The sequence below is a fragment of the Ewingella sp. AOP8-B2-18 genome (genome assembly GCF_052376015.1).
GTDB lineage: Bacteria > Pseudomonadota > Gammaproteobacteria > Enterobacterales > Enterobacteriaceae > Ewingella > Ewingella allii.
The window spans coordinates 288358-401864 of sequence record NZ_JBQSVB010000002.1; the positions used below are offsets into that span (position 1 = coordinate 288358).

Consider the following 113507-nt stretch of genomic DNA (forward strand, 5'->3'; position numbering starts at 1 on the left):
CGGTCAGACCTTCGTTATCCGTGCCGACAATCCCCACCAGATTGGCGGCGGCGTCGCTCATCGGGTAGTAGCGGCTGTCATCGTGCTGGCTGGTAATGCCGCCCAGATGCAACTGAGCAATATCATTGGCAATGCCTTGCTCGATTTTACGCCCAAGGTAGACAAAGCGCCGGTTAGGATCGCTGGTAATAATTTGCTGTAACTGGGGCAGCGGCATGTTCAGCGCCTGCGCCAGATACTGCCATTTCGGGCTATTAAGATCGCTATGCAGCTGAAGGACGCGGAAGGGATCGGCAATAATGTCTTTGGAAGCCACGCTCAGTGCTAGCGGATGCCCGCTGCGGTCAGCAATGGTGCCGCGATCGGCTGGGATCACCGTGGAGCGCAAAGAGCGCTGGTCGGCCTGACGCTCAAGCATCGGGCGGTTCAGCAGCTGTAAATAGCCTACGCGGGCCAGTAAAAATGCCATACAACCCAAAATGCCAACACAAATAAGGGCAAAACGCTTCGAGTAAAAGTGGGGTTGTGCAGCCGGCTTAGTCGGTTTTTTTGGAGGCATGTTTACTTCGCAAAGTCATGGGCGTGATAGTGCCAAAAATGACAAGCCTGCCGTCGCGAAGGGGGTTATGGACCCAGAAGTGGTTAAAAACCCAGCGGAAATAACAGGACTCATCATTCTGATTGATATGATTTTTAGTATCATAGACATATTATAATAAGCCGTTGCTGGGTTATGTTTAATTCAATTGCCCTTTGTAAGTAAATACGACTTGCTGAGCAGCTTTTACCCGTTATTTGCCTTAATGGCGAACCTTTCTCTGTCTCATTCAACGGATAGCCATTCATCCGCTTCTTCAAACATCTCTTCGAGCATTTGGTTCAACTGCGAACGGTCCTGCTTGCTGGCGCCCGAGGTGTTCAAGCCGTTGGCCTGCATCGGTTTGACCTTCACCGCCGCATCCGGGAACAGGCGATGAACGCGTTTGGTTAATTCGGCATGGATTTTGTCGTTGGCATCAGGAATGCCGGAAACATTGCGTTTGTCATACACCAGCTCTACTAACATTTAGTCTCAATCCTTAATAGGTAATTAACTGGCTAAATATACAGTATCGCTTGGCCGATTCCAATGTTTTAGGCGACGGATTGGGTGTCATTTCAGCACCTTGAACGTAAAGTCCTGTAATGGCGGATACATAATCCTTGTGAATGTTTGGTCGGGGGCTAGAATACTGGCGTACTTTCATGAGGGATTAATGGATAAAAAACGGCGTTCAGCACTGCTCTTTTTCTGCCTGGCTTGTCTGGTCATACTTACCTGTATGACGCAGCGCATCGCCGGGTTGAACGCGTTGTCTGCCTCTCTGCGTCAGGACGCGGTGTCCCAAACGGTCTCATCCCAGCCGACGTCCGATCTGACTGAAACTCCCACTCCTTGCGAGTTGAGCAGCAAATCACTGCTTTCCGTTCCTCCTGTCATTCTTGATTTCGCGCTGTTGGTCTTTAGCTTGCTGCTGGCGTTTCTCTCGCCGGGCAACATGGCCATCCTGCGTACTCGCCTGCCTGAAGTCGTTCCGGTGCCGATACTACGGGTGCATCTGCGGCTCTGCGTCTTCCGGGAATAAAAACACGTCCGCCTTTTGATTCGGATGTTGTCTTTTATTTTTGGAGAAAATTTATGCGTTATGCCTTCAGGGCGGCGATTGCCAGCCTGTTGCTGCTGTGGCTACCTGCCATTCATGCGGCGGATTCCGGCTGGTTAGCAAGCCCGCAAAACAGCCATGCCAAAGTGCGTTTTCAGGCTGAGCCTGCCGACGGCGCGGCGGATGAAACCCATCTTTTACTGTCTGTCAGCCTCGAAAAAGGCTGGAAAACCTACTGGCGATCGCCGGGTGAGGGCGGCGTAGCGCCGGTTATCACCTGGCAAGACCCATCAACCAATGCCGACTGGTCTTGGCCGACTCCCGCGCGTTTCGACGTCGCCGGAATAACCACGCAGGGCTATCACGACAATGTGACGTTGCCGATTGTTATCAAAGGCAAAGTGCCTGAGAAACTGGCGGGAACCCTGACCCTGCCGACCTGTAGCAATGTCTGTATCCTCACCGATTACGACTTCAATCTGGACCTGCGCGCAGGCGGCGACCAAGGCGATTTCGTCAACCGTTTTGCCAGCGCCATGGGGCAAATCCCGATTGCGCAGGGGCTGGCCGATAAGGTGTCGGGGGGTTATCGGCAGGGCACTTTGGTGATTTCAGCCGAGCGCGCTCAAGGCTGGCAGCAGCCGGAGCTGTTTATCGATTCCCTCGAAGGCAGCTCATTCGGTAAGCCGACGGTCAAGGTGGACGGCATGCTTGCGCAGATCAACGTGCCGGTCACCGACGAGTGGGGAGATAAAGCCGGAGACTTGACGGGCAAGCCGGTCAGCGCGGTGCTGGCGGATCGCGGTATCGCCCAGCAGCTCGACCTCAAGATGGAGCCTCTGGCACCCGCTACGCAGAGCAGCATTGCCCTGTGGCAAGTGGCGCTGATGGCGCTGGCCGGTGGTTTTATTCTTAACCTGATGCCGTGCGTGCTGCCGGTACTGGGTATGAAACTCGGCTCGATTTTGCAGGTGGAGCAGCGCGACCGTAAAAGCGTTCGGGTGCAGTTCCTGGCCTCTTCGGCGGGCATTATCAGCTCTTTCCTCGCGCTGGCGCTGCTGATGACCGTGCTGCGCTACAGCAACCAGACCCTAGGCTGGGGAATTCAGTTCCAGAACCCGTGGTTTATCGGCTTTATGGTGATTGTGACCGCGCTGTTCACCGCCAACCTGCTGGGTCTGTTCGAAATCAACCTGCCTTCTGCCATGACCACCCGTCTGGCGACGCAAAAACGTGGCGGTTTGAAAGGCAATTTCGCCGAGGGCGCTTTCGCGACGCTGCTCGCCACGCCGTGCTCGGCGCCTTTCTTGGGCACCGCCGTGGCCTTCGCGCTGGCCGCGCCTCTGCCCGTGCTGTGGGGATTATTCCTGATGCTGGGCATCGGCATGAGCTTGCCGTGGCTGATGATCGCAACCTGGCCGGGACTGGCGCTGCGCCTGCCGCGTCCGGGGCGCTGGATGCTGCGCCTGCGGGTGGCGCTCGGCCTGCTGATGCTCGCCGCGTCGCTGTGGCTGCTCAGCCTGATGCTTAACCACTTCAGTCTGCAAAGCGTGCTGATTGTCGCGGCGGTGTTCCTGCTGGCGCTGGTGGTGGGTTCGCTGCGCCGCTATGGGGCGCGTAATACCGCCATTGCCCTATGTGTCAGCCTGCTGGTGGCAGGGCTGGTGATGCTAGCGGCGGCGCTCCCCTATACCAACGGCGCCAAGCCATTACAGGATGCCGTGAAGTGGCAGCCGCTAACCGAGCAGGCGATTGCTCAGGCGGTGGCGGACAACAAAGTGGTGTTCGTGGATGTCACGGCAGACTGGTGTGTCACCTGCAAAGCCAACAAATTTAACGTCTTACTGCGCGAAGACGTGCAGAAAGCGCTGACCGCCGACAACCTGGTGGCCCTGCGCGGTGACTGGAGCCGTCCTTCCAAACCGATTAATGAATTCCTGCAAAAGCGCGGCAGCGTTGCCGTTCCTTTCAACCAAATTTATGGTCCGGGCCTGCCAACGGGTGAGATTTTATCGCCACTGCTGACTCGCGACGCCGTTTTAAAAGGGCTGCAAGACGCCCGTGGAGATAAATAATGAAAACCTTAATGCTGATTTTAATGATGGCCCTTTCACCGATGGCTTTAGCGCAGGCTGCGCCACAAAACCCGACGCCGGAGGATATGCTGTTCCGCGACCCGGCCACGCCGCGCTTTGGTGCTAAAGACGCCAAGCTGGTGCTGGTCTCCTTCACCGACTACAACTGCCCTTACTGCAAGCAGTTTGATCCTCTGCTGGAGAGAGTGGTGAAGGAGCATCCGGACGTCGCGGTGGTGCTCAAACTGCTGCCATTCCGTGGCGCCAGTTCCATCAGCTCTGCTCGCGCTGCCATGACCGTGTGGGAGCAGCAGCCGGACAAATTTATGGCGCTGCACCAGCGCCTGATGTCGAAAAAAGGCCCGCATGACGAGGAGAGCATCGACGCGGCAATCGCTAAAGTTGGCCTGCCGCCGGTAAAAGTTACGCCGGAAAGTTATACCACCTTGAAAACTAACGTGGAAATCGCCGAAGTGCTGGGTATTCAGGGCACCCCTGCCACTATTATTGGTGACCAGATTATCCCCGGCGCTATCTCTTATCAGGACTTAGAAGAGCTGGTGAATGCCCAGCTGAAGAAGGTGAAAGATGGGAAGAGCTAAGCGTTGGGCTAAAGAGATACTGGTTGGCGCGGTACTGCTGATGGCGGTGCTGTTCGGCATGGACTTGCTGCGCGCGCCGCAGGCTCCGGTCGATTTCGGCAATCAGGCCTTGCAGACCCTCGACAGCCAAACCCTGACGCTCAATGAGAAAAGCCAGCAGCAGCCGCTGCTGGTTTACTTCTGGGCCAGCTGGTGCAGCGTCTGTAAGTTCACCACGCCGGACGTCGGCAAGCTGTCGGCCAACGGCGGCAATGTGTTGAGCGTGGCGCTGCGTTCTGGGGATAAAGATAAAATCGAGCGCTATTTGCAGGGCAAGAATATCAGCATGCCGGTGGTGAATGACCCGCGCGGCGATATTTCCGCCTCGTGGGACATTGGCGTCACGCCAACGTTTGTGATTATCGATAAGGGCAGGGTAGTGAGTACTACGACGGGCTGGACGTCATATTGGGGGATGAAGGCGCGGCTTTGGTGGGCCGCGTTTTAAAAAGGCTATCTTATTTGCCATTATGAACCCGAGCAGTACTCGAAAGCCTCACGTACTTGAGTACGCTGCGGTTTCTCCGCGCTGGCCGTGTCCAAACTGACTGCAACGAAAACGCCTTTTTAGTGTGGAGTCGTCTGAAAACTAATCCGCAATAAAGCGCTTCTCATTGGTCAGAACCTGTAACAGCAGGCCGAGTTCAGGTTTCTGATCTTTGATGCGTTTGCCTTGTTCGTCATAAGCCGTGAAATCACCGTTGCGCTCCAGCAGTAGCGTCTGGGTTGGCGTGGTGATCACCAGCGTGCCGTTATCACTGGTGGAGATCCAGTCATGGCGGCGTTTGGCGGCAAATAGATCTTCACCTTGCGAATAATCCGCTGGCGACGTGGTGACGTGCAGCAGGCGCTGCATCAGGGTGGTCATCACATCTTCATGATCAGTCAGCTTATTAATGGACTGGGCAGGCGTACCCGGCCAGTGAACCACTAATGGCACACGCATCTGGTCGCGGTTCATGGTATTGCCCGAACCCCAGGTGCCATTTTCATTAAATTCAATGCCGTGCGACGCGGTGATCATGACCACGGTTTTATCCAGCTCGCCGCGCTTTTGCAGTTCTTGCAGAATCTCGCCAATGCGCTGATCCACCTCTTTCGCACCTTGCTGATAGCGCTGCATAAACACATTGCCGGTCGGCACGGCGGCATTGCTGCCTTGACGCAGCGCCGTCGAGACGCCGTTCAGATTCACGTAAGAGAACCACGGGCGGCTACCGCGCGCGGCTAACCACTGCTGCCACTGCTGAGCCGTCAGGGTATCGCCCTGCGCCGCTGGGGTCGGCAAGGTGAAGTCGGTCAGCAAAGCCTGACGGTAGAGTGGGCTGTTGAAGCCGTCGGAGGAGAACAGGCCAAACTCGTAGCCCTGTTTCGCCAGCGAGGACATCAGCGCAGAAGGCTTACGCGCGGCAATAATGCCTTCCATATAGGTTGGCGAAATCCCGTAGAACAGGCCAAACAGGCCGCTATCCACGCGATTACCCGAGCTGTAATGCTGGTTGAAACTGACGTTCTGCCGCGCGAAATCGGTCAGCGCGGGCATGTCTTTGACCGTGGTCGAGGCGTGAATACCATCCACCACAATCATCAATAAATTATATTTCGGCCCAGTATCGCGGAAGCTGATGTCATTGAGCGGATACTCAACCGACAGCGCCTCTGGGTTACCTTGTTCAATCAGACGCTGCTGATAAGCCTGTGCGTCCAGCAAGCCGTGCTTCTCGAGGAACTTACGCGCGGTCATTGGGTAGGAGAGCGGCAGGTTTGAACGCTGCATGGTGATTGGGCGATAGAAGTTGGCATCGGCCCAGATATACATCAGGTGCGAGGCAAAGAAGCTGACGATAAACAGCGCCACAATCGGCTTAGCGAAATTGCGACGGTTCAGGCTGCGCAGCTTCTGCCATGCCCACGTGCCAAACAGCATTTCGATCAGGAACAGCACCGGCACGGCAATAAACATTAGCTGCCAGTCGCGGGCCAGCTCGCCTTGACCGGGGTTGACCACCAGTTCCCACACCACAGGATTGATGTGCAGGTGGAAGCGGGTAAAGACTTCGGTGTCGACCAGTAACAGCGTCAGACCGGCGGTGGCTAAAATGGCGGATAAGAAACGCATCAGCCGCTGCGACATCACCACAAAGGTCAGGGGGAAGATGATCAGCAGGTAGGCGGAGAAGCCAATAAAACTGAAATGCCCAAGCCAACTTACCAACGCGTAAATGCGTCCTTCGAGAGAAGAGGGCCAGTCGGAGACAAAGAGGTAGCGGCTGCCGAGTCCAAGACCGAGCAGAATGTTAAATAGGGCGAACCAGTGCCCCCAGCTGATCATCTGGGATACTTTTTCGCGATAGCGCTGACGATTTGTCACCATAAGAGGTTTTGGGCAAATAGTTGATTAATGGGCTTTATCTTCTCTTATTGACGCCTGAAGCGCGCCAGCAAAAGAGCCTGCGATAGCTTTGCGCTGGGTTGGCGCAACGCTGGTATTAATTAAGTTGGTCACCATATTGCCCAACACCATCAACGAGAGGTCGGTGGGCGCGCGGTGTTTTTCCAGTACGGTGGCCAGTTCCGAAAGGATCTGTTCAACGTGTTCGTCACTGTAACGAGATGATTGTGGCATGGATTAATGTGCTCAAAGCCTGACAAAGTGCAATATCTTAACGTATCGTGGCATCAGTTTCCGCATTTTTATAATGTGTTGAACGTTGGGGTATTGATGAGATGTATTTATTTGTGTTTCCAACTTCAAGGCTTTGCGGTTGCAAGCCCTCTATATTAAGTGTTTGAATACCCGCCTCGGCGAAAAAATCATTCCACCAAGCCGCCCCCTTTTCAGATATTTCTACAGCATTTATATAAAGACACTCATTTTAGGAGAAGCCATGAGTCTGGATATCGAGCAGATTGCTCTACACCAGTTGAACAAGCGTGACGAGCAAACGCTGGACGTTGTGCTGCGCGATACGCTGTTAACCCCGAATGCCGCGGTTGAAGAGATGATGGCCGAACTGCATCGCGTGTACAGCGCGAAAAGCAAAGCTTATGGGCTGTTTAATCAGGATAGCGAACTGGCCGAGTCTTTGCGCGCCTGCCGCAAAGGCGATGAGGATTTCCTTGGCTTTAGCCGCGCGGCCACCGGCCGTTTGCGCGATGAACTGGCGAAATATCCTTTTGCCGAAGGTGGCGTGGTGCTGTTCTGCCATTATCGCTTCCTGGCGGTTGAGTATTTACTGATTGCCGTGCTCAACAGCCGCAGCAGTATGCGTGTTAACGAGCAGCTGGACGTCAGCAGCATTCACTATCTCGACATCAACCATGCCGACATTGTCGCGCGAATTGATTTAACCGAGTGGGAAACCAATCCAGAATCCACCCGCTATTTGACCTTCCTGAAAGGCCGCGTGGGTCGTAAAGTTTCCGACTTCTTTATGGATTTCCTCGCTGCGGCAGAAGGCTTGGACACTAAAGCGCAAAACCGTGGCTTATTGCAGGCGGTGGATGACTTCTGTGCAGAAGCCCAGTTGGATAAGAACGAACGCCAAAATGTGCGCCAGCAGGTTTATAGCTACTGCAACGAACAGCTTCAGGCAGGGGAGGAGATCTCCCTCGACGCGCTGTCCGACGAGCTGCCACCCTGGGACGACAAGAAATTTAAAGAGTTTTCCCAAGAGCAGGGTTATCAGCTGGAAGAGACTTTCCCGGCCGATCGCGGCACGCTGCGCCAGTTAACCAAGTTTGCCGGTAGCGGCGGCGGGGTGAGCATCAATTTCGACGCCATGTTGATGGGCGAGCGCATTTTCTGGGACCCAGCCACGGATACTTTGACTATTAAAGGCACACCGCCGAATCTGCGCGACCAGTTGCAACGTCGATCGTCGAGTAAGTAAAAAGTAATACGAACACAGGTATAGCCGAAATAATTGGAGTTGCAGCAAGGCTGCAAGGGAGTCAATCCCGATGAGCTGACGTTGGTCAGTGATTCGGGTTGGCGAGAGCGGCCAACGCAGCGGCAGCTTCAAGTATGAAGGATATAAAAAACGCCGCATTGAGCGGCGTTTTTTATTTGTTCTCGCACGGCGTCCCGATGCGTTACAACTTAGTTAGCGATTAAACGCGAACGAAGTCGATGTGAGCCAGTTTTGGCTTGAACGGGTGACGCTGTACAGCCTGAACTTTAACTTTGGTTTCTTTACCGTCGATAACCAGAGTAATAGCTTCAGAGTAGAACTCCGCTTTAACTTCCATGTTCTTAACAGAATCATGGTCCAGTTTGATGGAAACTGGAGCAGCTGAGCCACCGTAAACGATAGCTGGGAATTTGTTTTCTGTACGCAGGCGGCGGCTCGCACCTTTGCCCTGCTCTGCTTCTGGACGTACTTCTACATTGATAGTGAACATGTATGTTTCTCTATATAAGAATGTTTGCCCCGCCACCTGCGACCGAGTGACGAGTTGAGTATTACAGCTTCCACGCGAGGCGAAAGCGGGCGGCATTATACCGGATTGTCATTAGGACTAAAAGGCCTATCTGGATGTTATCCGCGCAGCTCATTGGCCCGCCGATAGCGCCCCTGATAATCGAAGACTTTTTCGCGAATTTGCCAGAACTGGCCTTTCATCCGCGCTACCACAAAGTCGGGATGACGCAGTAATACCTGCTGGGCCACCACGTCTGCGGCGGTTTGCCACTCAAGCGGCACTCCCGGCGCACGCTGATGTGGTCGCAGAAAATTGTGCAAAAACGCCATGCGCTGGGCGGGTGTGCTTAAACGAAAACGCTCGGAGACGTCGGCACCGTCTTCATCGTAATAGGTGATTTTCAGCCATTCGCCTTTCTCATCGCGACCGTTTTCCAGATTCATGCCGCCGCAGCGCAGCACCAACGCATCTTTCAGGCGCAGTGCGGCTTTCAGCATGTCGTCCGGGTCGACCAGAATCTCCTGACACTGGTGACAGCGGCGCGCCGCGATGTCATTTTCTGCGCCGCAGTGCGGGCAACTTTTGAAGCGGAAGCGGAAATCGCACTGTTCTCGCTCCCCCTCGTCATCTTCTAACACGCCCTGACAGCGGCGGCCAAAGTGCTCGATAACCGTGCCGTCCTCGGTAGTTTTCCCCCAGAAAATGTTGGCGAAACCGCAGGCAGGGCAGAAGACCTGCACCGGCTTGTTGTCGCTGCCCGGCTTATGGCTGCCCACTTCAGGGGTGAAAATGTCGTGCGGGTTTCCGGCGTAATCCAAAATCAGGCAGTCGGTTTTGCCCGGAGAGAGTCGCAGGCCGCGGCCGACAATCTGCTGATACAAACTGACAGACTCTGTGGGGCGCAGAATGGCAATAAGGTCCACGTGCGGCGCGTCGAAGCCGGTGGTCAGCACCGAAACATTGACCAAAAAACGCAGCTGCTGCTGTTTGAATTGGTTGATCAGCCGGTCGCGCTCCACGGCGGGCGTCTGGGCGCTGATCAGCGCGGCTTGCCCGGCGGGCAGCAGGCCGTAGATTTCGCCCGCGTGTTCGACCGTCGAGGCAAAAATCATCACGCCTTTACGTTCGGCGGCGAACTCGACAATTTGGCTGATGATATGCGGCGTAATGCGTTTCTGCTGGCGCAGCTCGTCATTGAGATCCGCCTCGCTAAACAGGCCGTTACTGTTGGCTTGCAGGCGGCTGAAATCGTAGCTGACCACCGGCATGTCCAGCCGCTCCGGCGGCACCAGAAAGCCGTTCTTAATCATGTAGCGCAGCGGCAATTCATAAATGCAGTCGCGGAACAGGCTGTCGGCGTCGCCGCGCACCATGCCCTGATGGTGATACTGGTAAATCCAGCCTTTACCCAGCCGATAAGGCGTGGCGGTCAGGCCCAGCAGGCGCAGGCGCGGGTTATTGCTGCGCAAATGATGAATAATTTGCTGATACTGGCTGTTTTCATCGTCAGAAATTCGGTGGCATTCGTCGATGATCAACAGGGAAAATTCGCCGCCGAAGGCCGCCAGATTGGGCGCTACCGACTGCACGCTGCCAAACACCACTTTGCCGCTGCTCTGTTTGATATTCAGCCCGGCGGCGAAAATGTCCGCTTCCATCCCGTAGGAGAGATATTTTGCGTGGTTTTGCGCCACCAGCTCTTTGACGTGCGCCAGCACCAACACGCGACCGCGCGCAACCCGCGCCAACTCGGCGATCACCAGACTTTTTCCCGCGCCGGTGGGTAAGACAATCACCGCCGGTTCGTCATGTTGGCGAAAATGACGCAGCGTGGCGTCAACGGCATCTTGTTGGTAGGGGCGAAGTGTAAAAGCAGTCACGTTAATCCACACAGGTTAGTACTGTAAATAAAGCCAGTTATGGAGTATGCCAACTTTTGGCATTGATGGCGATTATCTCTGCGTGCCGTCTTTTTGTTTCTCATTCATAAGGTTCTATGATGATGCGGCAAGCACGGCTATACTGAATGTTCACATCGGCAGCCCGGCTGCCCCCGCGTAATTCTGGTCACGCTCTGCGGTGACTAACGCTTTGCAAAGATACGTACCGAATAACTCTCAACCCCGTCAGCGGCCTTTTGGTAGCGGCGGGGTGTTGTATTTTATCAGTAGAGCGGCCCGCGAGGTCGCCAAGAAAGGTTAGGCAGATTCAATGCGTCTCGATAAATTTTTAGCCCAGCAGCTGGGTGTAAGCCGCGCAATCGCGCTGCGCGAACTTCGTAACAAACGCGTGACCGTGGACGGCGAGATCGTCAAAACCGGCTCGCTAAAGCTGGACCCCCAGCAGCGCGTCGAATTCGACGGCAACGTGCTTGAGCAGATCACCGGTCCTCGCTACTTCATGCTCAACAAGCCGCAGGGCTATGTGTGCTCAACCGATGACCCCGATCACCCGACGGTGCTCTACTTCCTCGAAGAGCCGGTGGCCTACAAGCTGCATGCCGCAGGGCGTCTGGATATTGATACCACAGGTCTGGTCTTAATGACCGACGACGGCCAGTGGTCGCACCGCATTACCTCTCCGAAACATCATTGCGAGAAAACCTATCTGGTGACCCTCGAACAGCCGCTGGCCGAGGATACCGCCGCGCAGTTCACCGTCGGTGTGCAATTGCACAACGAAGAGTCGCTGACCAAGCCAGCCGTGCTGGAGCAGTTGGAAGAGTGCGTCGTGCGCCTGACCATCAGCGAAGGCCGCTATCATCAGGTAAAACGCATGTTTGCCGCCGTGGGTAACCGCGTGGTGGAACTGCACCGCGAACGCATTGGCGACATCGTGTTGGATGAAGATCTGGAGCCGGGCGAATACCGTCCATTAACAGAAGCAGAGATAGCCAGCGTAGACGTTCCTGGCCGATAAACCCGTCATCCTTCGCGCTGCAACGGCGTTGGCTGCCCTTGCTCACCCCGGTCACTTACTGATGTAAGCTCCCGGGGATTCACTCGGTTGCCGCCTTGTTGCAACACGAATGATTTAGGGTTTGGCTCTGATAATTAATGATTTTTATGTCGTGAAAAGGAGCAGGTGAACGTGGAAGAGAAACGGGTATCCCATGTGGGTTTGATCTTCATTTTGGGATTGCTGTCGATGTTGATGCCGCTGGCTATCGACATGTATTTGCCAAGTATGCCTGTCATTGCCAAAGAGTTTGGCGTGCCCGCGGGCAGTGTGCAAATGACCCTCAGCGCCTACACGCTGGGCTTTGCCGTTGGGCAGCTTTTCTACGGTCCGATGGCAGACAGCCTTGGCCGCAAGCCGGTTATCTTCTGGGGCGTGCTGGTCTTCGCATTAGCGGCAGCGGCCTGCGCAATGGCGCAGTCGATTGAGCAACTGGTCCACATGCGTTTCCTGCACGGCCTGTCGGCTGCGGCGGCGAGCGTGGTGATCAACGCTCTGATGCGCGACATGTTCACCAAAGACGAGTTCTCCCGAATGATGTCTTTCGTGGTGCTGGTGATGACTGTCGCTCCGCTGCTGGCGCCTATGCTGGGTGGCTTGCTGATGGTGGTGTTTAGCTGGCACGCGATTTTCTGGGCGATGGCGATTGCCGCGCTGATCGCCGCGACGCTGGTGGGGGTCTATATCAAAGAGACGCTGCCGGTTGAGCGTCGGCAGAAATTCCGCCTGCGCACCAGCCTCGGCAACTTCGCCTCGCTGTTCCGTCACAAGCGCGTGCTGAGCTATATGCTGGCGAGCGGCTTCTCCTTCGCCGGGATGTTCTCCTTCCTTAGCGCCGGGCCTTTTGTCTATATCGAGCTGAACGGCGTTTCTCCACAGAACTTTGGTTTCTACTTCGCCTTAAACGTGGTGGCGCTGGTGATCCTGACGGTGATCAACGGCCGCTATGTTCGCCGCAAAGGGGCGGAGTGGATGTTCCGCTTTGGGCTGATGGTGCAGTTCGTGATGGGGCTGTGGCTGGTGATTGTGTGCATCTTCAATCTGCCATTCTGGACGCTGGTTATCGGCGTGGCGGGGTATGTCGGGGTTATCGCCATGGTCACGTCGAATGCGATGGCGGTGATTATGGATGATTTCCCTCACATGGCGGGCACGGCGGCCTCTCTGGCGGGAACCCTGCGTTTCGGCACCGGGGCGTTAATCACCGCGCTGCTGGCGATGGTGCCTGCGCACAGCGCCTGGCCGATGACCATCAGTATGGCGTTCTGCGTGGCTATCGCCATGATGCTGTACTTATATGCAAGTCGGCCGCTAAAAGCGGCCGTGGCGAAAGAGTCTTAAGTCACTTCCTCTGGCTCCCTACCAATCTAGGGCAGGGAGCCAACTCCTCGTTTTATCCTGCAATCTGCGCATTCACGCTCTGGCTTTTACGCGAGGCTTTGGCCCGCGCGTAGTCATCCGCCATCGCCTTGGCGCGAGCGCCGGGAACCAGCGCCATATCGCACTCTTTCGGCAGCGTCATGGTCACCAGCGCCGCAATCAGCAGTGAGGCAACCAGCGCGTAAATCGCCGTGCTTTGACCATACAGGCCCACCAGCACGCCCACCAGATAAGGGCCGCAGAAGCCGCCGAGATTACCCAGACCGTTGATCACGCCGCGCGCGCTGCCCGCCACTTCTGGCGTGGTGACCTTGCTCGGGATGGTCCAGAAGGCGCTGGTGGCGGCCTGCAGGAAGAACCCGCTGCCGACCAAGAACCCGTAGGAAACCCAGATATTGCCGCTAGCCATCACCGACGCGGCCAGACAGGCGGCGAAGCCACACAGAGGCAGCACAATAAACAGGCGGCGTTTGCCGGTTTTGTCGGAGAATACCGACATGGTCAAAATACCCAGCATGGTGCAGACGTAAGGGATGATTGCCAGCATGCCCACCGAGCTCATGTCGCCGCCGGTCAGGTTTTTCAAGATGGTTGGCAACCACAGGGTGTAGCCGTAAATCCCGCTCTGGTAGAAGAAGTTAATGATGATCAGTTTGCGAATCGAGCCGTTGAGGAACACCTCTTTCAGCGGCGCGCGCTGCACCGGGGCCAAGGCGCGCAGGGCTTCGCGCTCGCGATTCAGCTCTGTCACCAGATAATCGCGTTCGCGCTCGGACAGCCATTTGGCTTCTTCCGGGCGGTCACTGATGGTGAACCACCAGAACAGCATTACCGCCAGCGACAGACCACCTTCGATGATAAACAACCAGCGCCAGTCGAGGGCGTCAATAATCAGGCCGGAGAGCGGGGCGGTGATCATGCCGCCGAGCGGGGCGAACATCAGCACATAGGCGTTTGCGCGCCCGCGCTCTTTGTCCGGGAACCAGTTGCTGACCATGGTCAGGACCACCGGCAGCATCCCACCTTCGGAGACACCCAGCGCGAAGCGCAGGAACAGCAGTTGATATTGGTTGGTGACCATGCCGGTCAGCACAGAAATTACCGCCCAGGCCACCAGTGACCAGGCAATAAATTTACGGCCGCTGCCGTGAACCGCAATGCTGCCGCCGGGCACCTGTAAGAACAGATAACCAATGAAGAAAATACCTGCCGCAAGACCGGCCATCGAGGCGGTAATACCTAATTCAGCATCCATGCCGCCGGGCATCGCAAAACTAATATTCACCCGGTCCATAAAGGAGATAATACAGGCGATTAATATTGGTGTGATGACGCGTAACCAACGGGCTTTAGGGATTTTATTATCCATCGTTAACACCTCGGTTATACAGGGAATCTCTACCGGTGATTTACATCACCGGCAAAGGGTCCATCAGTTCTTATATAAAGCGCTTTTAATAACGCCTTTTTTAAGGTCTTGGGGAGTGACGGAAGTACTTGGTTTAGTTTTAATCCAAACGTTTATGTAAGTTGCTCAGGACTTTTTCACTCATTGCCTGACGCGTTTCGTGGGTTGCGCTGCCCAAATGCGGCTGTAATACCACATTGTTCATGGCAATTAATTCCTGTGGAACTTGAGGTTCTTCGGCAAATACGTCCAAACCCGCCCCAGCGATTTGTTTATCTTTTAATGCCTGAATTAAATCGCCTTGGTTAATCACGCTGCCGCGAGAAATATTGATCACCAGCGCACTGTTTGGCAGGGCGTTAAATACCGATTTATCGATAATTCCGGCTGATTTTGGCCCACCAGAAACGGCGATAATTAACACATCGCTTTCGGCTGCCAGCTGCTTAACGTCCGGGTAGAAGGTGTAAGGTAACTCGGGCTTTTTGTGGTTGCTGGCGTAAGCCACGGTCATGTCGAAGCCCAGCGCGCGGCGGGCAATGGCTTGACCAATCTGACCCATACCGAAAATCCCCACCCGTTTGCCGCTGACTTTGCTGGATAATGGGAAACCGCCGTTTTGCCATTTACCCTCGCGGACAAATTGGTCGGCCTGACAAATATTGCGCGAAGTGGCGAGTAATAATGCCAAAGCCATATCGGCGACGTCGTCGGTTAATACCCCTTCGGTAATGTCGACGTGGATATTTTTATCGGCGGTATAGTCTAAATCAATGGCATCGGTGCCGACGCCAAATACCGAAATAACCTTTAAGTCCGGCAGTAATTCCAGCACGCTATTTTTTGCGCCGAAATCCCCGCGCGTGACTAAGCCGACAATGCCTTTCCCTTTATTCGCCAGAAATGAGTGCGGATCATCCTGTTCAAAATATTTCTCAACTGAAAACTGTTGTTCCAGTTTTTCAGTCAGGCTGTCCATTACCGGAGCCAGAATTAATACCCGCGCTTTATTCAGTGAAGTCATGTCAGTTACCTGCTGCTATTCGGATTATCTTTAAAGTGACACTGCACTTCTCAGTTGATGCCCTAATAAAAGCATTTTCAGGAAACTATTTTGTGACTGAGGTCACGTTGGATCATGTTAAAAAAGGATGTTACTGGTAACGTGATCTGGGTTCCTCCCCGGCGAGGGGAGGATAAAGGGGAGTTAAATGGTGCCGCCGAGGGAGATGCGGTAATGCAGGTCGACGCGTTCAATAGTCGGCAGGTTTTTGATTTTTTTCAGTAATATCTCCGCTGCCACTTTGCCCATTTCAAAACGCGGGGTGATCACACTCGCCAGCAGCGGGGTGGTGGCGAGGCCAATATCCAGACCGTGGAAGCCGGAAATTGCCATCTGCTCGGGGATTTTGATCCCCTGTTTCAGGCACTCTTGTAACACGCCCACCGCGATATCATCGTTGGTACATAACACCGCGTTAACCTCAGGGTAGAGCTGCTGCGCCAGCGCTAACATGCCCGCGCCAATTGACACCGATGACACCCGGTTCGGCGTGATGTGCATTGGCTCCAGCCCGTGTTCTTGCATCGCCAAGCTGTAACCCTGATAGCGCTTTTTATCACGCGCGTCGGACATCGAGCCGAAATAGACCACCTGCTGCTTGCCGCTGGCCAGCAGGGTGTTCGCCATATCATACCCGGCCTTAAAGTTGTCGAAACCCACCGCGATACGGCCATGAGTGTCATCAAGGTCCATCACCTGCGCGATAGGAATGGCGGCGGCATTCAGGTATTTATCAGCTTTCAGGGTGTGAACGGAGTCAGTCAGAATCAGCCCCGCCAGCTGGTAGGTCAGCAGATTGATAATATGCTCTTCTTCCCGTTCTTTGCTGTACTCATAGTTCACTACCAGCGTCTGATAGCCCTGCTGCGAAGTGACAGATTCGATGCCTACCAGCAAATCGGAGAAAATCTGATTATTAAAAGAGGGCACCAGAATGCCAATGCGTGGCGTTTTTTGCGGTCGTTCGACATCTTCCAGCGGGTAGCCCACCTCTTCCATGACTTTAGCAATGCGATCGCGCGTCTCGGGCGACACCTTCTCAGGGGTACGCAAAAAACGGCTGACGGTCATTTTGGTTACATCGGCGAGTAACGCGATATCTTGCAAGGTGACGCGCTGGTTTCTCATCCGTGCAGGGTCCTGTAAGAAGAAAGAAGCATGATTATGCAGGAAACATGTTAGCAAAATGATAGCGATCACGCTTGTGGTAACAGAGTTTGTTAACACGGAGCACAGTGATCTGCGTCACAGTTTGCCCGCCGATAAACCGTTTAAGTGTGACATATCGAATTCCTCACTTTTACAGCTTATTTTTAGACGGACGCCATCATGACAAACCTGTTCTCCCTCGATAATAAAAGAATTCTGGTCACCGGCTCAACGCGCGGTATTGGCTTCCTGCTGGCGAAAGGGCTGGCGCAGCACGGCGCAGAAATTATCGTCAACGGCACCTCGCAAGACACCACCGAAAAGGCGGCCGAGGCGCTGCGCGGCGAAGGTTTTATTGCTCACGCCATCTCGTTTGACGTCACCAACAGCAAAGCGGTGAACGCCGCTATTGACCAGATTGAAAGTGAAATCGGCCCGATTGACGTTTTGGTTAACAACGCCGGTATCCAGCGCCGCCACAAATTTACCGAATTCCCTGAGAAAGATTGGGACGACATCGTGGCGGTTAACCAAAAATCCGTGTTTCTGGTGTCACAGGCCGTGGCGCGTTACATGGTGAAACGCGAACGCGGCAAAATCATCAACATTGGCTCAATGCAGAGTGAACTTGGCCGCGACACCATCACTCCTTACGCCGCGTCGAAAGGGGCGGTGAAGATGTTGACCCGCGGCATGTGCGTCGAGCTGGCCCGCTACAATATTCAGGTCAACGGCATCGCGCCGGGCTACTTCAAAACCGATATGACCCAGGCGCTGGTGGATAACAAAGAGTTTTCCGACTGGCTGTGCAAACGCACGCCGGCCGCCCGCTGGGGCAACCCGGAAGAGCTGATCGGCGGCGCGGTATATCTGTCCTCCAAGGCCTCCGATTTCGTCAATGGGCATCTACTCTTTATTGATGGCGGCATGCTCGCAGCCGTATAGGAGATTGAGGATGACCAAAATAGCCTTAGTGACCGGTGGTGGCAGTGGTATCGGGTTGAACGCGGCAAAAGCGCTGACCAATGTGGGCTTCACGGTGATCATCACCGGGCGCAACCCACAGAAGCTGGAACAGGCGCTGGTGGAGCTGCCGTCGGGGAAGGCGATTGCGCGCCAGCTGGACGTCACCAGCCCGGAGTCTGTCGACGCGCTGTTTGCCGATATTCACGCCACTTTTGGCCGACTGGACCTGCTGTTTAACAACGCGGGTACCAATGCCAAAGACCTGCCCATCGAGCAGTTGCCGGTGCAGGAGTGGTTGTCGGTGATCAACACCAACCTGACCGGCGCGTTCTTATGCACCCGCGCCGCGGTGGGATTGATGAAACAGCAAAGCCCGATGGGGGGCAGAATCATTAATAATGGTTCGATTTCGGCCCAGTCGCCGCGACCGAACTCAGCCCCTTATACCGCCAGCAAGCACGCCATCACCGGCTTGACCAAATCGACGGCGCTGGACGGCCGCGCTTTCAACATTACCTGTGGGCAAATCGACATTGGCAATGCTTCGACGGATATGGGCAATTTGGCGCTGGCGGGCAGAATGCAGGCCAACGGCGAGATTGCCGAAGAGCCGGTAATTCCGGTAGAGAGAGTGGGGGAAGCCGTGGCCTTTATGGCCGGACTGCCGCTGGACACCAACGTGCTCACCATGACCATTATGGCGTCGGCCATGCCGCTGGTCGGGCGCGGCTAGTCTGCACCAAGCTTAAAATGAAAACACCCGGCAGAGCGCCGGGTGTTGATTTCATCTCAATCAGGCGTTAGTACGCCGTCTTCCCAGCCAGAAAATCAGCACTAATAAGATAACCACGCCCACCACCATCGCCGGAGCCATATAAGGCTGCAACTTAGCGAGAAGGGTGATTGGCCCACCAGCGCGTAACACCGCGACGTCATGGGCATTCACCTGAATCGCCGCGTTGCCGTAGTGGGTCAGCACATAGTTGGAGATATCCGCGATTTGCTGGTCGTTAAGCTGGCCGACATAAGAGCCTTCGCCAAATTTTGGCATCAGCACGTGGTGGCCGCCAACATTGCGATCGACGCCGTACAGAATCGCCGAAATCAGGTTAGACGCATTGCCCAGCCCGGTCGCGGTATTGTTATACAGCGATGGATAAGCCTGATTTTTGCTGCCCGAGCCGTCCGGCTGGTGGCAACTGGCGCAATAGCCGCTGAACAGCGCCGCGCCGCTATCAATGGTGCCGTTGGCGTTGGCCGGATGCGCGCCGCGCAAACCTTCCTCGACGTTAAAGGCTTTACCAAAGGTATCGGCAGACTGCTTATCCTCAGGGTCACGCACCGGCGTGCTGTTCTTAAGGTAGAAGGCAATGGCGTTCAGGTCAGAGTCCGGCAGGTATTGCAGGCTGTTCTCGACGGCTTCTGCCATCGGGCCAGCGGCCTGATTCTTACCATTCGCGCGGCCGGTTTTCATGTATTCCACCAACTCGGCCTGCGTCCAGTTGCCAATTCCGCTGACGGGGTCTGAGCTGATATTCGGCGCATACCAAGGCCCGACCATGCCGCCAGCCAATGGCTTATCCGTCACCGAACCCATCATCAGGTTACGCGGGGTGTGGCAGGTGTCGCAGTGCCCGGCACCGTTGACCAGATAAGCGCCGCGATTCCACTCGGCGCTTTTGCTGGCATCCGGTTTAAACGGCGTACTGTCGAGGTACATCAAGTTCCAGCCTGCCATGGCAATCCGCATATTGAATGGGAAGGGTAGCGCCGTCTCCTGCGTCGGGCTTTCGACCGGTTTGACCTGCGTCTGGAAGTAGACATACATGGCTTTGATGTCTTCATCGCTCATGTGGCTGTAAGAGGTGTAAGGCATGGCCGGGTACAGGTTTTTGCCATCCGGGCGTACCCCTTGGCGCACCGCGCGAGCAAACTGCTCCTCAGTGTAATTGCCGATACCAAACTGCTTGGACGGCGTGATGTTGGTGGTGAAAATGGTGCCCATCGGCGAGTGGATCGGATATCCCCCGGCGAAAGGCTGGCCGCCCGGATTGGTGTGGCAAGCCTGACAGTCAGCCGCGCTGGCGACCATTTTACCCTGCTGCGCCCATTCAGCCTGTGACAGCTCGGCCTGTGCCGCGCCATTCAAAGCAAGGCCGAACAGCGCGAGGCTGATGCCCTTCAGAAGCGTTATTTTCATGCCGCACCTGCCAGTTTCTTCGCCATATCATCTGCCGCTTTTAGGCCCAGTGCCGCCATGGTCAGGGTACTGTTGACCACGCTGGAAGAGGGGATCGCGCCGCCGCCCGGCAACCACAGGTTGGCGTGGTCGTGAGTGCGGCAGTTGCCGTCGACCACGGAATCTTTCGGATCGCTGCCCATAATGGTGCCGCCCATGATGTGGTTGTTGGCATTAAGACTGGTGGTGATGTTGAACTCATCGGCCATAAACAGCTGACCAATGTGCTCCAGCTGCTTGTGCGCGGCCTCAGCGCCTTTACGCACATAATCGCCGACGTCGTAATGAATATCCGGGCACGGCAGGCCGTGGGGATCTTTACGGGTTTTGCTCAGTGTTAGGCGGTTATTCGGGTCTGGCAGTGGCTCGAGGCTGATGGACAGGTCCACGCCATAGATGGCGCGGCGGCGGATCTCTTCATCCAACTCTTTACCCACCAGACCCATTTGCAGGGCTTTGGAGGTCGCCGGGATCACGCGGTTGATGTTGTTGAGGATCATCTTGTTGGCGGAATATTCTTTGCGGAACTCGCCGTCGCGCGGGCCAACCAAGCAGCTGCTCTGCGCCGGGCCGCGACCAATCCACAGCGGCTCTTGGGCAATGAAAGTACAGTGGAAGCCCGAGTGGTCCATCATGTTGCGACCCACGTGATCGGACGAGTTGGCGATGCCGTTCGGGTTCTTCTCGTTCGCCGCCATCAGCAGCAGGCGCGGGGTTTCAATGCCGTTACAGGCCAGCGCGAACACTTTGCCGGTGGCTTTATGCGACTGCTTTTTGTTGTCCAGCCAGTGAACGGCGGTGACATTGTTGTTTTCGTCGGTGTCGATTTTGTAAACCACCGCCTCGGCTAGTACCACGGCACCTTTGTTTTCGGCGCGTTCGACGTGGGCGATGCCGTTATACATGGCGCCGATTGGGCAGATTGGCTGACAGTTATTGTTGCCACAGCAGGTTGGGCGGCCATTCCACGGACGGGTGCTGCGGCCCTGGGGGATGGGCACTGAGCGATAACCGTGCGGGTTCACCACTTCGGCAAAACGGGTGTCGCCATAGCCGTAAGGCACCTGCTCCATCGGGTAGGGCTTGCTGCGCTCGGAAGGGGATTGCAGCTCGGGGTCGTTTGGCCCGGCAACGCCAATCTCTTCTTCCGCGCGGCAGTAATAAGGCTCAAGCTCGTCATAGGAGATCGGCCAGTCGCGGCCAACGCCGTACAGCGTTTTCATTTTGAAATCGTTGGGAACGTGACGCCAGCAGGAGGCCGCCCAGTGCCAGGTGGTGCCGCCGACGGTGCGCAGATAGCCCTGTTTAAAGCTGCTGGCGCTCGGGCCGGTCAGATGCACATAGTTGTTTTCTGGGAAGTAGAGCGGGGCCGGGGCGTTTTCCGACTGCGGGTAAAGCCCCTGATAGTCAGAGCCAGCGCGGTTTTCAAACGGCATGTTGCGCCAGTTTTCTACCGCCTGAGCGCGCTCAATGCGCAAACCGGCTTCCAGCACCAGCACCGAGTAACCCTGACTGACCAGCTGATCGGCAATCATGCCGCCAACTACGCCAGAACCGACCACAATCACATCAGCGGACGCATCGCCGTTCGCCATAAATTCAGGTTTTTTCATCAGGATTTACTCACTTGGTTGGTATCTGTAGCCGGGCCGAAACGGTCGGCACTCATCGCCTCGGGCATGGCGGCGGCTGGCGGCGCGGCGGTGAACCACAGCGGACCGTTGCCGCAGTAAGTTGGCACAATCAGGCCATCACTCACCGGGCGGTACATCAGCGCGTCTTTATAAGAGATTAAGATGGAATCGGTACCATGTCCGACCGAACCTGTGTACCACGCGGTGACGATGTTAGTCACCAGATCGCCCAGACCTTGCTGTTTGGCTAACGCTTGCAGCTCTTTTGCTGTCTGATTGCTGTTAACCAGAGCATGTAGCTTACTGACCTGCAAAGGGAAGTCGGGCTGTCCGCGGAACAGCGCGTTGAAAATTTGGGCTGAGGCCCCTTCGCTGAGATTCTTATGCTCAGTGACGGCTTGAGAGACAAGGTAGAACTGACCAAATATTACCGGGGAGGCTTCTGCCGTGGCTTTTTCCGCCTGAGTCAGGAACGGAAAACCGAGTAAGGTGGTGGCCACCATCGCAGAGGTGAGCCCTTTAATCAGGTCACGGCGACTGAAACCGGTACCATTTTCGGGCGCATTGTTATCAATCATTGACGGATCATTATCCATTTCAATTCTCGCTGGTATTGGAATATGAGCCAAGCGGGCTCAGGAAAGGGAAAGCAGTTAAAACATAAAGCAGTAAAAACGGTGCGGATAATAATCCTAAAATTAAAAAGGGTGAAAACAAATCGTGCGATATTCTTTAACAAAAGATGTTTTTAAATTGTAAAAAAATAGAGTCAAGAAAGTAACGCCGATGAATTAAATTGGTTGAGATATGGGGTGAAAAAGGTTACAAAGAGGTCAAAACGAGATCTGGCTCGCAGAACGACCACGAGCTGGACATAAAATCATCAATTAGCCAACATTTTGTGTTCGTGACGTTACAATAATGTTAATTATTTTGTTGAATCGGCGAGCGCACGTTGAGTTCAAAGGCTATAACTTGCTATACACGCAGCATTTGCGTGAATGAAGTAATGAGTGAATCATCTGGGGATCCTCGTGAATAATATCCAACTTTCGGTAGTACATCGTTTGCCGCAAAGTTACCGTTGGTTAACGGGTTTTGACGGCATCAAGGTTGAACCGATTCCGCTACCGGGTAGCGAAGAGGGCAGCAACCTGATTGGACTGAAGCTACTGAGCCACGAAGGTGAGGTGGCGTGGCAGGTTATGCACCATCTGACCGAGTGCTTGCAGGAGATTCAGGTGGAAAGCTCTGTCGTCGAGTGCGACGGCCAGCCCTGCCTGTTTGTAAAACGCGACGATGAAAGCGCCACCCTCTGCCGACTGAAAAATACCGGCGCGGCTATCGCTGAAACTGTCTCCGCGCTTTACCCTTTCTAACTTTCCGCGCTTCAATCTTCTAAGGTCGACAGTGACAGCAACTCCTGCGTATAGGGGTGTGCTGGCGCACGGAAAATCGCCTCGCAATCTCCTTGTTCCACGACTTCCCCGTCCCGCAGCACGATCAGTTGGTGGCACAGCGAGCGCACCACCCGCAGGTCGTGGCTGATAAACAGATAAGACAGGCCGAGGCGCAGTTGCAGCTCGCTGAGAATGGCCAGAATTTGCGCCTGTACCGATTTATCCAGCGACGACGTTGGCTCATCAAGGATTAAGATTTCCGGCTCGAGCACCAGCGCGCGGGCGATAGCAATGCGCTGGCGCTGCCCGCCGGAGAACTCTGCCGGATAGCGATGACGCGTTTCGGCGTCCAGCCCCACCTCTTGCATCACCTTAATCACCCGCTGTTGGCGCTGATTGGCGTCAAGCTTGCCGTGAACTAATAATCCTTCGGCGATAATCTGCTCCACGGTAAAGCGCGGGTTCAGCGCCGAGAAAGGGTCCTGAAACACCACCTGCATCCGGCTTCTATAAGGCAGCATCTGGCGGCGAGTGAACTGATGCAGCGGCTTGCCGCCGAGCAGGATCTCCCCTTGCGAGCTAATGAGGCGCAGCAGGGCCAGCCCGGTGGTGCTTTTCCCTGAGCCAGATTCCCCCACCACGCCAATACTTTCCCCGCGACGCAGGCTGAAACTCAGTTTATTCACTGCCTGCTTGCTGCTAAGGGTGCGGCGCAGTAAGCCGCGTTTACGGGAAAAGGTCACGCTAAGGTCTTTGACTTCCAACAGAACCGGCTGGGTGCTATCCAGCGGCCGTGGGCGACCCTGCGGCTCCGCTTGCAGCAGGCGCTGGGTGTAAGGGTGCTGCGGCTGGCTGAAGAGCAGGGCGCGCGGCTGGGTTTCCACCACCTTGCCGTGCTGCATCACCGCCACGTTATCTGCCAGCTGGCGCACAATGTTCAGGTTATGGGTGATAAACAGCATCCCCATATTCAGCTCTTGCTTCAGTTCGTTGAGCAGTTTGAGGATCTGCGCCTGCACCGAGACGTCCAGCGCGGTGGTCGGCTCATCGGCGATCAGCAGCTTGGGCTGGGTGAGCACCGCCATGGCAATCATCACCCTCTGGCGTTCGCCGCCGGAAAGCTGGTGGGGGAAATCCCCTAAGCGAGATTTCGCCTGGCGGATCCCCACGCGGTCGAGACAGCTGATTATTTCGCCGCGCGCGGCTTCGCGGCCCATTCCCCGATGCAAAGAGAGCACTTCCGCCAGCTGCTTTTCAATATTGTGCAGAGGGTTCAGTGAAACCATCGGCTCCTGAAAAATCATCGCAATCTGGTTGCCGCGCACCTTGCGCAGAGTGCTTTCAGGAGCATTGAGCAGCGACTTGCCGGCAAACAGAATGTCTCCCTCGGGATAGGTCACGTTAGGCAGCAGGCGCAGCACCGACAGCGCGGTGACGCTTTTGCCCGAGCCGGACTCGCCAACCAGCGCCAGCGTTTCCCCTTGATCAACCTTCAGCGAAACTTGGCTTATCACCTGACGCGAGGTGTCGCCCAGCTCGAAGGCCGCGCTGAGGTTTTGAATATCTAATAAAGGAGAATGGCTCATATCAGCGGCCCTTGGTGGAGACTGGCTGCGGCTTTGACGATGGGTCAAAGGCATCGCGCACGGCTTCGCCGATAAAAATCAGCAGTGAAAGCAGCAGGGCCAGCGCAACAAAGGAGCTGATGCCAAGCCACGGGGCCTGCAAATTGTTCTTCCCGGCCAGCAGCAGATTACCCAGCGACGGCGACCCCGGCGGCAGGCCAAAGCCGAGGAAATCCAGTGAGGTGAGGGTGGTTATCGAGCCGCAGAGGATAAAGGGCATATAAGTCAGCGTCGCCACCATGGCGTTCGGCAGCATGTGGCGCAGCATAATCATCCGGTCACTGACCCCCATCGCCTGCGCGGCGCGGATATAGTCGAAGTTGCGGGTGCGCAAAAACTCGGCGCGCACCACGCCAACCAGAATCATCCAGCCGGAAAGCACGCTAATTAGCAGCAGCCACCAGAAGTTCGGCTGCACCACGCTCGACAGCATGATGATTAAAAACAGGGTTGGCATCCCCGACCAGACTTCAATCAGCCGCTGGCCCAGCAGGTCAATGCGCCCGCCGTAGTAGCCCTGAGTCGCGCCCACTAACACGCCAATCAGCGAGGAGAGTACCGTCAGCGTGATACCGAAAAACAGCGAAATACGCAGGCCGTACAGTAGTTGCGCCAACACGTCATGGCCGTCGCCGTCGGTACCCAGCCAGTTGTCGGCAGAAGGCGGCGAAGGGAAAGTTTGATCGGTGGCGAAATTAATCGAGTTAAAGCTGTGGCGAATAGGTGCCCAGATTGCCCAGCCGTGTTTCTCGATTTGCCCAACCACAAAGGGGTCTTGGTAGTCGGTCGGGGTTTGCAGCTCGCCGCCAAAAGTGGTTTCGCTGTAATCAAACAAAAACGGCACCGTCAGCTGGCCCTGATAGCTCGCCAGCAGGGGTTTATCATTGGCAAGAATGTTAGAAAGTAGCGAAAGGATAAACAGCGTGAGGAAAATCCACAGCGACCAGTAGCCGCGTTTATTGGCGCGAAAACGCGCCCATCTCGCCTGATTCAGAGGGCTTAGCGTCATTATTGGCGGGCCTCAAAGTCGATGCGTGGGTCAACCAGCGTGTAAGTGATATCGCTAATAATGTTCAGCAACAGGCCGATGAGGGTGAAGATGTACAGGGTGCCGAACATCACCGGGAAGTCGCGGGAGACAATAGCGTCATAACCCAGCAGCCCCAGCCCTTGCAGGGAGAACATCACTTCAATCAGCAGTGAGCCGGTAAAAAACATGCTGATAAAGGTGGCCGGGAACCCGGCAATCACCAGCAGCATGGCGTTGCGGAACACGTGGCGATACAGAATTTTCTTCTCACTCAGCCCCTTGGCTCGCGCCGTCACCACATACTGTTTGCGGATCTCATCCATAAAGGAGTTTTTAGTCAGCATGGTGAGGGTGGCGAAACCGCCAATCACCGTCGCCAGCACCGGCAGCGTGATGTGCCAGAGGTAGTCGGTCACTTTGCCATACCACGGAAGCAGGTCGAAATTGGGCGAGGTCAGGCCGCGCAGCGGGAACCAGTCGAGGTAGCTGCCGCCGGTAAACAGCACGATCAGCAGAATGGCGAACAGGAAAGAGGGCACGGCGTAGCCAATGATGATCAGCGAGCTGCTCCAATTATCAAAAGCCGTGCCGTTTTTCACCGCTTTGCGAATGCCCAGCGGAATCGACACCAGATAGATGATCAGCGTACTCCACAGGCCAAGGCTGACCGACACCGGCAGGCTGTCCCTGACCAACTGCATGACGCTGGAACCGCGAAACAGACTGTCGCCGAAATCAAAGCGCACATAGCTCCACAGCATGTCGAAATAGCGCTCATGCAGCGGCTTGTCGAAGCCAAAACGGTGAGTAATTTCGGCGATGACTTCCGGGTCCAGCCCGCGCGCGCCGCGATACTGGCTGTCGCCTACTTGGCCCACGCCAGGCGAGGCTTTGCCGAGATCGCTGCCACCGCCGCTGCCGGGGATGCCACTGCTTTTACCCATTTGAATGGCGGCAATAGCCTGATCGACCGGGCCGCCGGGGGCGATTTGCACAATGAAGAAGTTGATGGTGATGATCGCCCACAGGGTGGGAATGATCAGCAGCAGGCGGCGCAGGATGTAGGATGTCACAGGCCCACCTTAGCGCCGCTCTGCCGGTAAACGGTTAGCGCGGTTAAAGTCATACCACCAAGTGTCCAGCTCCAGCCCATTCATCGGCTGAATGGATGGCATGGAGAATTTGTCCCAGTAGGCGTAGCGCTGGTGGTTGTTGTACCACATGGGGATCATATACATGTTCCACGTCAGTACGCGGTCCAGCGCGTGTCCCAGAGCCAGCAGGGCGTCCTGCTTGCCTTGGTTGGCGGCTATCTCGTCTGTCAGCTTATCGACCGCCGGGTCTTTCACGCCGGGGCGGTTATAACTTGAATCAATGTATTTGCTGTTCCAGATAATTTGCAGGTCAGGGCTGGGGTAGGGCATCGCGCTGTAAACGCTCGGCACCATGTCGAAATCCCGTTGGCGAATACGGCGAATAAACTGTGAATTATCGACTTCGCGCAGGGTCATTTTGATACCTAAACGCGCCAGATTATGCTGGAAGGGCAGGGCATACTGGGTATTCGCGCCGCCCGGCAGCAGCAATTCAAAGGTGAATGGCTTGCCGGTCTTGGCGTTAACCAACTGCTGGTTTCTGACTTCCCAGCCCGCCTGTTTTAACAGCTCAGTGGCTTTCAGCAGGTTGGCACGGTCATTACCACTGCCGTCGGAGCTAGGTGGGTGATAAAGCTTGCTAAAGACCTCGTTGGGAATCTGCCCCTTCAGCGGAGCCAGCCACGCCAGTTCGGCGGAGTTAGGGTAGTTGCTGGCGCTGTACTCGGTGTTCTGAAAATAGCTGTTAGCGCGCTGCCATGAGCCGAAGTAGAGCGCCTTATTCATCCATTCGAAATCAAAGGCCAGGGTTAGCGCCTCGCGCACCCGACGATCGCTAAACTGCGGGCGCTGAATATTGAAGGCCAGCCAGCGGGTGTCCTGCGCGGCCTGATTCTGGTCATCCTGTTTCACAATGTAGTTTTTGCTGAAGTTGGCGCCTTTATATTGCGTCGCCCAGTTCTTTGGCGAAGCCTCCATACGGAAGTCGAAAGCACCGGATTTAAAAGCTTCCAGCGCAATGCTGTCGTCGAGGTAGTAGTCGTAGCGAATGGTGTCGAAATTATAGCGCCCGCGGTTGACCGGCAAATTGGCCGCCCAGTAGTCCGGCACGCGGGAGTAGGTGACGAACTGACCCAGTTTGTAATCACTGATGCGATAAGGGCCGCTGCTCAACGGCGGAGTAGAAAGCGGCTCGTTAAACTTATGCTTTTCCCAAAACTTCTGCGGCAGGATAGGCAAGCCGAGCAGGCCGAGCATCATATCTTTGTCCGGGCGCGGCAGGACGATACGCACCGTCAGGCGTGAAATGGCTTTCACCTCGGCGCCTTTGTACACCACGCGGAACTGCGGCACGCCCTCGGTCATAAATTTGCTGAAGGTGAACGCCACGTCGCTGGCGGTGATGGCGCTGCCGTCGTGGAAACGGGCGCGTGGGTTAATATCGACTTCGACCCAGCGGAAGTTACTGTCATAGCGCGCGGAGTCGGCAACCAGCGGATAATAGCTGCCGATTTCGTCGCTAGAGGTGGTAAACAGGCTGTCGTAAAGGGTGTCGCTGCGCACCGCCGGGTTGCCGCGCGAGGCGTAGCGGTTGAAATTGTCATAGGTGCCAATGGCCGCCAGGCGAATGGTGCCGCCTTTCGGCGCAGCCGGATTGACGTAATCGAAGTTGCTGAAGTTGGAAAAATATTTAGGTTCACCCAGAACGGAGAAGGCGTAGCTGTCCTGAATAACTTCGGCCTGAGCGCAAAGGCTCAGCGCGGAAAATAAAGCTGCTGTGATGAGTCGCGAAAACATCCTGCACGTCGCTCCTACTAAAAGGGGGGCGCTCCCGGCACCTCAGGTGCTCGGGATGTCTGCCGCTAAATTTGCTGATGGCAAACTGGTTGAAAATGCTACCAATAGCGTCTTTTTATCTTATTCCTGCTGTTTTACCACAGTATCAAACAGAGTCTAAGACAAAATGTACCATGGAGAGAAATCCTCAACCTTAAGAACCTTTTACTTTTCAGGGGAGAGCAATCCGCCGTTCACTTGGCGAGTGTAATCGATGATTTCATCCACCGGCAGTGGCTTGCTGTAGAGGTAGCCTTGAAGCAGGCTGACGCCGTGTTTACGCAGGTATTTGGCCTGTTGAACCGTTTCTACCCCTTCAGCGATAGTTTTCAGGTTTAACTCTTCGGTCAGTTTCAGCACGGTGTCCAGCACCGGGGCGATCAGGGTGTTTTGGTCGATAGACATCACAAAGCCGCGATCGATTTTCAGGTAATCCAGCGTGAATTTCTCCAGATAGATCAACGCGCTGTGGCCGGTTCCGAAGTCATCAATGGCGATTTCAATGCCTTGCTGACGCAGCCAGTTGAATTCCCGCATGGCGCTTTCGTTATCCACCATGCCGCGTTCAGTAATTTCAAACACCACCTGAAAATAGTCTTTTGGCATGGCGAACAGGAAGTCCATCACGTCATCGCGGAAGCTGCTTTTCTTCATATGATGCGGCGAAATATTGATGCCAAACTTGGCTTTTGGCGGCATGACCTGCATCAGTCGATGGGCATCGGCGGCTGCCAGCTGCATCACGCGACGGGTCAACGCCTCGATCAATCCCTGCGACTCGGCAAAATTGATAAAGATGTCCGGTGGAATGCGCCCCTCCACCGGGTGCTGCCAGCGCATCAGGGCTTCAATACCCGCCACTTTCAGGGTTTGGGTCTCCATCACCGGCTGATATTCCACAAAGAATTGGTTGTGCTTCAGGCCAAGCAGCACTTCGCGCTCCGGGCTGTGGCGGCTTATCAGGGTGAAATAGATCAGTGCGCCGACCATCAAACTCAGCAGCAGGCTGGCAAGCAGGGTAAAGCGGATGTTTTCACCCGTCAGCTGCGGCGCGTAGAGGCGCAGAGTGAAAGGATAGTCATCGATTTTGATTTCAGAATAGTGGCTATGGGGCAGATCTTTTACCGCCATCAGCGAGCTGCCGATGGAGGTCAGCGCCCGGTCGCCGACTATCAGTGCAAAGCCGTGGTAGCCTTCGTCGGTTTGGGCAAACAGCATATAAGGAGAAAGCGTCAGCTCAATGGTGGCCAAAATGCCGCTGTCGCTGACGTCAGGGTTGCGATACCAGACGGCAATCACCGGCCGGTTTGGAATAAAGCTGGTGCCTTGCTCAAGCTGAATATCCAGCGGCTTGCGCCAGTCGAGTCCGGAGAAAAAGTCTTGCACAGACAGAGACATTTCGCCGGTCGCCGACGAGCAGTAGACCCTGCCTTCACGGACCAGCAGGAAATCGCGAACCCCAAGGGTAAGGGCCGCGTCGCGGCTTAGCTGATCGGTTGCCATGTCACAGTTTTTCTCTGGCAACTGACTAAGGCGTTTCATGGTTGCGGTGAGATTTTGCAAATACGCTTTGCTGTACTCTACGGTGCGATCGCTGACTTGCTGTTGTTGCTGTTTATTTTTTATCGCAATGGTGTAGAGCGTTGCGGCAGAGAAAATGAAAAAGAGCAGGGTGGCGGCAAATAGGCTTCGAATAAGATAAGTACGTCTGGGTAAAACACTATGGGTGAGAGCCGAATTCAACCCCATTTTTTCAACCTTCACTCAGTATGTTGCGGAATTTAAAGTATAACGTAGAGAAATGATTAACTGTCATTAAATAAACTTCAAATATTTTTATAACGAAGCCTAATAAAATTAACAAAAAAAAACGCCATCCGGAGATGACGTTTTTTATAGTTCGCTTGGCTTGGGACAACAAGAGTTTATTTATACGTTAGCTATGTTCACCACTAACTAAAACTCGTCTTGCTTCACGGAAACGTTTATTCCAGTAAGTTTCGTTTAAGTTTGAAATCATCACACCGTTGCTGGTGGAAGCGTGAACAAACTGATCGTTACCTAAATAAATGCCTACATGGCGACCCGTAGAGCCTGCACGGAACAGAACCAGATCACCGGCACGTAATTTCGTGCGCTGGATTTTCTTGCCCTTTTCCTCTTGTTCATACGTTGAACGAGGTAAGTCCATGCCGAATTGTTCGCGGAAGGTTACCTGAACGAAGGCTGAGCAATCGATACCACGCTTGCTGTCACCACCTAACCGATAACGAACGCCTTTCCAGTCAGCGTACTGATCCATGATTTTGGATTTTACGTTGACGCTGCGAACCATTGCTTCGAATTCATCCTGAGAGGCTTGCAGTAGAAGACCATCTTTGTCATTTACTGCACGCATATCAGTTTGCGCGTTTTCTGTATTCGAAGAATGTGTGCCACTACACGCGGAGAGAAGAATTGCCGCGCCAATTGCGGGTATCAGCCGCAGAACATATCTCATAAACGGTTGAGACTTGACCATTGTTGTTGTTATCCCTTGAAGTCCTTAACGATTTAATCGTTATAAATTGCCAAACGAAGCGAGACTACCTGCCGCAAACAGGAGCAGCAAACGCCTGACGAGGGAAATGTGCGTTACGACACACTTTTTCTTGGATCAAGCCATTTATGCCACATTTCTGTGCAAGCGTTTTGGAGAGTACCGTAATGAATAAGGGATTGCGAGAGGTTTTGCGGGATTTTTTATATGAAATTGTGATGTAAAGTGATGTTAGCGTTAATGTAAAAAGAGATGAGCGTTATTTGTACGGCTTTGGCTCAAAAGCACAGCACAAGCGGGCTATGTAATAAAAATTCAATAAAGCTATGCCAGATAATGTCTAAACGAAAAGTTCGGCAGTGTGAGATTAACCTGCCGAACCATAATATTTATGAATAGATGTTAAAAAATATGCTTGGTCTAAAAATGGCTTATTTTGAACGCAACTTGGGTAATGTTCTGTCTAACCAACCTACCAATTTGTCGCTTGCCGGGGTCATCAACCACCAACTTGCTCCCACCAACACCACGGACAATGACCCTACTGCAATGTCGGTAAACCAGTGTGCGCCGATCATCAGGCGCGGCAGGGAGAAGATGACGGTGATCAGCAGCGCAACGCCAAAGGCCGTTTTACCCAAGTAGCGCAGCATAAAGCAGGTGAACACCAGTAGCATCATCCCGTGGTCGCCGGGGAAACTGTCGCCCGAAGAGTCTTTGGTCGGAATGCCGGTCAATTCGCTCACGCGGTTCACATCTGGGAAGCTCAGCGATGGGCTTTTATGACTGACGGGCAGTAAATGCCCCAGCTGGTTAAGCACCACGGCGGTCAGCAGCATGACGAAACCAATCAAAATCATCTGGCGGCGTCCGGCGGTATCCCTCTTTATATAGTAAGAAAAGTACAACAGGCCCATTGCCAGCAGTGAAATACCATCAAAAGCCCGGTTGTTGGTGATGGCTACCACGTGCAGGAAGGTCTGGTTAGTCGCCAAATGTTGGTTGAAATAGAAGAAAATCGACGAGTCGATAGGGAACCAGAAGCCGTGGTTCGCGGGCAGGTAATAAGATAAAAACAAAGCAATACCCAATACATTCAGTATCAGGATAGAGGGGATATTGCGACGCCACATAAGTAGGGACCTGTTAATTAGCGAATGTTAAGTAATATTGTGGGCGATACGGTAAGCCGCTTAACTTAAACGAATCTTCAACAAAGAAGATTGTAGTTCATTCCACTGGGTTTCATTGCGAGTAATTAGCTCAACTCTGCTGTCTAAGGGCGCCATCGGGCGAGTTTCAATATGCAAATCTTCTCCCTGACGGTTGACCACCAAGGTGCCTTCCTTAATACGCATGACGCCTTTCACTCGGTCTACCGGCGCCAGGCGCACCCAGTCGAGCAAACCTGTAGTGTCGAAAACCGTCTCTTGGTCGAAAATCCAGCCGCAGCTTGCATAGCCGTCAGCCTGATTTAACGCCCGCCGCCAGCGCTGATGGCCTGGCAGGCTGAGCGCCGCCAACCCTTTTTGCGCAGGGTGAGAGTGATGATGCGCACCGTCGGGTAGCTGAACTTGGTTTAAACGCGGCTTGTCCAGCAGGCTAATATCAATCTGCCCCTGAGCAGCAATCACCACTTCACGGCCTGCGGCCCACTGGCCCTGCCACGCGCTAAGCGCTTGTTGGTCGTGCTCGCTATAAACGTCGGACTTGTTTGCCACGATGATGTCCGCTGCCGCCAGCTGATCGCGGAAATTCTCGTTTTCCACCGTGCGTTGGTCGCTGAGATTGCGCGCATCAAGCAGGCAGAGTGAAGCGTTGAGGGTCAGCCAGCTTTTGTACACCTCGGAACCTAGCAGCGACAAAATCTGCTTCGGATGGCCCAAGCCCGTGGGTTCGATCAGCAACCGGTCCGGTTTTGCCTGCTGCAATAGCATGTTCAGGCCTACCTGCATCGGCAGTCCGTTGACACAACACATGCAGCCGCCGGGGATCTCTTTCAGCACCGCGCCGCTGTCTGCCAACAGGCCGCCGTCGATGCCAATTTCACCAAATTCGTTAACCAATACTGCCCACTTTTCCCCCTCAGGTTTCTGAGCCAGCAAATGGCGAATGGTAGTGGTCTTTCCGCTACCCAAAAAGCCGGTGATCAGATTGGTTTTGGTCATCAAAAATCCCTTATTAAAGGCGTTGCATTAACCATATGAAAATAAACGACTTTATTGGCGTTACATGTCATGGGTCATTATTTGGAGTAATAAGATGCCGCCAGCTATCAAGAAAATCCAGTATTCCGCCGATGAAATAGCGGTGTAGAGCACATTGTGCATAAGAAAAACTTGTAGGCAAAACCCTACTTATTTGTCAGATAAGTCTGTATTTTATATTGGTTAAATTAATGTTTCACGTAAGTAAACTAACTGTAATTGAGGCACCCATGAACAAAATCATTGCGATCTTGTTTTTTGGATTTTGTACCTCAGGGATGACACAGGCAGCAGTAAGTTCTTCAGGGGGCACCATCCGTTTTTATGGCGCCATCGTTGAAGATGGATGTATGTTGAATACGTCCGCCAATAAAGTGGTCAGTGAATGCTACAGGGGCGGTAAAACCATCCAGCAGACCAACACTATCGATACTAAAAATCTTCCTAATTTTTCATTGCCGCACTCTATCGGGCAGGTTTCTACCCGTAACGTTAATAACAATCCTCATCTGGCTATCATGACCGTTAGTTACAACTAGCGGGCTAATACTCATGTCGACCAAGGAGGAAAGCGACCTGCTTACCTCCTTTTCGGCCTGACCTATCCAGCTTTTGGTCAGCCCAATTTTGACCTCGTCAGCACTTCCCGCCCTTGATACTCGTTGCACTAATAACCCGGTGATATACTTTTCCCTATTCTATGGCGCTAAACGAATAATCCTCGTTTAATCTGCCAGACCAATTCTCCCTTGGAGTCATTCAATGCGGCTTTATCAGGACATCGGCGGCAAACTGCGTAGCGCCATTGCGGCAGGGGATTTTATGGCGGGCGACAGGCTGCCCCCAGAAAGAGAAATTGCCGAAAGCTTTGCCGTTAGCAGGAGCGTGGTGCGCGAAGCCCTGATCATGCTTGAGCTAGAAGGGGTGGTTGAAGTGCGTAAAGGCTCCGGCGTCTATGTGCTGACCCAGCAGCCGGAGCCGTCGGGGAAGTGGAGTACTTTTCAGGGGGATAGCGGATTTGGACCTTTTGAGCTGCTTCAGGCGCGACAGCTGGTGGAAAGCGAAGTCGCCGCCTTTGCCGCCACCCAGGCCACCAAGGCTGACATCTTAAAAATGCGCGATGCTATTGAGATGGAGCGGCAATTTATCGAGCAGGGCGTGGTGGATGAAACTGCCGATGAGCTGTTTCACAACCTGCTGGCACAGGCGTCTCAAAACAGCGTATTAGCCAATATGGTGGCGGAGCTGTGGCAGGTGCGCCATCGCAGCCCTATGTGGCACGGCATCCAGCAGCATGTGGGGAAAAACGATCATCATCAATGGCTGCAAGATCACCAAACAATCCTACAAGCAGTGCTGCGGCGCGATGCCAAAGCGGCAAAACAGGCGATGTGGCAGCATCTGGAAAATGTCAAAACGCTGCTGCTGGCGGTGTCGGACGCTGAAGATCCGGCTTTCGATGGTTATCTGTTTGAATCCACGCCCTCTCTGCTAAATGATTAATGGCTGCCCGAAAGCAGCCGTGTCAGCATCAATTCTGCATCTTAACCCACGTAATTGGCGACACTCTGCTTCGCGCCATGCCGCTGCAAGCTGGCGTAAGCCTGCTGAATGGCCTCCACGGCCTGTGCGTTTTTCGCCAGCGCGTCGCCAAACACGGAGTGGAGGGCCAGCAGGGCGCTGACTCGCGCTTCGCCGTCTTCACTCTCGCTGACAATTTTTGCCAGTTTGTCTGCCATCGGATCTTTGATTTCAATCGCCGCACCGGCGTCATCCACGCCGCCAACGTAACGCATCCAACCCGCAACCCCTATGGCTAACAGGCTGAAGTCGCCGCCGTTTTGCAGATGCCAACGCACGGAGTCGAGCATGCGCTGCGGCAGCTTCATGGTGCCGTCCATCGCAATCTGCCATGTCCGGTGTTTCAGCGACGGGTTGCTGTAACGGGCAATCAGGCTGTCGGCATAAGCTTCCAGATCAATGCCTTTGACGCTTAGCGTCGGTGCCTGTTCTTTCAGCATCAAATTGTGCGCAGCGCGCTTATAGTTAGGATCTTCCATACATTCATTGATGTACTGATAACCCGCCAAATAGCCAAGATAGGCAAGGAAGGAGTGGCTGCCGTTCAGCATGCGCAGTTTCATCTGCTCGAAGGGCAGCACGTCGCTGACCAGCTGCGCGCCGACCTCTTCCCACGCCGGGCGGCCCGCCACAAAGTTATCTTCTACCACCCACTGGATGAATGGCTCACAGGCGATACCGCAAGGGTCAGCCACGCCGCCCAGCGCCTCGGTGATTTCGTCGAGGGCGTTTTCCGTGGCGGCAGGAACAATGCGGTCCACCATGGTGCTTGGGAAGGTGACATGGCTTTCAATCCACGCGGCTAGCTCGGCGGAGCGCGCCTGAGCCAGCCCCAGCACGGCATTTTTCACCACGTGACCATTTTCCGGGATGTTGTCGCAAGACAGCACGCTAAAGCCCGGCAAACCGTGCTGGTGGCGCAGCCGCAGGGCTTCGACCAGAATGCCCGGCGCTGTTGACGGTGTCTGTTCGCCAGTCAGGTCTTGCTGAATCTGCGGGTTGTCGAGGTCCAGCTTGCCGCTGCCCGGCTCAATGCAGTAGCCCTTTTCCGTGATCGTCAGTGAGACAATGGCAACCTGAGGTTCAGCCAGTTTCTCCACCACGGCGTTAATGCCTTCGATCCGGCCATGCAGGGTTTCACACACCGCGCCGATCACGATGGCCTGATTACCTTCGGCCCCTTTTTCCAGCACGGTGAATAAGTTGTCCTGCTGGCGCAGCGCTTTAATCAGATTGTCGCGACCAAACAGGCTGACTTCACAAATCCCCCAATCACCACCTTGCTTATTCAGCACACGGTCAGTCATCAAAGCCTGATGGGCGCGATGGAAAGCCCCAAAGCCAATATGCACGATGCGGCTTTTCAGCTGGTCGCGATCGTATTGGGGAAGCTGGACTTGCGAAGGGAGGTGTTCCGTGGCGATTGTTTTCATGCATCACTCCAATGATAAGAATTAGATTAATTGGTCAGGCCAAAATAGGTCTTTTTCTTTAATGGCCTGCCAGGAGCGGTGATGCAGATGACAATAGGGCCATAAATCAGGACTTCGAGTGTAAAGTCATACGACAGAAATGAAAATTGGTTAGTCCAGATTCAGATGGAATCTGTGAAGTAGATCGAAAGTGGAATGAGTGCGGAATGTAACTCGAGTTTTTCAGGCATAAAAAAGAGCGCCGGAGCGCTCTTGATGTGCAGTCATTATTCGCCGCTGATTAATCAGCACGGCCCATATAACGACGCTCTGCAATATGAATGCGGATTTTGTCGCCCTGGCTCAGATACTCGGGGACCTGAATGCTTAAACCTGTGCTCATGACCGCCGGTTTGTTGCGTGCGCTGGCTGACGCGCCTTTAATGCCTGGCGCGGTTTCGATGATTTCCAGATCCACGGTTTGTGGCAATTCCAGCGCCAGCAGTTGGCTGTCCAGCGTCAAGACCTGCATGCCCTGCAAACCTTCTTCCGGGATAAACAGCAGTTCGTCTTCGATCTGCGCCTTGTTGAAGGTGTAAGGCGTGAAATCTTCATCATCCATAAAGATGTATTCGTCGCCATCGACGTAAGAGAAGTTCACTTTACGGCGGGTCAGGGTGACGGTATCGAGAATGTCGTCGCCTTTAAAACGCTCTTCAACCTTGCCGCCGGTGCGCACGTCGGAGAAGCGCATTTTGTACAGGGTGCTGGCACCGCGCGCGCTTGGGCTTTGAACATCGATGTCTTTTACCAGCAGCAATTTACCGTCGTAGTTAACAACGAAGCCGCGTTTAATTTCGTTAGCACGTGCCATATAAATAACCTGTCATAAGGGGAGTTAAAAATATTTGGCGACACGTTACTCGCGCCGCCGATTTCAGGCAAGCAGATTACTCGTTATCCCGCACTTTGCCGCCGATTTAGCGCCATTTGTCGCATCATAAAGTCTAGTCAGAAAGTGGTCGCGGAAGAAAGATTTCGCTGGAGAGTGTTAAGGGCGACTGTTATTGTCGCGCCTCACTTAACCCGCCAAACGGAGGCGCTAATGGATTGCCGTACCAATTGTGGCGCTTGCTGTATTGCGCCCTCGATTTCCAGCCCGATACCGGGGATGCCAAACGGCAAACCGGCCAACACGCGCTGCATCCATCTGGCGGATAATTTTCTCTGCGGCATTTTCACTTCGCCGCTGCGCCCCAAGGTCTGTGCCAGTCTGCAAGCCAGCCGCGAAATGTGTCATACCCATCGCGACGACGCCTTGATCTACCTCACTCGTCTGGAAGCGGATACCGCGCCTTGATTGACGGTAATAAATGCACCGTCATTCATTGATCGTGATTGTCGCTTCTACCGGTGTTTCATCGACATTTTTCACCCGCCAGATACAAAACACCGAGCCGACCACCATCGCGAAAGCGGCATAAAACACGGCGTGATAGCTCCAGAACTGGGCAATGACGCCCGCCAGCGACCCGGCCAAAATCCAGCCTGCGCGGGTTGAATTGGTGAACAGCGTGGTGGCCGCGCCCGCCTGACCCGGCATTAAATCCTGAAAGTAGAGCATGCCAATTCCCGCCAAAATGCCGATGAAAATGGCGTTCAGCAGCTGTGAAACAATCAGCGCCATTGGGCTGGTGCTGAACAGCACGCTGGCGTAGAACACCACCCCCGCAATCACCGCGCAGCGCATCAGGAACTGTTTACCCAACTGGCGCGCCAGATAGCCGGCGATCAGCATAGTGGGAATTTCCAAACAAGCGGCGGTTCCCATCAAAATTCCCGCCAGTTTTTCCGGCAGGTGCAGCTCGTTCACCACGTAAAGCGGCATGTTGATCAGGTAAATACTGTTAGCGGCCCACATTAATGTGCAGGCGATAAAAAGCAGCAGGGTGTCGCGACGGTTGCGGCGAGGTGCTTCAATGGTGGCGGTGGTTTTGACCCGCGCTTTCGGCATGGACGGCAGGAACATCCAGACCATCAGGCCGCAGACCAGAAAGGCCAGCATCGCCGCGCTGTACATAAAGGTAAAGCCGAAGCCCATGGCTAACGCGAAGGCCAGCGGCGGGCCGACTACCCACGCCAGTGAAACCTGTGCGCGCAAAATCGAGCTAAACATCATCGCTTCGCGGCCGGTTTTTTCGGCGTGTTCGCGCGCTAGCGCAAATAACTGTGGGTTAGCGGTTGAGCCAAAGCTGGACAACAGCACCCCCACCAACAGCAGCACAAAGTAGCTGCGGTTAAAGGCAAAAAGCACGCAACCCAGTGCGCCCAAAATGCAGCAATAGAGGATCAGCGTTTTGCGGTCCCCGCGTTTGTCTGACCAACTGGCCAAAAGCTGGCTGACGAAAATGCCAATCACCGCGCTGCCGGTAAAGAAGATCCCCACCATAAAGGGGCTGACATGCACTTCGCTGGTCAGAAAGAGACTGAGCGTCGGAGTTTGCAGTGCGCCCGCGATCCCGGTTAAGAAGGCAACGATCAAAAAGGCCGTTGACGTGATGACGGGGAGGCGGCGAGCTGTGGCGGTAGATGTCGACATTTTTAGGGGAAAACCCGTCTAGGAGAGTAATAAATTCGCGCGAATGTTACGCCTGTTTAAAAAAAACAAAAACCGGTTTTAATCAGTAAAAAGGTAAACAGCAGTGTATTTGCCATACTGAATAATAAAACCGCACTTTGTGGTAAAAAACGCCGCGCCGTGGAATCGGTTTTCGCCTCTCTCTTGGCCGTTAAGGTCAGCTTACAGCCACTTCAGGAGCACTTCAGCACAGCTTCAGCTTTTAGCTTTTCGTGGGTAGAAAATGGGCCTCTGACGGGCAAAATGTGCGTGGCATCAAAAAAATGTTACGCCAATTCAGGGAATGCTTGCTTTAAAAATCGCCCAGAATGAGACTGCTTGAAACGTTTCAGCGTTGTCCGATTACCTGTTTCATCTGGCAGCGCTCCTTTTTTCTCAATGAAGCTGAAACGATTCAAATTCAGCAGGAGAGGAGAATTATGTTCCAGTTGTCACAGCAAGATATTCATCTCGGGGCGTCAGCCAGCGATAAGCAAGAGGCGATCCGCCAGGTTGCCGCTGCGCTGACCCAGGCCGGGCGCGTCAGCGAAGGCTACGTCGATGGCATGTTGCAGCGCGAGTTGCAGACCTCTACCTATCTGGGTAACGGCATTGCTATACCGCACGGCACCACCGATACCCGCGACTTGGTGCTCAACACCGGCGTTCAGGTTTACCAGTTCCCGCAGGGTATTGCGTGGGGAGAGGGGCAGACCGCCTTTGTGGTGATTGGCATCGCGGCCCGCTCTGACGAGCACCTCAGCCTGTTGCGCCAGCTGACTCACGTATTAAGTGATGACAGCGTGGCCGAACGCATGGCGAAAACCGACTCTGCTGAAGAGCTGCGCAGCCTGCTGATGGGCGAGAAAAACGCCGCTGAATTCCACTTCGACACCCAGCTTATCGCCCTCGACGTCGCCGCCGACAACCTGATGACCCTTCAGGCACTGAATGCCGGTCGTTTGCAGCAGATTGGCGCGGCGGACACCGCGTTCGTCAGCGACGTTATCAGCCGCAAGCCGCTCAATCTCGGCCAAGGCATCTGGCTGAGTGACAGCACCGAAGGCAATCTGCAAAGCGCCGCGACCTTCAGCCGGGCCGCCAAAGCCTTTGAGCATGAAGGCGAAACCGTGGCCGCGCTGTTGACCATCGCCGTGGCCGACGACCAGCCGTTAACCGTCCTTAACTACCTCAGTGACCTGTTGATCAGCCAAAAAGCTGAACGCTTGCTGACGGCGGACGCCGTGGGCGTGCTGGCCTTGCTGACCAGCGAGGTGGAAGAGCAAACCAACCTGCTGACGGCAGAGTTCGTGGTGCGAAATGAACACGGTTTACACGCCCGGCCGGGCACCGCGCTGGTTAACGTAATCAAGCAGTTCACCAGTGAAATCACCGTGACCAATCTCGATGGCAGCGGTAAACCTGCCAACGGCCGCAGCCTGATGAAAGTCGTGGCGCTGGGCGTGAAAAAAGGACATCACCTGCGCTTCACCGCTAAGGGCGAAGATGCAGAACTGGCACTGAAAACCATCGGCGAGGCTATTGCCGCGGGTCTTGGGGAGGGAGCATGAGTCGCAGAGTTGCCACAATTACCTTAAATCCGGCTTACGATTTAGTCGGCTACTGCCCTGAAATTGAACGGGGTGAAGTGAATCTGGTGCAAACCGCCGGGCTGCACGCTGCCGGTAAAGGCATTAACGTTGCCAAGGTTCTGAAAGACTTAGGCATTGATGTCACCGTGGGCGGTTTCCTCGGCAAAGACAATCAGGACGGCTTTCAGCACCTGTTCAGCGACCTTGGCATTGCCAACCGTTTTCAGGTGGTCTCCGGCCGTACCCGCATCAACGTCAAACTGACCGAGAAAGATGGCGAAGTCAGCGACTTTAACTTCTCCGGTTTTAACGTCACGCCGCAGGACTGGGAGCGTTTCGTCACCGATTCCCTCTCATGGCTCGGCCAGTTCGACATGGTGGCCGTCTGTGGCAGCCTGCCGACCGGCGTAGATCCAGAAGCCTTTACTGACTGGATGACGCGCCTGCGCAGCCAGTGCCCGTGCATCATCTTCGATAGCAGCCGCGAAGCGCTGGTTGCCGGTTTGAAAGCCGCACCTTGGCTGGTGAAGCCTAATCGCCGCGAATTAGAAATTTGGGCCGGACGCAAGTTGCCTGAATTGAGCGACGTGGTTGAAGCCGCGCACGCCTTGCGCGACCAGGGGATCGCCCACGTGGTGATTTCGCTGGGTGCCGAAGGGGCGCTGTGGGTTAACGCGTCTGGCGCATGGATTGCCAAACCGCCGGCTTGTGAAGTGGTCAGCACCGTGGGTGCCGGCGACTCCATGGTGGGCGGCCTGATTTACGGCCTGCTGATGCGTGAATCAAGTGAACATACCTTACGACTCGCCACCGCCGTGGCTGCTTTGGCAGTAAGCCAGAGTAACGTCGGCGTCACCGATCGCCCGCAGTTGGCAGCGATGATGGCCCGTGTTGATCTGAAACCTTTTAATTGACCGCAGGAGGCAGAATGAAAACGCTGCTGATGTTAGACAGTTCGCTGGGACAAGCTCGCAGCCAACTGGCGAAAAAAATGCTCGCTGCTGCTGCGGCGAAAACAGGCCACACTCTGGTTGAAAGCGTCGCTGACGCCGAGCTGGTGGTGGTGGCGGGTGACAACGCACCGGCTGATGCCCAGCTGGTCGGCAAAAATGTGTTTGTTGGCGATGTCGCGCTGGCTATTCGCGAGCCGGAAATCTTCCTGCAACGCGCCTCGGTGGAAGCCAAAGCTTATGTCGCACCAGCAGTGGCTCCGGCTAAAGTGGCGGCAGGCAATGGCCCGAAACGCATTGTGGCGATCACCGCATGCCCGACCGGCGTGGCTCACACCTTTATGGCGGCTGAAGCCATTGAAACCGAAGCTAAAAAACGCGGTTGGTGGGTGAAAGTCGAAACGCGCGGTTCCGTTGGTGCGGGTAACGCCATCACGCCAGAAGAAGTGGCTGAAGCCGATTTGGTTATCGTGGCGGCTGATATTGAAGTGGATCTGGAGAAGTTTGCCGGTAAGCCGATGTATCGCACTTCCACCGGTTTGGCCTTGAAAAAGACCAAGCAGGAGTTGGACAAAGCCTTGGTTGAAGCCGAAGTCTTCGAGCCGAAACAGCAGGGTTCTCAGGCGGCTGCCGGTAAGAAGAAAGAGACGGGCGCAGGTCCGTATCGCCACCTGTTGACCGGCGTGTCCTACATGCTGCCAATGGTGGTGGCGGGGGGCCTGTGTATTGCGCTCTCCTTCGCCTTCGGGATTAAAGCTTTTGAAGTGAAAGGCACGCTGGCTGCGGCCTTGATGCAAATCGGCGGCGCGTCTGCCTTTGCGCTAATGGTGCCGGTACTGGCTGGCTTTATTGCTTTCTCCATCGCTGACCGTCCGGGCCTGACGCCGGGCCTGATTGGCGGCATGCTGGCGGTGAGCACCGGCGCTGGCTTCCTCGGCGGGATTATTGCCGGTTTCCTTGCGGGCTATGTCGCCAGATTTATTGGTAGCAAGCTGCGTCTGCCGCAAAGTATGGAAGCACTGAAACCTATCCTAATCATTCCCTTGTTGGCGAGCTTGGTTACTGGCTTGGTGATGATTTACGTGGTGGGTACGCCAGTTTCTAAAATTCTGGTTGGCCTGACTAACTGGCTGCAATCCATGGGGACGGCGAACGCGGTTCTGCTCGGCGCAATCCTTGGTGCGATGATGTGTACCGACATGGGCGGCCCGGTGAACAAAGCGTCTTATGCCTTCGGCGTGACGCTGCTCAGCTCCTCGGTGTATGCCCCAATGGCGGCGATTATGGCGGCAGGTATGGTGCCACCGCTGGCGATGGGCCTGGCGACCATTCTGGCGCGTAAGAAGTTTGAACAGGGTGAGCGCGAAGGCGGCAAAGCGGCGATGGTGCTGGGGCTGTGCTTCATCACTGAAGGCGCGATCCCGTTTGCGGCGCGTGACCCAATGCGTGTCCTGCCTTGCTGTATCGCGGGCGGTGCCTTGACCGGCGCGCTTTCCATGGCATTCGGCGCTAAACTGATGGCACCGCACGGTGGCCTGTTCGTGCTGCTTATTCCAGGCGCAATCACGCCAATCCTCGGCTATCTGGTGGCGATTATCGCCGGTACGCTGCTGGCGGGTGTCTCTTACGCCTTGCTGCGCCGCTCCGATGCTGCGCTGGCGGCAAAAGTGGTTGCTCAGTAATAGCGAGTTAGCAGGAGAAGAAAAGGGCGCCCAGGCGCCCTTTTTTATTGGAGTTTATTGCAGATTTAGCTGATTAGCTCTGAGCTTTCTGCTCGGACTTCAACCAGGCAATTTCGTCTTTCCAGATATCAGGATTGACGGTTTCGAGAATCATCGGAATGTCGTCGAAGCGCGGGTCGCGCATCATCCAGCTAAAGACGGTTTTGCCGATGTTGCCTTCACCAAGGCTGTGGTGGCGGTCAACGCGGCTGTTAAAGGCACTCTTGGCATCATTTAGGTGCATACCGCGCAGATACTTGAAGCCCACCACGTCTTCGAAGTGTTTGAAGGTTTGGATGCACTCTTCTTCAGTACGTAAATCGTAGCCTGCGGCGAAGGCGTGGCAGGTATCGATACAGACGCCGACCCGACTTTTGTCTTCTACGCCGTCGATGATTTTCGCCAAATGCTCAAAGCGAAAACCCAAGTTGCTGCCCTGACCGGCGGTGTTTTCGATGACGGCCGTCACGCCTTGGGTTTGGCTGAGCACAATGTTCAGCGACTCAGAGATCTTTTCCAGACACTTATCTTCGTCGATTTGCATCAGGTGGCTACCCGGATGGAAATTCAGCAGCGACAGGCCGAGCTGCTCGCAGCGCTGCATCTCATCAAGGAAGGCTTCGCGGGATTTTTCTAACGCTTCGTCCACCGGGTGGCCGAGGTTAATCAGGTAGCTGTCGTGGGGCAGAATTTGATTGCTGCTGTAGCCATATTTTTCGCAAGCGACCTTAAACTTCTCAATCACATCCTCTGGCAGAGGTGCGGCTTTCCACTGGCGCTGATTCTTGGTAAACAGCGCGAACGCCGTGGCTTCCAGCTCGTGCGCGCGGATGACCGCCTGATCGACGCCACCCGCGGCACTGACATGTGCACCAATAAACTTCATGTTCACTCCTCTGCGATTCATGCTTGTTATGCTCGGATCATAGCGCCTTGGCGGTTGGCATGCAGCAGAGAAGTGTTAAAAACTCTTCAGGAGTTTGTTATCAGCCGAAGAAATGCTGCACCAAACCGTTGATTCCCGCGCCGCCGACAATCAGCCAGATGAACAGCACGGCGGCCAGCAGAATCGGCTTCAAACCCGCCTGACGCAGCGCGCTGACGTGAGTGGTCAGGCCCAGCGCCGCCATCGCCATGGCCAGCAGCACGGTGTCGAGGGTGATCAGCGGCGCAATCCAGCTGTGCGGCAAGATATCCAGCGAGTTAAAGGCGGCGACCGCGATAAACAGCAGGGCGAACCATGGAATGGTGATGTTGCTCATGCGGCCGCTGTTTGGCGAAGCCTGCACCTTGCCCCGGCTTTTCCAGCCTGAAAGCAGCAGCAGGAAGGGGGCCAGCATCATCACGCGGATCATCTTGGCGATCACCGCGGCGTTTTCAGCATCCGGACTAACGCCCTGACCCGCTGCCACCACTTGCGCCACTTCATGCACGCTCGAACCGGTGTAAATACCGAACTGCGCCGCGCTGAAATCAATCCAGTGATGTTGCAGGTTTAGCTGCCACAGCCACGGATAGATGAAGATGGCGGCGGTACCGAAAATCACCACCGTGGCGACGGCCACCGTGACTTTCTCACTCTTGGCGTTCAGCACCGGCTCGGTCGCCATCACCGCGGCGGCCCCGCAGATACTGCTGCCGGCGCCTATCAGCATGTAGGTTTCGCTATCCAGCCCGAAGACCTTTTTGCCCAGCCAGCAGGCGAGGGCGAAGGTGGAGCAGAGCATGAGGGCGTCAATCAGAATGCCGGTCGCGCCGACGTCGGCGATTTGCGCGAAGGTCAGGCGCAGCCCGTAAAGGATGATCCCAAGGCGCAGCAGGCGCTGCTTGGCGAGATTCACACCGTCGTGGCAAACAGGTCGAATCGACGGATAGAGCGTGTTGCCGATAACCATACCTATCAAAATCGCCAGCGTCAGGGCGCTCAGCCCCAGATGGTTCAGCTGCGGGAAGTTGCTCAACCACAAGGAGACGAGAGTGACAGCGCCGGTGAGAACTAAACCGGGCAAAACGCGTCCAAACCACATTGGCTGTGGGAAGAAGCGATGCGCCTGTTTTTCGTTGAGTGGGTGGGTTGCATGATTCATGGTGTTGGCCTTCTCAGTGATTCCTGAGATAAGACTAACCGCGGCTTATATAAAAAATAAATTGATTATAACTTTATAACCTATCGTAAAAAGCGGTATAGAATATGACAACTGTTGCTCAGCATGATTGACAGGTGCATTGCGGCTATACTTAAACGAAACCAAAGGAATGAGGCCGGATTTGGATGGTTCATTCTGCGATTCGCACTTTTGAAACTAAAAAAACCTCTGATGAGCAACACAAAACGCGGGCGAAGTGGCTCGCGTGACGGATAACCATTTATGCACATTACATTGCGACAACTTGAAGTTTTTGCCGAGGTGTTGAAAAGCGGATCGACGACGCAGGCATCAGTTGTTCTGTCGCTATCGCAATCTGCGGTTAGTGCAGCACTGGCTGATATCGAAGGTCAGCTCGGCGTCCAGTTGTTTGACCGTGTGGGGAAACGGCTGGTCATTAACGAGCATGGTCGTCTGCTCTATCCTAAAGCTCTGGCTTTATTGGAGCAGGCGGCAGAAATCGAGCGATTGTTCAGTAAAGACAATGGTTCATTGCGCATCGGCGCCAGTAGTACCATCGGTAACTATATGCTGCCGGGAATGATTGCCAATTACCGGCTGGATTTTCCCGCGACGCCGCTGGAATTGAATGTCGGCAATACCGATGATGTGATTAACGCGGTGGCGGAATTTCGCGTTGACCTCGGCCTGATTGAAGGGCCATGCACCATGCCCGAGCTGCTCACCCAGCCTTGGCTGGATGATCAATTGGTGGTGTTTTGCGCCCCGGCCAACCCGCTGGCGGGGAAAAACGTCACCATGGAGAGGCTGGCTCAGGAGCCTTGGATCCTGCGCGAGCGCGGCTCAGGTACGCGAGAAGTGCTGGATCACCTGCTTCTCCCGCAAATGCCAGATTTCAATCTGGTGATGGAGCTTGGCAACTCTGAGGCAATCAAACACGCGGTTCGCCATGGTATCGGTATCAGTTGTTTATCTCGCCGGGTGGTCGCCGAACAATTAACCAGCGGCACGCTGGTGGAAATTCACCTGCCGATCCCGCCGCTGGTGCGCAAGCTGTACCTGATTCATCATCGTCAGAAACATATCTCCAACGCCTTATCGCGTTTCCTAGATTACTGTAAAGACCCTTTATAAAGAGTGAGATACTGCGAGTTGCAGGGCGAATAACCCTGCAACTTGACGTATTACCCCCAAGGTTTTGCTAATGATCCCTAGGCTATTATGAAGGTGTCTTATAACAGGTCGTTCCTGCTATTCAGACAGTCACGTTTTGCTACAATCCGCGCGTAAAATTTCAAATAACAGCTTAAACAGGGCAAAAATGGCTCAACCATCGACTAAAAATTCGCAGCCGGCACCGTCTGGCCTGCGTCGCGAGCTTAAAGCCCGCCACTTAACTATGATCGCCATTGGCGGTTCAATCGGTACTGGTTTATTTGTTGCCTCTGGGGCGACGGTTTCTCAGGCAGGGCCGGGCGGCGCGCTGCTCTCCTACGCGTTAATCGGCATCATGGTGTACTTCCTGATGACCAGCCTTGGCGAGCTGGCGGCCTTTATGCCGGTTTCCGGCTCCTTCTCAACCTATGGTTCGAAATATGTCGAAGAGGGCTTTGGTTTCGCCCTCGGCTGGAACTACTGGTATAACTGGGCAGTGACCATCGCCGTTGACCTCGTGGCTTCTCAGCTGGTGATGAACTACTGGTTCCCCGACACGCCAGGCTGGATTTGGAGCGCCTTATTCCTTGGCCTGATCTTCCTGCTGAACTACATCTCCGTGCGCGGTTTTGGTGAAGCGGAATATTGGTTCTCGCTGATCAAAGTGGTCACGGTGATCATTTTCATCATCGTCGGCGTGCTGATGATCACCGGCATTATGCGCGGTGGCGAAAGCGCGGGCTGGCATAACTGGGCGATTGGCGATGCGCCGTTTGCGGGGGGTTTTGCCTCGATGATTGGCGTGGCGATGATAGTCGGCTTCTCCTTCCAGGGAACCGAGCTGATTGGCGTTGCCGCCGGAGAGTCTGAAAATCCAGGCAAAAACATCCCACGCGCCGTTCGTCAGGTGTTCTGGCGTATCCTGCTGTTCTATATTCTGGCGATTTTGGTGATCAGCCTGATCATCCCTTACACCGACCCGAATCTGCTGCGCAACGAAGTGGGTGATATCAGCGTCAGCCCGTTCACGCTGGTATTCCGCAATGCGGGCCTGCTGTCAGCGGCTGCGATAATGAACGCCGTGATCCTGACTGCCGTGCTGTCAGCCGGTAACTCAGGCATGTACGCCTCAACGCGCATGCTGTTTACTTTGGCTTCCGAAGGTAAAGCGCCGCGTATTTTTGCCAAGCTGTCTAAAGGCGGCGTGCCGCGCAACGCGCTCTATGCCACTACCGTGGTGGCGGCTCTGTGCTTCCTCAGCTCCATGTTCGGCAACCAAACGGTTTACCTGTGGCTGCTGAACACCTCGGGCATGACCGGCTTCATCGCCTGGTTGGGGATTGCGATCAGCCACTATCGTTTCCGTCGCGGCTATGTGTCGCAGGGGCGTGACCTGAAGGACCTGCCTTATCTGTCCGGTTTCTTCCCGTTCGGCCCGATTTTCGCCTTTGTGCTGTGCCTGATTATCACCTTAGGGCAGAACTATCAGGCGTTCCTGAAAGACACTATCGATTGGTATGGCGTGGCAGCGACTTATATTGGCCTGCCGCTGTTCCTGATCATCTGGTTCGGTTACAAGTGGACTCGCGGAACCAAAGTCGTGAAGTACAGCGAAATGGAATTTCCTGAGCATCAAGATAAATAACCGATAAAACAGCAAGATATGGAAAAGGCAGGGCTAAAGCTCTGCCTTTTTTTATTGAGAAGTTTTTAGTAGTACAGGTTAACGCTTTGTTACCTGCCATTGATTTGTTCCGGCCAAAACATCCTGTAGTCTTAATAGCTTCTGCATATCGCATTGATAATTATTATCGTTTCCATTATTGTTATGCCCTCTTCAGGGAAACGTAAAGGAATTGCAAGAAGATGATAATGCAGGATAAATACCGTTTTACAGGAGTGAAGGGCGCGGCAATCAGCCTGATTCTGGGGCTTTGCAGCACGCAGGCATTAGCGGTTACCGTAACGGATATCGCCGGGCGAACCGTGACCGTACCGGATAATGTACAGCGCATTGTTTTGGGCGAAGGCCGACTGTTTTACGCGGTTTCTTTGTTGGAAGGGCAGAAGCCCTTTGACCGCATTGTCGGCTGGCAGGGGGATTTCCGTAAACTGGACCCTCAAACCTATGCGGTGTATCGCGAGAAGTTTCCGCAAATTGATAAAATACCGCTGATTGGCACCACGACGGCTGACAGCATCAGCCCGGAGAAGGTGCTGACGCTGCGACCTGATATCGCCATCTTTGGCCTTGCAGGGCACGGCCCCGGCCGCAGCAGCGAGTTAGTCGGCCAGCTTGAGAAAGCGGGCGTGCCGGTGGTGTTTATCGATTTCCGCACCTCGCCGCTGAAAAATACTCTGCCAAGTATCGAATTACTGGGTAAAGTGCTCAACCGTGAAAAGCAGGCGCAGGATTACATCCAGTTTTATCGCAACAATATCAAGCGCGTAACGGATGTCACCAGCAAGGTGAGCGAAGAAAATAAACCGAAAGTGTTTATTGAACTGCGTGCATCAACCACGGATGAATGCTGCCGCTCAGCGGGAAATGGCAATATGGGCGACTTCATCGATTTGGCCGGTGGCGTTAACATTTCCAAGCCGCTGCTGCCGGGTCCGTTGGGACTGGTCAATCTGGAAAAAGTGATCGCTTCCCAGCCGGACATTTACATCGCCAGCGGTGGCGGTGCGCCGAAGAAAGCCGGAGATAGCTCACTGCCGACCAGTCTGATTCTGGGCGCGCAGGTGACGCCACAGCAGGCTCAGGCGAGCTTCACGCCGCTGCTTCAGCGCAAGGGGATTTCTACCCTGAAGGCGGTGGAAGAGGGGCACAGTTTCGGTATTTGGCACAATTATTACAACTCACCGTATAACGTGTTGGCGGTGCAGGCGTTTGCTAAGTGGTTCTATCCGCAGAAGTTTGCTGATTTAGATCCTGAGCAGACCATGAAACAGATGTACCAACAGTTTTTGGCGGTAGAGCCTTCCGGCACCTACTGGACTGAAGCCAAAAAACAGGAAAGCGGGCAGTAAGCTGCTGCACGTTTGAGATTTATAAATCACTGAGATGTCTAGAAACATGAGCGCAACTACCGATCCCTTGCTGAATACCAGCCCGCAGGCTGATGGCAGCGTGATGGGACGCTATCAAAATATTGTCCGTCGCCGTCTATTAATCATGTTGGTGCTGGTGCTGGCGATTGTCGCCTCGCTGCTTATCGACTTCGTTATGGGGCCATCGGGGTTGTCGCTCGGTACACTGTGGCAGACGCTGTTTGATTCGGCGTCTGCTGATGCCGGTACTCGCGTTATTGTTTGGGATATCCGCCTGCCTTATGCCTTGATGGCTATCGCGGTGGGCATGTCGCTCGGCCTCGCCGGGGCAGAGATGCAGACTATCCTCAATAACCCGCTGGCGTCGCCATTCACCCTCGGCGTCTCCTCGGCGGCGGCCTTCGGTGCCGCGCTGGCGATTGTGCTGGGAATTGGTATTCCGGGCGTGCCGGATCAGTGGTTTATCTCGGCTAACGCCTTCATCTTCGCCTTACTCGCCGCATTAATGCTCGACGGCATCACGCGCTGGACGCGAGTTGCCAGCTCCGGCGTGGTGCTGTTCGGTATCGCGCTGGTCTTTACTTTCAATGCTTTAGTCTCGCTGATGCAGTTCATTGCCACTGAAGATACGCTGCAAGGTCTGGTGTTCTGGACCATGGGCAGTCTGGCGCGTGCCTCTTGGGTCAAACTGGGCGTGATGCTGCTGGCCTTCTTTGTGCTGCTGCCTTGGTCGATGATGAGCGCGTGGAAGCTGACCGCGCTGCGCCTCGGCGAAGATCGCGCCATCAGCTTTGGTATCGACGTGCGCCGTCTGCGCCTCGGCACGCTGCTGCGAATCAGTATTCTTTCCGCGCTGGCGGTGGCGTTTGTCGGCCCAATCGGCTTTATCGGTCTGGTTGCGCCACACATCGCCCGCCTGATGTTCGGTGAGGATCACCGCTTCTACCTGCCAGCCAGTGCGCTGATTGGTGCTCTGGTGCTGTCGATGGCTTCCGTTGCCTCGAAAAATCTGGTGCCGGGCGTCATTATTCCGGTGGGTATTGTGACTTCTCTGGTTGGCGTGCCGTTCTTCCTGAGTATTATTCTGCGTCATCGGGGGAACGTCTGATGTCTGATACCACTTTAGAATTTACTGCAAAAACTGACTTGAACTCGGCCACCCAAGGGCTGCAAATCCGCGGTTTTAAAGCGGGCTACCCGAAACGTTTGGTGATCAGTGACCTCAACGTGCCGATGCTGCCACGGGGTAAAATTACCGTGCTGCTGGGGCCGAACGGCAGTGGGAAATCCACGCTTCTACGCTCGCTGGCCGGGCTGAATCGCGCCGAAGGGCAGCTGATCCTCGACGGCCACGACCTGATGCCCATGCCTTTCGCCCGCCGCGCCGAGCAGGTGGTCTATCTGCCTCAGTCGCTGCCTGCGGGTGTGCATCTGCACGTGCTGGAGTCGATCATTGTGGCTCAACGCGCCTCTGGCAGTAATGGCAAACAGGCGGAAACCACCGAGCAGGTGATGACGCTGTTGCAGCAGCTGGGGATTGAACATCTGGCCCTGAGCTATCTCGACCAGCTTTCTGGTGGTCAGAAGCAGCTGGTGGGCTTGGCGCAGTCGCTGATTCGCCAACCGTCGCTGCTGCTGCTTGACGAGCCACTGTCAGCACTGGACTTGAACTATCAATTCCACGTGATGGACTTAGTGCGCAAAGAGACGCAAAAACGCAATATCGTCACCGTGGTGGTGGTGCATGACATCAATATCGCGCTGCGCCACGGCGATCGCGTATTGATGCTGAAAGACGGCAATCTGATTGCCGATGGAGAGCCGGAAGAGGTGATCACGCCGGACAGTCTGGCACGCGTCTATGGCGTGCGCGGACGTATCGAGCGCTGCTCGCAGGGAACGCCGCAAATCTTGATTGATGGGTTAGTTAGCGCCCCCTCCATCTAAAATGCTCGTCTTGTTTCGGGCATATGCGCAGTATTTTTTATAAATAATCAGGCCGCCAAAGTAGTGGCCTGATGCTTCAACCTTCAATTAGTGAGCCTAAACCAAATAACAATCCTTTATCCCGGGCGGCACACCCACGCCTGTCATCCGGTGATATTGGCTATTTAACAAGTTTGCTTGTTATTTTATCTCATGGAGAGAATGCAACATGGTCAAGGTTACATGGACACCGGCAATGAAGGCCGGATTATGCGCACAGCTGTTCACCGCAGCGTTTCCGGTGTTTGCCGACGACGCTAAAGAGGCAAAGGATAACGAGGATCAGATAGTCGTTACCGCCTCTTCGGTGCAGCAAAACCTCAAAGATGCTCCCGCCAGTATTAGCGTCATCACCCACGATGATTTAAATAAAAAGCCGGTACAAAACCTGAAAGATGTCCTGAAAGACGTGCCGGGCGTGCAGCTCACCAGCGAAGGCGACAACCGTCAAGGCGTCAGTATTCGCGGGCTGAGCAGTAGCTATACGCTGATTTTGGTCGACGGCAAACGCGTTAACTCGCGCAACGCCGTATTCCGCCATAACGATTTTGATCTCAGCTGGATCCCCACAGAGTCTATCGAACGCATCGAAGTGGTGCGCGGGCCGATGTCCTCGCTCTACGGCTCCGACGCGCTGGGTGGCGTGGTCAACATCATCACCCGCAAAGTCGGCAAAGCCTGGCACGGCACCTTAAGTGCGGATACCACCGTGCAGGAGCACCGCGATCGCGGCGATAGCTATAACAGTAATTTCTTCACCAGCGGCCCGTTAATTGACGACATGCTCGGGGTGAAAGTCTACGGCGCATTGGGAAAACGTGAGAAAGATCAGACGGATTCCTCCAGTGGTTCAGCCGGTTTGCCGCGCATTGAAGGTTACACCATGCGCAACGCCAATGCTGAATTCACGCTGACCCCGGAAGATAATCAGGATCTGACCTTCGGTTACGGTTTCAACCGTCAGGATCGCGATTCTGACACGCTGGATAAAAACCGTCTCGAGCGCGAAAACTACTCGCTAGGCCACAATGGTCGCTGGGGCTGGGCGAATACCGAATTGCGCTTCTACGGCGAAAATCTTGAGAATAAAAACAGCGACACTATTACCTCGAAAAACAACTCGCTGGACGGCAAAATTGTCGTGCCTCTGGGTGAAATCAATCAGTTATTCACCCTCGGCGGCGAGTATCGCAACGACAAGCTGGAAGATAATATCAATCTGACCGGCAGCGGCAGTACTCAGGCCAACCAGTATGCGATCTTTGTCGAAGATGAATGGCGGATGTTTGAAAATCTGGCCTTCACCGGCGGCGTGCGCATGGACGACCACGAAAACTACGGCGTGAACTGGTCGCCGCGTGCTTATTTGGTCTATAACGCTACCGACACCGTGACGGTAAAAGGCGGCTGGGCCACGGCGTTCAAAGCTCCGTCACTGCTGCAACTCAGCTCCGACTGGACCAGCGCTTCCTGTCGCGGCGCCTGTCAAATCGTCGGTAACCCGGACCTCAAGCCAGAAACCAGCGAAAGCGTCGAGCTTGGCCTGTACTATGCGGGCGAAGAGGGCCTGCTGGAAGATGTCACCGCCAGCGCCACGGTGTTCCAGAACGACGTTGACGACATGATTGGCATCAACCGCACCCGCGACCGCGCGGAGGCACCGAGCTACAGTAACTTTGTGGGTTTTGATAAATCGGGCAATCCGATTTTCAAATATTACAACGTCAACAAAGCGCGTATTCGCGGGCTGGAAACGGAGTTGAAGCTGCCGTTAAGCGAAGCCTTCGGCCTGAAGCTTAACTACACCTACAACGACGGGCGCGACTTGAGCAATGGCGGCAATAAGCCACTCAACACGCTGCCGTTCCACACCGCCAACGCCACCCTTGACTGGAACCCGCAGGACGACTGGAATCTTTATCTGACTGCCAACATGAAAGGCCAGACCCGCACCGTGACCGACAACGGCGCGACGCCGGGCGGTTACACCATGTGGGACACCGGCGGTTCATACAAAGTAAACAAAGCCGTGAAGATCCGCGCCGGCGTGCTGAACCTGCTGGATAAAGATTTGAATCGTGATGCTTACAGCTATAACGAGGATGGTCGTCGATACTTTGTGGCGGTTGATTATAAGTTTTGATGGGCGGCTGCCCAGACCTGCCGTGAAGTTTTAACTTCAACGTCAAAACCGTGGGCTTCGGCCCACACCGACCAGGGGGCGGCTTATCGCCACCGCCCCCTGGACCCCCGGGCTCTTTCACTGCGCGCTTCGCTGGTTGGGCGGACATGTTTCAGAAACCTCGGTGTTCACCGCAAAATGCCGCCGCTTAGGCGGTGCCCTCAGTTCGGGTTCGGACCAACTCGTATACCCCCCGCTCGTTGTTTCTCACCTCTCCCTCGGCGTCATTTTTGACTGCGGTCTAGGGGCTTTTCAGTCGTGCCGTTTCAGACAGCCACTGTTTAGGTTGGTGTTATCTCTTCTCTATTTCAAAGTAGAAAGCTGGCAATGGGTTGCTTATAATGCCGCCCCTTTTTGCTTAGCAGTTGCTCTTTGAGGTACTCATGAAACTGTCTGATCTTGGTCATCGAATCTGTATTTTGGGTCCTTCTAATAGTGGTAAATCAACGCTTGCTGATGCCATCGGCAAGAAGTTGGATTTGAAGATTGTTCATCTCGACCGGCTGTATCATCTACCTAACACTCAGTGGCAGCCTCGGCCAACGGAGGAATTCATCGCGCTTCACGATGAAGAGATAAAAGGCGAAAGATGGGTTATTGACGGCAATTATTCGAAGTTGCAGCCACAGCGCCTCGCCAGAGCGACGGGGATTATTGTGCTGGATGTGTCTACGGCATTAAGCGTCGCGCGCTACGTCAATCGGACATTGTTCGAAAAACATCGCTACGGCGCTCTGGAAGGGGGCAAAGACAGTCTGAACTGGGACATGTTCCACCACATCATTTTCGTCACACCGAAAAATCGACAACGTTATACCAAGCAGTTTGCACAATGGACAGTGCCAAAAATCCGGCTGGCCTCGGCAAGAGAAATCAAAAAACAGATGCGCGAGTGGGAGTTAGTTTAGACTTTTCATCAATTTGAAGGTCAGAACGACGTTCTGCTCCGCCCCCTGAAAAAGGGGAAGGGAGCAAGTCAAAATCCACTGAAACGGTATGGTGTAAATGCCAGTAGGCCGCGTTCAGAAGTGACGCCGAATGAATGGTTCGAGACCCAAGGCTCGAAGCCTGAAATTCGGGAACCGCCTAAGCGGCGGCACTTCGCGGCGAACACAGTGGCTGCTGAAACACGTCCATTCCAACCCTGCGCAGCCACGATCTTCCAGCAATAAAAAGCGCGGGAGTCCAGAGGGCGCGCGCTTACGCGCCTTCTGGGCCAGTTTGCGTGGCAACGCAAGGTGTTGACCTTAAGACCGGTGTGGCAGCAGCGCACGATTTTGACGTTGAATTTAAAAGCGCCCTCGACTCGCCTAGTCAGTAAAACGTAATGCCACCCCAAGTGCATCTTCAGCTCTGACCACAACGCCTTCCGGCGTATCCGAAAACGCAATTTCGCCGACTTTCAAACTTTGTCTCACCAAGTCCAGCGACGCGGTGGCAAACTCCAGCGCGACCATGCGCGCCGTGCCGTTTTCCCCTTCGGGGATCTTGCCGAACAGGGCGGTGGCGCGCTCTGGGGGGATGAAACGCACCGTGGCGCGCCCGGCTTTGATCTCCACTTCACCTTGCGAGCCGTGGCTCAGCGCCGACTCGCCGAACAACTCGCCATAAACGCTGGCGGTCTCCTGCGGCGCGGAGGTCGCGATAACGAAACCGGTGATATTACTCACTCCGTTCGGGTGGCGCTGCCATTCGGTGCGCCACACCAGCTCCGGCGTGATGTGCTGGCAGAAGAAGCTACGGCCATTGGCCACGCGCTCGGCGGAGAGCGGCACGGTGCGAAAACGCGCATTCGGCTCGGAGCCGTCGTTAAGCTGCACCGGACGGAAAAAATCGGCGGGCGCTGAGCCCGCAATGTCTTGCTGCTGCAAATGCTGGAATACCGCCGAGGCGTCCTGCGTTTTCCAAACCAGCCCGGTCAGGCCGAGCGGCGCGAGCCACAGGTCTTTGCGGGCGTGCTCGTTGGCGGCTTCATAACCTAAAAGTTCAAGATAGTTCTCGCCGAAAATCGCCAGATGATTGCTCGAACCCAGCGAATGATGCCCGCGCGGCGTGAGCTGGAAGCCCAAGCGGCGGAATTGCTGCTGGGCGTGATCCAGCAATCCGGCCACGTTAATCACCGCGTGGTCGAGATGCGGCGTTATCTCAGTTTTCGTTTCTACTGCCTGTTCCGGCGTTGAAATCTCAGTCATCAAAAGGTTCCCCCAGCGTTAACATCAGGCGATTGGCCCAGGCGAAGAAGGCGGTGGATTGCGCTAAGTCGACGATTTCCAGCGTGCTCAGCCCCTCTTCGCGCAGCCGGGCGATATGGGCGCTGCTGGCGGTTGGCGGCGTGGCGGAGAGCGCAGCGGCGAAGTCGATCTGCGCCTGCCAGCGCGGGGACTGCCCCTCGCTGAGAATGCCGCCCGGCGCGGTATCGATCAGACGCTGCACGTCTTCGGTCTGCTTGGACAACTGACTGGCTTTGCGCGAATGCACCGAGGCGCAGTAGATACAGCCGTTGATTTTGCTGGCAACGGTGGCGGCGATTTCGCGCTCTTTGCGCGGCAGGCCGCCGCTGGTGTAGAAAATGCCTTTGTCGGTCAGGGTGCGTTGCTCAAGGACCGGCAGGTTGCGGCCTAACAGGCGGAAATAGTCGGAGTCGGTATGGCCGAAGCGCGCCAGAATCGCCTGCTGTTCGGCATCAAACTCTTCCAGCTTCTTCGACGGGATCCACGGCTCCCAGCCCAGTTCGGCCTGCGTAAACACCTTCGGCGCAGAGCGCCCGCTGTGGGTTTTGCCATCGTGACGCCAGTGGCCCGCCGCGACTTTCCGGTCACTGGCGTTTTCCACAGAATGGCCGCCAATCAGGCGATAGCTGCGCAGTTGGCGCGTCTGGAAACTGACAAAAGCAATCAGCTGCGACAGGGTGACGATGGCGTCTAATGACCAGCCCGCCTGCTGCAAAGCCTGTAAGTGGGCGGCAGTGGCGCTGGCCGGTTTAAAGCTCAGGCGTTCGCCGTGGTCGAGTGCAGACTCCAAACGCGCCGTGTTGCCTTCATCGGGCAGGGCGTTTAGGCGCTCGGCATAGTGGGAAGCCAGCTGGCTGTCGCTATGCCAGCGGGCGACGTTTTCAGCCAGCAACAGACGTTCGGCCAAGGTGAAATCCACGCCGTCGTCGGCGCTAAAAATGGTTTCGTAGCTCCCTTGGGCGTGACGAGTGGCGGCATCGCGAGTTTCACGCGCCTGCGCCAGTTCTGAACCAGCGTCAATCACAGCCAGTTGGTCGAGCAAATCTTGAGCGGTAGTCATGGCGTTTCCTTAAACAAGTTCGTGCAGAGGTGAAGTCACGGATTTTGGCGTGCGGCGCGTCCAGCCCAGCTCTGGCGCGACGTGGCGGGCCAGCAGTTCGATGGAGCGCAGAATGTATGGGTGTGGCGGGTCAATCGAGTGAACCTGGAATGACAGGTCGGTCACCCGCGCCAGCGCGCTGTCCAGTTTCAGGGAAGCAATCACCTGATCCGGCGAGCCAATGTGCGCGTCAAAGGCGCTAATATGGTCATCCAAGGTGTCGCCGTGAACCGTCTGACCATTGGCGCGATGGTTCTCCGCCTGACGGCGCAGGCCTTTCTCAGCCAGTCGGCGCGCTTCGGCCCCGTCTTCGGTCACAAAGGCGGTGCGCGAGCCCATGATGCGCGGCTCGACGCCCGCAGGCAGGGCGGCAAGGTAGGCATCAATAATGGGGTTTTGAATCTCGGCCAGCGTCAGGTTAGGCGCATCCGCCGGGCGCGGCTGGGTGCGTGACAGCATCAGGCCATCACCGGCCAAGCCTGCGCGCGTGCCGCCTTCAACGGAAAACGTGGCTTGCCAGACGCGGTTCACCAGCTGAGGCGCAGCCGGGTATAAACGGTTATCGGTTCCAGCCAGCGGCTCGCCGCGCCACGCCTGTAACAATGTGTTGAGGTTGTGGCTAAATACCGCGCCGCGCTGGCTGCTTTCCAAGCCAAATGGCGGGAATGAGGTCGGCGTGCCGCCCGATCCTAAGCCAATTTCCAGACGCCCGCCGGAGAGCAAATCCAGCACCGAGGTGTCTTCGGCCACGCGCAGCGCATTTTCCATCGCCAGCGTGATTACCCCGGTGCCCAGACGGATGAAACGGGTGTGCGCCGCAACCTGTGCCAGAAACACCAGCGGCGCGGGAAGGCCGCCCTCGGCTTCGTGGAAGTGGTGCTGCGCCACCCATGCCGCGTCAAACCCCTGCTGTTCAGCAAAAACGATCTGCTCAGTGGCTAAGCGATAGCGCTCTTGCGGACTGGCGTCATCCAATAAACGGGTAAAAAAGCCAAGACGTTTTGTACTCATTTCAATTCCTTAACGCTGTTCAGTTATGCAGCGCGATGACGGCCATTGCCCGGGATCGCATTAATCAGTTCTTTGGTGTAATCACTGCCCGGATGAGCAAACACCGATTCGACGTCGCCGGAGTCCACTTGCTGGCCGCGATTGAGCACCGACACGCTGTGCGAAATCTGCCTGACGGTGGCGAGGTCGTGAGAGATAAACAGGTAGGTCAGGCCGAGGGAGTCCTGCAACTCCTGCAATAGGCTGAGGATCTGCGCCTGCACCGTGACGTCCAGCGCCGAGGTGGCTTCATCCAGCACCAGAATCTTCGGTTCGAGGATCAGCGCACGGGCGAGAGCCACGCGCTGACGCTGGCCGCCGGAGAGTTCGCGCGGCTTACGGCTGAGCAGTTCCAGCGGCAGCGCCACCCGCTGGGCAATACTGTGCACCCGGCGGCGGCGCTCGTCGGCGGCAATAGGTTCATAGTTCAGCAGCGGCTCTTCAATAACGCTAAACAGCGTTTGCGAAGGGTCGAGAGAGGCAAACGGGTTCTGATAAACCAGCTGAATCTGCTTACGCAGCTGGCGCAGCGGTTCGCCTTTCAGCTGGGTAATATCCTGCCCGTCGATTAACACCGCCCCTGAATCCGGGCGCTGGAAGCCGAGCAGGATACGCGCCAGCGTGGTCTTGCCAGAGCCTGACTCCCCAACCAGCGAGTGGGTGGTGCCGCGTGCGATAGTGAAGGAGACATTATCCACGGCGCGGAAAGCCGGTTTGCCTTTGCCGCCCAGTGAGAAGTCCTTCACCAGATTTTCAACCCGCAAAATCGCTTCGCCGCCAGTAGCGCGCAGTGATGCGCGATGCCTGCCGGAGAGGGCAGGGACATCTGCGAACAGCTGGCGGGTGTATTCGCTTTTCGGCGCGCTAAGCACCTCGGCGGTAATGCCCTGTTCCTGCACCTTGCCGTGACGAAATACCAGCAGGCGGTCGGCGCGCTCGGCGGCCACCGCGAGGTCGTGGGTGACGAACAGCACGGCGGTGCCGAACTCCTGACGCAGCTCGTCAATCAGGTCCAGAATGCGTTTTTGCACCGTGACGTCTAACGCGCTGGTCGGCTCGTCGGCAATGATTAAGGCCGGTTGCAGCGCAATGGCGATGGCAATCAGCACGCGCTGCTTCATGCCGCCGGACAGCTCGTGCGGATACTGCTTGGCGCGCAGCTCAGGGTGGGAAAGGCCAACGCGAGCCAGCAGTTCCACCACGCGCTCGTCGCGCTGCTTGCGCGGCAGGCGGCGGTGAATGTTTAAAATTTCCGCCACCTGCGCGCCGATGGTCTTCACCGGATTGAGCGAGCTGGTCGGGTCCTGAGGAATGAGGCTAATGCGCGCGCCGCGCAGGGCGTCCAGACGGCGCTGCGACCACTGGCTGATGTCGGTGCCATTGAGGCGGATCGCCCCTTCCTGCAAATGACCGTTTTCCGCCAACAGGCCGATAATCGCCTGCGCGGTGGTGGTTTTGCCCGAGCCGGACTCGCCGACCAGCGCCACCACTTCACCCGGATAAATCGAGAAGGAGACGTTGTGCACTACGCGCTGGCTCTGCGTGCCGCTGCTGTAAGCAATGGAGACGTCTTCCAGCGCCAGCACCGGCGTGCGCTGCTCGGCGGCGGTGCGGTTAAAGCTGACATTCAGGCTCATCGACGGCTCCTGCGGAAAGATTGGCTAATACGGTTGGCGGAAAGCACCACCAACACCACCACGACGCCGGGGAAGGTGGTTAACCACCATGCCGTGGAAATGTAGTTACGCCCTTCGGCAATCAGCAGGCCCCACTCCGGGGTTGGCGGCGGGGTGCCGTAACCCAAGAAGCTCAGGGTGGAAATTGCCAAAATCGCACTGCCAAATTGCAGGGCGGAAAAGGCCAGCACGGCGGTCAACGAGTTGGGCAAAATATGCCGCCACAGCACCGCGAAGAAGGTACCGCCGCTGCCATAGGCCGCTTCGACATAATCGCTGTGGCGCACCAGCACCACTTCTGAACGCGCAAGGCGGGCGAAGTTGGCAATCGAGGTGACGCCGACGGCGATTGCCGCGTGAACCGTGCCGAAGCCGAGCAGAATAATCACCGAAAGCGACAGCAGCAGGCCGGGGATCGACAGCAGTACGTCAACAATGCGCATCACCAGAGTATCGGCAAAGCCGCCAACTGCGCCGGCGAATAGCCCGAACGCGGTGCCGAGTACCAGCCCCAGCGCCACGGCAACCAGCGCACCGGACAGCGAGTGCGACGCGCCGTAAACAATGCGCGCGTAGACATCGCGGCCCAGCTGGTCGGTGCCCAGCCAGTGTCCGGCCTGAGGTGCCAGACGCTGCGCCCCGGCAATGCCTTCCGTGCCGCTATAAGAGGTGAACAGCCCCGGCGCGATGGCCCATAAAATCACCACGATCATCACCGCCCAGGCCAGAATCAGCCCCGGCTTAACGCGGGTGAACAGGGCGCTGCGGGTTTTCGGGCGAGGCGCGAGGCGTGTCTTCTCCTGACCTAACTGCTCAATGGGTAAGCTACTCATGCGTGCGCTCCGGCAGTGGATTTAAGACGCGGATCCAGTAACGGATAAACCAAGTCGACCAGCAAGTTGATGCCAACAAAGGCGGCGGCGGAGATAACCACAATCGCCTGTAATACCGCCACATCCTGATTGTTGACCGCCTGCTGGGTCAGTTGCCCCAGCCCGTTAAGGCCGAAGACGGTTTCGGTGATCAGTGCCCCGGCAATCAGCTCGCCAAACAGCAATCCGGCAATGGTCAGGGCAGGGAGCAGGGCATTACGCGCAACGTGACGCCACAACACGCCGCTGCGCGACGCACCTTTGGCACGGGCGACGGCCACGAAGGGCTGGGTCTGCACCTGATCGATACTGCGGATCAAAATCTGCGCCAGCGGGGCTGAAATCGGCACCGCCAGCGTAACGATCGGTAGAATCAGCCCGACCCATTCGCCCGGGTTAATCACCGGGATCCAGCGTAAGTGGAAAGAGAAGAACTGGATCAGCGCAATGCCGAGCCAGAAGGTTGGGATCGAAATAAACAGCGACGGCAATGACTGGAGTGCCGACTTCAGCCAGCCGAAGTGCAGCAGGCTGGAGAGGAAGGCGATGGCCACCGCCACCACCGCCGCCAAGATAAAACCGAGTACCGCCAGTCGCAGCGTCGGCGGGAAGTTGCTGCTCAGCAGCTCCGTCACCGGCACGCCCGCCTGAATCGAATAGCCCAGATCACCGCGCAGGAAGTTGCCCAGCGTATGCAGATATTGCTGCCAGATGGGCACATCTGCTCCGTAAACCGCGCGCATATCCGCGATTTGCGCCGGGCTGAGTCCCATATCGGGATTCTGGAATTTGATAAGGATGGCGTCACCCGGCAGCACTTGCAGCAGGATGAAGGAGACGGTAAACGCCGCCCACAGCACCAGCACTGCCTGCCCGATGCGACCACTAAAGTATCGGCTCATTGTCTACTCCTGCCTGTTAATGCTTTTCCAACCATGCGCCGTAGAAGCTTGGGCGGCCCACGGCTTCAAAGTTCACGCCTTTGAGGTAGGGAGCACCGGCAAACACCTGCGGTTCTTCGAAAATTGGAATGACGTAGGCCTGATCCAACAGGTAGTTCTGCACGTCGCCGGTCAGCGCCAGACGCTTTTTCGGGTCGACTTCGGCAGAAACCGCCGTCAGCAGGTCGTTGAGTTTGTCGTCACGGAAGCTTTTCACCTTGCTGCTTGAACCGCCTTTTTGCAGCAGCACGTCGCGGTTGGTCGGGTAGAAGGCGCTTTTAATCACGTCCGGATCGGCGCGACCCACTTCCACCACGTAGGCGGCAGTTTTCTCTGGGTCGAGGTTGTCCGCCACGCGGCTACCGGCGTCACCCGCCAGAATATTCAGCTTCACGCCGACCTGACCCCACTGCTGGGAAACCAGCTGCAGCACCTCTTTGTTCTGCGGCTGCGGCAGGGATTCATACACGGTCAGCGCGAGAGTTTTGCCCTCTTTCTGGCGAACGCCGTTAGGGCCGGCTTTCCAGCCTGCTTCGTCTAACAGCTTTTTGGCCTGCGCCGGGTCATAAGTCAGTTTGTTGCTCAAATCCACATAGCCCGCGGCGGTTTTAGCCACCACCGAAGTGGCTTGCGGATAGTTAGGGGAGAACAGGGTGTCGACTACTTGTTTAGAGTTGGTGGCGTGCAGCAGCGCCTGACGCACGCGCAGGTCAGAAACCAAGGCGTTATCAGGGCGGAAGGCGATGCCGTCGTTGACGCCTTTAGTCGGCGCGGCGTAAATCGGGAAGTTTTGGTCTTTGGCTTGTTTCTCGTCGTAAGCCTGAACCTGACGAATAAAATCAGCCTGACCCGCCAGCAGTGCGCCAATGCGCACGCTGTCTTCATTAGTGACAATCACTTTGATGCCATCAAGGTTAGCGCGGCCCTGCTGTTTGAGGTTTTTCGGCCCCCAGTTGTAGTCTTTACGCGCAGTTAAATCGACTTCGCGCCCCAGCGTCTCTTTGCTGACCACAAAGGGGCCAGAGCCGATGATGTGGGTGGCATCGCCCAGCGAGTCGAAATCGCGGTTTAACGTGCTCAGCGACACTAAGCCGGAGCCAATGGTGGCGGTACCTTGCAGGAAGCCCGGCGAGGATTTCTTGAAGAAGAATTTCACCGTCAGTGGGTCAACCACTTCGCTATGGTCATAGTTGTTGATCACTTCGGACACCGGCAGGTGATGCTCTTTATTGCCTAAGCCGTAAGTGTCGAAGTTCTTCGCCACGGCGTTGGCATCCAGCGGCGTGCCGTCAGAGAAGGTAACCCCCGGACGAATTTTAAAGGTGTACTCGGTTTTATCCGCATTGAAAGACCATGACTCGGCGATCCACGGCTCAATCGCCAGCGTTTCCGGATTCTGGTAAGTCAGCTTATCGGTAATTTGGTTAAGAATACCGCCGTTCGGATAGAAGCCGCCCGCCGGTGGATATAAGTTGGTGTGAGCCTGCTGTTCAAGATAAATCAGGGTTCCGCCCTGAACTGGCGTTCCGTCAGCGGCCATAGCCGCGCTGGTGGTAGTTAATAAAAGCCCTAAAGCCAGAGCGCGGGAAACCGCGTTCAAACGGCGAATATTTTGCATGGATATACCCTTTTTATTATTGGCAAGTGAGCACCACCAAAGTCCGCCGTGACGGCTTTAGAACTAAAGTAGTGGTTCTATAACAAACCTTTTTAAAATGGATATAAACGAAGGAATTTAGCTATCAATAGCGAGAAAGTGGCAATAGAAATGTATTGAACATTTAGCCATATTGGGGGGCTTTGGGGCTGGCTGCCCAAACCCGCTCTTAAGGTCAAGGTCGTGGGCTCGCCGCCCACACTGGCCCAAAGGGTTTTAAACGAAACCCTTTGGAATCCTGCGTTTTTTTGCTGCTGAAAGATCGAGGCTGCGCAGGGTTGGAATGGACGTGTTTCAGCGGCCACTGTGTTCGTCGCGAAGTGCCGCCGCTTAGGCGGTTCCCTCAGTTCGGGCTTCGAGCCTTTGGTCTCGAACCACTCCCTCGGCGTCACTTCTGAACGCGACCTACTGGCATTTACACCGAACCATTCCATCCAATCCGTAAAAAACAATCCCAAAACCAAACCCACTGAAACGGCACGGCCAAGATGCCTCAAAACCGCAGTCAAAAATGGCGCTGAGCGAACGGTTCGAGACCAAAGGCTCGAAGCCTGAAGCGAAGGCACCGCCTAAGCGGCGACATTTTGCGGTGGATAACTGAAGTACCTGAAACACGTCCGCCCAACGAGCGGAGCGCGCAGTAAAGAGCCGGGGAGTCTTGAGGGGCGCGGCGATAGGCGCCCCTCAAGGCCGGTGTGGCGGCAGCGCACGGTTTTGACCTTAAACGGTGTGGGCCGACGCCCACGGTTTTGAAGTTGAAGTTGACTTAAGCAGGGCCCAACCCGGGGATATCTCTACCCCCGATGATACTTCCGACATGCAGCGACGAAGGATTCGAACAGCTGACGAGACACGGCGTCGGTCAAGCTGTGCCACTCGGGGTGCCACTGTACGCCGAGGGCGAAGGGGTGGCTGCGCACGCTGACGGCTTCCACCAGATTGTCCGGTGCGCGGGCCTCGACGCTGAGCTCTGCGCCCAGACGCTTCGCGCCTTGGCCGTGCAGTGAGTTCACCTGAAAAGACTGATAATCGGGCAGAAGCTCTGCCAGCAGGCCGCCCGGCTCGATGTTAACAGGGTGAACCAGCGCGAATTGCTCGTCGTGGGAGAGGGAGGTGTCCTCGCGGTGATCCATATAGCCCGGCTCTTCCTGCACTTTGCGATACAGGCTGCCGCCGGTGGCGACCACCAACTCCTGCATACCACGGCAGGCGGCAAGCAGGGGGATGCCTTGGGCTAAGGTCGCGCGGATCAGCGCAATACTTAGCTTGTCGCGCCCCGGATCGGCCAGCTCCTCGATACCGTCTTCGTTATACCAGTGCGGCTCGACATTGCTCGGGCTGCCGGTGAGGAAAATGCCGTCGAGACGTGCTAACACTTCCTCGATAGCGCCTTCCCGTGAGGCCAATTCGTGTGGCAGACAGACGGGGATGGCGTTGGCGTTGAAAATCGCGTCGAGATACTTCTCGTGTACGGTCAGTGCCGGGTTCTCATCAATGCTATTGGCACACATGACGACCCCAATGATCGGTCTGTAGCTCTCTTCTTTTCTGGCTGGTGCCTGGGAAAATATGGTGCTCATTTTACCGCCTCGTTGAGTGGTCGAAAGGGAAAGAAATCCGCGCCTTATCGCGTTTTGTTGCCTATTTTTTGGCTGTTATTCCATTAAAATTAGCAGCGGGGAGTTGCTTTTTCAAACCTATATGTAAAGGAATTGTTGCTGTTGCAAAACAATTCTGATGGGTCTAGGGTTAATATTGAGACAAATATGTCTTCGAGGAATGAGGTGTGCCCCTTATATGATCTGAGAGTGCCGTTGCATTAAGAAGTTCGCAGTGATGTAGTAAAGGCGGGGCATCATGGTGGTGTCGTGGTCGCCTCAATATCCGCCTCAAACTTGAGGCAAACGGTGGAAATTTTATGCAAACCTTAATTCTTGAATCGAATAGTTCCGAAGTTGAAGACTTCGCAGCACACGGCGAAGAGAAGCGAAGCAGCGCGTTCCAGGATGAAGTTAACCAATACCTGGAACGTCACCCACTTACTCTGCATGTCGATGTTCTTCTTACCGATTTAAATGGTACCTTCCGCGGAAAACGCATTCCCGTCTCTACTCTGCTTAAAGTCGAAAAAGGCTGTTACTTCCCTGCCTCCGTGTTTGCTATGGATATTCTTGGCAACGTGGTGGAAGAGGCGGGCCTTGGCCAAGAGCTAGGCGAGCCGGATCGCATTTGTCTCCCTATCCCCGGAACATTAACCCCCTCCGCTTCGGACCCAGAGCATATTGCTCAGCTGTTGCTGACCATGCTTGACGAAGATGGCACTCCCTTTGACGTTGAACCCCGCAATGTGCTGAATCACCTATGGCAAACATTGCGCCAGCGAGGATTATTCCCGGTGGTAGCGGTAGAGTTGGAGTTCTATCTGCTCGATAAGCAGCGAGATGCGGAAGGGTTTATTCAGCCGCCTTGTAACCCGGGGACCACTGAGCGAAGTATTCATACTCAGGTCTATTCGGTAGATAATCTCGACCATTTCGCCGACGTTCTCAACGATATCGATCGCCTTGCTCTAATGCAAGGTCTGCCGGCCGATGGCGCGGTGGCGGAGTCATCTCCCGGCCAGTTCGAAATCAACTTGCACCACAGCGACAACATCCTGCGGGCCTGTGACCACGCGCTGGCGCTCAAGCGTTTAGTGCGATTGGTGGCTGAAAATCATGGGATGGAAGCCACTTTTATGGCGAAACCTTACGATGATTACGCCGGTAGCGGCATGCACATTCATATCAGCGTGCTGGATGATAATGGCAAGAACCTGTTTGCTGGCACCGAGTCGGAAGACTCTGCGTTAATGAAGCGCGCACTGGCCGGTTTGATTGAGCTGATGCCTGCGTCAATGGCGATTTTAGCGCCGAACGTCAATGCTTTCCGCCGATTCCAGCCCGGCATGTATGTGCCAACGCAGGCGTCGTGGGGGCATAACAACCGTACCGTGGCGCTGCGCGTGCCGTGTAGCGGTGCCGTTGACCACCGCGTGGAGTATCGCGTTGCCGGTGCCGATGCCAACCCGTATCTGGTAGTGGCAACTGTACTTGCCGGGATGTTACATGGATTTGACAATGAACTGCCTCTGCCGGAACCCGTCACGGGTAATGGTCTGGAGCAGGAAGGTATTCCGTTACCTATTCGTCAGAGTGATGCCTTGGCAGCCTTTGACGAGCAGGGCGCGCTGAAGAAATATCTTGGGGAGCGTTTCTCACAGGTGTATCACGCGTGTAAATCCGATGAATTGTTACAGTTCGAGCGTCGAGTGACTGAAACAGAAATTGATTGGATGCTGCGCAATGCCTAAGGTGCTGATGAGGCTGGAACAAATATCGATTATTTATTGACCAGACTCAACGCATAGAAAGAAATTGCATTTGAGGGCTTCAAAATCTTGTCATCGGCCCTCGATTTAGTGCAAAATACGCCACATGCAGAATAACCGACGCTTAAAGGCGCCGGTTATTTTTTTTGCATTGTGAGTTACACAAACTAAATTCAACAGAGGCCGGACCCAGATCCGGATAGATAACCAGGTTCGTGTGCGACCCCAAATCAATAAACGGTCGCCACTATGAGGAAATGCATGATGGGGCAATACTTTAAACCAGTACCGGTACCCGCCGGTCTCTTTGTCAGCTGCGGCCAACAACGCTCAGCCTTCACTTGCGTGCACAACGATGTGAAGCTCAATCCTCCGTTCTCTGGTTATTCAACACGAAGTTTTCCCTGTACTTTGCGCACGGAGACGTTTACACGTCCTATGCATGCAAATCAGGGAGGGCTGAGCCATGTCTGCTAATGTCTCTTCTGCCGCTCCGGCAACCAATCGCGTACAGCTGCGTAAAACCCTGACTTTGGTTCAGGTTGTGATGATGGGTTTGGCCTATCTGCAACCGATGACCATTTTCGATACCTTTGGCATTGTGTCCGGTCTGACTGACGGCCACGTGGCAACGGCGTATATCTTCGCGCTGATCGCGGTACTCTTTACTGCGGTAAGTTACGGCAAGCTGGTTCGCCGCTTCCCGTCTGCGGGTTCTGCATATACTTACGCACAGAAAGCCATCAGCCCGCACGTCGGCTTTATGGTTGGCTGGTCATCCCTGCTGGACTACCTGTTCATGCCGATGATCAACATCCTGTTGGCGAAAATTTACCTGGAAGCTATCTTCCCGGGCGTACCGTCGTGGATTTTCGTGACCGCGCTGGTGGCGATGATGACGGCCTTTAACCTGCGTGGCATCAAGGTTGTTGCTAACCTCAACAGCATCATCGTTGTGGTTCAGGTCGCCATTATGGTGGTGTTCATGGGTCTGCTTATCCGTGGCGTTTACATGGGTGAGGGCGCAGGGACGCTGGCAAGTACGAAACCTTTCTTCAGTGAGAACGCACACGTGGTGCCGATGATCACCGGGGCAACGATTCTGTGCTTCTCGTTCTTGGGCTTTGACGGCATCAGTTCCCTGTCTGAAGAGACGCCGAACGCCGGTAAAGTTATTCCGAAAGCGATTTTCCTGACTGCGCTGATTGGCGGCATCATCTTCGTCGTGGTGTCTTACTTCCTGCAATTGTACTTCCCGGATATCTCGCGTTTTCACGATCCGGACGCATCACAGCCTGAAATTATGCTGTATGTGGCAGGCAAGTTCTTCCAGTCAGTGATTCTGTGCTTTAGCTGCGTGACGGTATTGGCGTCAGGCATGGCGGCACACGCAGGTGTTTCACGTCTGCTGTACGTGATGGGCCGTGATGGCGTATTCCCGGAAAAACTGTTCGGCTACGTGCATCCAAAATGGCGTACCCCGACCTTCAACGTGATGTTGGTCGGCGTAGTGGCAATGTCCGCTGTAACCTTTGACCTGGTGACTGCAACGGCGTTGATTAACTTCGGGGCGCTGGTGGCCTTTACCTTTGTGAACTTGTCGGTTATTTCGCAGTTCTACATTCGTGAGCAGAAGAACAAGACCTTCAAAGATCACCTGCATTATCTGATTCTGCCAGTGATTGGTGCCCTGACCGTCGGCGCGCTGTGGTTGAACCTTGAAGCCAGCTCAATGACGCTGGGTCTGGTTTGGGGCGCAATTGGTTTAGGTTATTTAGCCTTTATCACCAATTTCTTCCGCCAGCAGCCACCGCAGATGAGTGGCGAAATCGCTCCAGAAGCATAAATTTGAAAGGGACCCGCAAGGGTCCTTTTTTTTGCCCTTTGGAAAGGGCAGGAAACTTTCTTTTAAGGTCAAAACTTTGCGTTGTCACGCAAACTGTTTTTTAAGGTCAAGGTCGTGTGCTGCCGCCACACCGCCAAAACCTTGCGTTGCCACGCAAACTGGCCCAGAAGGCGCGTAAGCGCGCGCCCTCTGGACTCCCGCGCTTTTTATTGCTGGAAGATCGAGGCTGCGCAGGGTTGGAATGGACATGTTTCAGCAGCCACTGTGTTCGCCGCGAAGTGCCGCCGCTTAGGCGGTTCCCGAATTTCAGGCTTCGAGCCTTTGGTCTCGAACCATTCATTCGGCGTCACTTCTGAACGCGACCTACTGGCATTTACACCGAACCTTTCCATCAAACTCTTCAAAAATCTGAAAACCTCTGAAACGGCACGACCGAGATGCTCAAAACCGCAGTCAAAAATGGCGCTGAGCGAGAGGTTCGAGACCCAAGGCTCGAATCCCGTGGCGAAGGTACCGCCTAAGCGGCGACATTTTGCGGTGTGAACCTAAGCCCCTGAAACATGTCCACTTCTACGAGCGAAGCGCGCAGTGAAAGAGCCGGGGAGTCTTGAGGGGCGCGGCGATAGGCGCCCTTCAAGGCCGGTGTGGCGGCAGCGCACGGTTTTGACCTTAAAGGCTATTGTGGGCGGCGAGCCCACGGTTTTGAAGTTGAAGTTGAAGTTGAAGTTGAAATTGAAGTTGAAGTTGAAGTTGAAAGCGTAACCCTACCGTTACGCCACCAACCCCTTCCCATAATCAAACAGCGCCTTCAGCAGGGCGGTTTTCTCGGCATCATCCTCGTACAAGTTGTACAGCGACTCTAACTGCAACACGTAATCTTGCACGCGTTCGGCGTTGAGTTTTTCCTGACGATGCTCACGCCAGCGGCGCTGCTCGGCGTCGGTGAGGGTGGTGGGGAAATTGCGGGCGCGATAGCGAAATAGCAGCGTTTCGATGCGTGAATCGTTAAAAGTTAAATCTAGGGCTGGCAGATTTTCCGGTTTGGTTTCCAGAATAATGCGCATCGCGGCGCGGTCGGCGTCGCTGAAGAAACCGTCGTACAGTCGGGCATCGACGTCGTCGGAGCCATTAAACGGCTCGGCTTCGGCGAACAAGGCCACCACTTTTTCGCGGACTTGGGTATTCTGGCGCAACAGTTGCAGATTTTGCAGGCAACGCTCGCGATCAATGCCCAAACGCTCAGCATTTTCGGGCAATAGCGTTTTAGCGGGAGCTACTACTGGGCACTTATTGATATGCAATAGTTTGATGGGCAAGGGCGACTGGCCCGGCTCGAGGGCTTCGCGGCGGGTGTATAGCCGTTCGCGCATTGCATCGGCGTCCAGCTCGAGAAGTGGGGTCATATCGCCACCCAAATCACAGACAATCACCGCGTTTTTATTCTCCGGATGCCACGCTAGCGGCGCAATCCACGCCGTGTTGCCACGGGCCGCGCCGAACATGCCGGAAACGTGAACCAACGGCGTCATGGCCGGAATATCGATTAACGCATTGATTTTATGCTTATTACGATGCTCAAGCAGGAAGGCGAACAGTCGCGGCTGGGCCTGTTTCACTAACTTAGCCATGGCAATGGTGGCGTAAACGTCAGCCATCGCGTCGTGGGCATTTTCATGCTCAATGCCGTTAGCTTTAGTCAAATGTTCAAGGCGGAAACTCGGGAAACCGTCGTCGTTTTCCGGCCAGTTGATGCCATCCGGGCGCAGGGCGTAGCAGGCGCGCATGACGTCGAGCAGATCCCAGCGAGAATTGCCATATTGCCAGCTGTAGGCATAAGGGTCGTAGAAGTTACGGTAGAAGATGTTGCGGCTGACTTCATCATCAAAACGGATATTGTTATAGCCCACAATGCAGGTGCCCGGCACGCTAAAGGCTTGGTGGATCTGCGCGCTGAACTCTGCCTCGCTCAACCCTTTCTCCAGCGCCAATTGCGGCGTAATGCCGGTTATCATCACGGCTTCAGGCTCAGGCAAATAGTCATCAGACGGGCGGCAGTAAATCACGAGCGGCTCTTCAATGATGTTGAAATCCTCATCGGTGCGCACACCGGCGAACTGCGCAGGGCGGTCCAGCGCCGGATTCTTACCGAAGGTTTCATAGTCATGAAAATAGAAGGTTTTTTGCGGCTTGTCTGACATTGCGGAATTGACCCTTAATCGCGGCGAAAAGTGATGTTGCGGCATAGCAAACAGCCGTTAAGGATACCATTCGACGGCCAGATGTCATGGGGAAATCTGTCAAGCTTCGGCATGTGCTGGATATTCGACTAAAGTTTGATTCAACCCCAGTAAAACCGCAGTGATCCCCCACCACAACTCGGCTAAACTACCCGCCATCGATTCTTCCGCTTTTAGAATGGGCACCGCATGCGTCTGGACAAGAAAATCTCGCCGCTGGATAACGTGATTTATAGCAATTACCGCATCACGCACGCACTGCGGATCGCGCTGGCGTTCATTCTGACCTTCCTGATTGTGCGCCTGACGGAGATCCCCGAAGGCACCTGGCCGTTGATCACCTTAGTGGTGGTGATGGGGCCGATCTCCTTCTGGGGCAATGTGTTACAGCGCGTGGCGGAGCGCATTGCGGGCACGGTTTTTGGCTCGGCGTCCGGGCTGATTGCGCTTTGGCTCGAACTTTATTCTCTGCCTTTAATGCTGATGTGGTGCGGCGTGGTGATGTTCGTCAGTGGCTATCTGACCCTCGGCAAGCGGCCCTACATGGCGTTGCTGATCGGCGTAACGCTGGCGGTGGTCTGCGGCGCGGGGCCGGGGGACATGCACACCGCGCTGTGGCGTTCGGGGGACGTGGTGTTCGGCTCCTTGTTGGCGCTGTTCTTCGCCAGTATCTACCCGCAGCGCGCCTTTATTCACTGGCGCATGCAGATGGCGGATTACCTGACCTCGCTGAATAAGCTTTATAGCGCCTGGCTGTCGCCGAACATGCTGGAAAGGCCGCATCTGGAAGGCAAGCTGAAAAAATCCATGAACCAGATGGTGAAGATGCGCGCGCTGTTTGCGCCAGCCAGCAAAGAGTCGCATATCCCGCGCGAAGTCTTTGACGCCATCCAGACCTTAAGCCGTAACCTGTTGTGTACGCTAGAATTACTGGCAGATGCCTACTGGAGTTCCCGCGAAAGCCACTATCTGATGCTCAATGCCCGCAGCCTGCGCAGCGCGCAGTTGCTGATGCTCGACTCGCTGGAAAAGCTCAGTGATATGCTGCTCAATGGCACGAAAGGTGATGAAGGCGCGCTTAATCATCAGTTGAATGAGTCAGTGGAAGAGCTGAAACAGCTGATGCAAGAGATGAACGCCAGCCAGCACTTGGAAGCGCCAATCTACGGCTATGTGTGGCTGAGCATGCAAGTTGCCGAGCAATTGCAGGCCTTGGGGGATCTGATAACCATGACCATGCGCAAGGAAGAGGTGCAAATTCCCGCCAATCCGCTGGAGAAAGCGTGATGGCATTTTTGTCTGCCCATGAAAACGGGTAAGATAAACCTATTGGACTTTCGTTCTGAACGCGCAGGCTTTTCCTGCTACGCTGTAACCTACGTTCCGGGCAGTCAGTCACTGAATCTGTGTAACTTAATCGAAGGTGTTAAAATGGACAATATCAACAAGCCGAGTTTCCATGACGTACTGGAGTTCGTACGAATTTTCCGCCGCAAGAACAAACTGCAACGCGAAATTGCTGATAACGAAAAGAAAATCCGTGATAACCAGAAACGTGTGTTGCTGCTCGACAACCTGAGCGATTACATCAAACAGGGTATGAGCATCGACGAAATTCAGGCGATTATTGCCAGCATGCGCGGCGACTATGAAGATCGCGTTGATGACTACATCATCCGTAATGCTGACCTGTCAAAAGAACGCCGCGAGATGTCTAAAAAGCTGAAAGCGATGGGCGAAATCAAAGCCAACGAAAGCAAATAAGCCGCTGTAAAAGCACCAAATAAATAAGGCCCTGTCAGCAACGACAGGGCCTTTTACTTTATATAGCGCTCAGTCAGACCGAGGCAGGCTGGGCTACCGAGCTTTCTTCTGGCTTCTCATTCTCCAGCTTTTGCCTTTTACGCAGGCTTGGGAACCATGCCATCCACAGGCCGACCACGATAATAGTGCCCACGCCGCCGAGCGCGGCGGCCGGAACGGCCCCCAGCCAGGCGGCCAACAGCCCGGATTCAAATTCGCCCAGCTGATTTGAGGTGTTGATAAATATCGAGTTTACCGCGCTGACGCGCCCGCGCATGTCGTCCGGCGTGTCGAGCTGCACCAGCGCGCCGCGGATCACCATACTCACCATGTCAAATCCGCCGAGGAAGAACAGGGCAATAATTGACAGCCACAGGGTGCTCGACAGGGCAAATATCAGGGTTGCTACACCAAAACCGGCCACTGACATAAACATAATCATGCCGACGTTGCGGGTCATCGCCCGGCGGCTAAGCCAGAAGCCGACCAGCAGCCCACCCACCGCCGGAGCGCCGCGCAGCAGGCCAAGCCCCCAAGGGCCGGTGTGCAGAATATCTTTGGCGAAGATTGGCAACAGCGCGGTGGCGCCGCCGAGCAGTACGGCGAACAGGTCGAGGGAAATCACGCCCAGCACGTCTTTGCGATTGCGAATAAAGCGAATACCGGCAAACAGCGTGGCGAAGGTGGCTGGAACGCGCTTCGGCTGTGCCTGCTCATACTGTAAGCGGCTGACCATCACAATCGACAGCAGATACAGCGCGGCGCATACCGCGTAGGCGGCACCCGAACCGGCAATATACAAAAAACCGCCAATCGCCGGGCCAACCATGGCCGCCGCTTGCCCAGCCACCGCATTCGCGGCCATGGCGCGTGCCAGCATGGATGGCGGCACCAGCGCGGGCAGCATGGACTGCATTGAAGGCGCTTCCATGGCTCGCGCGGTAGAAATGATAAAAATCAGCGCAAGGATACTGATTTCATTGATGTTCTGGGTAAAAGCCAGCCCGGTCAGCGTGGCTATCGCCAGCCATTCGACAATCTGTCCCAGCAGCACAATGCGCCGACGGTCAAACTGATCCGCGACGTGGCCCGCCACCAGTGCCAGCGTCACCGACGGCAAGAACTGCGCGAGGCCTATGAGGCCGAGATCCAAGGCGCGGCCGGTGATCGAATAGATCTGCCAACTGACCACGATTGATAAGATTTGGAACCCAAAGCTGGAGCCCGCACGGGCTATCCAGAAGGCAACAAATGAGCGGTGTTGCAGTAATGACGCCGAGTTAACGGGGTGTGGGGGCATAGTCAGTTCCTAAAAAGCCACTATGTTGCTGACAGCGGCAAAGGGAAAATCCTGCCGATGACCAGACAATAATTATTGGTATTAATAGCGGGGTAACTATTCGAATGAATATTTTTATCACGAATAGTTAAATATCACGAACGGTTAAAAACGCTTAATACTCATTTTTACTGAGTGACGGATAAAAGGTTCTGAAGGCTCACGCGCGCAGGTAGCGCTGCGGCGTGTCTCCCAGCGACTTCTTGAACATCGAGATAAAGGCGCTGGGACTGTGATAACCCAGCTGATTGGCGATAGCCATCACCGTCTGGCCCTGAGCCAGCTGGCCTACGGCTTCCGCCAGTCTTAGCTGCTGGCGCCACTGGGCGAAAGTCAGCCCGGTCTGCTCGCGGAACAGCCGGGCGAGGGTGCGCGAACTGGCTCCCACCTTGTTACCCCACAGCTCCAGCGTGTCATTATTTTCCGGCGTCGCCAGCATCAGCTCGCAGATATTGCGCAGGCGGCGGTCGGTCGGCAGCGGCAAATTACACACCGTGCTGTTCTGTGCCTGACGCAACTCGTCGAGCAATAACGGGGTGATAAGAGCAGTGCGGGCGGCGTTCGGCGGCGTGGCGGACTGCCCGACCAGCAGCGCCTGCACCAGTTCATTGAGCAGAGGGCTAACTTGCAAAGTGCGGCATTTTAACCACAATGAGCTTGCGGTATGCGGGTCGAGATACAGGCTGAAAGTGGTGATGTCGCCAAGGGCGTGCAGCTCGTGCTGGCAGTCCGACGGCAGCCAGATAGCGCGCATTGGGCCGAGGGTCCACGAGGCTTGCGGGGTAAGGACGCGTATCACGCCTTGGGTGCAAAACAGCAGCTGCGCGGCGGAGTGAGAATGCCAGTTCTCGCGAGACTGATTGCTGTAAAAATGACTACGGGCCACTAACTGCGGGGCCGCCGGTGGTATCTCCACCCCGTAACCTTTGCGCCAGATTTTGTCCATTTCCAACAATCGCTCATCAATTGCGTCAAATTCGCCGAATTCTGTCTGTTTCGCGCTATTTCCCGAACAAACATCGCAAGCATTCTATCCCGTCCTCTGTTCAATTAAAACTTAATGATTATCATTTGTATCCTCATTATTGAGTCATTGTTTTATTTTCGGGGACACACATGCAGGGTAAATTCGGGTTTAGACTTAAACCGCTCAGCGCGGCGCTGTTGATGACATTGATTGCAGGACAAGCGCAGGCCGCAGAACAAAATCAGACCAGCGCTGCCGCGACCACGGTGCTGCCTTCAGTGACGGTTTCCTCGACGGCGGACAGTGACGACAGCACCAATTTTGTCGCTAAGAAAGCCAGCGGCGCGACCAAAAGCGACCGGCCACTGATTGAAACGTCGCAGAGCGTGTCAGTGGTGACGCAGGCGCAGATCGCCGCGCAGGGTGCGCAGAACGTGTCGCAGGCGTTGCGCTATCTGGGTGGCGTGCAGTCGGAAGCGGGCGGGGCGGATACCCGCTTCGACACCATAATCATTCGCGGTTTCAACGCCGATGAATACCTCGACGGGCTGCGTTTGCCGACCGTGACTTACTGGTCGCGTCCGAACTACGACGCCTATCTGCTGGATAAGATTGAAGTGATCAAAGGGCCGAACTCGGTGCTTTATGGTCAAGCCAGTCCAGGCGGGGTGGTGAATCTGGTCAGCAAAAGGCCGACGGCGGACCCGCTGCATGAAATCTATGTCACCACCGGCAACAACAATCTGACCGAAGGGGGGCTGGACCTGTCCGGCGCGCTGGACAACGATCAGCACTGGCTCGGGCGTTTGACCGGCACCGCGTCGAAGACCGACACGCAGGTGGAGCACACCAAGTATAAACATTACGACATCGCTCCGGCCCTGACGTGGCAGCCCGATGACAACACCAGCCTAACCTTCCTCAGCCAGTTCCGCAAAGACCCGGACGCCGGTTTCTTCAACCAATTGCCGGTCGAAGGCACGCTGGTGAATAACCCGAATGGCAAAATCTCCGACAACTTCTACGGCGGCCAGCCGGGCTTTGACAGCTACAGCCGTTCGCAGGAGAGCGTGGGTTATGAGTTCATGCACCATTTCGATGATGTCTGGACCCTGCACCAGAACCTGCGCTACATGCAGACTCGCAGCGACTACACCATGGTTTATCCGTTTGGCGTGGTTGCCAACGCGCCGGAGGTGCATCGCTACAGCATGCACATTAATGAGAAGTTAAAAGACTTCGACGTCGATACCCATTTGCAGGCCAAGTTCGACACCGGCCCGGTGGATCACGACATGCTGTTCGGCGTGGATTACGTGCATGACGACTTGACGCAAAACAGCGGCTACGGCGATGCCTCTGACCTTAACTACCTCAACCCGGATTACAGCACGCCGGTGCAGACTCCGGCACTGACCGACCATTCGCGGCTGTATATGTCGCAAACCGGCTTCTATACCCAAGACCAGATGAAGTGGAATCAGTGGCTGCTGAACCTCGGCGGGCGTTATGACAAGGCTGAAAGCCACAGCAACGATCTGGATAACGACACGCGTAAAGAGCAAACCGACTACGCCACCACCGGCCGCGCCGGGCTGATGTATCTGTTCGACAGCGGCATCGCGCCTTATGTCAGCTACGCCACCTCATTCCAGCCGCAGGCCGGAACCACCTTCAGCGGCGATGTTTTCCGCCCAACTAAGGGCAAACAGTCGGAAATAGGGATCAAATATCAGCCGAAAAGCTTCGACGCCTTATTCACCGCGGCGCTGTATGACCTGACCCAGCAAAACGTACTGACGGCGGACTTGGATCACCCGAACTTCTCGGTGCAGACTGGCGAAATTCGTTCGCGCGGCCTTGAGCTGGAAGCCAAAGCCAATATCACCTCGCGATGGCTGGTGAGCAGCTCCTATGCCTATACCGACCCGGAAGTCACGGCGTCGAATACTGGCAATCAGGGCAAGGATCCGGTGGGCATTCCGCGCCAGACGGCGGCGGTATGGACCGAATACGCGCTGCCGGGCATGCTTGATGGTGTCACCCTTGGCGGCGGCGCGCGCTATGTCGGCACCAGTTATGCCACCAGCCAAAACAGCCTGAAAGTCCCGGCGGTCACTGTGTTCGACGCCGTTGCGCGCTACCGCTGGCAGTCGTGGCAACTGGCGCTTAATGTGCAAAACCTGACCGACAAGCAGTACCTGAACTACTGTCAGGACAATGGCTGTCACTTCGGCCTGCGCCGCCAATATCTGGCGACCCTGAGCTATCAGTGGTAAGCATGAATCGTCGTCAGTTTCTGCAACTCGCACTGGCCCTGAGCGCAAGCTCGGGGCTTTCCCCTCTCTGTAGCTTGGCCGCCGGAGGACCCGCGCCGCGCTGGGTGATCCTCGACTGGGGCCTGACCGAAATGGCGCTGGCGCTCGGCGTGGTGCCGGTCGGCGTGGCCGCGCCACAGTGGTATCGCCGCCTGTATGGCGAACCCGCGCTGCCTGCCGACGTCGCTGACGTGGGCCTGCTATTCCAACCCAATTTTGAAACCCTGCGCGAACTGCGTCCGACGCTGCTGCTGGTGACGCCCGGCCATCTGATGGCGAAAGCCCAACTGGAGCAGATTGCGCCGCTGTTGGTGCTCAACACTTACAGCAGTTCTCCGCTCGAGCAGGCGCAGGCTAATTTGCGCCAAATGGCGGGCGCGCTGGGGCAACCTGAGCGAGCCGAGCAGATCATCGCCGCCGTGAATGCGCGGATGGACAAAGCGCGGCTGGCGGTTCAGCCTTTCGCCGACACGCCGCTCTATCTGGCCCATCCGCTGGAGATTTTGCATCTGTACCTGTTTGGCAAAGGCAGCCTGTTTGATGACGTGCTGACGCGCCTCGGCCTGAAAAATGCCAGCCAGTTGGCGACCAGCGCGCAGGGTCTCGCCATGACCTCGGTGGACCTGCTCGCCGCCGGAGGCCGTGGCCGCGTGGTGCTGCTGCCTTCCTATCCGCAGCCTGATATCAGCGACATTACCGGCTCGGCGCTGTGGCGCAGCCTGCCGCTTTTGCAGCCGGAAAACTGCATCACCTTGCCTGACGGCTTGCCGCAAAATGGCGCACTGATCACCGCCGTGCGCTTTGCTGAATCTCTGGCGCTAGGCCTGCAACAGCGAGGTCGCGCATGAGCCAAATCCCGCTGACAAGCCCGGCGCATCCCGCCACCTCTTTACTAAAAAATTCGCCGCTGTGGCTGTGCATTTTGCTCTATCTCGCTGCATTGCTGCTCAGCGTGCAGCAGCTTTCACAGCTACTGCCGGTGGCCCAGTGGAGCCAGCTTTGGCACGCGGATAGCCTGCTGGCGGGGGCCAAGCCAATTATTGCCCATGAGATGTGGCTGCCGCGCCAGTGGATGGCGGTTCTTTGCGGCATGGCCTTGGCCTTTACCGGCGTGGTGATGCAGCAGGCGCTGCGCAACCCGCTGGCAGAACCCATGACCCTCGGCGTGGCATCCGGCGCCACGCTGGCCCTGACCATGGTCAGTCTGGCGGCTCCGGCGTGGCTGGCGTGGGGCCGCGAATGGTTCGCCATGGGCGGCTCGCTGGTAGCCATGCTACTGGTGTTTGTACTGGCGTCGCGGCAGGCGTTTTCGCCACTGGCGCTGATCCTCGCCGGGATGCTGGTGAATCTCTATTGCGGCTCAGTTTCTCTGCTTTTATCGATTATTTACGACCAGTCGCTGGCGGCGATTTTCATCTGGGGCGGCGGTTCGCTGGTGCAGGAGAACAGCCAGACGCTGTTCTGGCTGCTGCCGCGTCTGGCGATTTGCGTGGTGCCGGTGCTACTGATGTTGCGGCCGCTCGGCCTGATGGCGCTGAATGAGCAGGTCACGCGCTCCCTCGGCATGTCGCCGGTGGCGGTGCGCAGCGTGGTTATCCTCTGCGCACTGGCGATCAGCAGCTTGGTTATCAGCGCCGTCGGGGTGATTGGCTTTATCGGGCTGGCGGCTCCGCATCTGGCGGCGCTGGCAGGAGCGCACAAGCTGCGCCAACGGCTGCTTTGGTCGCCGCTGATTGGCGGAGGCTTGCTGTGGCTGACCGATCAGGGCGTCAGTCGACTGACGGGGATTAACGGCATGCTGCTGCCGACCGGCATGATGACCGCGCTGGCCGGAGGCCCGCTACTGCTGTGGTATCTGCCGCGCATCCGCAGTATTTCGCTGCAAGCTATTAAGGAGACGGTGGCGCAAAGTCAGGCACGTATTCTCAAGCCGCGCTTTGGTCTGGTGCTGTTGCTGCTGGTGGCGAGCATTGTGCTGTCGCTGGCGGTGGGGCGCACGCTGCACGGCTGGCACTGGGACGCGTGGCACGACGTGCTGGCGCTGCTGCCATTCCGTCTGCCACGGATGATTGCCGCGATGTCAGCCGGGGTGCTGCTGGCGGCGGCCGGGGTGATTATTCAGCGAGTGACCGCCAACCCGATGGCTAGCCCTGAGCTGCTGGGGATTGGCGCGGGGGCGTCGCTGGGTATTACGCTGATGCTGCTGATTATCCCAACAGCCGGGATTGCGGGCATGATGCTGAGCAGCGCGGTCGGCGCGTTTATCACACTTTTACTGACTCTGTGGACGGCGCGACAGGGGCGATTTACCCCACAGCGCGTGCTGCTCAGTGGTTTGGCGATCACCGCGATTTTCCAGTCAGTAGCGGGAGTGGTGATGACCAACAACGGCATGGCGGCCAACATGCTGCGCCAACTGATGACCGGCTCGACCTACTACGTCACCACGCCGATGGCCGTCGCCGCGCTGGCTCTGGCGCTGCTTCTATTGCTGTTTACACCGCTGGTGCGGCGCTACCTGCTGCTGTTGCCGCTGGAGTCGGTGCCGCACTCGCTGGGTTTACGCACCCAGCGCGCCCGCCTGACGGTCATGGCGCTGGCGGCGCTGATGACCGGCGTTGCGACGCTGATTGTCGGGCCGCTGTCGTTTATTGGCCTGCTCGGCCCGCACATCGCCCGTCAGCTTGGGGCGCGACGCCCGCTGGCCCAGCTGCTGCTAGCGGTGATGATTGCGGCGCTGTTGATGATTTTTGCTGACTGGCTGAGCCGCAATCTCCTCTATCCACGCCAGTTACCCGCCGGGTTAATGGCAACGCTACTCGGCGGCCCGTGGCTGGCCGTCCTGCTTTATCGGCGGCAGCATGTTAGCTGAATCCGCCTTTTCCGGAGATTCTCCCATGCCGAAACGCGGCCTGAAAATGCTGATTATTGCAGCGGTGGTCCTGCTGTTGCATCTCGGGCTGCTGCTGTTTCTGCGTATGAACCCGCCGCAAGTTGCTGAGATTAACGCGCCGCTGATGGCGGTCGAAATGGTGCAACTGGCCCCAGAGCCTCAGCATGAGCCAGAGCCTATCCCCACGCCGCCAGAGCCGGTTAAACCGGTAGAAAAAACGCCGCCGCCGGTGGTGGAGAAGGCGGCCATAAGCCTGCCGAAGGCGGAAAAGCCCAAGCCGCGCCCGGTGCATGACGAGAAGCCGAAACACCCGCCAAAACCCCAACCGCAGCACGAGGCGCAACCCGCCACTGCGCCCAAGGCTCCGGCCCTCAGCAAAGCCCCGGCGGCCAGCAAAGTAGTGACGCCGCCGCAGTTCAGTGCGGCTTACTTAAATAACCCCGCGCCGGACTACCCCCGTTTGTCGAAAAAGCTGCACGAGCAGGGTACGGTGAGATTACGGGTGGAAGTCAGCGCCAACGGGCTGGCGGCGTCGGTGGCGGTCAGCCAGTCGAGTGGCTATCCGCGCCTCGACGAGGCTGCCGTGGCGGCAGTGAAGCGTTGGAAGTTTATTGCGGCGAAGCAGGGCGACCAGCCGGTGGCCGCCCAAGTGATTGTACCGTTAGTTTTCGCGCTGGAGGGCTAACGGCGGCTTTCTTAGACTAAAACGAACATGCCGTAAGGGTGGATTTGCAGGTAGAACTGGTCCCCGGCGCTCGGCTGGAGCTGGGTGGCGTTGACCTGCAACAGCAGCGATTGGCCGTTCCACTCCACCGTCACTTCATACTGCGGCCCCATGTAGGCGACGTGCGTGATGAAGCAGCGCTGGCTGTCGTCGCCCTGCAAACCCAGCGTGATGGCCTCCGGGCGAACTCCCACCGTGCACTGTTGCAGCCCGTCGGCAAAGCCTGCCGGTTTCGGGATGTGGTAGCCGAAGATCTCCACCGTTTCGCGGTGCAGGTCAGCCGGGAAGACGTTGGCGTCGCCCATAAAACTGGCCATAAAGCGCGACGCGGGCTGGCGATACAGCTCCTGCGGCGCGCCAATCTGCATAATTTTGCCTTTATTCATCACCAGCACGGTATCGGATACCGCAAACGCCTCGCTCTGGTCGTGGGTGACGTACAGCGAGGTGATGTTGAACTGCTGCTGTAACTCGCGGATTTTCTCGCGCATGCTGCGACGCAGGTTGGCGTCGAGGTTACTCAGCGGCTCATCGAACAGCAGCACTTTCGGTTTGAGGATCAGCGCGCGGGCCAGCGCCACGCGCTGCTGCTGGCCGCCGGAAATCTGGTCCACGTAGCGATCTTCGAAACCTTCTAAATCCACCAGAGAGAGCGCCTCACGCACTCGCTCGCGAATTTCCGCCTTAGGTCTTCCCAGCATTTTCAGGCCATAGCCAATGTTCTCGCCCAGCGACATGTGCGGGAACAGGGCATAAGACTGGAACACCATGCAGATATCACGCTGCTGGATGGATCGGTCGGTCACGTCTTCGCCATCAATGAAAATCCGGCCCTCGGTTGGCTTCTCCAGCCCGGCGACCATGCGCAGCACGGTGGTCTTGCCGCAGCCGGACGGGCCGAGCAGGGTAACCATTTTGCCTTTGGGGATCGCCAGATCCAGGCCTTCCAGCACGGTATTATTTCCAAAACGCTTGGCGACGCCCTTCAGTTCAACAAAGCTTTTGGTGGTTTCAACCGGCGCGCGGCGCTCGGCTTGTAGAATCGTTGTCATAACAGCTCACTCCAGAATTATTGGCCGGTTTTGGCTTTGGAGCGGGAAATGCGCGCTTCGCCAACCAGATAGTCAAAGATGAAAATGATCGCCAGCATCACCACGATAAGAATCGAGCCGTAGGCGATAGCCACGCCGTACTCGCCGTCTTCCACGCGGTTAAGGATGTAGGCCGTGGCGACGCGGGTGTCCGGCGTCACGAGGAAAACAATGGCGCTGACGGTAGTAATGGCGCGCACGAAGCTGTAAATCAGCGCCGACAGAATCGCCGGGCGCAGCAGCGGCAGCAGGATGTACATCACGGTGCGCATCGAGCCAGCGCGCAGGCTGAGTGAGGCTTCGTCGAGGGATTTGTCCAACTGACCCAGCCCGGCGATACCGGCGCGGATACCCACCGGCACGTTACGCATCACCATCGAAATGATCACGATGGCGGCGGTTCCGGTGAGGTAAACCGGCGCGCTGTTAAAGGCCAGAATGTAGGAGATACCCGCCACGGTGCCCGGCACCGCGAAGCACAGCATGGTGCTGAACTCGATGGTCTTTTTGCCGCGGAACTGCTGGCGCACCACGATGTAGGCGATGAGCAGGCCGAACAGCGCGGTGATGGGCGCGGCGATACCGGCGTAGAAAAGGGTGTCGAGCAGCGAAGGCCAGGCCCCGTCGCTAAAGCCTTGACCAAACAGCTTGGTGAAGTTAGCGAAGGTCAGGGTGTAATCCACGCCCCAGTTGACGGTGAAGCTGCCGTAGAAAATGCTGCCGTAGAGTAGGGCATTGAAGGCGACCCAGATGGCCAGGAGCAGCGTCACGCCCCACACCAGCGTCACCGGCAGCGGCTGCACGTCGCCACGGGAGGTTTTGCCAGAAATGGTGACGTAGGAGCGTTTGCCAATCCACATGTACTGCACGCAGAACACCAGCAGCGAGAACACCAGCAGAATCACCCCGAGGGTGCTGGCGGCCTGATAGTCGAGCTGCGCGCCGGTAATGTAGAAGTAGATTTGCGTGGCCAGCACGTCGAAGTTGCCGCCCAGCACCAGTGGGTTACTGAAGTCCGCCAGCGACTGCACGATAACAATCAGGAAGGCGTTAGCCAGCGCCGGTTTCAGCAGCGGCAGGAAGACGCGGTGGAAGGTCTGCCAGCGGCTGGCGCGCAGGGTGTATGAGGCTTCTTCCAGCGAGGGGTGAATGGTTTTAATCGCGCCGTCGAGGATCATAAAGGCCATCGGCGTAAATGCTAACACCTGCGCCAGCCAAATCCCGGTAAAGCCGTACAGCCAGTTAGTGTTGGTCAGCCCAAACCAGTTAGCCATAAATTCAGTGACATAGCCCGAGCGGCCCATCATCAGCGTGACGCCCAGTCCGACGATAAACGGCGGGGTGACAATCGGCAGAATCGAGAACACTCGGCCAATGATCGCCGAACGCTTGGCAATGCGCGTGGTGTAAATCGCCAGCACTAAGCCGAAGAAGGTACAGCCAATCCCTACCGCCACGGAAAGCAGGAAGGAGTTCCAAATCACCTGCAAGATGTGCGACTGGCCGAGCACGGCCATAAAGGCCAGCGGCGCAAATTCTCCGGCGTCGTTGGTGAACATTGGGATGAAAATCGCAATGCTTGGGAAGATGATAAACACGCCAATCATGGCGATGATGCAAATCAGCGAGCCGAGCACAAAACGGTCGCCGCCCAGCCACTCAAGGCGTGACAGGGCCAGCGTGCAGACCGCGCCGAGGGCGATGAAAATCCCGATGCTGCCGTAGCCAAGGCCGCGCCCGACTAAGGTGGCGCTGACAAACATAAACAGCGCGCAGAACACTGACCATGCGGCGTCGAACTGGTGGCGACGGCGAGCTTCCAGCCGCTGCGCGTGGCGCGGGCGGAACAGCAGAACCATCGGCAACAGCAGCCACAGCAGGCTGACGTTCAGCCCCGACCAGCCGTAAGCCGCCAGAATTTCGTCCGCGGTGGATTCCAGCAAGCCATAGTCGAGGCTCCAGGCTGGCAGCAGTGCAAAGGCCAGCAGGATAAGCCCCAGCCACGCGAAAATCGGGTCGCGGCGCTGGATATCAGGCAGGCTGAGTGTATGAGACATGTTGTCCCCTCACATTTTAGGTGTTGAAAGAAAAAACTGAGTTAGAACCACTCTGCTCGTTCTAAAAGAAGAGCAGTTTTGCTCCCTCCCCTGGTAAGGGAAGGGCTGGGTTGGGGTATAAATGGCATCTCTGGCGTTGCCTGCCTCATCCCAGCCTTCCCCCTGAAGAGAAGGCGCTTTAGGCACTCAATAAATCGCGTGGGCCTTATTGTGTCGCTTTGCCCATCTTCACTTCGTTAACCCATTTAGTGATCAACGCCTTACGCATATCGGACGCGCCGTACTTGTCCATGTCGTAGTTGATCAATTTAAGGTCACTCATTTTCAGCGAGTTTGGCGAGGTTTCAGCCGTGGTGTTGGTGAGAATTTGGTAGGACTGACCTTTCTTCCACGCCAGCTCCTGCGCGTCTTTGGACAGCGCCCAGTCGACGAACAGCTTGGCGTTGTCCAGGTTGCGCGCGCCTTTCAGGATGCTGACACCGCCAATCTCATAGCCGGAACCTTCACACGGGGAGATCAGCTTCAGCGGCGCGCCGCTCTCTTTCTCCTGCGCGTAGTCGTGCAAGAAGCCGATACCAATCGCGGTTTCACCACGGGCGGCATTGCGGGCCGGGGCGATGCCCGACTTGGTGTATTGGGAGATGTTGCCGTTGAGCTGTTTCAGGTAGTCGAAAGCCTGATCCTCGCCCCACAGCTGGGAGAAGGTCGCCAGCGCGGTGTAGGCCGTGCCGGAGCTTTGTGGGTCGGCGATTTGGATTTCGTTTTTATAAATCGGGTTGGTCAGGTCCTTCCAGCACTTTGGCTCTGGCAGGTTTTTCTCTTTCAGGCGATTGGTGTTCACCCCTATGCCCAGAATGCCGATGTACACCGCAGAAGAGTAGTTGCCTTTGCGCTTCGCCGGGTCGCGGAAGTTCGGCATGATCTGCTCGAGGTTCGGCGACTTGTAGGCTTGCAGCAGGTCCATTTCACCGGCCTGAGATTGCGGATCCAGCGTGCCGCCGTACCAGACGTCAGCCTGCGGGTTCTTTTTCTCCGCTTCGACTTTTGCCAGCGTGCTGCCGGAGCCGTTGCGGATAAACGAGGTCTTCACGTCGTACTTCTCGCCGAAGGCTTTGGTTTCTTCTTCACACATGGCGTTGGTGGCGCTGCAATACACCACCAGGCGGCCCTTGGCTTGAGCCGCGCCGGTGAAGGCGGTGAGGGCCACGGCGGCGGCCAAAAGCGAGTATTTGTAGAGGGTAGGAGAGAGATGTTTTTTCATGGTGTTTTACCTTTTCTTCTTATGTTGTGGGACAGAACCTTGTTATATGTCCGGCGGCGCGGCGCTCAGTTCGCGCTTACTGATACCCGCCATCATCATCGGCATCAGCAGTAACCCAACGCAGGCCGAAGCCAGCGTCAGCACGGCGAAGAAGCCGGACCAACCGTAATGCTGCATCACCACCGCCAGCGGCCAACCCGCCAGTGCGGCACCGAGGTAGGCAAACAGCCCGAGAAAGCCGGTCACCGTGCCCGCAGCGTCTTTGTGTGAATACTCCGTTGCTGCCAGCCCGATCAGCATCTGCGGGCCGAAAACAAAAAATCCGATACTGAAAAAGCTCAGGGCCAACAGGCCGAAGTGGTGGACCGGCGCCAGCCACAGGGCGGTGACCGTGACGAACAGCCCGAGCGAAAACAGCAAAATCATTGGGGCGCGCTGGCCGCGAAACAGCAGGTCGGAACCCCATCCGGCGAACAACGCGCCGAGCAGTCCGCCCAGCTCGAACAGCGACAGCGTGGCGTTGGCGCTCAGCAGATTGACGCCGTGATTCTCCGCCAGCCAGATATTGCCCCAGTCATTTAGCGCGATGCGGATCAGGTAGACCAGCACGTAAGAGACGCCGAGCAGCCAGATGGTGCGGTTCTGCAAAATGGTCTGGCGCAGAATTTGCGTCATGCTCATCGGCGGACTTTGCTGCTCCTGCCGCAGCTCCAGCGGGTCGCGTCGCCACGCGCCCACCGTCGGCAAACCTTGCTGTTGCGGCGTGCCGCACAGCTGGCGGCACAGCCATAATCCAATCACTATTGCCACCACGCCAGGCACTAGCAGCGCCGCCTGCCAGCCCCACATCGAGGCCAAAAGCCCGGACAGCAGGGGCACCGCCGCGCCGCCGATATTGATCGAGGTGTTCCAGCATCCCCACCAGAAACCGCGCTCATTGCGCGAATACCAGTGGGTCAGCAATCGGGCGCACGGTGGCCAGCCCCAGCCTTGAAAGAACCCGTTTAGCGTCCAGACCACCAGCAGCGCGGTCAGCGAATGGCAGAAGGCGAACAGGATATTCAGCACCCCGGTCATCAGCAGGCCGACACCCATAAACCAGCGCGCGCCGGTCTTATCGCTATAAATCCCCGAAACAAATTTCGAGCTGCCATAAGCCAGATAAAACAGCGTGCCGAGCAGGCCGATGTCGCCTTTGGTCAGGCCAAGTTCCAGTTGCATCACCGGCATCGCGAAATTGACGCTTTTGCGCGTCAGGTAGAACGCGGCGTAGCCAATCACCATCGACAGCAGCAGGTGAACTCGCCAGTAGCGATAATTTTTGTCGACAAGTGAGGCTGACATCTGGGACATCGTTTAACTCCAACCTTATGAGCCGAGTGTAGGCAGGTGATTTTTGCAGCGGATGAGACAAGGTTTTAGATGACTAGGAATTATTCCTAGTCAGGGGGGAGTTCTTTGCAAATCTGTGGGCAACTTAACAATTATGTGGGTGCCGTTGCGCTGTTCGAGCAGCCATTCGCCGCCCAAGGCGCGCACTCGCTCCTCAATACCGCGCAGGCCAAACCCTTCTTTGACGGGATGAGCAAAGCCCTTGCCGTTGTCGCTGACTTCCAGCACCAGCATTGGGTGCTGCTCGGTCAGGCAGATGCGCACCTGCGTGGCCTCGGCGTGTTTGCTGATGTTGTTGAGCAGCTCCTGCACCAGCCGATAGAGCGTGAAGGTTAGGGTTTCGTCGCGAGGCAGCTCCGGCAGCCGATAGTCGAGGTGAAAGTCGATACCCTGTTCGGAGAAGGCGAACTCGTTGGCCAGATGATGCAGGGCTTTATCCAGCGACATCTCGTCCAGCACCGGCGGGCGCAGCTGGCGCAGCAGCTGGCGGGTGGTGTGGTGAATGCGCTGCGACAACTCGCCAATCTGCTTCGCCGCGCTGTGGGTGGCCGGGCCGTGCGGGCTCCTGTCCACCAGCATGGCCTGAATCTGAATGGCAGTGATGTTCTGGCCGATCTCATCATGCAGTTCGCGGGCAATCTCTTTGCGCACCGCCTCTTCGGTATGCACCAGCCGCTCGGTGAGCTGGCGGCGGGTGTCCAGCTCCTGTTCTAGCTGCAAACGGTAGCGATTAAGATGCGACGCCAGCTGCTGCTGGCGGCTGATGGCTATTCCCAAGCCAATGCCGAGCAGCGCCTGGGTGGAGAGGAACAGCTCCAGCTCGAGCAAATCGTGAAACGCGCCGCTCATCTGCCGGGTGACGGTGATCATCAGGCTGCCAAGCACCGCCGCCAGCACGCCCCCCTGCCAGCCGAAGGCGTAGGCCATCACCACGTTGGGCAGAAACACCAAAATGATCAGCAGCCGCTCGACCTCCGGGGCCAGACTCATTTGCAGGCAAACGGCGAGGGCGAAGAACAACGAGCACCAAATCAGCAGCGAGGTGCGCAGCGGCGGGTCGGGGATCTCCTGCGCCAGCAGGTTTTGCAGATGCTGCTGTTTAAGATATTCGTAAATCAGATAGATAAAAGGCGTCAGCAAAATCCCGCCGGTGAAGGAGGCCAGCAGGGTTTGGCTCAGCGTCGCGCTCAGCCATAAACCCGGCACCGCCATCTGCAACAGGCTATTGCCCGCCACTGCCCCGAGTAGCAGCAACAGCCGCTGCCAATAGAGGGTAAAGCGCCGCCACAGATGCTGCACCAGCGCGGCGGGGATTAAGCTGAGCAGGGGCGACAGCAGCATGATCCAGTGGGTTTGCAGCTGTTCGCTGTGCAGCCAGACGCCAATTGCCGCCTCTGAGAGCAGCATGGCGGGCCAGTAGCGCCGCGACAGTAGCGTCATCAGCGCCAGTCGCAAGCCCTGCGGCAGCAACAACATCGCCTGCTGGCCGTTTTGGGTCAGATAGAAGCTGATCGACCAGAGCGCCAGCCAGCAGAGGCTGTAGAAAATCGCCAGAAAAAGGGTGAGACCGAGCTTTCTCATTAGGCAAGCAGGCTGTGCTGAATGGCGAAATGCACCAGTTCGATGGTGGTGTCGCACTGGAGTTTGCCGAGGATGTTGGCGCGGTGAACGTGCACGGTTTTGTGGCTTAGCTCCAGCTGTTCGGCTATCGCCTTGACGCTCAGCCCGTTAACCAGCAGGTCGAAAATCTCGCGCTCGCGGGGCGTGAGGGATTGCAGCGCCTTGGGCGTTTGCTGACTTTGGCGCAGCGCCAGCAGGGCGTCGGAGCAGAGATAGCGGCCACCGGCGTGGACGGTGCGCACCGCTTGCACCAGCTCCTCTGGCCCGCAGCGCTTGGTCAGATAGCCACTGGCCCCGGCGTCCAGCGCGCTTTGCACGAAGGCGGTGGTGTCGTAAATGCTCAAAATAATGGCGCGGAAATTGGGCCGCTGCTGGCGCAGGCGGCTCAGCAGGCTTAGCCCACTTTCATCTGGCATTGCGATATCCATCACCGCCACGTCAATGTTCATCTTCAGCAGCGACGACCAGGCGTTAGCCGCCGACGCGTACTGACCGACAATTTTGATGTCAGATTCCAGCCCCAGCAACTGAGCAAAGCCGGAGCGGACTACCACGTGGTCATCAATTAGGGCAACGTTAATCATCTGGAGTAACTGAATGTAAATGGAATTTACATAATGGTCATGAATGCTTGCCGCTGGCAACTGGCAGATGTGGAAATGCAGGGTGGGTAACGGAATTTGATTTAAGAATTCGCTCACCCATCCTGAGTAATCGTTAAATCGACAGCACTCTGACTGGGTTTCCCGCTAAGAATGACTCGATATTTTCGACCGCTTCACTGAAATAGATTTGATAATTCTCCGTGGAAACATAGCCAATATGCGGCGTCGCCAGCACGTTGGGCAGCGAGCGGAAAGGGTGGTCGGCGGGGAGCGGCTCGACGTCAAACACGTCCAGTCCCGCGCCGCCGATTTTGCCCTGTTGCAGTGCGGCAATCAGCGCCGGTTGGTCAACAATGGCGGCGCGCGAGGTGTTGATCAGCAGGGCGGAAGGTTTCATCAGCGCCAGATCGGCGGCATCCACCAGTCCCCGGCTGCGATCGCTGAGCACCAGATGAATCGATACCACGTCGCTGGTGGCCAATAGGGCTTCTTTGCTGGCCGCCAGCTCCACGCTGTGTTTAGCCGCGTGCTCGGCGGTGAGGTTTTGGCTCCAGGCCACCACTTTCATGCCAAAGGCGTGGCCTATCTTGGCCATCTGCTGGCCAATTTTACCCAGTCCAATTAGGCCCAGACGCTTACCGCTGAGGCCCAGTCCGACGGTGCTCTGCCACGTGCCGTTGTCGCGCAGGGCGTTATTTTCGGTGACCAGATGGCGGGCCAAACCGAGGATCAGCCCCCAGGTCAGCTCCGTCGGTGCGCTGCCGCCGCTGCCAGTGCCGCATACCGTGACGCCGTGCAGTTTCGCCGCCTCAAGATCAACGGAGGCATTACGCATCCCTGAGGTGATCAGCAATTTGAGCTTAGGCAGGCGGGCAAACAGCGCGGCGGTAAAAGGCGTGCGTTCGCGCATGATAACCACAATTTCGGCGTCGGCGAGGGTTTTCACCAGCATTTCTTCATCAGCAATGTGCTGGTTAATCACTTGGGTATCGACTTTATCGTCCAGCGAAGACCAATCGGCGTAGGTGAGGGCAACGTTTTGGTAATCATCAAGAATGGCACAGCGAATTTTGGCGGACATCGGACGATCCTTAGCGGAAAAGATTCATTAGCGAGTAAAGGATATATAACACCCCACCCAAATAATTCCAGCCAACATCTAAGGATGGGCACAAAAATGCCGGTTATTACAGGCAATGCTTCCCTCAGAGAGGAAGTTGCGGTAAAGAATGAAGCGAAAACAGAGTTAACACTTATATCAATAAATAATAGTAATAATTAATGGGGAGAGGAGTCAGGAATGACGGTCTGGCAATGTTATTTACAGGGTTGGAAGCGCTACGTTGATTTTAGTGGTCGCTCAACCAGAAAAGAGTTTTGGGTATTCTTGCTCGGCAGCATGCTGATTTCCGTGCTGTTGGGCTTCTCGGTTGCCATCATCACCACGCTGGTGGGGGTGACGAACGCCATCTTCTACGGCAGCCTGGCGCAGTGGATATTTTTGCTGGCGGTGATTGTGCCGATTATGGCCGTGGGCATCCGTCGCATGCATGACATCAACCGTTCCGGCTGGTGGTTCGGTATGCTTTATCTGATCCAACTGGCACTGCGGCTGATTAATACTATCTTGCAGCACTTCGCCTCGCCGCAGGTGTATGTCTACGCCAAGCTGACGCTGGGCACGCTGGCGTGGATCCCACTGATTTATGTCCTGTATTTGTGCTGCAAGAAAACGGCAGTGCCGCTGGCGGAACCCACGTTGGTCACGCCATAAATCGCGTTTTTGCAAAAGCGAAGGGGCCAGATTTGGCCCCTTTTTATGTGCTGATTGCCTCCATTAGCTTGGCGTTGGAATACCAAACTGTTTGAGGGTGGGGTCAACGTTGTGGTCGAAGGTTTTCTGATCTTTGTGCTTTTTCACCGCGTCAATAATGGCTTTGATCCCGAAACCTAAGCCCATCGCCGCGTCGACGATCCAGCCGACCGGCCCGGCGGCTGCACCCAGCGCCTCGGCAGCGGCAGCACCGGCTGCTTCACCTGCGACCGTGCCAGCCACGCGACCGGCCACGCTGCCTGCGATACGGCCCAGCCCCACGGAAGCGTCTTTACCCAAGGCTTCGGCGGCGGTGTTAAAGCCGAGTTTGCCCAGCTCCGAGCTGCCTTTGATGCCGTCATAAATGGTTTTCGCCGCGCCCGCTTTATCGCCCGATTTCAACTGCTCAGACACCGACGCCAGACCCGCGACGCTCATGATCCCGCTACCGCTGAGTGAGGCTCTTTTCGCCATGCTCAGCCCCATCTCGCTGGTTTGCTTCTCCACCCCTTCGCGCAGCTGCGAGTACATCTCTTTGCCGGTCATCTTGGTCAAGTCGCTATCTTTCGGCAGGGTGCCGGCGTCCTTCAGCGTGTTGAGGAAGCTCATGCCTTTGCTGGTGGTGCTTAGGGCTTTCATGGTGGCTTCGGCGTAGCCATCTTCCGAGGCCGCCGTCACGCTGTCTGGGATAGCATCTTCATAGGCGGCTTTCTTCTGATCGACACTCGCCAGTACGTCTTTGGCATCGGCCTTGCTGTTATTTTTCAGACCACTTTCTACCGCCTGACCTTGGGTAAAGTTCTGCTCGTAGGAAGTCTGAATTTGCTGTTTGAGGTCAGGGCGGCTGTTGATCACCTGCGCGGTGGTGGGCAGGTTCGCCCCTTTGCCCTGAAGGTCGCCCTGCAATTGCAGCTCTGAATTGAGGCTGTTAATGGCGTCGCTGTAATCCACCGGCTGCTGGTCTTCCGGCTTCTTACCGGCATTGGCCTTGGCGGCGGCGTCGCGCGCGGCCTGCATATCTTGGTCCATGGTTTTGCCTGAAATCAGATCCTGATAGCTTTGATTCACCGCCTTGCTTAGACCGGGGTCATTGCCAATCATCATCTTTTCCTGCCCAGGCACGGCCTGCGCCATAAACTTCTGCACGTCCGGGTCGCTCTGCAATTGCGCGATATCATCTTGCAGCGCCTGCGAGGTTTTGTCGGTTTTACGCAGCGAGCTGCCGCCATCTACTTGGCCCTGCGTTTGTTGCAGTTTGACCAACACCGCCGCTTTCTGCGCACCGCTGTAGTTTTGCGGGTTCTGGAACACGTCGGCCCCGAGATTGCTGATATCCACGTTTGCCACGGCGTTGCGGGTCGCCGCGTCATTCATCATGCTGGCGAACTCGCCGCTGTTGGTCGGCGCCTGCTTGGCGATCCAGTTGTCGATATTGCTGCCGCTGATTTTCTGATCCGGGTTGTGCAGCGCCAAATCTTTACCTTCTAACCCGCCCTGATCCAGCATGTATAAGAAGCCGGGCTGGGAGAAGGTTTTGGCCGCTTGCTGCAGAGCAGGGGACAAGCCCGGATTATTTTGCTGAATGGCCTTCAGCGAGTCGGCGGTGATGTAGGAATCAACCTTGCCGTTGGAGTCTAGCGAGGCGCATTTCACCAGAGGTTCGCTGGCGCGCAGCGTTGCCGCCGAGGTTACCATCTGCAAGGACTGCGGATCGGCATTAGGGTGAGCCTTCTGGTAATCCGTGACGTCTTTGACCGCCGCGTCGCGGGCTTTGTCCATATTATTGGCGAAGGCGGCATAGTCACCGTTGGTGGTTTTGCCATCAGGCTTGCCGCCGTGCTTGCCGACGTCAGTGGCGGTTTTCAGCGCCGGGTTGGCGTCTATAAAGGCTTTGGCATGAGCGGCGTCAGGGCCACCGGCCGCCGCCATCTTGGCCGCCGCTGCCGGGCGATTCATCTCTTTTTCAGCTTGCAACTGCTGGTCTGGCGGCAGGTTCGCCACCAGCGGGGCATACTTTTTTAACTCCTCGGGAGAAGAGTATTTCGAGTTATCGATAAAGTCAGCGTCGGCCGAAGAGGCAGTAGAACTGGCTGCAGCGCTAGCCGAACTGGCGGAGGTGGCTGAAGTTGCCGAAGTAGCCGAAGTCGGGCTTGCGCTCTGCGGCGCATTCACACCCGAGCTGGCGGGCGCTGGGGTGCCAGTCGGTGCAGATGGAGTGCCTGAAGCCGCGCCGTTTTGCACGTCACTCATTTTTCGCAATAAACCGGCAATCATCGACGCCAGCTCATTGATAATATCGCCCGGATCATTGGCGGCCGCCGCGCTGTTGGCCTGATTATTGGTCTGACCGTACTGAATTGACAGATTTGAACCCGAACTTGCCCGGTTCAAGGTGCTGGCAGGCGGCTGGGTTCCAAAAGAGGTTTCATCAGCCGACGAAGAAATTGAGCCATTGAAGGCCGGACCAGATTGGGAAGGCAATACGCGCATTTTAACTCACCTCAAATAGCTTCCTAAGCTAAGTGAGTGGTGAAAATGGCGGAGGAGTTCCGCCACCTAGCACTGCCTCAAAAATTACCGCTATAATCGCAGAAATTATTTAACGAGTTTAGAAACGAAAATGACAAAACTGACCTTACAAGAGCAACTGCTAAAAGCCGGATTAGTGACCAGCAAAAAGGTGGCTAAAGTTCAGAGAACGGCTAAAAAGTCACGGGTTCAGGCGCGTGAGGCAAGAGAAGCGGTGGAAGAAAATAAAAAAACGCAGCTTGAGCGTGATAAACAGTTAAATGAACAACACAAACAGGCTGTGTTATCTAAAGAACATAAAGCTCAGGTTAAACAACTGATTGAAATGAATAGAATTGATATTGCAAAAGGCGATATTGGTTTTAACTTCACCGATAATAATCTTATCAAAAAAATAATGGTGGATAAGGTCACTCAGGCCCAGTTGATTAGCGGGCGTCTCGCCATTGCTCGTTGGGTTACCGATAACCCGAGTGAGAGTCAGTACGCCATTATTCCTGCAAGCGTCGCTGATAAAATTGCCCAGCGAGACGCCGGCAGCATTGCTTTAAACAGCGCGCTCAGTCAGGAAGAGCAGGATGAAGAAGATCCGTATGCTGACTTTAAAGTGCCCGACGATTTGATGTGGTGATCAAGGGTTGCGTATGGAGGTTGTGGCTTAGAAAGGACTAGCATGACGGGCTTCGATTTTCACCCCGCTGATGGGATGCACAAAATGCAGCTCGCTGGCGTGCAGCATCAGGCGAGGTGTCTGTTCAGTCCCCGGCAGCAGCAGGCCGCCATACAAATCACAGCCTAAAATGGGGTGGCCCAGTAGCTGACAGTGAATGCGCAACTGGTGCGTGCGCCCGGTTTCTGGCGTCAGCTCCACCCGCGTCAAGGGTAGCAATGCGCCGTTTTCTAACTCACGGTAGAAGCGTTCAATCACCCGATAGCCGGAGCGCGCGGGCTTGCCGTGAATGGCGCAAATTGACATCAGCGGGAACAGCGCCGGGTCTTTGGCAATGGGCGCATCAATCACCCCTTCATCTTCATCCAGATGCCCGCAGAGCAGGGCGCTGTAGATTTTCGTCACGCTGCGCTGGCTGAACTGCTGGCAAAGTGCGGCATTGATTGGCTTATTGCGGGCAATCACCATCAGGCCAGAAGTACCGAAATCGAGGCGATGAACCAGAGTGCAGCCGGGGAATGTCTGCACCAGGCGATGATGGACCGAATCGAGATTGAGCGGATTTTTACCCGACAGGCTCAGCAGCCCGGCAGGCTTATTGATCAGCAGCAGATGCTCGTCCTGATAGAGCGTCTCGATCTCGTCGTGGCACGGCGGGGCGATAAAGGTATCGATAATCGTAGACATCAGGCTTTCCGCAGGAAGAGGGGGGGCGGATGATAACCAATTTTGAGCCAACTGACGAATCAGTCGGCGAAAACACCAAAGCAAAACGCCCGCTTAAGTTTCCTTAAGCGGGCGTTTTGCTATTTTATAAGGATTAACAAGTGTGATTTTCCCAGCTATGGACTTGTCTCGGTTGTATTTTTATTGTCGGTGTGCTCAGGTTGATAACCATCATATTTAGAGAGATAAACAATTAAAATAGCCAGTACGCACATACTTGCTGCGAGGATCCATACTACGAAGTAATCGCCCAGTCGTATTCTTAGATAACTCGCTAAAAAGGCCATTGCTCCGGCGCCAATCTGATGAAAAGCATTTGTCCATGAAAAAAGTGCTGGGCCTCTGTCAGAGAAAACTTTGTTGCATAAAGTAATCACGGGCGGAACGGTGGCAACATCTAAAATCCCAAAAAGAATTGCAAAAGTGATCAGGTTAACGTCTAGGTTGGAATTTAAGATAAATGGAAGCCAAAATAAAACCGCCGCCCTAAATAAGAAGACTGCCGCCAGGATATGTTTTGGGTTTATTTTATCGGTCAGCCAACCAGTCAAAAGCGTACCAATGATATTGGAGAACCCTATAATAAGAAGTATGGTGGATGCAACTGTAGCATGCATACCATGATCATGTGCTGCGGGAATGAAGTTGCTCCACATCAAACCATTTGTTGTTGCTCCACATATCATAAAGAACAGCGATATCACCCAGAATGTTGGAGACTTTAAACCATAGACAAGGTTGAAATACACTTCAGATATGGAATTTTTTTGTTTTAATTTTTTTTCCTTTTCATTTGTAGTTATAGGGCTAAAGATATTCATTATTATTGCTAAAAAAGAAATGATGGCACAACCGGCTAATGGATAAAACCATGCTTTTGATTCTGCAAGGTGGGACCATAGAGGGAGTAGTGCAAACTGCCCAACTACTGCTGAGGCCGTCATGATACCGACGGGTAATCCTTGATTTTCTCTAAAGTATCTTTGAGCAATATACGCACCATAAGCCATAGTTAGCATACCCGTGCCGCTTCCAACTAAAACACCCCATGCAAAGTTAAACACAATCGGATTAGGGATGAGCGCGATTGAAGCTCCCGCTGCCAACAAAAAAAGTGCCAAATATGTTATATTCTTAATTCCATATCGGTCCATCAGGAAAATAGAGAACGGGGCGACTAACCCATACAGAATCATATTTAATGACACTCCAAAGCTTGTGTAAGTTAGAGGCCATCCAAAACTGCTCTGAAACTGAGAGATTAGTAATCCTGAAAGAGTGGAAAACGAACCCGCTGTAAAGATAGTTAAAGATGCAATAACTACAATCAATTTTAGCTTTGAAGTGTCAGATAATTTCATATTTTCCTCTTTTAAATTTTATTAAAAAATCAAGATAGTTTGTATGAACCATCTTCATCATGGTCTTCATTGCCTGTGACTGGGGGATTAAACACGCACAGATATCTTGATAAAGAATTTTCAATTTCCTTAATGAACGGATTATCTTTCCAATACTTTTCAACTGCTGAGTGTGCAGTGATAAAGGCATCGTTATTTCCTCTTAATATCTCATTATGTTCTCCTGGGGACCAGGTATCATATTTTTCCTTAATAAAAATTAAGAATGGTAGAAGTCCGTAACCACTAATACTGTATTTTATAATCTAGGTGTCTTGGGAATAAGATGTTTTTTGTAAGGTTTTTATAAACATCTCTTTAGCTGATGTCATCATATCGATAGAGTCGGTGATTCCATCAGAGGTTATATATTCAATTAAATTTTTCTTAATTAAATAATTGTTCTAACCATAATTTAGTGCGCCAACTCCACTAAAAAAATCCGTATATTCATCACCACTCTCAGAAAATACTATTGATCCTTTCACATGATGAAAAATTTCAGGGAAGCTATGTGGATATGTCCTTACTTTGGATTCATACGTCGCTATGTAGTTAATTGGTGACTCCTGTACTTCGCTCATGATAACTCCTAGCTTAAGATTAAATATTTAATTTGGCTTTTTATTCACTCGATATGTAATAAAATTAATGTGATTTTCAGCCTCTGTCAAAATTACTACCCTCAATTCCTTATCTAAATATAGGGTTTTATTTTCTTGATTTTGGGAGTAGGCTCTTAACTTGCTGAATTTTAGGAGAAGAATTATTATCGGTGATGGATTATCCGCGGTATGATTATCTTGCCGGGATTCATCAATGGAATTTGTGTGCTTATATACAATTAGTTGATATTTTTTAAGGCTTTATATGGTAAACATCAGCTTGATATAATTGCTATCAGATTGGATCCCTTACTTACCTATTTAACCTATAAAAGAATGCGGGCGGTTATTTCTACTAATATTGTATTTGAAATTGAGAAGCACTGAGAAGCACTGAGAAGCTCAGAAGCTCAGAAGCACTGAGAAGCTGAATTCGCCTAATAGGTATAAACCTCATAACCAGATATCTTGACGATTTTTGAAGGGTATTTAAATTCTAGCTTTCAGTATTGATAAGGAACGCGCTACAGGTGGTCATTTCTAGTCGATCTGAAGTGACACAAAATCTGGCTGCGAATTTTTCCGGTGTAGGGAGATTGAAAACGTATGGGAAAGATTTTCACACTAGTTTTTTGAATTAAAAAGTGATTCATAAATAGGCATAAAAATCCCAAAGCAAAACGCCCGCTTAAGTTTCCTTAAGCGGGCGTCTCTAATATGGCTCCTCTGACTGGACTCGAACCAGTGACATACGGATTAACAGTCCGCCGTTCTACCGACTGAACTACAGAGGAATCGTTGGAACGGGGCGAATAATAGCGACTGCCCGCAGGCATGTCAAAGGGTTAACGAAAAATAGATGTTGTTTGGTGAGTCTTTGGTCAGGTTGTTGATTTTTATAGCGTGGTAATTTGGAATACGCCTCGCATGGCGTGAAAACAAACCCTTTCTCATCCCCTCCTTTGGCTTATTTTAGTGCTTTGTTAATCTCTGAATATATATTACAGTCTATAAAAGGTGGCGCCATGTGGACGGTACTAACCACGGATTTGTTTGATCAATGGTTTGATCAGCAAAATGATGGAACTCAGGAGAAAGTTCTTGCGGGTTTATTAGCTCTTCGTCGAGGAGGGCCGCAGCTCGGAAGGCCGTTGGTCGATACTGTTTGTGGCTCGGGTTACCCGCACTTGAAGGAGTTGCGGATACAGCACAAAGGGGAGCCACTTCGTGCTTTCTTTGCTTTTGATCCTTTCCGCCAGGCCATTGTACTGTGCGCGGGGAGCAAAAAGGGCAAGGAAAAGCAGTTCTACAAACGGATGCTTCACATTGCCGATCAGGCGTATCTGAGGCATCTACGGGAAGAATAAGGAGCATTAAAATGGCGAAAAATTTACAAGACTTACTGGCTGCACGCAGCAGTGAAAGCCAAAAGCGCATCTCCGAGGCGGCTGATGAAATGCTGCTTGAGGTGAAGCTCTACGCCCTGCGCGAGCAGTTGGCGATGTCGCAGGCGGCGGTAGCCAAGGCGATGGGAATTAGCCAGCCTTCGGTGGTGGCGATTGAGCAGCGCGGCAATGATATCAAGCTGTCGACCATGAAACGTTATGTTGAAGCGATGGGCGGGAAACTGCGTATTGATGTCGAGCTGCCTGACGGCAAACATACAAGCTTTGTGGTGTGAGCAGAAAGAAAAAACCGGCTGCTAAATCGGACGGGTGGACCGAATAACAGCCGGTGATCATCAAAATTGATGAGCTAAGGAGAAACTGAGGTCGTCAGTTACCTTTTAATGCAGCTTCTGTGCCAGTTTTTGTGAGTCGACGATTTTTAAGTAATGCATTGAGCAAGATAGCGCCGAAGGTTGCCGTGCCGATACCGCCCAGCGTGAAGCCGCCGAGCGTCAGGGAGAAGTTGCCCGCGCCCAGCACCAGCGTCACTGCGACCATTATCAGGTTACCGTTTTCATTGAGATCAACCTTGTTCTGCAACCAGATGCGCGCCCCTGAAACCGCAATTAAACCAAAGACCACGATGGATGCCCCGCCGAGTACCGGGCCGGGAATGGTGTGGATCACTGCACCAAATTTGGGAGAGAAGCCCAAAACGATGGCAACGGCGGCGGCGGCAACAAAAATAAGCGTGGAATAGATTTTGGTGACCGCCATGACGCCAATGTTTTCTGCATAAGTGGTCACGCCGCTGCTGCCGACCGCGCCGGAGAGCATGGTTGCCAATCCGTCGCCAACAAAGGCGCGGCCCATATAAGGGTCGAGATTTTTTCCGGTCATGCCCGCCACGGCCTTGATGTGCCCGAGGTTCTCGGCCACCAGGATCACCGCGACCGGCGCGATCAGCAGCATGGCGTGAGTGCTAAACGTTGGGGTAGTCATGGTCGGCAGGCCAAACCACGCGGCTTGCGAGATGATGCTGAAATCGACCGGTTTGCCTAACCCCAGGCCGTTAGTGACGACTACGTAAATAGCGTAGGCGGCGACCAGCCCCAGCAAGAGCAACAGCTTTTGCACCAGCCCGCGCGTAAATACCGCCACGGCGCCGATGCACAGCACGGTGACCACCGCCATCCAGCTGTCGAATGAAGAGGCGGACACGCTGTGAATGGCGATGGGTGCCAGATTCAGGCCGATCGCCATGACCACGGCGCCAGTTACCACCGGTGGCATCAGCTTTTCAATCCAGCGCGTCCCGACTGCCATCACCACAAAGCCTATCAGCATATACACAGCGCCACAGGCGATAATGCCGCCGAGGGCTAAGGCGATATTCGGGTTGGCGCCTTGCCCGCTGTAGCCCGTCACGGCAATCACCAGCCCGACAAAAGAGGCGCTGGAGCCAAGGTAGCTAGGCACTCGCCCACCAACCACCAGGAAGAATAGCAGGGTGCCAATCCCTGACATTAGGACGGCCATGTTGGCGTCAAAGCCCATCAGCAGCGGCATGAGCACCGTCGCGCCAAACATGGCTACCGTGTGCTGTATGCCCATCACCATCGTCTGCCCTAAGGGCAGACGCTCATCCGGCGCGACAACGGCGCCATCCAGATTGCCCTGCCGTAAACGCCATTTTGGAAACCAGGAATTCGCCATATTGTGCTCCGCAGTGAGAAAACATCACGAGTAAAGGTGAAAACAGCCTGCTATGACAGGCGCGTTAGGGCCCATTAAGAACCTGAATTTGCCGCGCGCATTAAGGAGTGATAGCGGCGGTCGAAATAGGCCAGTCCGTGGCTTTCATCGTTGCGCAACAGCGCCACGGCTTCGCAGATCAGAATGTCGTGAGTGCCGACGCTGGTGATTTGAGTGATGTTGCAGTCGAAAGAGACCAGAGCGCCGCTCAAAATGGGCGAGCCGGTTGCCAGCGTTGACCACTCGGCGGCCTCGAATCGCTGTTCCATCGGCGTTTTGCCGCCAAACAGGTTGGATAGCGACTCATGGTTATGGGCCAGCGTGTTGACGCACAGCACGTGGTTCTGTTTGAACATCGGGTAGACCGAGGCCGAGCGATTCAGGCACACCAGCAGGGTCGGTGGGGTGTCGGTCACGCTGCACACCGCCGAGGCGGTAAATCCGGCGCGTCCCGCCGGGCCATCTGTCGTGATGATGTTCACCGCCGTGCCGAGCCGCGCCATAGCATCGCGAAAATCCTGCTTTTCCACCGGCAGGGTCGGGTGATGTGGGGTTGCCGTTTGCATCAGGTTTCTCCCTTTTCAGACCAGCCTACAGGCGCGGTCAAAGTCAAGGCGCGGCAGACGGGCGTAGACTTTGCTGCTGTCGCCATAGCCGATGTTTATCAGGAAGTTGGACTTCCAGCCCAGCTCTGACATAAATGCGGCATCCACTTTAGTAGGGTCAAAGCCGGACATCGGTCCGGTGTCTAAACCCAGCGAACGGCAGGCCATGATCAGGTAAGCCGCCTGCAAGCTGCTGTTACGAAATGCCGTCTCATGGGCCAGTTCCGGGCTGGAGGTAAACCACGAACGGGCGTCGCCGTGAGGAAATAGCTCGGGAAGCGCCTCGTAAAACTCGGGGTCCCAGCCGACAATGGCGGTCACCGGCGCGGACATAGTTTTAGCCAGATTGCCGCTGGAAAGCGCCGGAGCCAGCTTCTCCTTAGCCTCTTGACTGCGCACAAACACAATGCGCGCCGGGCTACAGTTGGCCGAGGTTGGCCCCATGCGCGCCAGCTCGTAAACCTGCTGGAGCAGTTCATCGCTAACCGGCTTTTCCAGCCAGCCGTTATGGGTGCGGGCTTCGGTGAATAGGGTTGCCAGCGCGCTGGCGGTTAATGCTTCGGCCATGGGATCTCCGTCGGGTTAAGGCTTGAAATGGGGTTCTGGTTTTGCAGGCCGTGGGTCTGCAACCATGCCAATAAAAGTGCGTTAAAGGTGTCACTGTCGGTCACGCTCATGGCATGACCGCCGTAATTCATCTGCTGATGCTCGCCGTGGGGCAGGGCCTGCGCCAGCGAAACCGACTGGTGCCAAGGCACTAGCAGGTCGTCTTTACTGCTTAGAGCCAGCACCGGCGCGATAACCTGACTGAGCGAGTCAGTCAGGTCAGAGGTCATCAACGCTTCTAAGCGCCGCAGCAGGTTTTCCATCCCCTGAAAATGAGCGACCTGATGCTGTCTCTCTTGCTCCAGCAAATCGCGATGAGCAGAAAGCCAGTCGGCCGGGTAGAGAAACAGCGGCTGGGCCTGCACATAGGCATCAACCCCGCTGTTTAATAAAAGGTTTTGGCGCACTTCAAAGCAGCGACGGGTTTGTGAATCGAGCCTGGCCCAGCCGTTAACCACCACCAGACTTTGCAGCAGGGAAGGGTAGCGCAGAGCCAAATGCAGCCCAATAATTCCCCCCAGCGCGTGGCCGACGATATGACAACGGTCGATGTGCAGTTCATTCAGCAGCCCCGCCAGCTCGTCGGCCATATCTTCCATTCTGTAACCTGCAGGCACCTCGCCCTGACTAACGCCGGTGCCCTGCTGGTCATACAGCACCACGCGAAACTGCTCTGCTAACATCGCCAGCTGTGGCTGCCAAAAGCCGTGTACGCCGCCCAGCCCCGATGACAGCACAACGGTATCCACCGACGGAGAGTCTTTACCTAATACCTTGTAATACATGGCTAACCTCCTTGGTGAACTGTGGGTGGTTACTTGCCGATATGGGCAATCGAGGCAATTTCAATCAGGGCGTCTGGCTTAACCAAGCCGCACTGGATGCAGAAACGCGCGGGTTTTTCGCCGGGAAAGTATTCGGCATATACCTGATTCACGGCAGCGTAGTTGGCCCAGTCGGTGATGAAAATGGAGTTCATGGTGACGTCATCCATGGTGCCGCCCGCCGTTTCAATCACCTTTTTGATGATTTCCAGCACGTGGCGAGTTTGCGCAGCGGCATCGCCGATATGCACCACATTGTTGTCTTTATCAAAGGGCAGGGTTCCCGAGACGTAAACCACGCCATCGGCCAAAGTGCCCGGAACAAATGGAGCCAGCGGAACGCCGCTGCCTGCTGGAATAATCGCGCTTTTAGGCATTATTTTTCCTCAATTTATTATCAGGCTGATTTACTCAGCGGCTGCTCGCTATAACCCACGGCATCGCAGAAGCTATTGACGTTGGACACCCAGCCGAAGAAGGTTTCAATGTTGTAAATCGCGGCTTTTTGCGCGAAGTCCGGCCCGGCCTGATGAGTCGCGTCTTCCAGCACTACGCCGAAATATTCGAGGAAGAAGCCGTCGCGCAGGGTGGATTCCACGCAAACGTTAGTGGCAATGCCGGTAAATACCAGATGATGAATGCCGTAGCTGCGCAACAGGCTGTCGAGCTGGGTGTTGAAGAAGCCGCTGTAGCGCGGTTTCGGCAGCACGATGTCACCCGGCTGTGGCTGAAGTTGGTCCACTAAGTCGTAGTCCCAGTCGCCTTTTGCCAGCAGTTTTCCCATCAATTCAGGACGTTTTCGCATGGTCTTGAGTGCATTGGACTTGTGATAATTTGGCGAGCCGCTGCCGCCCGCTTCGACATACTGATTGTCCCAGCCGTTTTGGAAGAAAATGACTTTGATGCCCGCCGAGCGCGCCGCGGCAATCGCCCGCTGGATGTTTTTAATCACCGGGCCGGTGGCCGACACGTCAAAGCCCGCCAAATCCAGATAGCCGCCCTGTGAGGCGTAGGCGTTTTGCATATCCACCACGATCAGCGCGGCCTGCTGCGGGGTAAACGCAATAGTTTCCGGGCGAGCTTTTAATAGCGTTTCTTGGCCGCTGCTTTGGGTATCGCGGCGAACAACGTTTTCAGCTTTCGATTGATCAAACACGGTCATCAGGCCACCTCTTTCTGTTCAATGTTGTGAGTCAGCACGTCCTGACGGGTTTTCATCAGCGGTTGGATGTACTGGCCGAAGTTTTCAATGCCGTTTACGAAGTCGTCGAAGGTCAGCAGGATGCCCTCAGTGCCGGGGACGGTCGCGATTTCATCCAGCATTTTGGCGACGTTGGCATAGGAGCCGACCAGCGTGCCCATGTTGATATTCACCGCCGAGGTTGGGTCGGCCATCTGGCGCACATTGGTGTCGCTGCCTGACTTGGTGTCTTTGCTGCTCTGGTCGGTGAGCCACGCCAGCGCGTCGGCGTCGGCCCCGGATTTGTACAGTTCCCACTTGGCGCGGGCGGCGGCGTCGGTTTCATCGGCGATGATCATGAATAAGACATAAGAGGCGACGTCGCGCTGCTCGGCGTCTGCCGCGGTTTTCATCCGCGCGGCGGTCGGGGCGAAGGCGGTGGGCGTGTTGACGCCTTTGCCGAAGCAGAAGTTGAAATCGGCATGTTTGGCGGAGAAGGCCATGCCCGCGTCACTCTGCCCGGCGCAGATCACTTTCATCTCGGCCTGCGGGCGTGGGCTGACGCGGCAGTCATCCATCTTGAAGAACTCGCCGTCTAAGTCACAGTGGCCGGTGCCCCACAGGTCGCGCAGCACGGTGACGTATTCGGTCAGGTAGTCGTAGCGGCGGCTGAAGTAGTCGTCGCCCGGCCACATGCCCATTTGCTCATATTCCGGTTTCTGCCAGCCGGTGACCACGTTGACGCCAAAACGGCCGTTGGAGATGGAGTCAATGGTCGCGGCCATGCGGGCCACGATGGCCGGTGGCATCACTAATGTGGCGGCGGTGGCATAGAGTTTAATGCGGGAAGTCACCGCGGCGAGGCCCGCCATCAGGGTGAACGACTCCATATTGTGTTCCCAGAACTCGGTTTTGCCGCCGAAGCCGCGCAGCTTGATCATCGATAGCGCGAAGTCGAAGTTGTAGTGTTCGGCTTTTTGCACAATGGTTTTATTCAGCTCAAAAGTAGGCTGGTACTGCGGCGCAGTAGAGGAAATTAACCAGCCGTTGTTGCCGATGGGAATAAAGACACCGATTTTCATAGCTCACCTCAATTTCGTTAATCTTAACAATGGCTTGCCTGAGTCATTTGGACGGCAGACAGCGCTGTGTGAAAACGTATTGACGAGGAAGCTATTGCAAAGCCAATGCCAGTTTTTAAATCGGCTTATTTTTCAGTCGGTTGAAAAATACGCAGCATGTTTTCTGGAGTAATTGGTCTAATTCGGACCATTTGGTAAAAATTAACTGCACGCAAAACAGGCAGAGGTGGGCAAAAATGGTGCGGTTTTGTTAAAAAGTTACCTCTTTGTGGTTAATTGCAGAAATGCTCACGGGGTAAGGGATTGACGATAGTCGCAGTGAAAGTCATTTGTTATGCTCGGAATATTGCAGAAAGCGGGGCGGGAGAGGTTGTGAGTCAGCAGATTGAACATCAGAAGAAAGCGCCGACCCGGCGTTCAAAAGCCGTCGCGGCAAAGCGCAGCACCATTATGGCTGCCGCGCTGGAGTTTTTCTCGTTGTACGGCATCCACGGTACCAGTCTGGATCAGGTCGCCGAGCGCGCCGATGTGTCCAAAACCAACCTGCTGTATTACTTCCCATCAAAAGAGGATTTGTATATCGCCGTGCTGCGCGGGCTGTTGGACGTGTGGGTCGCGCCGCTGATTGCCCTGCGCGCCGAGCAGCATCCGCTATCTGCCATCAGCGAGTATATCCGCCTCAAGCTTTGCGTCTCCCGCGACCACCCGCAAGCCTCGCGGCTGTTCTGTCTGGAGATGGTGCAGGGCGCGCCGTTGTTGAAACAGGAGTTGGGCGGCAGTCTCAAGACGCTGGTGGAGGATAAGTCCGACGTCATTCGCGGCTGGATAAAGCAGGAGTTGATAGCCCCCATCGAGCCTCTGCATTTGATATTCATGCTCTGGGCGACCACCCAGCATTACGCGGATTTCAGCGTGCAAGTCGAAGCCATCAGCGGCAAAACCCTCAACGATGAGGCGTTCTTTGAACAAACAGTTCAGGGGATTCAAAGAATCATCATAGGGGGGATTCGGGTTTGAAAACCCTTTGAAACTTTTACTAGACCAGATCATTTTGTGGTTTTTTCTTGCTCCTCCCCCCTCCTGAAAGGGGAAGGAGCAAAACCAAAACATCTGAAAGACAAAGTGTTGAATTAAATAATTCAGACCTTCCGATTTCTTGTCCGGATCCAATATCCCACCGCCAACACCACAAACCACAGTGGCGTCACCATCAGGGCCTGGCGGGTATCATCCTGCAAGGTTAACAGCACCAGCACGCAGGCGAAGAATGCCATACAGACCCAGCACATCAACTTGCCTAACGGCATTTTGTAGATGGATTTCTCATGCAACTGCGGGCGCTGGCGGCGATATACCAGATACGAGCAGAGGATGATGGTCCAAACGAACATAAACAAAATGGCCGAAACCGTTGTCACCAGCGTGAATACTGTCACCACGTCGGGGATCAGATAAATCAGTACCACGCCACCCAGTAGGCAGATACAGGAGAAGGTCAGGCCGTTTGACGGCACCGCGCGGGAGGACAATTTACCAAAGGCTTTCGGCGCATTGCCTTCCTGTGCCAGACCAAACAACATGCGGCTGGTGGAGAACACGCCGCTGTTGGCGGAAGAGGCCGCCGAGGTCAGCACCACGAAGTTAATAATGCTGGCGGCAGCGGGCAAGCCGGCAATCACGAACAGCTCGACGAACGGGCTCTTATCCGGCACTACGGAGTTCCACGGCGTGACTGACATAATCATAATCAACGAGAAAACGTAGAACATGATGATGCGCAGCGGGATGGCGTTGATGGCGCGCGGCAGAGACTTCTCCGGATCTTTGGTTTCGGCTGCGGTCGTTCCGACTAATTCAATGCCGACAAAGGCGAAAATCGCTATCTGGAAGCCAGCAAAGAAGCCGCTAATGCCGTGGGGGAAGAAGCCGCCGTCATTCCACAGGTTACTGAACGAGGCAACCGAGCCGGTTGGCGTCTCAAAGTGAGTCAATACCATCACCAGGCCGGTGATAATTAAGCCGACGATGGCGACGATTTTAATCATCGCGAACCAGAACTCCATCTCACCAAACATTTTAACGGTGGCGAGGTTCAGGCTCAGCAAGAGTAAAACGCAGAGTAAAGAGGCTATCCACTGCGACAAGCCGGGGAACCAGAATTGTGCATAAGCAGTAATGGCCACCACGTCGGCGATGCCGGTGACTACCCAGCAGAACCAGTAGGTCCAGCCCGTAAAGTAGCCCGCCCACGGACCCAGCAGGTCAGCGGCGAAGTCGCTGAAGGATTTATATTCAAGGTTAGAAAGCAGCAGTTCACCCATCGCACGCATTACGAAAAACAGCATAAAGCCGATGATCATATAAACGAAGATGATGGATGGACCCGCCAGGCTGATGGTTTTCCCCGATCCCATGAACAGGCCGGTACCAATAGCGCCACCGATAGCAATAAGCTGGATATGCCGGTTACTGAGGTTGCGCCGCAGGTTATCTGCGCCTTCCTCTTCCGGCTTGCTGAGGATTTTAGACTCGTCTTGCATGTTGTATTGATTCCTGTTTTTTCGCCCTAATAGCGCTGAACGCTGCACCATATCGCGCTTTTTCTCATCTATTGAGCTCTGAATGGCTCTTTTTCGTACTTCTCAGTCATGAACACCGATAAGTGCTGTAATACTAATGTTAAAACGTAGCTTATTATAACCAACATGAAAATTAAGGATGAAACTAACGTATAGTATTTTTTACATAAATGATGAATGTCTGTTAATTAAACAACCCACGATCCATCAGGCGCGAATAATACGCGTTTTACACGTGATGGGAATCACAAATGTTTATGAGAATGACTGCAAGATAATTGAAAAACGCGAGGTAGGCCTAGAGGCAGAGTAATTATTCATCACAATGATGCTGGTGCGACAGGTGCGACGACTGATTTTTCTATAAAAATTTGTTCGAATGCCGGATAGATACAGGCCAATTGCATAAAATTTTTGATATTTTTGATCTTGTAACAGGGGCATAAGAAATGAGCTTGGTAGATAACACTATGAAGAAAAGTACTACTTAAAGGGAAGGTTAGGGGCTGGTTTATTCTTATTTTATAAGAAACTTTAATGGGTAAATATTAAGCAATAAAAAGCTAGTGTGAACGTTTATTATATTAAGGATTTGTTATTTCCATGATGTATGAGATTTATTTCATTTGTTGGGTTTTTCAGATAAATGTTTATTTAATTTATATTTAAATAGTTGAGTTGAGTGGCTGTATTTATTATTCATCATTATACCGAAGAATACCAATATTAACGAAGCTGAATCAAAAAAATCATATATCAGGTTAGTGGTGAAAGTCTTGTGATCGGTGTTTCGCAGAGATCAACCCCACAGGAGTTGCAATGTGAAGTGATTTGAATGTATGTGAACTTTGTGTGACGAAAAAATCACCAGTGAAGCCAGGTCTAGGTTGAGATGAGTCTATGGGTTGAGTGCCTGTAAGCAAATGTAAGTTATCATTTTTATAATATTTATTAGATGATTACGCTTCAAGTTAACCCTTTCATAAAAAGATTTAGTAAGAAAAACTATCAATAGACAGCTTTGTAACCTAAGTAGCTTCTAAAATTTCCACTTTCACCCAATGGTTATAAATCTTGAACTTTTTTGTATGATAGTGGTGGAAATCATAAAAATTTAGGATTATTCTGTACGCGCTCTCACTTATTTGTGTTTTCTACAGGTATCAGGATGATGAAAATTAAGCCATTGTTTTTGTGCGTGATTCCACTTGCACTAGTTGCTTCATTTGCATACGGGAATTATGGAAGTGCTAAAACCCCAATTTATGTAAAGGACGCAGTTGCCTCTGTAAGTTCTAAAATGTCATATAGCTTTGGAATGAGTAAATGCCTGCCTGCTGCTGAAAAAGACGGTTCATGGCAAATTCAATGCTCGCCAATTAAGGGTGGGGAGCCTCTTCAGTTTGTCGTCTACCCAGCAGAAAAATCGCCTTATGATGTCGCAACGTCATTTTATCTAATCGCCAATAACGATATGGCTAGAAAAAATGCCGACAGAGGTCTTTTAAGCTATTTAATGATCGACGTTGATAAAAAAGAACATAAGATTTAACGTTTTTGATATATAAATAGAATTAAAGTGAAAAATAAGCCTCGCCATTGCGAGGTTTTTTTGTTTTGTAACACCCAAAAAAAAAACCTGCAATTAAGCAGGCTTTTTGTTTTCAGCGTTTGAACGATTAAGATTTAAATTAATTCGATGACGTCGAAGTTCACTTCGGCGCTGACGTCAGCGTCGTAATCCACGCCTTTCAGGCCGAAGCCGAACAGGCGCAGGAACTCTTCTTTGTAGCTCTGGTAATCAGTCAGCTGATAGATATTGTCATCGTTCAGTTGCTTCCAGATTTCGCCACAGGTTTTCTGCACTTCGTCACGCAGTTCCCAGTCATCCAGGCGCAGACGGTTTTTGTCGTCGGTGGACGGAGTCTGGTCATTGTACATTTTGGTCGCAAACAGGCGTTGGATCTGCTCGATACAGCCTTCGTGGATACCTTGCTCTTTCATGATTTTGAATACGATAGAGATGTACAGAGGCATAACCGGAATCGCAGCAGAAGCCTGAGTCACGACAGATTTCAGTACTGCAACGTTAGCCGAGCCGCCTTTGGCTTTCAGTCTGGTATCGATAGCCTGGGCTGCGCGATCCAAGTCTTCTTTCGCCTTGCCCAACGTTCCGTGCCAGTAGATTGGCCAGGTCAGCTCAGTACCGATGTAGGAGTAAGCCACGGACTTGGCGTTGTCCGCCAACACGCCAGCGTCTGCCAGAGCGTTGATCCACAGCTCCCAGTCCTGGCCGCCCATCACTTTGATGGTATCAGCGATTTCTTGCTCGTTTGCAGGTTCAACCACGGCAGAAACCAGCTTGTCTTTGTTGGTGTCCAGCGCGGTAGATTGATACGGTTCGCCGATAGGTTTCAGGGCTGAACGCACCAGCTCGCCGCTATCTGGCATTTTGCGCACTGGAGAAGCCAGTGAGTAAACCACCAGATCGATTTGGCCGAGATCTTCTTTAATCAGCTTGATCACGGTGTCGCGGCATTCGTTAGAGAATGCATCGCCGTTGACGCTTTTAGAGTACAGACCTTCTTCTTTGGCTGCTTTATCGAAGGCCGCGGCGTTGTACCAGCCAGCAGAACCGGTTTTCGCTTCGCTACCCGGTTTTTCGAAGAACACGCCGATGGTGGCTGCGTCTGAACCGAAAGCAGCATTAATTCTTGAGGCAAGCCCATAACCCGTAGAGGCACCGATGACCAGGACGCGTTTTGGTCCGTCTTTCAGTTTGCCTTGCGCTTTCACGTAGGCAATTTGCTCACGCACGTTGGCTTCACAGCCTACCGGATGAGTGGTCGTACAGATAAAGCCGCGAATTTTAGGTTTGATTATCATGAATGGTTTATCTTGGTTGCTTATAAAAGGAAGACAATATTACTTAATATTGGCTCTTATTTCTCGTAGAAATTTCTGAAGGCCTTTGGCGTGTCCACGCTGGCCCAGCGTATTTCACTCTCAGGGTGCAGGCTGATGGTGCCATCGCCCCACGCAATGTAGTAAGAAACATCCCCCGATAGCGGTTCAAAGATGTTGGTGACAACACCCTTAATTTCGCCGGATTGATGCTTAACGATGCTGCCTTTCTGGAAAATCATACCGCCTCCCTTAGCACGACCGCGATGTTTCATGCCAGCATAATTCCAACTTAGCATAGCGCAAAGTGAGCGGGGGAGAATGTGGCGAATTTAGAAGGCTTCTGGCATAAATAGCGCAGGAAAAAGTTATATCATCATGGTGTGATAGTGCTAACTTCCGCTGCGCAAGATTCGGTGCTAATTTCGATTGTGCAGAATTAACCAAGGGTGCCCAAATGAAAAATTTAATGATCGATGTGCTGATCAAACTGTCCAAAGTCGAAGTAGAGGCTAAAGAGCTGGTGGCTCAGGTTGAAGCGCAATCCTTGCTTATTGCTGCTCTGGTTCTTTCGGTGAGTAAAGAATCAAAGGACGATATTTCAACCAATATCCACAATGCGGTTTTAGCGGCGGCGAAATCGTCGGATGAGATTCTACAATCAGACGTGGAACTCATTCTTTCCCACTTTGATCGCTTATTAAAAGTCACACGCTTTGTGGCTGAAAATGCAGAAGAGTAAATCGCTTTGGGCTACAGAATTCTGTAGCCCATTTCGTTTGCCCAACCCCTCCCATCTCTCCCTTTTTCCGGTTGTCCGTTTCTCACGGGTCACTGTCAGTTAGCGAGGCGCGCCGTCTGGCGGCTTGCGGCATACTCTTTTCAGGCTGCGGCATGAGGCCAGCAGTGTTGAATGGAGAATTACCATGTTAGTCGACCCTTCTCAGAAATATCGTTCCTTTCCGCCAGTCAATCTGGCCGATCGTCAATGGCCGGGAAAAGTGCTGAATAAGGTGCCGCAGTGGTGTTCAAGCGATCTACGCGATGGCAACCAGTCACTCGCCGAACCGATGGATAACGAGCGTAAACGCCAGTTCTTTGATGTGTTGGTGCGCTGTGGTTTCAAGCAGATAGAAGTGGCTTTCCCCTCGGCGTCGCAAACCGATTTTGATTTCGTGCGTGGGCTGATTGAAGACAACGCGATCCCGGAAGATGTCTATATTCAGGTGCTTACGCCATCACGCCCGGACCTGATCGAGCGTACTTTTGAAGCGTTAAAGGACGTGCCGCGCGCTATCGTCCACCTTTATAACGCCACGGCGCCGATTTTCCGCGACGTGGTTTTCAATCAGGATAAAGCGGCAACGCGCGAACTGGCGGTGCGCGGCGCTAAGCAGATTCGCCAACTGTGCGAACAGTATCCGCAAACCCAGTGGACCTTCGAATATTCGCCGGAAACCTTCTGTTTTACCGAGCTGGAATTCTCTTTAGAGATTTGCGAAGCCGTGGCTGAAGTGTGGCAACCCAACGCCCAGCGCCCGATGATCATCAACTTGCCCGCCACCGTCGAGGTCAGCACGCCGAACATCTATGCCGATCAGATTGAGTGGTTCTGTCGTCACTTTAGCCGTCGCGATCGGGTGTCGATCAGTGTGCATCCGCATAATGACCGTGGAACTGGCGTAGCCTGTGCCGAACTGGCAATGCTGGCAGGGGCCGACCGGGTAGAAGGTTGCCTGTTTGGCAACGGCGAGCGCACGGGCAATGTGGATTTGGTCACCCTGGCGCTGAATTTCTACACGCAGGGTATTTCGCCTGGCTTAGATTTCAGCAACTTGCAGAGCCTGGTGGAGATTGTCGAGCAGTGCAACCAGCTGCCGGTACATCCGCGCCACCCGTATGCGGGTGAGCTGGTGTTTACCGCTTTCTCCGGTTCTCATCAGGATGCAATCAAAAAAGGCTTCGCAGCTCAGGCCAGCCGTGGCGATGCTTACTGGCAAGTCCCTTACTTGCCGCTGGACCCTGCCGACGTGGGCTGCAGCTATGAGGCGGTGATCCGCGTCAACAGCCAGTCAGGGAAAAGCGGCGCGGCATGGCTGCTCGAGCAAAATCATGGTCTGAAATTGCCACGCGGCTTGCAGATAGCCTTCAGTAAAGCCGTCCAGCGCGAAACCGATACCACCGGCAAAGAGATGAGCACCAGCGATATATGGCGTCTGTTCCGCCAGCGCTATGGCTTGGTGGATCAGCCGGTGCTGCAACTGCTGGGTTATGACATCCGCAGCGATGAGCGAAACCAGTACCACTTCAGCGCCCGAGTGAAATATCAGGGGCAGGATCTGACATTGTCAGGCAGCGGCAACGGCCTGTTGTCCGGCGCGGTGGATGCTCTGAGCGGGCACTTTGACTTGCAGCTCGACATCGGCGATTACCACGAGCACACGCTGGGGCATCAGAGCCACAGCCGCGCGGTGGCGTACGTCAGTTGCCAGCGCAAGCAGGGGGAAACCTTCTACGGCGTAGGGATTGATAGCGATGTGTCCAGCGCCTCGTTGCAGGCCCTGTTTAACGCCGTCGCTCAATTTTTGAATTAAGCGACGGGCAGAGGGAAATCGAGAGAGAAATAGTCGCTGGGCGATACGCCCAGCGCGCGTTTAAACATCGCACTAAAGGCGCTAGGGCTGTCATAGCCTAGTTCTAGCGCCACGTCTAAAACTGACGTTCCTGCCGCCAGCGCGTTAATCCCCGCCAGAAGCCTTGCTCGCCTAACCCAATCACTAAACCGCAGTCCGGTTTCACGCTGAAATCGGCGCGACAGGGTGCGCCCGCTGATTTGCAGTTGTGCAGCCACATCTTCTAACTCCCACGGGTAAGAGAGAGCCTGCTGAATTTCACGGCAAACCGCCAATAGTGCGGCATCTCTTGGCTCCGGCAGGTGTAAAGGCAGCACCGGCAGCAGCCGCAGCTCATCGAGCAGCAACTCCATCACACGCTCCTCGCGCCCGCCAACCAGATAGTCTGCGGGAATTGCCAAAGAGGAGGAGATCAGCTCGCGCAGCAAAGGCGATATTTGAACTACCTGACATTGCGAAGGAAGGTCCGCGCGGGCCAGAGAGTCAACAAACACCGTTCTGGCTTTGACGCCGCCGATAAAGCGCAACCTGTGGCGGACATGGGCCGGAAGCCACACCCCGCGCCCCGGCGGTACCATCCAAATCCCCATTTCGGTACTGACTTCCACCACGCCGTTCAAAGTGTGAATGAGCTGCGAGCAGCTGTGGCTATGAGGGGCTTCGCACTCGCCGTGTTGATATTCTACCGCGCGTGAAGCAAGGGATTGAAAAGGTGAAAGTGGGGAAGTGTGCTGCATCGGTCGATTATCCGGGCTAAAAATAAAGCGCGTTGGGGCTAAACAGGCTGAAATGGCAGGGACGCTCTCCCTGCCCAACGATAGCATCGCGCTTTATCCGTGACTGAAGGACTTATTTATGGCGGTTTTTCTTCGCTTCTTCAACAGCTTGCTTGGCCTCTTCGGCTTTTTGCTGAAGCTCTTCTTCGGTCATTTGCTCGGCAACTTCGTGCAATTTCGCCAATCCGTCGCTGATATGAACTTCATCAGCCTTGGTTTTATTTTCGCTCTTATTCTCGCTCATCGTTTTTATCCTATTTGTAAGACATCTCTCGGGAGAAACGGTCTGGTAGAGAAAGTTGAAGTTAGATTTTAGCAGAAAGCGGGGGAAGGTGAGGGAGGGAAGTGTGCTAGAAGCCGCGAAGGCTAAGGCCCGCAGCGCAGCGGGCCTGACAGTGACGGCTTACTGGCGGTAAGCGAACTTAATCTGTTGCAGGGAGTTTCTGAAGATCTCAGCCTGCTTTTCATCTTCCATTTGAGCGGCAAATCTTTCCATGTTAAGCATCACTTTGCCCGCGTCCGCCTGGCCAATGGCTTTGAGGATCAACGTTAAAGTGGCTTTTAAACAGGCAACTTCCGTGGCCAGAGTTTCGACGTTGGCTTCAGTGGTAAAATCACATTGACTCATTTGGGCTCCAAAGCTGTTTCCAGCTCAATCAGATAATGATATTTCAGACAGTTTTCAGCAGCCTGAAAGAAAGTGCGGCCATTCT

The 113507-nt window shown here is 55.0% G+C and carries 100 protein-coding genes and 1 tRNA gene (1 of these 101 running past the window's edge); 39 read left to right on the plus strand and 62 right to left on the minus strand.

Features of this window, described 5'->3' with window-relative positions; translation table 11 throughout:
- Positions 1-559 carry the 5' portion of a penicillin-binding transpeptidase domain-containing protein gene (locus ACT3RR_RS05525; protein WP_496199903.1) on the minus strand. It extends 1217 nt beyond the left edge of the window, so only the first 559 of its 1776 coding nucleotides appear in the window; it begins with the start codon at positions 557-559; its stop codon lies off the left edge, out of view.
- 264 nt (positions 560-823) lie between these two features.
- A complete protein-coding gene (locus tag ACT3RR_RS05530; protein ID WP_034791675.1) occupies positions 824-1066 on the minus strand; it encodes a DinI family protein in 243 nt (80 codons plus the stop codon).
- Between the two features lie 190 nt (positions 1067-1256).
- Between ACT3RR_RS05530 and ACT3RR_RS05535 the strand changes: the two genes are divergently transcribed.
- The 4 genes from ACT3RR_RS05535 to ACT3RR_RS05550 are packed head-to-tail and all read left to right on the plus strand — an operon-like array spanning position 1257 to position 4807.
- On the plus strand, positions 1257-1625 hold the full coding sequence (locus ACT3RR_RS05535) for a copper resistance protein (RefSeq protein ID WP_496199904.1): 369 nt from the start codon (positions 1257-1259) through the stop codon (positions 1623-1625).
- Positions 1626-1678: 53 nt separating this feature from the next.
- Complete coding sequence (locus ACT3RR_RS05540; RefSeq protein WP_496199905.1) at positions 1679-3718, plus strand: protein-disulfide reductase DsbD family protein; 2040 nt, start codon at positions 1679-1681, stop codon at positions 3716-3718.
- A complete protein-coding gene (locus ACT3RR_RS05545) occupies positions 3718-4320 on the plus strand; it encodes a DsbA family protein (RefSeq protein WP_396132440.1) in 603 nt (200 codons plus the stop codon). The genes ACT3RR_RS05540 and ACT3RR_RS05545 overlap by 1 nt, the downstream gene beginning before the upstream one ends.
- Positions 4307-4807, plus strand: a complete 501-nt coding sequence (locus tag ACT3RR_RS05550) for a protein disulfide oxidoreductase (RefSeq protein ID WP_496199906.1) — start codon at positions 4307-4309, stop codon at positions 4805-4807. The genes ACT3RR_RS05545 and ACT3RR_RS05550 overlap by 14 nt, the downstream gene beginning before the upstream one ends.
- 141 nt (positions 4808-4948) lie before the next feature.
- Here the strand turns inward: ACT3RR_RS05550 and yejM are convergent, their stop codons facing one another.
- Complete coding sequence (yejM, locus tag ACT3RR_RS05555) at positions 4949-6733, minus strand: LPS biosynthesis-modulating metalloenzyme YejM (protein WP_353502733.1); 1785 nt, start codon at positions 6731-6733, stop codon at positions 4949-4951.
- A gap of 24 nt (positions 6734-6757) precedes the next feature.
- A complete protein-coding gene (locus tag ACT3RR_RS05560) occupies positions 6758-6985 on the minus strand; it encodes a YejL family protein (RefSeq protein WP_034791669.1) in 228 nt (75 codons plus the stop codon).
- Between the two features lie 262 nt (positions 6986-7247).
- On the opposite strand from ACT3RR_RS05560, the gene yejK reads away from it, so the two are divergent.
- Positions 7248-8252 (plus strand): nucleoid-associated protein YejK, encoded by a 1005-nt coding sequence (gene yejK / locus ACT3RR_RS05565; protein ID WP_353502732.1) that lies wholly within the window; start codon positions 7248-7250, stop codon positions 8250-8252.
- 220 nt (positions 8253-8472) lie between these two features.
- Here yejK and rplY read toward each other — a convergent pair whose 3' ends face one another.
- Positions 8473-8763 (minus strand): 50S ribosomal protein L25, encoded by a 291-nt coding sequence (gene rplY / locus ACT3RR_RS05570; protein WP_353502731.1) that lies wholly within the window; start codon positions 8761-8763, stop codon positions 8473-8475.
- Positions 8764-8900: 137 nt separating this feature from the next.
- Entirely contained in the window at positions 8901-10664 is a 1764-nt protein-coding gene (locus tag ACT3RR_RS05575; RefSeq protein WP_496199907.1) for a DEAD/DEAH box helicase, read from the minus strand.
- A 331-nt stretch (positions 10665-10995) separates the two neighbouring features.
- Between ACT3RR_RS05575 and rsuA the strand changes: the two genes are divergently transcribed.
- Together rsuA and ACT3RR_RS05585 are read left to right on the plus strand one after the other, a co-directional pair.
- Entirely contained in the window at positions 10996-11703 is a 708-nt protein-coding gene (rsuA, locus tag ACT3RR_RS05580) for a 16S rRNA pseudouridine(516) synthase RsuA (protein ID WP_496199908.1), read from the plus strand.
- A gap of 171 nt (positions 11704-11874) precedes the next feature.
- Positions 11875-13083 (plus strand): Bcr/CflA family multidrug efflux MFS transporter, encoded by a 1209-nt coding sequence (locus ACT3RR_RS05585; RefSeq protein ID WP_353502728.1) that lies wholly within the window; start codon positions 11875-11877, stop codon positions 13081-13083.
- Positions 13084-13135: 52 nt separating this feature from the next.
- On the opposite strand, the gene ACT3RR_RS05590 is transcribed toward ACT3RR_RS05585, so the two are convergent.
- The 3 genes from ACT3RR_RS05590 to ACT3RR_RS05600 all read right to left on the minus strand — a co-directional run bounded on the left by ACT3RR_RS05590 (position 13136) and on the right by ACT3RR_RS05600 (position 16721).
- Positions 13136-14491 carry an MFS transporter gene (locus ACT3RR_RS05590; RefSeq protein WP_185689685.1) on the minus strand — a complete coding sequence of 452 codons (1356 nt, stop codon included), beginning with the start codon at positions 14489-14491 and terminating at the stop codon, positions 13136-13138.
- 139 nt (positions 14492-14630) lie between these two features.
- Positions 14631-15554, minus strand: coding sequence for a 2-hydroxyacid dehydrogenase (locus ACT3RR_RS05595; protein WP_496199909.1), 924 nt, complete (start codon positions 15552-15554; stop codon positions 14631-14633).
- A 183-nt stretch (positions 15555-15737) separates the two neighbouring features.
- On the minus strand, positions 15738-16721 hold the full coding sequence (locus ACT3RR_RS05600) for a LacI family DNA-binding transcriptional regulator (RefSeq protein ID WP_496199910.1): 984 nt from the start codon (positions 16719-16721) through the stop codon (positions 15738-15740).
- A gap of 201 nt (positions 16722-16922) precedes the next feature.
- On the opposite strand from ACT3RR_RS05600, the gene idnO reads away from it, so the two are divergent.
- Positions 16923-17687: a gluconate 5-dehydrogenase gene (gene idnO / locus ACT3RR_RS05605; RefSeq protein WP_396132447.1), complete on the plus strand. Its 765-nt coding sequence runs from the start codon at positions 16923-16925 to the stop codon at positions 17685-17687.
- A gap of 10 nt (positions 17688-17697) precedes the next feature.
- Positions 17698-18441 carry an SDR family oxidoreductase gene (locus ACT3RR_RS05610; RefSeq protein ID WP_485901344.1) on the plus strand — a complete coding sequence of 248 codons (744 nt, stop codon included), beginning with the start codon at positions 17698-17700 and terminating at the stop codon, positions 18439-18441.
- Positions 18442-18501: 60 nt separating this feature from the next.
- Here the strand turns inward: ACT3RR_RS05610 and ACT3RR_RS05615 are convergent, their stop codons facing one another.
- The 3 genes from ACT3RR_RS05615 to ACT3RR_RS05625 are packed head-to-tail and all read right to left on the minus strand — an operon-like array spanning position 18502 to position 22177.
- Positions 18502-19908 carry a cytochrome c gene (locus ACT3RR_RS05615; RefSeq protein WP_496199911.1) on the minus strand — a complete coding sequence of 469 codons (1407 nt, stop codon included), beginning with the start codon at positions 19906-19908 and terminating at the stop codon, positions 18502-18504.
- The gene (locus ACT3RR_RS05620; protein ID WP_185689691.1) at positions 19905-21560 is read right to left on the minus strand and encodes a GMC family oxidoreductase; all 1656 of its coding nucleotides are present in this window, start codon (positions 21558-21560) and stop codon (positions 19905-19907) included. Before ACT3RR_RS05620 ends, ACT3RR_RS05615 begins: the two co-directional genes overlap by 4 nt.
- Complete coding sequence (locus ACT3RR_RS05625; protein WP_353502723.1) at positions 21560-22177, minus strand: sorbitol dehydrogenase family protein; 618 nt, start codon at positions 22175-22177, stop codon at positions 21560-21562. The genes ACT3RR_RS05620 and ACT3RR_RS05625 overlap by 1 nt, the downstream gene beginning before the upstream one ends.
- A 438-nt stretch (positions 22178-22615) precedes the next feature.
- On the opposite strand from ACT3RR_RS05625, the gene ACT3RR_RS05630 reads away from it, so the two are divergent.
- On the plus strand, positions 22616-22960 hold the full coding sequence (locus ACT3RR_RS05630) for a YejG family protein (protein WP_034791642.1): 345 nt from the start codon (positions 22616-22618) through the stop codon (positions 22958-22960).
- Positions 22961-22971: 11 nt separating this feature from the next.
- Here ACT3RR_RS05630 and yejF read toward each other — a convergent pair whose 3' ends face one another.
- From yejF to ACT3RR_RS05670, 8 genes are all read right to left on the minus strand, one after another.
- Positions 22972-24567, minus strand: a complete 1596-nt coding sequence (yejF, locus tag ACT3RR_RS05635) for a microcin C ABC transporter ATP-binding protein YejF (RefSeq protein WP_496199912.1) — start codon at positions 24565-24567, stop codon at positions 22972-22974.
- A gap of 1 nt (position 24568) precedes the next feature.
- Positions 24569-25615 carry an ABC transporter permease gene (locus tag ACT3RR_RS05640; protein ID WP_496199913.1) on the minus strand — a complete coding sequence of 349 codons (1047 nt, stop codon included), beginning with the start codon at positions 25613-25615 and terminating at the stop codon, positions 24569-24571.
- Positions 25615-26709 carry a microcin C ABC transporter permease YejB gene (locus tag ACT3RR_RS05645; protein ID WP_353502721.1) on the minus strand — a complete coding sequence of 365 codons (1095 nt, stop codon included), beginning with the start codon at positions 26707-26709 and terminating at the stop codon, positions 25615-25617. The genes ACT3RR_RS05640 and ACT3RR_RS05645 overlap by 1 nt, the downstream gene beginning before the upstream one ends.
- Before the next feature lie 9 nt (positions 26710-26718).
- On the minus strand, positions 26719-28527 hold the full coding sequence (locus ACT3RR_RS05650) for an extracellular solute-binding protein (RefSeq protein WP_496199914.1): 1809 nt from the start codon (positions 28525-28527) through the stop codon (positions 26719-26721).
- Positions 28528-28731: 204 nt separating this feature from the next.
- A complete protein-coding gene (locus tag ACT3RR_RS05655; protein ID WP_353502719.1) occupies positions 28732-30315 on the minus strand; it encodes a cyclic di-3',5'-guanosine monophosphate phosphodiesterase PdeN in 1584 nt (527 codons plus the stop codon).
- Positions 30316-30502: 187 nt separating this feature from the next.
- The gene (gene mepS / locus ACT3RR_RS05660) at positions 30503-31087 is read right to left on the minus strand and encodes a bifunctional murein DD-endopeptidase/murein LD-carboxypeptidase (RefSeq protein WP_034791636.1); all 585 of its coding nucleotides are present in this window, start codon (positions 31085-31087) and stop codon (positions 30503-30505) included.
- 449 nt (positions 31088-31536) lie between these two features.
- Positions 31537-32238: a phosphatase PAP2 family protein gene (locus ACT3RR_RS05665; protein WP_353502718.1), complete on the minus strand. Its 702-nt coding sequence runs from the start codon at positions 32236-32238 to the stop codon at positions 31537-31539.
- 60 nt (positions 32239-32298) lie between these two features.
- A complete protein-coding gene (locus ACT3RR_RS05670; RefSeq protein WP_496199915.1) occupies positions 32299-33273 on the minus strand; it encodes a CobW family GTP-binding protein in 975 nt (324 codons plus the stop codon).
- A 269-nt stretch (positions 33274-33542) separates the two neighbouring features.
- On the opposite strand from ACT3RR_RS05670, the gene ACT3RR_RS05675 reads away from it, so the two are divergent.
- Both ACT3RR_RS05675 and ACT3RR_RS05680 read left to right on the plus strand, forming a co-directional pair.
- Positions 33543-33851 carry a YmdA family protein gene (locus tag ACT3RR_RS05675; RefSeq protein WP_353502716.1) on the plus strand — a complete coding sequence of 103 codons (309 nt, stop codon included), beginning with the start codon at positions 33543-33545 and terminating at the stop codon, positions 33849-33851.
- A 223-nt stretch (positions 33852-34074) separates the two neighbouring features.
- Positions 34075-34815 carry an FCD domain-containing protein gene (locus ACT3RR_RS05680; protein WP_353502715.1) on the plus strand — a complete coding sequence of 247 codons (741 nt, stop codon included), beginning with the start codon at positions 34075-34077 and terminating at the stop codon, positions 34813-34815.
- Positions 34816-34856: 41 nt separating this feature from the next.
- Here the strand turns inward: ACT3RR_RS05680 and ACT3RR_RS05685 are convergent, their stop codons facing one another.
- Both ACT3RR_RS05685 and yeiP read right to left on the minus strand, forming a co-directional pair.
- Entirely contained in the window at positions 34857-36326 is a 1470-nt protein-coding gene (locus ACT3RR_RS05685; RefSeq protein WP_496199916.1) for a mannitol dehydrogenase family protein, read from the minus strand.
- Positions 36327-36606: 280 nt separating this feature from the next.
- Positions 36607-37179 carry an elongation factor P-like protein YeiP gene (gene yeiP / locus ACT3RR_RS05690; RefSeq protein WP_034791630.1) on the minus strand — a complete coding sequence of 191 codons (573 nt, stop codon included), beginning with the start codon at positions 37177-37179 and terminating at the stop codon, positions 36607-36609.
- A gap of 231 nt (positions 37180-37410) precedes the next feature.
- Between yeiP and ACT3RR_RS05695 the strand changes: the two genes are divergently transcribed.
- On the plus strand, positions 37411-37665 hold the full coding sequence (locus ACT3RR_RS05695; protein ID WP_353502713.1) for a YkgJ family cysteine cluster protein: 255 nt from the start codon (positions 37411-37413) through the stop codon (positions 37663-37665).
- 21 nt (positions 37666-37686) lie between these two features.
- Here the strand turns inward: ACT3RR_RS05695 and ACT3RR_RS05700 are convergent, their stop codons facing one another.
- Positions 37687-38904 carry a sugar efflux transporter gene (locus tag ACT3RR_RS05700; RefSeq protein ID WP_496199917.1) on the minus strand — a complete coding sequence of 406 codons (1218 nt, stop codon included), beginning with the start codon at positions 38902-38904 and terminating at the stop codon, positions 37687-37689.
- A gap of 458 nt (positions 38905-39362) precedes the next feature.
- On the opposite strand from ACT3RR_RS05700, the gene fruB reads away from it, so the two are divergent.
- From fruB to fruA, 3 genes are read left to right on the plus strand one after another with little or no spacing between them, the layout of a single operon-like run.
- On the plus strand, positions 39363-40493 hold the full coding sequence (fruB, locus tag ACT3RR_RS05705) for a fused PTS fructose transporter subunit IIA/HPr protein (protein WP_396132459.1): 1131 nt from the start codon (positions 39363-39365) through the stop codon (positions 40491-40493).
- A complete protein-coding gene (gene fruK, locus ACT3RR_RS05710) occupies positions 40490-41428 on the plus strand; it encodes a 1-phosphofructokinase (RefSeq protein WP_034791626.1) in 939 nt (312 codons plus the stop codon). The genes fruB and fruK overlap by 4 nt, the downstream gene beginning before the upstream one ends.
- A gap of 14 nt (positions 41429-41442) precedes the next feature.
- Positions 41443-43146, plus strand: coding sequence for a PTS fructose transporter subunit IIBC (gene fruA / locus ACT3RR_RS05715; RefSeq protein WP_496199918.1), 1704 nt, complete (start codon positions 41443-41445; stop codon positions 43144-43146).
- A gap of 73 nt (positions 43147-43219) precedes the next feature.
- Here the strand turns inward: fruA and nfo are convergent, their stop codons facing one another.
- Positions 43220-44071, minus strand: coding sequence for a deoxyribonuclease IV (gene nfo / locus ACT3RR_RS05720; protein WP_496199919.1), 852 nt, complete (start codon positions 44069-44071; stop codon positions 43220-43222).
- A 100-nt stretch (positions 44072-44171) separates the two neighbouring features.
- On the minus strand, positions 44172-45212 hold the full coding sequence (locus tag ACT3RR_RS05725) for a YeiH family protein (protein ID WP_496200060.1): 1041 nt from the start codon (positions 45210-45212) through the stop codon (positions 44172-44174).
- A 342-nt stretch (positions 45213-45554) separates the two neighbouring features.
- On the opposite strand from ACT3RR_RS05725, the gene yieE reads away from it, so the two are divergent.
- The 7 genes from yieE (at position 45555) to ACT3RR_RS05760 (ending at position 54578) form a co-directional block, all read left to right on the plus strand.
- The gene (gene yieE / locus ACT3RR_RS05730; protein WP_353502706.1) at positions 45555-46427 is read left to right on the plus strand and encodes a DNA-binding transcriptional regulator YeiE; all 873 of its coding nucleotides are present in this window, start codon (positions 45555-45557) and stop codon (positions 46425-46427) included.
- A gap of 187 nt (positions 46428-46614) precedes the next feature.
- The gene (locus ACT3RR_RS05735; RefSeq protein ID WP_496199920.1) at positions 46615-48093 is read left to right on the plus strand and encodes an amino acid permease; all 1479 of its coding nucleotides are present in this window, start codon (positions 46615-46617) and stop codon (positions 48091-48093) included.
- A 227-nt stretch (positions 48094-48320) separates the two neighbouring features.
- Positions 48321-49481, plus strand: coding sequence for an ABC transporter substrate-binding protein (locus tag ACT3RR_RS05740; protein ID WP_485901319.1), 1161 nt, complete (start codon positions 48321-48323; stop codon positions 49479-49481).
- A 46-nt stretch (positions 49482-49527) separates the two neighbouring features.
- Positions 49528-50610 (plus strand): FecCD family ABC transporter permease, encoded by a 1083-nt coding sequence (locus ACT3RR_RS05745; protein WP_034791619.1) that lies wholly within the window; start codon positions 49528-49530, stop codon positions 50608-50610.
- Positions 50610-51449, plus strand: coding sequence for an ABC transporter ATP-binding protein (locus tag ACT3RR_RS05750; RefSeq protein ID WP_353502703.1), 840 nt, complete (start codon positions 50610-50612; stop codon positions 51447-51449). Before ACT3RR_RS05745 ends, ACT3RR_RS05750 begins: the two co-directional genes overlap by 1 nt.
- A gap of 208 nt (positions 51450-51657) precedes the next feature.
- A complete protein-coding gene (gene cirA, locus ACT3RR_RS05755; protein WP_485901316.1) occupies positions 51658-53631 on the plus strand; it encodes a catecholate siderophore receptor CirA in 1974 nt (657 codons plus the stop codon).
- 422 nt (positions 53632-54053) lie between these two features.
- Positions 54054-54578, plus strand: a complete 525-nt coding sequence (locus ACT3RR_RS05760) for an AAA family ATPase (RefSeq protein WP_496199921.1) — start codon at positions 54054-54056, stop codon at positions 54576-54578.
- Positions 54579-54980: 402 nt separating this feature from the next.
- On the opposite strand, the gene ACT3RR_RS05765 is transcribed toward ACT3RR_RS05760, so the two are convergent.
- The 8 genes from ACT3RR_RS05765 to puuD all read right to left on the minus strand — a co-directional run bounded on the left by ACT3RR_RS05765 (position 54981) and on the right by puuD (position 64776).
- Positions 54981-55862 carry a VOC family protein gene (locus ACT3RR_RS05765; RefSeq protein WP_496199922.1) on the minus strand — a complete coding sequence of 294 codons (882 nt, stop codon included), beginning with the start codon at positions 55860-55862 and terminating at the stop codon, positions 54981-54983.
- A complete protein-coding gene (locus ACT3RR_RS05770; RefSeq protein ID WP_496199923.1) occupies positions 55855-56961 on the minus strand; it encodes an alkylhydroperoxidase domain protein in 1107 nt (368 codons plus the stop codon). The genes ACT3RR_RS05765 and ACT3RR_RS05770 overlap by 8 nt, the downstream gene beginning before the upstream one ends.
- 9 nt (positions 56962-56970) lie before the next feature.
- Complete coding sequence (locus ACT3RR_RS05775) at positions 56971-58011, minus strand: putative FMN-dependent luciferase-like monooxygenase (RefSeq protein WP_496199924.1); 1041 nt, start codon at positions 58009-58011, stop codon at positions 56971-56973.
- A gap of 23 nt (positions 58012-58034) precedes the next feature.
- Positions 58035-59687, minus strand: a complete 1653-nt coding sequence (locus ACT3RR_RS05780; protein WP_496199925.1) for a dipeptide ABC transporter ATP-binding protein — start codon at positions 59685-59687, stop codon at positions 58035-58037.
- The gene (locus ACT3RR_RS05785) at positions 59684-60559 is read right to left on the minus strand and encodes an ABC transporter permease (RefSeq protein ID WP_496199926.1); all 876 of its coding nucleotides are present in this window, start codon (positions 60557-60559) and stop codon (positions 59684-59686) included. Before ACT3RR_RS05785 ends, ACT3RR_RS05780 begins: the two co-directional genes overlap by 4 nt.
- Complete coding sequence (locus ACT3RR_RS05790) at positions 60556-61500, minus strand: ABC transporter permease (RefSeq protein ID WP_353502695.1); 945 nt, start codon at positions 61498-61500, stop codon at positions 60556-60558. Before ACT3RR_RS05790 ends, ACT3RR_RS05785 begins: the two co-directional genes overlap by 4 nt.
- Before the next feature lie 16 nt (positions 61501-61516).
- The gene (locus ACT3RR_RS05795) at positions 61517-63157 is read right to left on the minus strand and encodes a TIGR04028 family ABC transporter substrate-binding protein (RefSeq protein WP_496199927.1); all 1641 of its coding nucleotides are present in this window, start codon (positions 63155-63157) and stop codon (positions 61517-61519) included.
- Positions 63158-63990: 833 nt separating this feature from the next.
- Entirely contained in the window at positions 63991-64776 is a 786-nt protein-coding gene (gene puuD, locus ACT3RR_RS05800; RefSeq protein WP_353502693.1) for a gamma-glutamyl-gamma-aminobutyrate hydrolase, read from the minus strand.
- Between the two features lie 338 nt (positions 64777-65114).
- Here puuD and ACT3RR_RS05805 point away from each other — a divergent pair, with 338 nt between their 5' ends.
- Together ACT3RR_RS05805 and ACT3RR_RS05810 are read left to right on the plus strand one after the other, a co-directional pair.
- Positions 65115-66548 (plus strand): glutamine synthetase family protein, encoded by a 1434-nt coding sequence (locus ACT3RR_RS05805; protein WP_353502692.1) that lies wholly within the window; start codon positions 65115-65117, stop codon positions 66546-66548.
- A gap of 484 nt (positions 66549-67032) precedes the next feature.
- Positions 67033-68412 carry an APC family permease gene (locus ACT3RR_RS05810; RefSeq protein WP_353502691.1) on the plus strand — a complete coding sequence of 460 codons (1380 nt, stop codon included), beginning with the start codon at positions 67033-67035 and terminating at the stop codon, positions 68410-68412.
- Positions 68413-69182: 770 nt separating this feature from the next.
- On the opposite strand, the gene sbcB is transcribed toward ACT3RR_RS05810, so the two are convergent.
- The gene (gene sbcB, locus ACT3RR_RS05815; RefSeq protein ID WP_496199928.1) at positions 69183-70610 is read right to left on the minus strand and encodes an exodeoxyribonuclease I; all 1428 of its coding nucleotides are present in this window, start codon (positions 70608-70610) and stop codon (positions 69183-69185) included.
- A gap of 228 nt (positions 70611-70838) precedes the next feature.
- On the opposite strand from sbcB, the gene ACT3RR_RS05820 reads away from it, so the two are divergent.
- Both ACT3RR_RS05820 and tmaR read left to right on the plus strand, forming a co-directional pair.
- On the plus strand, positions 70839-71936 hold the full coding sequence (locus ACT3RR_RS05820) for an FUSC family protein (protein ID WP_034791571.1): 1098 nt from the start codon (positions 70839-70841) through the stop codon (positions 71934-71936).
- A 144-nt stretch (positions 71937-72080) separates the two neighbouring features.
- Complete coding sequence (tmaR, locus tag ACT3RR_RS05825; protein ID WP_034791570.1) at positions 72081-72413, plus strand: PTS system regulator TmaR; 333 nt, start codon at positions 72081-72083, stop codon at positions 72411-72413.
- Positions 72414-72486: 73 nt separating this feature from the next.
- On the opposite strand, the gene ACT3RR_RS05830 is transcribed toward tmaR, so the two are convergent.
- Positions 72487-73752, minus strand: coding sequence for an MFS transporter (locus ACT3RR_RS05830; RefSeq protein ID WP_496199929.1), 1266 nt, complete (start codon positions 73750-73752; stop codon positions 72487-72489).
- Positions 73753-73951: 199 nt separating this feature from the next.
- Positions 73952-74737: an AraC family transcriptional regulator gene (locus tag ACT3RR_RS05835; protein WP_496200061.1), complete on the minus strand. Its 786-nt coding sequence runs from the start codon at positions 74735-74737 to the stop codon at positions 73952-73954.
- 221 nt (positions 74738-74958) lie between these two features.
- On the opposite strand from ACT3RR_RS05835, the gene ACT3RR_RS05840 reads away from it, so the two are divergent.
- Genes ACT3RR_RS05840 through ACT3RR_RS05855 form a run of 4 tightly spaced genes read left to right on the plus strand, consistent with a single transcriptional unit; the run spans position 74959 to position 80654 of the window.
- Entirely contained in the window at positions 74959-77037 is a 2079-nt protein-coding gene (locus ACT3RR_RS05840) for a TonB-dependent siderophore receptor (RefSeq protein WP_496199930.1), read from the plus strand.
- A 2-nt stretch (positions 77038-77039) separates the two neighbouring features.
- The gene (locus ACT3RR_RS05845) at positions 77040-77924 is read left to right on the plus strand and encodes an ABC transporter substrate-binding protein (protein ID WP_353502617.1); all 885 of its coding nucleotides are present in this window, start codon (positions 77040-77042) and stop codon (positions 77922-77924) included.
- Positions 77921-79948: a Fe(3+)-hydroxamate ABC transporter permease FhuB gene (fhuB, locus tag ACT3RR_RS05850; RefSeq protein ID WP_485901297.1), complete on the plus strand. Its 2028-nt coding sequence runs from the start codon at positions 77921-77923 to the stop codon at positions 79946-79948. Before ACT3RR_RS05845 ends, fhuB begins: the two co-directional genes overlap by 4 nt.
- A 25-nt stretch (positions 79949-79973) precedes the next feature.
- The gene (locus ACT3RR_RS05855; RefSeq protein ID WP_353502615.1) at positions 79974-80654 is read left to right on the plus strand and encodes an energy transducer TonB; all 681 of its coding nucleotides are present in this window, start codon (positions 79974-79976) and stop codon (positions 80652-80654) included.
- Positions 80655-80665: 11 nt separating this feature from the next.
- On the opposite strand, the gene fbpC is transcribed toward ACT3RR_RS05855, so the two are convergent.
- The 7 genes from fbpC to ACT3RR_RS05890 form a co-directional block, all read right to left on the minus strand.
- Positions 80666-81745, minus strand: a complete 1080-nt coding sequence (fbpC, locus tag ACT3RR_RS05860; RefSeq protein ID WP_496199931.1) for a ferric ABC transporter ATP-binding protein — start codon at positions 81743-81745, stop codon at positions 80666-80668.
- Between the two features lie 17 nt (positions 81746-81762).
- On the minus strand, positions 81763-83841 hold the full coding sequence (locus ACT3RR_RS05865) for an ABC transporter permease (protein ID WP_496199932.1): 2079 nt from the start codon (positions 83839-83841) through the stop codon (positions 81763-81765).
- Positions 83842-84046: 205 nt separating this feature from the next.
- Positions 84047-85102: an ABC transporter substrate-binding protein gene (locus tag ACT3RR_RS05870; protein WP_396130290.1), complete on the minus strand. Its 1056-nt coding sequence runs from the start codon at positions 85100-85102 to the stop codon at positions 84047-84049.
- 42 nt (positions 85103-85144) lie between these two features.
- Positions 85145-86455, minus strand: a complete 1311-nt coding sequence (gene uhpC, locus ACT3RR_RS05875; RefSeq protein WP_034791557.1) for an MFS transporter family glucose-6-phosphate receptor UhpC — start codon at positions 86453-86455, stop codon at positions 85145-85147.
- A 90-nt stretch (positions 86456-86545) separates the two neighbouring features.
- A complete protein-coding gene (locus ACT3RR_RS05880) occupies positions 86546-88075 on the minus strand; it encodes an MASE1 domain-containing sensor histidine kinase (RefSeq protein WP_353502611.1) in 1530 nt (509 codons plus the stop codon).
- Positions 88075-88698, minus strand: coding sequence for a response regulator (locus ACT3RR_RS05885; RefSeq protein ID WP_353503995.1), 624 nt, complete (start codon positions 88696-88698; stop codon positions 88075-88077). The genes ACT3RR_RS05880 and ACT3RR_RS05885 overlap by 1 nt, the downstream gene beginning before the upstream one ends.
- A gap of 133 nt (positions 88699-88831) precedes the next feature.
- The gene (locus tag ACT3RR_RS05890) at positions 88832-89800 is read right to left on the minus strand and encodes a D-2-hydroxyacid dehydrogenase family protein (protein WP_485901287.1); all 969 of its coding nucleotides are present in this window, start codon (positions 89798-89800) and stop codon (positions 88832-88834) included.
- Between the two features lie 219 nt (positions 89801-90019).
- On the opposite strand from ACT3RR_RS05890, the gene ACT3RR_RS05895 reads away from it, so the two are divergent.
- The gene (locus tag ACT3RR_RS05895; protein WP_496199933.1) at positions 90020-90493 is read left to right on the plus strand and encodes a DUF805 domain-containing protein; all 474 of its coding nucleotides are present in this window, start codon (positions 90020-90022) and stop codon (positions 90491-90493) included.
- Positions 90494-90556: 63 nt separating this feature from the next.
- Here ACT3RR_RS05895 and ACT3RR_RS05900 read toward each other — a convergent pair whose 3' ends face one another.
- Positions 90557-93022, minus strand: coding sequence for a type III effector HrpK domain-containing protein (locus tag ACT3RR_RS05900; RefSeq protein WP_496199934.1), 2466 nt, complete (start codon positions 93020-93022; stop codon positions 90557-90559).
- A gap of 130 nt (positions 93023-93152) precedes the next feature.
- Here ACT3RR_RS05900 and ACT3RR_RS05905 point away from each other — a divergent pair, with 130 nt between their 5' ends.
- On the plus strand, positions 93153-93692 hold the full coding sequence (locus tag ACT3RR_RS05905) for a DUF2058 domain-containing protein (RefSeq protein ID WP_353502607.1): 540 nt from the start codon (positions 93153-93155) through the stop codon (positions 93690-93692).
- Positions 93693-93719: 27 nt separating this feature from the next.
- Here the strand turns inward: ACT3RR_RS05905 and ACT3RR_RS05910 are convergent, their stop codons facing one another.
- The 5 genes from ACT3RR_RS05910 to ACT3RR_RS05930 form a co-directional block, all read right to left on the minus strand.
- A complete protein-coding gene (locus tag ACT3RR_RS05910) occupies positions 93720-94418 on the minus strand; it encodes an RluA family pseudouridine synthase (protein ID WP_496199935.1) in 699 nt (232 codons plus the stop codon).
- A 155-nt stretch (positions 94419-94573) separates the two neighbouring features.
- Positions 94574-95818 carry an MFS transporter gene (locus ACT3RR_RS05915; RefSeq protein WP_353502605.1) on the minus strand — a complete coding sequence of 415 codons (1245 nt, stop codon included), beginning with the start codon at positions 95816-95818 and terminating at the stop codon, positions 94574-94576.
- Between the two features lie 29 nt (positions 95819-95847).
- A complete protein-coding gene (locus tag ACT3RR_RS05920; protein WP_496200062.1) occupies positions 95848-96123 on the minus strand; it encodes an ectoine synthase in 276 nt (91 codons plus the stop codon).
- Positions 96124-96261: 138 nt separating this feature from the next.
- Positions 96262-96441, minus strand: coding sequence for a hypothetical protein (locus tag ACT3RR_RS05925; protein ID WP_353502604.1), 180 nt, complete (start codon positions 96439-96441; stop codon positions 96262-96264).
- Positions 96442-97180: 739 nt separating this feature from the next.
- Positions 97181-97256: transfer RNA gene (locus tag ACT3RR_RS05930), tRNA-Asn, on the minus strand.
- 231 nt (positions 97257-97487) lie between these two features.
- Here ACT3RR_RS05930 and ACT3RR_RS05935 point away from each other — a divergent pair.
- Together ACT3RR_RS05935 and ACT3RR_RS05940 are read left to right on the plus strand one after the other, a co-directional pair.
- The gene (locus ACT3RR_RS05935) at positions 97488-97829 is read left to right on the plus strand and encodes a type II toxin-antitoxin system RelE/ParE family toxin (RefSeq protein WP_353502603.1); all 342 of its coding nucleotides are present in this window, start codon (positions 97488-97490) and stop codon (positions 97827-97829) included.
- Positions 97830-97840: 11 nt separating this feature from the next.
- Positions 97841-98143 (plus strand): helix-turn-helix domain-containing protein, encoded by a 303-nt coding sequence (locus ACT3RR_RS05940; RefSeq protein WP_034791537.1) that lies wholly within the window; start codon positions 97841-97843, stop codon positions 98141-98143.
- Positions 98144-98237: 94 nt separating this feature from the next.
- Here the strand turns inward: ACT3RR_RS05940 and rutG are convergent, their stop codons facing one another.
- The 7 genes from rutG to rutA form a co-directional block, all read right to left on the minus strand.
- Positions 98238-99566, minus strand: a complete 1329-nt coding sequence (gene rutG, locus ACT3RR_RS05945; RefSeq protein WP_496199936.1) for a pyrimidine utilization transport protein G — start codon at positions 99564-99566, stop codon at positions 98238-98240.
- Positions 99567-99640: 74 nt separating this feature from the next.
- Positions 99641-100171: an NADH-dependent FMN reductase RutF gene (gene rutF / locus ACT3RR_RS05950; protein WP_496199937.1), complete on the minus strand. Its 531-nt coding sequence runs from the start codon at positions 100169-100171 to the stop codon at positions 99641-99643.
- Between the two features lie 15 nt (positions 100172-100186).
- Positions 100187-100777, minus strand: a complete 591-nt coding sequence (locus tag ACT3RR_RS05955) for a malonic semialdehyde reductase (protein WP_496199938.1) — start codon at positions 100775-100777, stop codon at positions 100187-100189.
- On the minus strand, positions 100762-101601 hold the full coding sequence (gene rutD, locus ACT3RR_RS05960) for a pyrimidine utilization protein D (protein ID WP_496199939.1): 840 nt from the start codon (positions 101599-101601) through the stop codon (positions 100762-100764). Before rutD ends, ACT3RR_RS05955 begins: the two co-directional genes overlap by 16 nt.
- 29 nt (positions 101602-101630) lie before the next feature.
- Positions 101631-102017 carry a pyrimidine utilization protein C gene (rutC, locus tag ACT3RR_RS05965; RefSeq protein WP_496199940.1) on the minus strand — a complete coding sequence of 129 codons (387 nt, stop codon included), beginning with the start codon at positions 102015-102017 and terminating at the stop codon, positions 101631-101633.
- Positions 102018-102037: 20 nt separating this feature from the next.
- Positions 102038-102802, minus strand: coding sequence for a pyrimidine utilization protein B (gene rutB / locus ACT3RR_RS05970; RefSeq protein ID WP_496199941.1), 765 nt, complete (start codon positions 102800-102802; stop codon positions 102038-102040).
- Positions 102802-103902 carry a pyrimidine utilization protein A gene (rutA, locus tag ACT3RR_RS05975; RefSeq protein ID WP_353502596.1) on the minus strand — a complete coding sequence of 367 codons (1101 nt, stop codon included), beginning with the start codon at positions 103900-103902 and terminating at the stop codon, positions 102802-102804. Before rutA ends, rutB begins: the two co-directional genes overlap by 1 nt.
- A gap of 345 nt (positions 103903-104247) precedes the next feature.
- On the opposite strand from rutA, the gene rutR reads away from it, so the two are divergent.
- The gene (gene rutR, locus ACT3RR_RS05980) at positions 104248-104919 is read left to right on the plus strand and encodes an HTH-type transcriptional regulator RutR (RefSeq protein WP_496200063.1); all 672 of its coding nucleotides are present in this window, start codon (positions 104248-104250) and stop codon (positions 104917-104919) included.
- A gap of 122 nt (positions 104920-105041) precedes the next feature.
- Here rutR and cycA read toward each other — a convergent pair whose 3' ends face one another.
- Positions 105042-106442, minus strand: coding sequence for a D-serine/D-alanine/glycine transporter (gene cycA, locus ACT3RR_RS05985; RefSeq protein ID WP_353502594.1), 1401 nt, complete (start codon positions 106440-106442; stop codon positions 105042-105044).
- Between the two features lie 1207 nt (positions 106443-107649).
- On the opposite strand from cycA, the gene ACT3RR_RS05990 reads away from it, so the two are divergent.
- On the plus strand, positions 107650-108033 hold the full coding sequence (locus ACT3RR_RS05990) for a hypothetical protein (protein WP_485901266.1): 384 nt from the start codon (positions 107650-107652) through the stop codon (positions 108031-108033).
- 134 nt (positions 108034-108167) lie between these two features.
- Here the strand turns inward: ACT3RR_RS05990 and fabV are convergent, their stop codons facing one another.
- Together fabV and ACT3RR_RS06000 are read right to left on the minus strand one after the other, a co-directional pair.
- Positions 108168-109367: an enoyl-ACP reductase FabV gene (gene fabV / locus ACT3RR_RS05995; protein WP_496199942.1), complete on the minus strand. Its 1200-nt coding sequence runs from the start codon at positions 109365-109367 to the stop codon at positions 108168-108170.
- Between the two features lie 56 nt (positions 109368-109423).
- On the minus strand, positions 109424-109627 hold the full coding sequence (locus ACT3RR_RS06000; RefSeq protein ID WP_353502591.1) for a hypothetical protein: 204 nt from the start codon (positions 109625-109627) through the stop codon (positions 109424-109426).
- 215 nt (positions 109628-109842) lie between these two features.
- Between ACT3RR_RS06000 and iraP the strand changes: the two genes are divergently transcribed.
- Both iraP and leuA read left to right on the plus strand, forming a co-directional pair.
- Positions 109843-110127, plus strand: coding sequence for an anti-adapter protein IraP (gene iraP, locus ACT3RR_RS06005; protein WP_353502590.1), 285 nt, complete (start codon positions 109843-109845; stop codon positions 110125-110127).
- A 184-nt stretch (positions 110128-110311) separates the two neighbouring features.
- A complete protein-coding gene (gene leuA / locus ACT3RR_RS06010; RefSeq protein ID WP_485901263.1) occupies positions 110312-111979 on the plus strand; it encodes a 2-isopropylmalate synthase in 1668 nt (555 codons plus the stop codon).
- Here the strand turns inward: leuA and ACT3RR_RS06015 are convergent.
- The 3 genes from ACT3RR_RS06015 to ACT3RR_RS06025 all read right to left on the minus strand — a co-directional run bounded on the left by ACT3RR_RS06015 (position 111976) and on the right by ACT3RR_RS06025 (position 113422).
- The gene (locus ACT3RR_RS06015; RefSeq protein ID WP_496199943.1) at positions 111976-112755 is read right to left on the minus strand and encodes an AraC family transcriptional regulator; all 780 of its coding nucleotides are present in this window, start codon (positions 112753-112755) and stop codon (positions 111976-111978) included. The two genes, leuA and ACT3RR_RS06015, sit on opposite strands and share 4 nt — an antisense overlap.
- Before the next feature lie 112 nt (positions 112756-112867).
- Positions 112868-113038: a hypothetical protein gene (locus ACT3RR_RS06020; protein ID WP_353502587.1), complete on the minus strand. Its 171-nt coding sequence runs from the start codon at positions 113036-113038 to the stop codon at positions 112868-112870.
- 159 nt (positions 113039-113197) lie between these two features.
- The gene (locus tag ACT3RR_RS06025; RefSeq protein WP_034791456.1) at positions 113198-113422 is read right to left on the minus strand and encodes a DUF2594 family protein; all 225 of its coding nucleotides are present in this window, start codon (positions 113420-113422) and stop codon (positions 113198-113200) included.
- Positions 113423-113507 lie beyond the last annotated feature (85 nt).

What these genes read in the sequence shown, in the direction of transcription:
- ACT3RR_RS05530 (WP_034791675.1), bottom strand. Translation starts at nt 1,066, where the DNA reads ATGTTAGTAGAGCTGGTGTATGACAAACGCAATGTTTCCGGCATTCCT.
- ACT3RR_RS05535 (WP_496199904.1), top strand. Translation starts at nt 1,257, where the DNA reads ATGGATAAAAAACGGCGTTCAGCACTGCTCTTTTTCTGCCTGGCTTGT.
- ACT3RR_RS05540 (WP_496199905.1), top strand. Translation starts at nt 1,679, where the DNA reads ATGCGTTATGCCTTCAGGGCGGCGATTGCCAGCCTGTTGCTGCTGTGG.
- ACT3RR_RS05545 (WP_396132440.1), top strand. Translation starts at nt 3,718, where the DNA reads ATGAAAACCTTAATGCTGATTTTAATGATGGCCCTTTCACCGATGGCT.
- ACT3RR_RS05550 (WP_496199906.1), top strand. Translation starts at nt 4,307, where the DNA reads ATGGGAAGAGCTAAGCGTTGGGCTAAAGAGATACTGGTTGGCGCGGTA.
- yejM (WP_353502733.1), bottom strand. Translation starts at nt 6,733, where the DNA reads ATGGTGACAAATCGTCAGCGCTATCGCGAAAAAGTATCCCAGATGATC.
- ACT3RR_RS05560 (WP_034791669.1), bottom strand. Translation starts at nt 6,985, where the DNA reads ATGCCACAATCATCTCGTTACAGTGACGAACACGTTGAACAGATCCTT.
- yejK (WP_353502732.1), top strand. Translation starts at nt 7,248, where the DNA reads ATGAGTCTGGATATCGAGCAGATTGCTCTACACCAGTTGAACAAGCGT.
- rplY (WP_353502731.1), bottom strand. Translation starts at nt 8,763, where the DNA reads ATGTTCACTATCAATGTAGAAGTACGTCCAGAAGCAGAGCAGGGCAAA.
- rsuA (WP_496199908.1), top strand. Translation starts at nt 10,996, where the DNA reads ATGCGTCTCGATAAATTTTTAGCCCAGCAGCTGGGTGTAAGCCGCGCA.
- ACT3RR_RS05590 (WP_185689685.1), bottom strand. Translation starts at nt 14,491, where the DNA reads ATGGATAATAAAATCCCTAAAGCCCGTTGGTTACGCGTCATCACACCA.
- ACT3RR_RS05595 (WP_496199909.1), bottom strand. Translation starts at nt 15,554, where the DNA reads ATGACTTCACTGAATAAAGCGCGGGTATTAATTCTGGCTCCGGTAATG.
- ACT3RR_RS05600 (WP_496199910.1), bottom strand. Translation starts at nt 16,721, where the DNA reads ATGAGAAACCAGCGCGTCACCTTGCAAGATATCGCGTTACTCGCCGAT.
- idnO (WP_396132447.1), top strand. Translation starts at nt 16,923, where the DNA reads ATGACAAACCTGTTCTCCCTCGATAATAAAAGAATTCTGGTCACCGGC.
- ACT3RR_RS05610 (WP_485901344.1), top strand. Translation starts at nt 17,698, where the DNA reads ATGACCAAAATAGCCTTAGTGACCGGTGGTGGCAGTGGTATCGGGTTG.
- ACT3RR_RS05615 (WP_496199911.1), bottom strand. Translation starts at nt 19,908, where the DNA reads ATGAAAATAACGCTTCTGAAGGGCATCAGCCTCGCGCTGTTCGGCCTT.
- ACT3RR_RS05620 (WP_185689691.1), bottom strand. Translation starts at nt 21,560, where the DNA reads ATGAAAAAACCTGAATTTATGGCGAACGGCGATGCGTCCGCTGATGTG.
- ACT3RR_RS05625 (WP_353502723.1), bottom strand. Translation starts at nt 22,177, where the DNA reads ATGGATAATGATCCGTCAATGATTGATAACAATGCGCCCGAAAATGGT.
- yejF (WP_496199912.1), bottom strand. Translation starts at nt 24,567, where the DNA reads ATGAGCCATTCTCCTTTATTAGATATTCAAAACCTCAGCGCGGCCTTC.
- ACT3RR_RS05640 (WP_496199913.1), bottom strand. Translation starts at nt 25,615, where the DNA reads ATGACGCTAAGCCCTCTGAATCAGGCGAGATGGGCGCGTTTTCGCGCC.
- ACT3RR_RS05650 (WP_496199914.1), bottom strand. Translation starts at nt 28,527, where the DNA reads ATGTTTTCGCGACTCATCACAGCAGCTTTATTTTCCGCGCTGAGCCTT.
- ACT3RR_RS05655 (WP_353502719.1), bottom strand. Translation starts at nt 30,315, where the DNA reads ATGGGGTTGAATTCGGCTCTCACCCATAGTGTTTTACCCAGACGTACT.
- mepS (WP_034791636.1), bottom strand. Translation starts at nt 31,087, where the DNA reads ATGGTCAAGTCTCAACCGTTTATGAGATATGTTCTGCGGCTGATACCC.
- ACT3RR_RS05665 (WP_353502718.1), bottom strand. Translation starts at nt 32,238, where the DNA reads ATGTGGCGTCGCAATATCCCCTCTATCCTGATACTGAATGTATTGGGT.
- ACT3RR_RS05670 (WP_496199915.1), bottom strand. Translation starts at nt 33,273, where the DNA reads ATGACCAAAACCAATCTGATCACCGGCTTTTTGGGTAGCGGAAAGACC.
- ACT3RR_RS05675 (WP_353502716.1), top strand. Translation starts at nt 33,543, where the DNA reads ATGAACAAAATCATTGCGATCTTGTTTTTTGGATTTTGTACCTCAGGG.
- ACT3RR_RS05680 (WP_353502715.1), top strand. Translation starts at nt 34,075, where the DNA reads ATGCGGCTTTATCAGGACATCGGCGGCAAACTGCGTAGCGCCATTGCG.
- ACT3RR_RS05685 (WP_496199916.1), bottom strand. Translation starts at nt 36,326, where the DNA reads ATGAAAACAATCGCCACGGAACACCTCCCTTCGCAAGTCCAGCTTCCC.
- yeiP (WP_034791630.1), bottom strand. Translation starts at nt 37,179, where the DNA reads ATGGCACGTGCTAACGAAATTAAACGCGGCTTCGTTGTTAACTACGAC.
- ACT3RR_RS05695 (WP_353502713.1), top strand. Translation starts at nt 37,411, where the DNA reads ATGGATTGCCGTACCAATTGTGGCGCTTGCTGTATTGCGCCCTCGATT.
- ACT3RR_RS05700 (WP_496199917.1), bottom strand. Translation starts at nt 38,904, where the DNA reads ATGTCGACATCTACCGCCACAGCTCGCCGCCTCCCCGTCATCACGTCA.
- fruB (WP_396132459.1), top strand. Translation starts at nt 39,363, where the DNA reads ATGTTCCAGTTGTCACAGCAAGATATTCATCTCGGGGCGTCAGCCAGC.
- fruK (WP_034791626.1), top strand. Translation starts at nt 40,490, where the DNA reads ATGAGTCGCAGAGTTGCCACAATTACCTTAAATCCGGCTTACGATTTA.
- fruA (WP_496199918.1), top strand. Translation starts at nt 41,443, where the DNA reads ATGAAAACGCTGCTGATGTTAGACAGTTCGCTGGGACAAGCTCGCAGC.
- nfo (WP_496199919.1), bottom strand. Translation starts at nt 44,071, where the DNA reads ATGAAGTTTATTGGTGCACATGTCAGTGCCGCGGGTGGCGTCGATCAG.
- ACT3RR_RS05725 (WP_496200060.1), bottom strand. Translation starts at nt 45,212, where the DNA reads ATGTGGTTTGGACGCGTTTTGCCCGGTTTAGTTCTCACCGGCGCTGTC.
- yieE (WP_353502706.1), top strand. Translation starts at nt 45,555, where the DNA reads ATGCACATTACATTGCGACAACTTGAAGTTTTTGCCGAGGTGTTGAAA.
- ACT3RR_RS05735 (WP_496199920.1), top strand. Translation starts at nt 46,615, where the DNA reads ATGGCTCAACCATCGACTAAAAATTCGCAGCCGGCACCGTCTGGCCTG.
- ACT3RR_RS05740 (WP_485901319.1), top strand. Translation starts at nt 48,321, where the DNA reads ATGCAGGATAAATACCGTTTTACAGGAGTGAAGGGCGCGGCAATCAGC.
- ACT3RR_RS05745 (WP_034791619.1), top strand. Translation starts at nt 49,528, where the DNA reads ATGAGCGCAACTACCGATCCCTTGCTGAATACCAGCCCGCAGGCTGAT.
- ACT3RR_RS05750 (WP_353502703.1), top strand. Translation starts at nt 50,610, where the DNA reads ATGTCTGATACCACTTTAGAATTTACTGCAAAAACTGACTTGAACTCG.
- cirA (WP_485901316.1), top strand. Translation starts at nt 51,658, where the DNA reads ATGGTCAAGGTTACATGGACACCGGCAATGAAGGCCGGATTATGCGCA.
- ACT3RR_RS05760 (WP_496199921.1), top strand. Translation starts at nt 54,054, where the DNA reads ATGAAACTGTCTGATCTTGGTCATCGAATCTGTATTTTGGGTCCTTCT.
- ACT3RR_RS05765 (WP_496199922.1), bottom strand. Translation starts at nt 55,862, where the DNA reads ATGACTGAGATTTCAACGCCGGAACAGGCAGTAGAAACGAAAACTGAG.
- ACT3RR_RS05770 (WP_496199923.1), bottom strand. Translation starts at nt 56,961, where the DNA reads ATGACTACCGCTCAAGATTTGCTCGACCAACTGGCTGTGATTGACGCT.
- ACT3RR_RS05775 (WP_496199924.1), bottom strand. Translation starts at nt 58,011, where the DNA reads ATGAGTACAAAACGTCTTGGCTTTTTTACCCGTTTATTGGATGACGCC.
- ACT3RR_RS05780 (WP_496199925.1), bottom strand. Translation starts at nt 59,687, where the DNA reads ATGAGCCTGAATGTCAGCTTTAACCGCACCGCCGCCGAGCAGCGCACG.
- ACT3RR_RS05785 (WP_496199926.1), bottom strand. Translation starts at nt 60,559, where the DNA reads ATGAGTAGCTTACCCATTGAGCAGTTAGGTCAGGAGAAGACACGCCTC.
- ACT3RR_RS05790 (WP_353502695.1), bottom strand. Translation starts at nt 61,500, where the DNA reads ATGAGCCGATACTTTAGTGGTCGCATCGGGCAGGCAGTGCTGGTGCTG.
- ACT3RR_RS05795 (WP_496199927.1), bottom strand. Translation starts at nt 63,157, where the DNA reads ATGCAAAATATTCGCCGTTTGAACGCGGTTTCCCGCGCTCTGGCTTTA.
- puuD (WP_353502693.1), bottom strand. Translation starts at nt 64,776, where the DNA reads ATGAGCACCATATTTTCCCAGGCACCAGCCAGAAAAGAAGAGAGCTAC.
- ACT3RR_RS05805 (WP_353502692.1), top strand. Translation starts at nt 65,115, where the DNA reads ATGCAAACCTTAATTCTTGAATCGAATAGTTCCGAAGTTGAAGACTTC.
- ACT3RR_RS05810 (WP_353502691.1), top strand. Translation starts at nt 67,033, where the DNA reads ATGTCTGCTAATGTCTCTTCTGCCGCTCCGGCAACCAATCGCGTACAG.
- sbcB (WP_496199928.1), bottom strand. Translation starts at nt 70,610, where the DNA reads ATGTCAGACAAGCCGCAAAAAACCTTCTATTTTCATGACTATGAAACC.
- ACT3RR_RS05820 (WP_034791571.1), top strand. Translation starts at nt 70,839, where the DNA reads ATGCGTCTGGACAAGAAAATCTCGCCGCTGGATAACGTGATTTATAGC.
- tmaR (WP_034791570.1), top strand. Translation starts at nt 72,081, where the DNA reads ATGGACAATATCAACAAGCCGAGTTTCCATGACGTACTGGAGTTCGTA.
- ACT3RR_RS05830 (WP_496199929.1), bottom strand. Translation starts at nt 73,752, where the DNA reads ATGCCCCCACACCCCGTTAACTCGGCGTCATTACTGCAACACCGCTCA.
- ACT3RR_RS05835 (WP_496200061.1), bottom strand. Translation starts at nt 74,737, where the DNA reads ATGGACAAAATCTGGCGCAAAGGTTACGGGGTGGAGATACCACCGGCG.
- ACT3RR_RS05840 (WP_496199930.1), top strand. Translation starts at nt 74,959, where the DNA reads ATGACATTGATTGCAGGACAAGCGCAGGCCGCAGAACAAAATCAGACC.
- ACT3RR_RS05845 (WP_353502617.1), top strand. Translation starts at nt 77,040, where the DNA reads ATGAATCGTCGTCAGTTTCTGCAACTCGCACTGGCCCTGAGCGCAAGC.
- fhuB (WP_485901297.1), top strand. Translation starts at nt 77,921, where the DNA reads ATGAGCCAAATCCCGCTGACAAGCCCGGCGCATCCCGCCACCTCTTTA.
- ACT3RR_RS05855 (WP_353502615.1), top strand. Translation starts at nt 79,974, where the DNA reads ATGCCGAAACGCGGCCTGAAAATGCTGATTATTGCAGCGGTGGTCCTG.
- fbpC (WP_496199931.1), bottom strand. Translation starts at nt 81,745, where the DNA reads ATGACAACGATTCTACAAGCCGAGCGCCGCGCGCCGGTTGAAACCACC.
- ACT3RR_RS05865 (WP_496199932.1), bottom strand. Translation starts at nt 83,841, where the DNA reads ATGTCTCATACACTCAGCCTGCCTGATATCCAGCGCCGCGACCCGATT.
- ACT3RR_RS05870 (WP_396130290.1), bottom strand. Translation starts at nt 85,102, where the DNA reads ATGAAAAAACATCTCTCTCCTACCCTCTACAAATACTCGCTTTTGGCC.
- uhpC (WP_034791557.1), bottom strand. Translation starts at nt 86,455, where the DNA reads ATGTCCCAGATGTCAGCCTCACTTGTCGACAAAAATTATCGCTACTGG.
- ACT3RR_RS05880 (WP_353502611.1), bottom strand. Translation starts at nt 88,075, where the DNA reads ATGAGAAAGCTCGGTCTCACCCTTTTTCTGGCGATTTTCTACAGCCTC.
- ACT3RR_RS05885 (WP_353503995.1), bottom strand. Translation starts at nt 88,698, where the DNA reads ATGATTAACGTTGCCCTAATTGATGACCACGTGGTAGTCCGCTCCGGC.
- ACT3RR_RS05890 (WP_485901287.1), bottom strand. Translation starts at nt 89,800, where the DNA reads ATGTCCGCCAAAATTCGCTGTGCCATTCTTGATGATTACCAAAACGTT.
- ACT3RR_RS05895 (WP_496199933.1), top strand. Translation starts at nt 90,020, where the DNA reads ATGACGGTCTGGCAATGTTATTTACAGGGTTGGAAGCGCTACGTTGAT.
- ACT3RR_RS05900 (WP_496199934.1), bottom strand. Translation starts at nt 93,022, where the DNA reads ATGCGCGTATTGCCTTCCCAATCTGGTCCGGCCTTCAATGGCTCAATT.
- ACT3RR_RS05905 (WP_353502607.1), top strand. Translation starts at nt 93,153, where the DNA reads ATGACAAAACTGACCTTACAAGAGCAACTGCTAAAAGCCGGATTAGTG.
- ACT3RR_RS05910 (WP_496199935.1), bottom strand. Translation starts at nt 94,418, where the DNA reads ATGTCTACGATTATCGATACCTTTATCGCCCCGCCGTGCCACGACGAG.
- ACT3RR_RS05915 (WP_353502605.1), bottom strand. Translation starts at nt 95,818, where the DNA reads ATGAAATTATCTGACACTTCAAAGCTAAAATTGATTGTAGTTATTGCA.
- ACT3RR_RS05925 (WP_353502604.1), bottom strand. Translation starts at nt 96,441, where the DNA reads ATGAGCGAAGTACAGGAGTCACCAATTAACTACATAGCGACGTATGAA.
- ACT3RR_RS05935 (WP_353502603.1), top strand. Translation starts at nt 97,488, where the DNA reads ATGTGGACGGTACTAACCACGGATTTGTTTGATCAATGGTTTGATCAG.
- ACT3RR_RS05940 (WP_034791537.1), top strand. Translation starts at nt 97,841, where the DNA reads ATGGCGAAAAATTTACAAGACTTACTGGCTGCACGCAGCAGTGAAAGC.
- rutG (WP_496199936.1), bottom strand. Translation starts at nt 99,566, where the DNA reads ATGGCGAATTCCTGGTTTCCAAAATGGCGTTTACGGCAGGGCAATCTG.
- rutF (WP_496199937.1), bottom strand. Translation starts at nt 100,171, where the DNA reads ATGCAAACGGCAACCCCACATCACCCGACCCTGCCGGTGGAAAAGCAG.
- ACT3RR_RS05955 (WP_496199938.1), bottom strand. Translation starts at nt 100,777, where the DNA reads ATGGCCGAAGCATTAACCGCCAGCGCGCTGGCAACCCTATTCACCGAA.
- rutD (WP_496199939.1), bottom strand. Translation starts at nt 101,601, where the DNA reads ATGTATTACAAGGTATTAGGTAAAGACTCTCCGTCGGTGGATACCGTT.
- rutC (WP_496199940.1), bottom strand. Translation starts at nt 102,017, where the DNA reads ATGCCTAAAAGCGCGATTATTCCAGCAGGCAGCGGCGTTCCGCTGGCT.
- rutB (WP_496199941.1), bottom strand. Translation starts at nt 102,802, where the DNA reads ATGACCGTGTTTGATCAATCGAAAGCTGAAAACGTTGTTCGCCGCGAT.
- rutA (WP_353502596.1), bottom strand. Translation starts at nt 103,902, where the DNA reads ATGAAAATCGGTGTCTTTATTCCCATCGGCAACAACGGCTGGTTAATT.
- cycA (WP_353502594.1), bottom strand. Translation starts at nt 106,442, where the DNA reads ATGCAAGACGAGTCTAAAATCCTCAGCAAGCCGGAAGAGGAAGGCGCA.
- ACT3RR_RS05990 (WP_485901266.1), top strand. Translation starts at nt 107,650, where the DNA reads ATGATGAAAATTAAGCCATTGTTTTTGTGCGTGATTCCACTTGCACTA.
- fabV (WP_496199942.1), bottom strand. Translation starts at nt 109,367, where the DNA reads ATGATAATCAAACCTAAAATTCGCGGCTTTATCTGTACGACCACTCAT.
- ACT3RR_RS06000 (WP_353502591.1), bottom strand. Translation starts at nt 109,627, where the DNA reads ATGATTTTCCAGAAAGGCAGCATCGTTAAGCATCAATCCGGCGAAATT.
- iraP (WP_353502590.1), top strand. Translation starts at nt 109,843, where the DNA reads ATGAAAAATTTAATGATCGATGTGCTGATCAAACTGTCCAAAGTCGAA.
- leuA (WP_485901263.1), top strand. Translation starts at nt 110,312, where the DNA reads ATGTTAGTCGACCCTTCTCAGAAATATCGTTCCTTTCCGCCAGTCAAT.
- ACT3RR_RS06015 (WP_496199943.1), bottom strand. Translation starts at nt 112,755, where the DNA reads ATGCAGCACACTTCCCCACTTTCACCTTTTCAATCCCTTGCTTCACGC.
- ACT3RR_RS06020 (WP_353502587.1), bottom strand. Translation starts at nt 113,038, where the DNA reads ATGAGCGAGAATAAGAGCGAAAATAAAACCAAGGCTGATGAAGTTCAT.
- ACT3RR_RS06025 (WP_034791456.1), bottom strand. Translation starts at nt 113,422, where the DNA reads ATGAGTCAATGTGATTTTACCACTGAAGCCAACGTCGAAACTCTGGCC.